Raw genomic sequence first — 115,343 nt, 5'->3', positions numbered from 1 at the left:
TGTTCACAAGGGGGGTGGATGCGCCTGCAGCAGGAGACCGGCGTCGACGGTCCCGCGCACCGCCCGGAACAGCCGCGCTCGGAGCAGCCCCGCCCGGACGAGCAGTACCCGGACCGGCCCGACAAGCAGCAGGACGCCGCACCGCCCGCCCTGGCCGAGGTCTCGGACGCGTGGCTGGTCGGCCGCGCCCGCGAGCTGACCGCCGTCGCGCAGTCCAGCGACCTGGAGGCCCAGCTCGCCATCGCCCGTGAGGCCGACGACCTGCTCGTGGAGGCCCAGCGCCGCGGCGAGCCGAGGATGGTCGCGCAGATCCTGCGGTCCTCGGTGATCGTCCGGCTGGTCACCCCCGGCCTGTGCGAGCTGGCCGACCCGCTGCTGGAGGAGCTGCTCAGCCACACCGGCAGGCACGGGCTGCTGGTGCTGCAGGCCGACGCGCACGCGCTGGCCGGCCGCCGCGCGCTGATGTCCGGCTACGAGGACACCGCGCTGTCGGAGGCCGCGACCGCGCTGGCGATGCTGGAGGACGAGCCGGTCCCGGACATCCTGCTCGGGCCGCGCCAGTGGGAGCGGCTGCTGTCGGCGACGCTGGTCGACATCGGCCTCGTGCTCACCCAGCTCGGCGTCTACGAGCTGGCCGACGACGTGCTGGCGCGGGCGCACCGCTGCGTCCGGGAGAACGGCGGGCCGCACGAGATCGCCGTGCACATGATCAACCGGGTCCGGCTGCAGCTGGGCTGGGGCCTGCGGCTGGAACGGGTCGGCAAGGGCGAGGACGCGCTCGACCGGTTCGCGACGGCCTCCGCGCTCGCGGTGTCGGTGGAGGGGCCGTGGCGGGAGTCGCTGTTCCCCCGCCGCAGCGACCGGCCCGCCGCCGTGCAGGTGCCGATGCTCGGCGCGGCGCACGCGCTGGCCCGGCCGGGACCCGAGCACATCGGACCGCTGGAAGAGCTGCTCACGGTGTCGATGTACCCCAGGGAGCTGATCGTCACCGCGATAGCGCTGTCGCGCTGCCTGGAGATCGCCGGGCGGGACGAGGAGGCGCAGCGGGTCCTCGGCACCACGCGCAAGCAGCTCGAACACGACACCAGCGAACCCACGCTGGGGCTGTGCCTGGTCCGCGAGTACGCGCGGCTGTGCGGCCCGGACGGCGGGCGTGAGACGAGCACGGCGCTGGAGGCCTACGCGACCGCGCTGGAGCACGAGCTGTGGACGCTGCGCGAGGCGCGGGTCGCCACACTGCTGACGCGGCTGGAGCACGAGCGCCTGAGCCGCGAGCACGGCGCGATAGCGCAACAGGCGCTGCAGGACCCGCTGACCGGGCTGCCGAACCGCCGCGCGCTGGACGAGCGGATGGACGCGCTCGTCGCGACCCCGTCTGCCTACCCGCTGTCGGTGGCGCTGGTGGACCTCGACGGCTTCAAGATCGTCAACGACCGCTGCTCGCACGCCGAGGGCGACGACGTGCTGCGGGTGATCGCCAGCACGCTGCGCGACGCGTTGCGCGGCGACGACCTGGTCGGCCGGTACGGCGGCGACGAGTTCGTGGTGCTGCTGCCCGGCGCTCCGCTCGGTGCGGCCGAGGCGGCGCTGTCCAGGGCGGTCGATGCGGTCTCCCGGCTGCCGCTGGACTTCTCCCGCGGGGTCACGCTGTCCATCGGCGTGGTCTCCGTCCGGCCCGCCGAGACACCGGGCCAGGCGCTTGCCCGAGCGGACGCCGCGATGTACCAGGCCAAGCGCCAGGGCGGCTGCCGCGTCGCGGTGAGCGGGGCCGACATCGCCGACGACCTGCCGCATTCGCCCAGCTGGGTGCCACCGCCCTGCCCCTGAGCGGCCACAGCGGTGAAATGGACCCGGCAGGTTTTCACTTTCCTGATCCAGTTGTGGTGCTTGCCACAGCGCGCACCCTAGAGTGCGGTGGTCCGATCGGAGCAGGAGATCTTCGCAAGGGGGTGCCGCCTGTGCCCCGCAACCGGAGCGGCACCCACGTCACCCAGACAGCCCAATGGACCGACGCGCGCCTGAACGAGCGCGGAAACGTGTTGCTCGCTCGCGCCCAGAGCGCCCCGATGACCGAACGGTGGGCCATCCTCACCGAGGTCGACGAGCTGCTCGCGGAAGCGAGGAGGATCGCCTCCGGCGAGGTCCTCGCGGCGACCCTGCGCCGCGCGCTGCTGCTGCGGCTGCTCACCGATCCGCGTGACGACCTGATCGACCCGCTGCTCGACGAGCTCGACGCCACCGCGCGCGCCCACGACCTGCTGCTGTACGAGATCCACCACTACGCGCTGCGCGGGCGGTTCGCGGTCCGCAAGGCGTTGCAGAGCGACGCCCTGGTCGCCGTGGCCCGCGGGCTGGCGATCCTGGCCGACCCGCTCGACCCGCCGGAGGGCACCCCCGGCGCCGCGTGGGGCAAGAAGGTCGCCTGCGCGCTGCTGACGCTCAGCGGGGCCCTGTCCTGCCTCGGCACGTACGAGCTTGCCGAGGAGACCCTGGAGCACGCCGGGCACCACGTCCCCGACGAGGACGCCCACCAGCGCACCGTGCTCACGGTCAACCGGCTCTGCCTGATGGTGGACTGGGGCCTGCGGCTGGAGCGCGCCGGCTTCGCCGAGCAGGCCGCCGAGCGCTTCGCCGCGGCCGAGCGGCTGGCGCACGAGGCGGAAGCGCTGTGGAGCCGGTCGCTGTTCGCGGAGCGCTCCTCCGGCAAGGCCGCCGACGAGGTCGGTGCGATCGCGGTCGGGCTCGCACTGGCCGCCCCTGGAGCCTCCCACGTCGACCGGCTGCTGCGGCTGCGCGAGTCGATGCACGACACGAGCGATCTGATCCACGTGACCATCGCGCTTGCCAGGTGCCTGGACGACCCGAGTACGGGGATCGCGTTGATCAGCGACCTCCAGCGCGAGCTCAAGGACGGCACCGAGGCGCGGCTGCTGCGGCTCACGCTGAGCTGGGAGCACGCGCGGCTGTTCGCCGTCCGCGAGGGCGTCGACCCCTCGGACAGCCCTGCCTACCAGCACGTGGCCGCGATGGAGGAGTACCTGTGGGGGGCCCGGCTGGCGCTGATCGGCACCATCCGGGCCCGCGTCGAGCACGAACGGCTGGCGAGGGTGCACGGCGCGGTGACGAGGCAGGCGCTGCAGGACCCGCTCACCGGGCTGGCCAACCGCAGGGGTCTCGCCGAGTGGATGCGCGCGGCGGCGGGCGCCCCCGGCAGACCGCAGACGATGGTCGCGGTGCTCGACCTCGACGGGTTCAAGCCGGTCAACGACCGGTACAGCCACCTGGTCGGCGACCAGGTGCTGCGCGCGGTCGCCGAGACGGTGCGCGGCGCGGTCCGGGCGGACGACCTGGTGGCCCGCTACGGCGGCGACGAGTTCGTGGTGGTGCTGCCGGGCGCGAACACCGAGCAGGCGCGCGTGGCGCTGGAGCGGGCGGTGCACGCGGTCGCGGCGCTGCCCAGGCAGGTCGGCCACGGTGTGACGTTGTCCGCCGGGCTGACCGACCTCCGGGGCGAGGAGACGGCCGAGGAGACCCTCCGCCGGGCCGACGCCACGATGTACGTGGCCAAACACCGAGGTGGCAACCGGGTGGCCGTCACCTGACGACGCCGGGTCACGCCGGCGGCGGGTCCCCGTAGGATCGCCCCCGCCGGGGTCACCGGTTGGGCCCCGGGTGCGAAGTTGCGAACGACCCAAGGAGAGCTCTGATGCCCCAGGGCGCACCCGCCCCAGGCTCCTCCAGTGAGGCCACCACCCCCGGACCGGTCAACGCGATCGTGCTCGCCGCAGGCGAAGGCACCCGAATGCGCTCGGCCACCCCGAAGGTGCTGCACCCGCTGGCCGGACGGCCGCTGATCGAACACGCAGTCCGGGCCGCTGCCGGCCTGGACCCCGCGCACCTCGTCGTGGTCGTCGGCCACGGCAGGCAGGCGGTCGGCGAACGGCTGGAGAGCATCGGCCAGCAGCTCGACCGCAAGATCGTCGCTGCCGTGCAGGACAAGCAGAACGGAACCGGGCACGCGGTCGGCTGCGCGCTCGCCGCGCTGCCCGCCGGCGCCGACGGCACCGTCCTGGTGACCTACGGCGACGTCCCGCTGCTGGACACCGCGACCCTGCGACGGCTGCTGACCGAGCACAGTGAGCAGGGCAACGCCGTGACGGTTCTCACCGCCGTGGTGCCCGATCCGTCCGGTTACGGCCGGGTGCTGCGGGCCGAGGACGGCAGCGTGCTCGGCATCGTCGAGCAGAAGGACGCCACCGAGCAGCAGCGCGCGGTCCGCGAGATCAACTCCGGTGTGTACGCCTTCGACGCGGCGGTGCTGCGCGACGGGCTCGGCCGGATCTCCACCGCCAACGCGCAGGGCGAGCTCTACCTCACCGACGTGCTCGGCATCGCCCGCGGCGACGGCCGCCGGGTCGGCGCACTGGTGTGCGACGACGTCTGGCTGGTGGAGGGCGTCAACGACCGCGTCCAGCTCGCCACGCTCGGCGCGGAGCTCAACCGGCGGCTGGTCCAGCGCTGGATGCGCGAGGGCGTCACGGTCACCGACCCGGCCACGGTCTGGCTGGACGCCGACGTCGAGCTCGGCCGCGATGTCGTGCTCGAACCGAACGTGCAGCTGAAGGCGGGAACGCAGGTCAACGAGGGTGCGCTGGTCGGTCCGGACACCACCCTGAGCAACTGCGTGATCGGCGCAGGCGCCTCCGTCGTGCGCACCCACGGCACCGACGCGGAGATCGGCGAGCGGGCCACCGTCGGCCCCTTCGCCTACCTGCGCCCCGGCACGAGGCTCGGCGTCAAGGGCAAGATCGGCACCTTCGTGGAGACCAAGAACGCCACGATCGGCGAGGGCTCCAAGGTGCCCCACCTGACCTACGTCGGCGACGCCACCATCGGCGAGCACAGCAACATCGGCGCGGCCACCGTCTTCGTCAACTACGACGGCGTCTCCAAGAGCCACACCACCATCGGCTCGCACGCCCGCACCGGCGCGGACAACATGTTCGTCGCCCCGGTGACCGTCGGCGACGGCGCCTACACCGCGGCCGGTTCGGTGATCACCGCCGACGTCCCGCCGGGCGCGATGGGCGTCGCCAGGGCGAAGCAGCGCAACGTTGAGGGATGGGTCACACGCAGGCGTTCCGGCACGCCGGCGGCCGACGCCGCGCAGCGAGCACTGGCGGCGAACAGCGATGATGTGGCCGGCAACGACGCGGAGGACGGGAAGTGAACGACATGACCGTGAGCGTGAGCGCGATGTCGGCGACACCGAAGAAGAGCCTGATGCTCTTCGCCGGACGCAGCCATCCCGAGCTGGCCGAGGAGGTGGCCAAGCACCTGGACGTGACGATCACCCCGCAGGCCGCCTACGACTTCGCCAACGGCGAGATCTTCGTCCGGTTCGAGGAGTCGGTGCGCGGCTGCGACGCCTTCGTCATCCAGAGCCACGCCGCCCCCATCAACCAGTGGGTGATGGAGCAGCTGATCATGGTGGACGCGCTCAAGCGCGCCAGCGCCAAGCGGATCACCGTGATCATGCCCTTCTACCCCTACGCCAGACAGGACAAGAAGCACCGCGGCCGTGAGCCGATCTCGGCGCGGCTGATCGCCGACCTGTTCAAGACCGCGGGCGCCGACCGGATCATGACCGTGGACCTGCACACCGCGCAGATCTCCGGCTTCTTCGACGGCCCGGTCGACCACCTGCTGGCCATGTCGTTGCTGGCCAACCACGTCCGCGCCAAGTACACCGACGTGGACCTCACGGTGGTCTCCCCCGACTCCGGCCGCACCAAGCTGGCGGAGAAGTGGGCGGACACCCTCGGCGGCTGCCCGATCGCGTTCATCCACAAGACCCGCGACCCCCTCAAGCCCAACCAGGTGGTGGCCAACCGCGTCGTCGGCGAGGTCAAGGGCCGGACCTGCGTGGTGATCGACGACATGGTCGACACCGGCGGGACCATCGCCAAGGCGGTCGAGCAGCTGCTCGCCGAGGGAGCGGCCGACGTGATCATCGCGGCCACCCACGGCGTGCTCTCCGGCCCGGCCACCGAGCGCCTGTCCAACTGCGGCGCCAAGGAGGTCATCTTCACCAACACGCTGCCGATCCCGGACGAGCGCCGCTTCCCCGGCATGACCGTGCTGTCCATCGCGCCCCTGCTGGCCAAGGCGATCCACCAGGTCTTCGACGACGGTTCGGTGACCAGCCTGTTCGACGGTGAGGCGTAGGCCACACCCGGGGAACCGATGCGGTGCCGGGCCCGTCACCTGGCCCGGCACCGCGGCACGACCTACGGAGAAACATGATTGTCTGGACCGGCTGGGGCATCCTGGCCCTGCTCATCGCGGCACTCGGCGGAGGCGGAGGCAGCGGCATCGGCGTGGCGCTCGGCGGCCGCAGCGACGCCCCCAACCTCGGCACCGTGATCGGCCTGGCACTGGCCGCGGTGGCGATCTGGTTCGTCGGCCAGCGGCTGAACCGGCCGGTCCAGGGCTTCGACCAGAACACCGGCCAGCCCGTGCTCTACCGCAACCGGCACCGGCTGTTCTGGGTGCCGATGCAGTACTTCGGCCCGATCCTGGGTCTGGCCGCGCTCGGCGTCGGGATCAGCATGCTGTTCTGAGCCGCTCACGCGAAAGGGCCCCGTCGATCTTGGTGGGGCCCTTTTCCTTGCGGTTCCCCGGGTTGGGGGATTGCGGAAAACAGCCCCCGGTTAGGCCCTGGGAAAACCACGGCCTACACTTGCCGGGTTGTCTCGGCGAGGTCGGGTCGTCGCACCTGGCGTGATCGACGCGGCGGCTCATCGGCCGCGCGCATCCACACCACCCGCGCCGCCCGCCGCCGCAGACCGCCGACTACGAAGTTGATCACCCGACGTCGCAAGGGAGCACCACCGTGTCCGAGGTCCGTCTCGCAGCCGAGCCGCGCACCGAGTTCGGCAAGGGTGCCGCTCGCCGCACCCGTCGCGCAGGCAAGATCCCCGCGGTCCTCTACGGCCACGGTTCCGACCCCAAGCACGTGGCCCTGCCCGCGCTGGAGTTCGCCCGCGTGCTGCGCAACCACGGCACCAACACCGTGCTGTCGCTGGAGCTGGCCGAGGGCAGTGAGCTCGCGCTCACCAAGACCGTCACCACGCACCCGCTGCGCAACTACATCGAGCACGTCGACCTGCTGCTGGTCCGCCGTGGCGAGAAGGTCACCGTCGACGTCACCGTCACCGTCACCGGCACCGCCGCCGCCGGCACCCTGATCACCCAGGAGGCCACGGAGATCCAGGTCGAGGCCGACGCGCTGAACATCCCCGAGGGCTTCGAGGTCTCGGTCGAGGGCGCCGCGGTCGGCACCCAGATCCTGGCGGGCGCGGTCGAGCTGCCCGCGGGCGTCACCCTGGTGACCGACCCGGAGGCGCTGCTCGTCAACGTCGTGGCCTCGCCGAGCGCCGCGCAGATGGAGGCCGCTGTCGACGCCGAGGGCGCCGGCGTGGTCGAGGACGCTCCGGAGAGCTCCGAGAGCTGATTCCCGCCCAGACGTCGGGCACACTGCACTGCTGACGGCGCGTCGCCCGCGAGGGGCGGCGCGCCGTTTCGTTTCCCAGGGAGAGGGTCATGGTCGGCACGGACGGGCTGGCGCTGGTGGTCGGCCTCGGCAACCCGGGCCCCGGCTACGCGGGCAACCGGCACAACATCGGCTTCCTGGTGCTCGACGAGCTGGCCGGGCGGATCGGCGGGAAGTTCAAGGCGCACAAGGCGGGCGCCGAGGTGCTGGAGGGCAGGCTCGCCGGGCACCGCGCCGTGCTGGCCAAGCCCCGCTCGTACATGAACCTCTCCGGCGGCGCCACGGCGGGCGCGGCCCGGTTCTACAAGGTGGACCCGGGCGCGGTGATCGTGGTCCACGACGAGCTGGACCTGCCGTTCGGCCAGGTGCGCCTGAAGCTCGGCGGCGGCGAGAACGGCCACAACGGCCTGCGCAGCATCTCCAAGTCCCTCGGCACCAAGGACTACCTGCGCGTCCGCTTCGGCATCGGCAGGCCCCCCGGCAGGATGGACCCGGCGGACTTCGTGCTCAAGGACTTCTCCAGCACCGAGCGCAAGGAGCTGGCCTTCGCCATCGACCTGTGCGCCGACGCGGTCGAGGGTCTGGTCTCATCGGGCCTGGAGGCTGCTCAGAACCGCTTCCACCCGCTCTCCTAACGCGTCCTGGCGGCTCGCAGCAGCCCGGCGAGCAGGGCGGCGATGTTCCACGCGTCGTCCACCCCGCGGTGGTGCGTGCCCTCCAACGACAGCCCGGCCAGCTCGACCGCGCGGTCCATGCCGACCTCGGCGGTGAGGTTGTGCGCGAGCGCGAAGAGCGTCTTCACGTTGATGTGGCGCGGGCCGAACGGGTACGGGGTCCCGGTCGCGTCGCACTGCCGCTGGAACTGCTTGCGGTCGTAGTCGCCGTAGCTCGCCCACACCAGGTCCCGCGCGCCGAAGTCCTCGCGCAGCGAGGCACATGCGTCCACAAAGGACAGTCCACTCGCGACATCGGCGGCGGTGAGCGTGGTCAGCTCGGTGCAGAACGGACTGACCTCGGAACGCTCGGGCCGGACCAGGACGGCCCTGCGCTCCCCGCGTTCCAGGGTCGCGGTGTCCAGCACGCAGACCCCGATCTCGATGATCTCGCTGACCTGCCCCCGCGGCGGCGCCCCGTCCCAGCAGGTCGCCTCGACATCGACCACGAGCACCCGCGCCAGGCTCCTCTTCCCCACGACGCCGCAGAGTACGTCCCCACGCCGCCGCCGTACTCGCGTTTTGTCACCTTGATGCGCAAAAGAACGCTCCCAAATCGCATCAAGGTGACAAAACGCGAAATCCCGGCCGCGCCAGCCCGGGATGAGTGGCGCGGCCGGAGGAGTGATGGGGCTACGAGGGGATGAACTTGCGGGCCTCGGTGCGGCGGAGCTTGCCGGACGGGGTCTTCGGCAGCGTGGCGGGCGGCAGCACCACGACCGCGGCAGGACGGACGCCGACGGCGTCCATCACGCGGGCCGCGATCTCCTTGCTCATCGCGCTCTCCGCAGCCGCGTCCCCGGCGTGCTTGGACTCCACCGCGACCGCGAACCGCTCACGCCGGTCACCCGCGTCCAGCCGGACCGCGACCGCGTTGCCTGCGCGGACACCGTCCACCGAGCCCGCCGCGCGCTCCACGTCGGTCGGGTAGATGTTGCGGCCGCCCATGATGATCACGTCCTTGCGACGCCCGCACACCACCACCTGACCGTCCACCAGGTAGCCCTCGTCGCCGGTGTTGAGCCAGCCCTCACTGTCCTTCGTGGCCAGTGGACCGCCCGTGGTGAGGTAGCCGTCGGTGACCGCGTTCCCCCGGATGCGCAGCTCACCGACCTCGCGGTCGGCCAGCACCCGGCCGTCCTCGCCGACCGCCTGCACCTCAAGGCCTGGCAGCGGCGGACCGAGCAGCGGGAACTCACGGGCCTTGACCCCGCCCTCGACGGGGACGGCGATGTGCTTGTCCGCCAAGGCTTCCGCGTCGATCCTGTCCACCTTGAGCCCGGTGTCCAGCGGCGCGAAGGACACACCGAGCGTCGCCTCCGCCATGCCGTACGCGCTCACCATGCACTCCGGCCTCAGCCCGAAACGCGCACCCGCGTCGGTGAAGCCGCGCACCGAGGCGGGGTCGATCGGCTCGGCTCCGTTGAGCGCGAAGCGCAGCGTGGACAGGTCGATCGCCCCATCATCCAGTGTGGACAGACGTCGGCCCGCGACCGCGTAGCCGAAGTTCGGCGCTGCGGTCACGGTGCCGCGGTGCCTGCTGATCAGCTCTAGCCACATCAGCGGCCGTGCGACGAACTCCGCTGGCGATGCCTTGACCAGCTCCGCGCCGAGCACCATCGGCACGGTGAAGAAGCCGACCATGCCCATGTCGTGGAACAGCGGCAGCCACGAGACGAGCACGTCGGAGTCGGCGTCCAGCTTCGCCGCCGTCACCATCGCCTGGATGTTCGCCCACAGGCCGCCGTGGCTGATCCGCACGGCCTTGGGGTCCGACGTCGAACCGCTGGTGAGCTGGAGCAGCGCGACATCGTCCTCGCCGGTGGCGACGGGCGAGGCGAGCGGCTCGGGGTGCGCGCGCAGCTCCTCGATCAACAGGAACTCGATGCCGTGGTGGCGCAGTGTGTCGGCGAGGGCGTCGAAGGGCGCGCCGAGCAGCACCCGCCGCGCGCCGATCATGGCGAGCACCTTGATGGTGTCCTCGGCCCACACGGCGAGGTCGGTGCGCGGTGTGGGCTGGTGCAGCATGGTCACACTGCCCCCGGCCAGCCAGCTCGCCTGCACGGCGACGGCGATCGGCGCGGGGTCCGCCGCGAGCACGGCGAGCGAGTCGCCCTTGCGCACCCCGGCCGTGACGAGCGCGGCGGCGACCCTGGCGGACTCCTCGTGCACCTCGCCCCAGGTCCGTCGCTGCGGGGAGGCGGGAACGCCGGTGGTCAGGCCGCGGTCGGTGGCGCGCGCCCTGCTCACCAGTGCGTCGATGAACTGGCTCATGGTTTCGGAGCCTAAGCCAGTCGATCGATCAGTGGACAGCGGTTCGAATCAACCTGCTTCAACCACTTCGGCCGCGGCCATCCACTGCTCCTCGACCTCGGCCTGCTCGGCCTTGACCGCGCGCAGCTCGGCGTCGAGCTCCACCAGCTTGTCCACATCGGAACCCGCCGCGACCAGCTGCTCCTCGATCTTGGCGCTCTTGCTGTCCAGCTGCGCGAGCTTGCGCTCCAACCGGGACAGCTCCTTGCGGGCCGCGCGCTGGTCACCGGCGGAGGACTTGGGCTTCGCCTGGTCGGCGGGTGTGACGGTGCCGGAACCGACCGATGACGCAGTCCCCGCGGCACGCATGGCCGCACGCCGCTTCAAGTACTCCTCGATACCGCCGACCAGCTTGGTGATCTGCCCGTCGCCGAAGAGCGCCACCACGGTGTCGCAGACCCGTTCCACCAGGTAGCGGTCGTGCGAGACCACGATCATGGTGCCCGGCCACGAGTCGAGCAGGTCCTCCAGCTGCTGGAGGGTGTCGATGTCCAGGTCGTTGGTGGGCTCGTCGAGCAGCAGCACGTTCGGCTCGGACATCAGCAGCCGGGTCAGCTGCAGCCGCCTGCGCTCACCACCGGAGAGGTCGCCGACCGGCGTCCACTGACGGCTGGCGGGAAAGCCCATCCGCTCGGCCAGCTGCGACGCGGAGAGCTCGTACTTGCCGAGCACCACCCGGCGCGCCACCTCCTCGACCGCCTCCAGCACCCGCATGTCCATCGGCAGGTCCAGCAGCTCCTGCGTCAGGTGCGCCAGCCGCACGGTCTGGCCCTGCTTGCGCGTGCCGCCGTCGAGCTCGCGCTCCCCGGCCAGCGCCCGCAGCAGCGTGGTCTTGCCGGAGCCGTTCACCCCGACGAGGCCGATCCGGTCGCCGGGACCGACCAGCCAGGTCGTCTTCTCCAGCAGCGTGCGCCCGTCCGGGATGCGCAGCGTGGCGTCCTCGATGTCGATCACGGTCTTGCCGAGCCTGCGCTTGGCGAAGCTCATCAGCTCCACGCTGTCCCGCAGCGGCGGCACGTCGGCGATCAGCGCCTCGGCGGCCTCGATCCGGAACCGCGGCTTCGAGGTGCGCGCCGGGGCTCCCCTGCGCAGCCACGCGAGCTCCTTGCGGGCGAGGTTCTGCCGCTTCTCCTCCAGCACGGCGGCGAGCCTGGCCCGCTCCGCCCGCGCGAAGATCCAGTCGGCGTAGCCGCCCTCGTACTGCTCGATCGAGCCGTTGACGACCTCCCACGTGCGGGTGCACACGGTGTCCAGGAACCAGCGGTCGTGGGTGACGACCACCAGACCGCAGCGCCGCCCGCCGAGGTGGTCGGCCAGCCACTGCACGCCTTCGACATCGAGGTGGTTCGTGGGCTCGTCGAGGATGATCAGGTCGAGGTCGCGGACCAGCGCGGCGGCCAGCGCGACCCGGCGCCGCTCGCCGCCGGAGAGCGGGTCGATCACGGTGTCCAGGCCAAGCTCGCTGACGCCGAGCCCGTCCAGCACCGACCGCACCTTGGCGTCCGCGGCCCACTCGTGCTCGGCGTCGAAGCCGAGCGGGTCGATCACGTTCTGCCGGATCGTCGAGCCCTTGGGCAGCTCGCTGCGCTGGGTGACGACGGCGAAGTTCAGGTCGCGGTTGTGGCTGACCCGCCCGGAGTCCGGCGGCTCCAGCCCGGCGAGGATCTCCAGCAGGGTGGTCTTGCCGCCGCCGTTGAGCCCGACCACGCCGATGCGGTCACCCTCGCCGACTCCCAGCGAGACGCCGTCCAGCAGCTGGCGGACGCCGAAGCTCTTGCTGACGGACTCAAGGTTGACCAGGTTCGCCATTGATCCTCACATCGGGGAACGCACACAAGAACGCGGGGAAGGGCTACGCGTGGACCTCGGGCGGGACGGGTCGCGGCGTGTCGTCGCCGCCGATGACCCTGGCCCCGTGCACCGGTCCCTGCGCGACCCGAACGCTACGGCAGACGCCCGCGCCGGAGAGCTCCGCGGCCACCCGGACCGCCGAGTCCGCGTCGGTGCACAGGAAGGCGCAGGTCGGCCCCGAGCCGGAGACGATGCCCGCCAGCGCGCCCGCGTCCACCCCGGCGCGCAGGGTGCGGCGCAGGGTCGGCCGCAGCGACACCGCGGCGGCCTGGAGGTCGTTGCCCAGCAGCAGCGCCAGCTGGCGCGGGTCGCCGGTGGCCAGCGCTTCGAGCACCGGCTCGACCGAACCGACCCGGGGCGGGCGGCCGTCGGCGCGCAGCCGGTCGAGCTCGGCGAAGACGGTCGGGGTGGACAGGCCGCCCTTGTCCAGCGCGATCACCCAGTGGAAGGTGTGCCTGGTCAGCACGGGGACCAGCCGCTCGCCCCTGCCCGCTCCGAGCGCGGTCCCTCCCTGCAGGCAGAACGGTACGTCGCTGCCGAGCGTCGCGGCGATCTCGGAGAGCTCGTCGCGGCCGATCTCCATCCGCCACAGCGCGGCGGCGGCGACCAGCGCGGCGGCCGCGTCGGCGCTGCCGCCCGCCATGCCGCCCGCGACCGGGATGCCCTTGCGGATCACCACGCGGACCCTGGGGTCGTCCGGGTCGCGGCCCGCGCGCTCGGCGAGGGCCTCGACCGCCCGCCACGCGAGGTTGGACGCGTCGTCGGGCACCAGCTCGGCGCCGTCCCCGACGATCTCGATGCCCGGCTCGTCGGCCTGGGCGACGGTGACCTCGTCGTTGATGGACAGGGCCTGGAAGACGGTCATCAGCTCGTGATAACCGTCTTCGCGCAGGTCACCGACTGCCAGGTGGAGGTTCACCTTGGCAGGCGCACGGACGGTGACAGGGGGCGGGACCACGGCAAGCACCCTGCCAGCCTACGGCCCCTCGCCCCCTGCTCACGTCCTCGGCGGCTCAGGCGGGGATCACACCGCCGGGGAAGGTCTTGGCGATGAAGTCCCGGACCTGCTGCGAGCGGAGCAGGTCGGCGAGCACCTTGACCCGGTTGTCACCGGCCAGCTCGGGCCGGGTGACCAGGAGGTTGGCGTACGGGTTGCCCTCGGCCTTCTCCACCGCGAGCGCGGTCTTCAGGTCGAGCCGGGCCTCCAGCTGGTAGTTGCCGTTGACCACGGCGGCGTCGGCGTCGTCCAGGCTGCGCGGCAGCTGGGCGGCCTCGGTCTCCAGCAGCTCCACGCGCTTGGGGTTCTCCGCGACGTCGGACTTGGTGGCCTTCTGCTCGGTGCCCGGCTTGAGCGTGATCAGGCCGGTGGAGGCGAGCAGGTTCAGCGAGCGGGAGAGGTTGCTCGGGTCGTTGGGCAGCGCGACCTTCGCACCCGGCTGCAGCTCGTCGATCTTCTTGACCTTCTTGGAGAAGACGGCGAGCGGCTCGATGTGCACCGCGCCGACCGGCTGCAGCTTGACGTTGCGCGAGGCCTGGAACTCCTCCAGGTAGGGCTTGTGCTGGAAGTAGTTGGCCTCCAGCTGCCCCTCGGCGAGCGCGGTGTTCGGCGTGACGTAGTCGTTGATCTCGACCACGTCGACCTTGATGCCCTTGTCCTTGGCCAGGTTGTCCGCGACGTAGCGCAGGATCTCGGCGTGCGGGACCGGGCTGACGCCGACCCGGATGGCGGCGTTGGGGTCCTTGGCGGGGTCCGCCCCGCCGCAGGCGGCGAGCGCGAGGGCGCTGACGGTGACGAGTGCGGCGGCGGCGAGCGCGCGGATACGACGCATGGGAGTGGTGTTTCCTTTCAACGCGTCCCCACGGGTGGGGGACGCCTCAGACGGTGACGCGGCGGCGGCGGTCGATGCCGCGGGCGCCGAGGTCGAACAGGTACTGCACGAGGCGGGCGAACACGCCGAGGACCACGACGGTGCTGATCAGCACCCTGGTGTCGAAGCGCTGGTAGCCGTAGCGGATCGCGAGGTCGCCGAGACCACCGCCGCCGACCACGCCCGCCATGGCGGAGTAGCCGATCAGCGCGATCACGGTGACGCCGATCCCGGCGACGAGCGCGGGCGCGGCCTCGCGCAGCAGCACGCCGCGGACGATGTGCGGCTTGGTCGCGCCGGTGGTGATCGCGGCCTCCACCACGGAGGTGTCCACCTCGCGCAGCGCGCCTTCGACGAGCCGGGCGAGGAACGGGATCGCGCCGACCGTCAGCGGGACGACCGCGGCGGTGCTGCCGAGCGTCGTGCCGATGATCGAGCGCGTCACCGGGAGCAACGCGATCAGCAGGATCACGAACGGCAGCGACCTGCCGATGTCCACGACGAGGTTGAGCAGCCGGTGGGTCAGCGCCTGCGGGCGCAGTCCTCCCGGCGAGGTCACGTGCAGCAGCACGCCGAGCGGCAGGCCGCCGATCAGGGCGAACACGGCGGACAGCGCCACCATGTACAGCGTTTCCCACCCCGTCTCGGCGAGCAGCTCGAAGACCTTGGACCAGGGTGTCTCGGTTCTCACGCAGCAGTCCCCGCAACCAGGGTGGGCTTGTGGCGGACGACGGCACCGCGCTCGCCGATCCACTTGAGGGCGGCGTCGGCGCGCTCACCGTTGAGCGCGATGCGGAACCGGGCGACGGGGGTGTCGTTGAGCCGGGTCATGCCGCCGCCGAGCAGCGACAGCTCGACGTTGTGCCTGCTGGCGGCCTCGGGCAGCAGCGCGCCGATCGCGGCGAAGCCGACGAGCACGATGTCGGCGACCCGGTCGTAGTTGGCGTTGTGCGCCTGGGAGACCTGGTCGAGCTCGGGCAGCAGCGCCGAGGCGGTGAGGCTGCCGGGGGCGGCGACGAGGTCGAGGACCTTGCCGTTCTCCACCACGCGACCGTGCTCAAGCACCGCGATGTCGTCGCAGATCCGGCGGACCACGGCCATGTCATGGGTGACGATGAGGACGGTGACGCCGAGCTCGGAGCGGACGCGGTCGAGCACGGTCAGCACGGAGCCGGTGGTCTCCGGGTCCAGCGCCGAGGTCGGCTCGTCGGCGAGCAGCACCGAGGGGCTGCCCGCGAGCGCGCGGGCGATGGCGACGCGCTGGCGCTGACCGCCGGAGAGCTGGTCCGGGTAGTTGGCGGCCTTGTCGGACAGGCCGACCAGCTCCAGCAGCTCGGCGACGCGCTGCTTGCGCTGCGGACCGGGGATCTTGGCCGCCTCCAGCGGGAGCGCGATGTTGCCCGCGGCGGTGCGCTGGCGCAGCAGGGAGTCGGTCTGCGGCACGACGCCGATCTGCCTGCGGGCGGCGCGCAGCGCGGCGCCGGAGAGGCTGACCAGGTCGGTGCCGTCCACCCGGATCGAACCGGAGTCGGGCTGCTCCAGCAGCGCGATGCAGCGGGCCAGGGTCGACTTGCCAGCACCGCTGGTGCCGACGACGCCGAGGATCGTGCCGGCGGGAACCTCCAGGGAGACGCCGTCCAGCGCGCGGACCTCGCCCCCTCGGCCGGGGAAGCTCTTGGTCAGGTTCTCAACAGTGATCACGATGACTCCATGGCAGGGCCGCCGCTCGTGACGGCAGCACTCCTGACCGTCCTTTGTGGACGGGAAAGGGGTTTGCGGGGTGGGGAGTTGGGTCAGGCGTCGGTGCGGGATGCGCGACGACAGCCACTCACCGTGCGGAGGCACTGATCGACACAGCGTCGACGGACCAGGTTCGGTCGACGTGCGGACATCGGCAGGCGAAGCATGAGGACTCCATCGGTCCTGGCGTTAGCACCTGCCCGTTTCCGGGTGGTTGCTGCGGCGTCACGGAGCCAGGTCTCTCGGCCGCTCGGGATGGATTGCTTGGGACAGTAGAACCGACGAGGACGGACGAAGGCAAGTCGTTTCAGGCCCGAGGAAGCGGATCGTTCGGCACATCACACTCACGGCCGAACGCCCTGGTGAACACCGGAATGCCGGGATTTGTTCCCGAGGGGTGATACCGGTCTCAGACTCAGGTATGGGCGGCGGCCCGCGCCTCGGCGATCCGCGCGAAGTCCGCGACGTCCAGCTGCTCGCCGCGCGTGGTGGGATCGACGCCCGCCGCGACGAGGTGCTCCTCGGCGAGCGCGGCGGACCCGGCCCACCCGGCGAGAGCGGCCCGCAGGGTCTTGCGGCGCTGCGCGAAAGCGGCGTCCACCAAGGAGAAAACCGCCTTACGGTCCACAGTGGACGGAGGGTCGCGGCGGACGAAGGACACCAGCGCGGAGTCGACGTTGGGCACCGGCCAGAACACCGCGCGCGGCACGGGCCCGGCCCGGCGCACGTCGGCGTACCAGGCGGCCTTCACGCTGGGCACCCCGTAGACCTTGCTGCCGGGGCGCGCGGCCAGCCGGTCCGCGACCTCGGCCTGGACCATGACCAGCCCGTGGTTCAGCGAGGGCAGCTCGGCGAGCAGGTGCAGCACCACCGGCACGGACACGTTGTACGGCAGGTTCGCCACGAGCGCGGTCGGCGGCTGCGGGAAGTCGGCGGCCTTGACCCGCATCCCGTCGGCGGGCAGCACGGTCAACCGCGACGCGAGGTCGGGAGCGTGCTCGGCGGCGGTCCGCTCCAGCCGCGAGGCGAGCACGGGGTCGATCTCCACGGCGACAACGGAGCCGCACGCGGACAGCAGCGCGAGGGTCAGCGAGCCGAGCCCGGGACCGATCTCCAGTGCGACGTCGTCGGCGGCGAGGTTCGCCCCTGCCACGATGCGCCGAACCGTGTTGGGGTCGTGCACGAAGTTCTGCCCCAGCTTCTTGGTGGGACGGACCCCGAGCTCCTCGGCCAGCCGCCGCACATCGGCGGGCCCGAGCAGCCGCACACCCTCAACCCGCTCATCCACCCCCGAAGGATCTCATCCCGGCCATTCGCGGGCTTATGGACCTGTTCGGAACCCCGAAAGCGTCCATAAGCCCGCGAATGGCACCAGGGGGTCAGCGGAGGCCGAGCTTGGCGGAGCAGTGGGGCCAGGCGCTGTAGCCGCCTCGGCGGTCGCGGACCTTCGTGGCGATCGCGATCTGCTGCTCGCGGGAGGCCTGGCTCGCCACCGGGGCGTAGGCGCCGCCGCCGTTGGCCTGCCAGGTCTGCCGGTCGAACTGGAGCCCGCCGTGGTACTTGCCGTTGGAGCTGACCGCCGACCAGTTGCCGGTGGCCTCGCACTGCGCGAGCCGGTCCCAGACCGCCGCGTCCGCGATCGGCTTGGTGCCGACCTTGATCTTGCGCGGCTTCGGCTCCTTGACGACCTTGCTGCGGACCTCTTCCTTCTTGGTCCGCTTGCCGTTGACGGTGATCACCTTGTAGGTGACCTCCTTCTCACCCGGCTCGCCCTCCTCGAGGACCTCTTTCTCACCCTTGTTCATCGAGGAGTCCTCCTGCTTCTCCTCGGGCGGGTCGACCTTGACCTTCTCGACGAGCTCGGTGAACCGGGTGCGCGTGACCTCGATCTGCATCTTCTCGCTGGTGAGCGGGGTCTTGGGCTCCGGCTTCACCGTGTCGTCCTGTTCCAGGGCGACGTTCTGCTCCTTGAGCAGGTCCTCGACGGAGGTGGCGTTGGTGGCGACCTCGCGCGGCGGCTGCCCGCCGTCGACGAGGGTGACCAGCTTGGCGGTCTTGAGGTCCAGCGCCATGCCCTCCAGCGGGATGCGCTGGTGCCGGTCGGCGGACAGGAGCGCGCCGTCGTGGCGCATGCCCAGGTGGCGCATGGCCTCGTCGACGGTGAGCGCGGTGGTCCACACCTCGCGCCGCTTGCCGTCCACGGTGAGCATCAGCTTGCGGCCGCGCTTGAGCACGATCCGGCTGCCGTCGATGATCGCGGCGTGCCCGGCGGGGGCGAGCGCGTCACGCGTCCCCGCGTTCAGGCCCGCGCTGTCCAGCGCGCCGAGCACGGTTCCGGCGAACGTGTGCACCTGGCGCTGCTCGTCGTCGACGGTGATCGTGATGGTCTTGTCCATCGCGATGGCGGTGGCTCCACCGCCGGTGACGACCAGGAGGGTGGCGGCTGCTGCCGCCCTGACCAGCGTGCTCTTCACAGGTGGTCCAGACGTCGGGCCTCCGGGCAGGGGGAGGCGGTCCGCCGTGGCACGGCCGCCGTCGTTCCCCCGACAGGACTCCGGCGACACCTCCGGCACCGGGCCCACCCAGGTGGCGCTCGGTCGACCGCCCGGGATGTCCCCACCCCGGCTATCGGTCACGGGACCGTAACGGACGTCGGCGTCGTCGACAACAACCGGAATCTCGACTGTGTGCTCGGTCACGTCGCCGGGCTGATCATCTTGGTATCTGCCGGAGTCGCTCACGGCGCGACAACCTCCTGGAACCGGAAGACCCGTTCGGCGGTGGCGGTGGTGGCGGCGGCGAGCTCGGCGAGGTCGTCCCCGCGCAGCTCGGCGAGGTCGCGCAGGGTGTACGCGACGCAGTACGGCTCGTTCGGCCTGCCGCGGAACGGGTGGGGGGTGAGGAAGGGGGCGTCGGTCTCGACGAGCATCTGCTCGGCCGGGACCAGGAGCGCGGCCTCGCGCAGCGCCTTGGCGTTGCGGAAGGTGACCGCGCCCGCGAAGGACAGCACGTACCCGGCGTCCAGACAGCGGCGCGCGAAGTCCGCGTCGCCGGAGAAGCAGTGGAAGACGACCTGGTCCGGCGCACCTTCCTCGTCCAGCACGCGCAGGATGTCCTCGTGCGCGTCCCGGTCGTGGATCATCAGCGGCTTGCCGACCCGCTTGGCCAGGTCGATGTGCCACCGGAACGCCTCGGCCTGCGCGTCGTGCGGCGAGTAGTCCCAGTAGTAGTCCAGACCGGTCTCGCCGATCGCGACGACCTTCGGCTGCCCGGCGAGCTTCTCCAGCTCGGCGCGGTCGGCGTCGGTGAACGTCGAGGTCCGGGTCGGGTGGATGGCGACGGCGGCGAAGACCCGCTCGTCCCAGGTGGCCGCCTCGGCCGCCCACCGCGCCGCGGCGAGGTCGTCGGCGACGGTGATCGCCCGCGCGACACCGGCGGAGTTGGCGCGGTCCATGGCGGCGGCCACGTCGGCGGCGCTCACGCATCCGCACGCGTCGAGGTGGGTGTGCGAGTCGACGGCGGCGGCCGGAAGCGGCTCGGGAAGCGGGGGGCGTTCGCCCTTGCGTTCCCCGCTCACCGCGACGCCGCCGGGAGGCGCCGGGGAGTCAGCACACGGGTACACACGGCGGCCTAGCCTACGGATGGCGGAGTTGACCGCCGTACCCGGCTCCGGGAGGTGACGATGTCGGCGACGACGCGGCTGGTGGTGCTGGGTGCGGTGCGCATGTACCAGCCCGCACACGGCTACCAGGTCAGGCAGGGACTGCTGAGCTGGCGGATGGACGAGTGGGCCAACGTCGCGCCCGGATCGGTCTACCACGCGCTGAAGTCGATGGCGCGCACCGGACTGCTGCGGATCGTCGAGGACGAGCGCAGCGACGGAAACGTGGCGCGCACGGTCTACGAGATCACCGACGCCGGCGAGGCGGAGTACCGGAACCTGCTGCGCAACGCGTGGCTCGGGCGCAACCGCACCTACGACTCGCTGATGGCGGCGACGGCGTTGCTGCCGGACATGCCGCGGGACGAGCTGATCCCGTTGCTGAAGCAGCGGATCACGCAGCTGGAGGCGGACGCGGTGCTGACCACCTCTGGCAAGGAGACCCTGCGCACCATGGGAACGACGCCGTCGCACGTCGGCGAGCTCTTCGACCTCACCGGCGGGCTCGCCGCGGCCGAGCTGACCTGGGTGCGGAACCTGCTGACCAAGGTCGAGTCCGGCGCTTACCAGGCCTGGTCCACCTCCTGACGCACTTGACGAACCACCCGGCCATGCCCCACGCTCCCACTAGTCAAATTTGACTAAGTGGATTTGAGCAAGGAGAGAGATGATCAGAGTTCGCGGGCTCACCAGGTGTTTCACCGGCAGGCACGGTGCTGTCGATGCCGTGCGCGGAGTCGATCTGGACGTGGCGGCGGGCGAGCTCGTCGGCTTCCTCGGCCCGAACGGCGCGGGCAAGACCACGACGTTGCGGATGCTCACCACCCTGCTGCGGCCGACCAGCGGCGAGGCCCGGGTCGCGGGGCGGGACCTGCTCGGCGACCCGGACGGCGTGCGCGAGCGGATCGGCTACGTCGCCCAGGGCGGCACGCTGGCCTTCGACTACCCGGTGCGCGAGGAGCTGGAGATGCAGGGCCGGTTCTACGGACTGGACCGGGCACGCGCGCGGGCCAGGTGCACGGAGCTGCTGGACGAGCTGGGTCTCGACGACCTCCGGGACCGACCGGTGGCGACCCTCTCCGGCGGACAGCGGCGCAGGCTGGACATCGCGATGGGCCTGGTGCACTCCCCCGAGCTGCTGTTCCTCGACGAGCCGACCACCGGCCTCGACCCGACGAGCCGCGCCTCGCTCTGGCAGCGGATCAGGTCGCTGCGGGACGAGCGCGGCATGACCGTCTTCCTCAGCACGCACTACCTGGACGAGGCGGACACCTTGTGCGACAGGCTGTTGGTCATCGACAACGGCGTGATCGTGGCGAGCGGCAGCCCCGAGGAGCTCAAGCGCTCGGTCTCCGGCGACGCGGTCACGATGACCGTCAACGGCGATGCGGCGACGGCGGCCCGGACGGCGGAGAACCTCGGCGGCACCAGCGAGGTCGCGGTCGACGGGGACGTGGTCAGGCTCCGGGTGACCAGGGGCGACGAAGCCCTGCCGGTGCTGCTGAACGCGTTGCGGGACAAGGACATCGAGCTGGCGTCGGTGACCGTCCAGCGGCCGACGCTCGACGACGTGTTCCTCGGCGTGACCGGCCGTTCGCTGCGCGCGGAGGTGGCGGCGTGAAGCTCGTGCACGACTCCTGGTTGGTGTGCAGGCGCGCGATGAGTCCACTGTGGCGCTCGCCGATGTCGTTGGCGTTCGCGATGGTGCAGCCCGTGCTGTTCCTGGTGTTGTTCGGCCCGCTGCTGCAACCGCTCGGGGCCAGCTTCGGCGCCCCGGACGGGAACTCCTGGCAGTTCTTCGTTCCGGGTCTGCTGGTGCAGCTGGCCATCCTCAGCGCGGGCATGGCGGGCTTCGGGGTGATCTTCGAGCACCGCTCCGGCGTGGTCGAGCGGATGCGCGTGACGCCGATGAGCAGGACCGCGCTGCTGCTCGGCCGGGTCGCCAAGGACGCGGTGCAACTGCTGGCGCAGGCTGTGCTGCTGATTGCGGCGGGCACGCTGTTCGGCTTGCGCGCGTCGGTTCCAGGAGCGCTGGTGGGGCTGGCGCTGATCGGGCTCGTCGCCGTGGCGCTCGCGGCGATGTCCAACGCGGTCGCGCTGCGGATGCTGGACCGGGAGTGGATGTTCGCGCCGGTGATGAGCCAGGTCTCGGTGTTCGCGGTGCTGCTCTCCGGCCTGTTGCTGCCGATGAGCCTGGCGCCGGACTGGTTGCGATGGCTGTCCCTGGTGAACCCGCTGAGCTACGTGGTCGATGCGGAGCGTGCGCTCTTCACGGGCCGGATCGCCGACGCGACCGTGCTGACCGGAACGCTCGTCGCGGTGGCGCTGACGGTCGTGACCGTGTTGTGGGGCACCAGGACCTACCAGCGGCAGGATTCCTAGCCCATGATGTGCGATCGTGCGAGTCGTTGCCTGGCCACTGGTCTCCGACACGGCGCCGGAGCGGGTGTTCCGGCGCCTGGTCGAGCGCTCCCGGACTCGCGGCCTCGCCCCACCGGCGGCGCTGGCTGGCGACTGGTTCGGCTCCCGTGCGGTGATCGCGCCGACGCTGTCGGCCGAACCGGTCGAGGACGCCGAGGCCTTCTCCTTCCCCGCCAGGCAGCCGTCGGTCGCGGTCTCCTCTGCGCCCGCTGACGCGATCGGCGGTGGCTGGTTCGGCTACCTCGGCTACGGCCTGACCGATCCGGGCGCCTGGGACACCCCGCGCAGGCTGCCGAACGCGGTGTGGGGCTGGGCGGATCACGTGCTGCGCCAGGACCGGCGCGGGCGGTGGTGGTTCGAGGCGTTGGTGCCCGACGGCCAGCCCGCGCCGGAGCGGCTCGCCGCCGAGCTCGTCGCTCTGGTGGACCGCGGCGAGGACCCTGCGCCGCGCCCGTGGACGGCGGGACACCTCGGGCGCCCGTCGGCGGAGCGGCACATGGACGCGGTGCGCGCGTGCGTGGCGGCGATCGGCGAGGGCGAGATCTTCCAGGCCAACGTGTGCTCGGAGTTCTCGGCGGAGTTCGACGGCGACCCGGCGGAGCTGTTCGCGACCGGGCTGGCTCGGCTGCGCCCGACGCGATCCGCTTACCTGGCAGGCGGTTGGGGCGCGGTCGCGTCGTTCTCGCCGGAGTTGTTCCTCTCCCGCAGGGGAACCATCACCCGGTCGAGCCCGATCAAGGGAACGCTGCCGCGCCGCACCCCGGAGCACAACGTCAACGCCCAGCTGCTCCGCCAGTCCACAAAGGACATAGCGGAGAACGTGATGATCGTGGACCTGGTGCGCAACGACCTCGGCCGGGTGTGCGCGACGGGCAGTGTCACGGTCCCGGAGCTGCTCGCGGTCCGCCCCGCGCCGGGAGTATGGCACCTGGTGTCCACAGTGGAGGGTCACCTGCCGGTCGGCGTCGACGACGGCGAGCTGCTCGCGGCGGCCTTCCCACCGGGCTCGGTGACCGGAGCCCCCAAGCTGCGCGCCCTGGAGATCGTCGCCGAGCTGGAGGCGACCCCCCGCGAGATCTACTGCGGCGCGATCGGCCTGGCCTCCCCCGCGGCCGGGATGGAGCTCAACGTGGTGATCAGAACCCTGGAGTTCCACGACGGGGTGCTGCGCCTCGGCGTCGGCGGCGGCATCACCGCGGACTCCGATCCGGCGGCCGAGTGGCAGGAGTGCCTGACCAAGGCCGCCCCGATCGAGGCCCTCCTGTCCACCCCCCTTCCCACCACCGCGGCCAGGTAGCCGGGAGAACGGTCAGCCCGCGATGAGGGCGAGGAGCTCCTCGGCGAGGGCGGGGGTCGCCGCCGCGACGCCGGACCAGCGGCGGGAGAGATCCGGGTCCAGCACCAGCGGCCGGCCGAAGGCGTCGAGCACCACTCCGCCCGCCGCGGGCACCAGCACCATCGCCGCAGCAAGGTCCATGATGCGGTGGGTGTCCGAGCCCGGGTCGACGAACGCGTCGACGGACCCCTCGGCCACCAGGGCGCACTCCAACGCGGTCGTCCCGAGCACGCGCACGCGGTCGGCTCGCGATGCCACCCGCATCCACGCGTCCCGCGCCCCCTGCTTGGGGCGCAGCAGGCACAGCTCCGAGCCCTGCACCGAGGCCCGGTCCGTGGTCCGGTACGGCGTGGGCTCCCCCGCCTTCGCCCACCACACGCGCCCGGTGTCCAGCCAGCAGGTGACCGCTTCCGTCGCCACGCCGTCCACCGCGACCACCCCGGCGACGCAGGACAGCGGGACGCCCGACGCCGCGTTCGCCGAGCCGTCGATCGGGTCGACCACCAGCGTCACCGCGGAGCCGTTGTCCAGGAAGCCGATCTCCTCGCTGAGCAGGTTGACCCCGTGCCGGGTCGCCGCCTCCGCGATCGCGCCCTCCACGAGCTCGTCCACGCGCATCGTCGGCGTGCCGTCCGCGCCCTGGGCCACCACAACGGCAAGATCGTCCCTGCCGAACCGGTGCCTCGACGCGCGGTAGGCGGTCGCCGCCGCCCGCACCGCGTCGGCAAGCGCGGGGTGGATGTCGTCGGACAACTCGGGCTCGGGCACAGGCCAGGAGATGCGGCGTTCGATGTCCAGGTCCAGCTCGCTCACAGGGGCTCCTCATGACGACAGCAGCGATGCGTGTACCGAGTGCCCCGACGGGTACCGCTCTCAACCATCGGGTGATCCGTCCGGCTCTTGCACGGTGATCACCGCGGGCGTAGCGTCCGCAGTGAACAAGAAATCTTATCGTTCATGTGTTCAGTGCCCTCCCTGGAGACCGCATGCCCACTCCGTTCAGCGCCGACGACCGCACCAGGATCACCGAGGTGCTGCTGCGCACAGGCGAGAAGCTGTTCACCACCCAGGGCCTGCGCAAGACCTCGCTCGACGACCTGGTGAAGCCCGCGAGCATCGCCAAGAGCAGCTTCTACGCCTTCTTCGAGTCCAAGGAGGCCCTGTACCTGGAGCTGATGCTCCGGCAGGCGCCGCAGGTGCAGAGACAGCTGCTGGACGAGGTGCTGAAGAAGGCGCCCGACCTGCGGACCGCGATCAAGGACTTCCTGCGCGCGACGATCCGGGTGCTCGACGACAACCCGCTCTACCGCCGCCTGGTGACCCACCCCGAGGAGCTCCAGGCGGTGAGCAGGCGCATCGACCCCGAGCGCGCCGCCGAGATCCGCGAACAGGTCACCCTGCCGCTGGGTGAGTTCCTCCGCCGCGCCCAGCGCAGCAGCAAGCTGATCGACATCGGCCCCGAGGCGGTGATCGGCCTGATGCGGGTCGTGCTGCTGCTGCCGCTGCACCGGGACGAGTTCACCGACGACGTCTACCCCGTCGTGCTCGACCAGCTGATCGAGTTCGTCGCCAACGGGCTCACCACCGCACCGGTCCGCGCCCTGGTGACCGAGATGTCACCGATCTATGTCTGACCAGGTCAGCGAGGGCGTGCTCCGCGGAGGACTGCCCTACTTCGCCGTCGGTGACGGCACGCCGCTGGTCTACCTGCCCGGGTTCAACCCCTCGCACGCCAACCCTCCGGCCTTCGGCAGGAAGATGCTGGTGCGCACCGTGCGGCCGTTCGTCCGCGCGGGGTACCGGGTGTACTTCGTCAACCGCAAGCCCGGCATGCCCATGGGCAGCACGATGAGCGACGTCGCCGCCGACCACGCCCGTGCGCTGCACGAGCACTTCCGCGAGCCGGTCGACGTGCTCGGCCACTCCACCGGCGGGTCGATCGCGCTCCAGCTGATCGTCGACCACCCGGAGGTGGTGCGGCGCGGCGTGGTCGCCAGCACCGCATACGCGCTCGGGCCGGTCGGCAGGCCCGCGCAGATGGAGATGGCGAGGCGGCTGGCGAACGGCAGGCCCGGCTACCACCTGCTCGTCCCCGGAATGGTGCGGCACCCGGTTCCCCGGGCCCTGCTGACCGGGCTCGCCTGGGCGGTGGGCGTGGTCACGCCCAAGCCGAAGGACCCCTCCGACATGCTCGCCATGGTCACCGCGGAGGACGGGCTCGACGTCTACGACCGGCTGCCGGAGGTCACCACGCCGACGCTGGTGATCTGCGGCGCGCGGGACTACTTCTGGACGCCGGAGATGTTCGCCGAGACGGCCGCCAGGATGCCCGGCGGCACGCTCGTGATGTACCCCGAGGCCGGGCACGCGGTGAACGTCCGGGCGGAGTTCTACCGGGACGTGCTGGCCTTCCTCAGGTGATGGTCAGCGCGACGTAGGTGATCAGCAGCCCGAGCCCGCCGTAGGTCACGATGTCGGTCAGCCTGGTGCGGATGACGAGCAGGCCGCAGCGCTCCGGCGGCAGCACCGCGCGGAAGGTGGCCGCCAGCAGCAGCGCCCCGGCGATCGCTCCGGAGCCCATCCGCCAGCGGAACATCATGATCAGCACGAAGCCGACCAGCACGACGCCCATCACCACCAGGTAGGGCACGTGCACCACCGACCGCTCCGACTTGGGCGGTTCCGGTGGCAGCTCAGGCTCGTGGTCGTCAAGCAAGTGCTGCTCCGCGTTCATCGCGCCGCCCGCGAAGCCAGCGCCCGCTCGGCGGCCTCGACGACGTTGCTCACCAGGATGGCCCTGGTCATCGGCCCGACGCCACCCGGCATCGGCGCCACGTGACCGGCCACCTCGAACACACCGGGGTGGACATCGCCGACCAGGCCAGCCTCGGTGCGGGTGATGCCGACGTCGAGCACGGCCGCGCCCGGCTTGACCATCTCCGGGGTGATCAGCGCCGGGCTGCCCGCGGCGGCGACCACGATGTCGGCGCGGCGCACCTCGGCGGCCAGGTCCTTGGTGCCGGTGTGGCACAGGGTCACCGTGGCGTTCTCCGAACGCCTGGTCAGCAGCAGCCCGAGCGGCCTGCCCACGGTCACACCGCGGCCGACGACCACCACGTGCGCGCCCGCGATCGGCACGTCGTAGCGGCGCAGCAGCTCCACGATGCCGCGCGGCGTGCACGGCAGCGCGCCCTGCTCACCGAGCACGAGGCGGCCGAGGCTCACCGGGTGCAGGCCGTCGGCGTCCTTCTCCGGGTCGATGCGCTCCAGCAGGGCACCGGAGTCCAGGTGCTTAGGCACGGGCAGCTGGAGGATGTAGCCGGTGCACGCGGGGTCGGCGTTGAGCTCGTCGAGCACCGCCTCGACCTCGGCCTGGGTCGCGGTGGCAGGCAGGTCCTTGCGGATCGAGGTGACGCCGACCTTGGCGCAGTCGTTGTGCTTGCCGCGCACGTAGGCGTGCGATCCGGGGTCGTCGCCGACCAGCACGGTGCCAAGGCCCGGCGTCACACCCTGCTCGCGCAGCGCCGCGACCCGGGTCCGCAGGTCGTCGAAGATCGCGTCTCTTGTGGCCTTGCCGTCAAGGATCGTCGCACTCACGACTTCCATCGTGGCAGATCAGCGGCGCGCCCCGTGCGGCAGCGCCGCGATGCCGACGGCGAGCACGGTGAGCACGGTGCCGAGCACCGTCGAGGCGGTCAGGTGATCACCGGCGGCGGGAACCACCAGGTCGAGCAGCAGTGCGCCGACGAGCTGGCCCGCGACCTGGCCGAGGCCGAGCAGCAGCACTCCGGTGGTGCCGACCAGCGCGGCGGCCGCGCCGATCACCACGGTGCCGAGCAGCCCGCCGACGTAGAGCCACGGTTCGCCCGGAAAGGTGACCGGCGGCCCCACCACGGCCAGCCGGACGGCGAGCGCGACGGCCAGCGCGAGCGTCCCGACCAGGAAGTTGATCATCGCGGTGGGCAGCGCCGACCCCGATGCGGAGCGCACCAGGCCGTTGGCCGCCTGCTGCCACCCCATGCCCGCCCCTGCCAGCAGCGGCAGCGCGAGGAGCCACAGCGCTGAGCCGGTGCCCGGACCGTCGGCGGGCTGCCCGAAGCGGTCCGACACCGCGATCAGCACGGCGACCACGGCGAGCGCGGCTCCCGCGATCCTGACTCCGCTCAACGGCCGCGGCCCGGCGGAGCCGAAGCCGACCCGGTCGACGACGAGGCTGCTCGCCGCCTGCCCGGTCACGACGGCAACGGTGAACACGGCAACGCCGAGCGATGTGATCGTCAGGCCCTGGCTGAGCACGAACAACGCACCGCACACACCGCCGGCGCACTGCCACGGCCGCAGCGTGCCACCGCGCAACGCCGCGCGGACCCTGCGCACACCGCGCCTGCCGACGGGCAGGGCGAGCACCAGCGCCAGCAGCACCACGAGGCCGCTGCCGAACGAGATCAGCGCGGCCGTGACCCCATCGCCCAGCCGGTCGGCGAGCTCGCCGTTGATCCGGGACTGGACCGCGAGCAGCACGCCCGTGCCGAGCGCGGCGAGCACGCCGAGGCCACGGGCCAACCCGCGCGATCGCGGGGCTACAGCGGTTGCATGCACCTATGCATCGTGACTGACCGCCACTCGTGAGGTTCTCTCGGCCATGGCGAGCTTCCTGACCTGGCCGGCCCTGGCCGCGAGCAGTGCGCCGACCACGGTCAGCACCCCGCTGACCCCGACGGCGGCGGACGGGCCGAGCCGGTCGAGCATGAAGCCCGCCAGCGGCGAGGCGAGCGCCCCGGCCGCGGTGGTCGCGGTGGCCTGCCAGCCGAACGCCTCGGCCAGCCTGCCCTCCGGCACCAGGTCGCCGAGCCAGGAGTTCGCGGTGGCGATGGCCGGGGCGATGGCCAGGCCGGTGACCAGCAGCAGAGCGCCCAGCAGCCACGGCGACGGGTCCAGCAGCGGCGGCAGCACCAGCGCGATCGCGATCATGCCGACGCTGAACAGGCTGGCGCGGCGGGCCAGGCTCGGCTCGCCCTTGAACGAGCCCGCTGCCAGGCCGCCGATGAGCGAGCCGATCCCCCACACCGTGACCATCACCGCGACGAGCTGGGGAGTTCCCCGCTCGGTGGCCCAGTTGATGATCGCGATGTCGGTGATGGTGAACGCGCCGAGCATGACGGTCGCGACGGTCAGCAGGGGCACGACGCCGCGGTTGCGCAGGATCGAGGTCGTGGCGGTCTGGCTGACCTGGATGGACTCCGCCTTGGGGGTGCCGTGCCCCGACCGCCGCACGGTCAGCGCGAAGCCGAGCACGCCGATCGCCACCATCGCCGCGGCCAGCAGCAGCCCGGCCCGCCCACCCGCGAAGCCGACGGTGACCGCGATGAGCGTCGGCCCGATGAGGAACGCCAGCTCCTGGACGATGGCCTCGATGGAGAACACGGCGTTGTGCTTGGAGCGGTCGACGGCCCTGGTGCAGACCGCGCGCACGATCTGACCGACCGGCGGCATGGCCAGGCCGGTCAGCACGGCGATGAACGGGGAGACCGGCCACCAGGCCCCGGGCAACACGGCGAGCACGACCAGGCCGAGGGTGTGCAGTGTGCCGCTGACCGCCAGCAGGCGCGGGGCGGAGCCGCGGTCGGCCGCCTTGCCCCGCAGCGGGCCGGAGATGCCCTGCCCCAGCGTCACCGCGCCCACCACAACGCCCGCGACCAGGTATGAGTCCGTCCACTCGACCGCGAGGAAGGTGATGGCGATCGAGATTCCGGTCATGTGCAGCCGACCCACGATCGACCACCCCAGCAGCGCCCGGAGATGGGGTATTCCGGCGAGGTCTCTGTAGGGACTGCTCACTCGGACAGTGTCGCCGCGTGACGCGACCGTGACGACCCTCTTGGGTAGGAGCTGTACAAACGACGGCAATCTCGGGCCGGCGATTGCCTAGGTCACTCGATCACGAGACCATGCGCGGCCGCGAAGCTGATCGCGATCTCCAGGTCCACCTTGGTGCCGCGCAGGTCCGCCTGCACCAGCACGTCCGCCCCGAGCTTCGCCCCGCGAAGGTCGGCGTCGGCGAGCTTGGCGTCCAGCATCCGCGCCCCGGTGAGGTCGCACTTGGTGAGGTCGGCGCCGCGCAGGTCGGCCTCGGTCAGATTGGCCTCGCGCAGCCGCAGCCCGGACAGCGAGGAGTCCTTGAGGTCGGCACCGCTGAGCCCGACGAGGGTCAGGTCGGTGTCCTTGAGCAGCCACTGCCGCAACCGGCAGTCTCCGAACTGCGAGCCGAGCAGGGTGCACCCGCGCAGCTCGGAGTCGCTGAGGTCGGCGCGGCGGAAGGTGCACTGGCGGAACGCGGTGGTGTGGTGCCGGGACTCGGAGAGATCCGCCCCGGTGAAGTCGCACGCGACGAACGAGCAGTTCTTCGTGCTCAGCCTGCGCAGGTCGGCGTCGACGAAGGAACATCGCTCGAAAGCACAGTCCTCCCACACCTCGTCGGCGAAGACGGCGTCGGCGAAGTCCTCGCCGACAACCGGCTGTGGCCCTGGTTCCTCGATCACCTCGTCCACGCCAAGCACCCTGCCACAGGTGTTCAACCTGCGGGGATCGCCCGTTCCACGAACATCGTCACCAGCTGCTCGATGTCGAAGGAGGACAGCACCTCCGGCAGCGTCAGGTGCTCGACGACCAGCGCGGTGAGCGAGAAGTACAGCAGCACCACGGTGTCCCGGTCACCGGGCAGCCCGGAGCCGAGGTGCCGCTGGATGTTCTCCTCCAGGTTGGCCCGCACCGTCTCGGTCAGCGCCGCGCGCAGCTCGGGCCGCCGGGTCGCCTCCAGCCGCAGCTCCTGCAACGCCAGGTAGCCGGTGCGGTCCTCGATGATCCTGGCGACCATCTCGTTCATCAGCCAGGCCACCGCCTCGCGGGTGCGCGGCGCGAGCATGGAGGCCGCCAGCGCCGAGGGCTCCGGCCACAGCCGCAGGTGGATCCGGCCGCCGACCTGGTTGAACAGGTCCTCGCGGCTGGTGAAGTAGTTCGAGGCGGTGCCCTTGGGCACTCCGGCCGCCGCGTCGACCGCGCGGAAGGTCAGCCCCCGCGCGCCCTCCTCCGCCAGCACCTCGATCGCCGCGTCGACCAGCGCGGTCCGCCGCTCGGTGTTCTGCCGCATCTTGCACCCTCCCTAACCACTCTGCCTATAGTACTACAGGCAGAGTGATTTGAGTGCGACGGAGGCACCGTGCGCAAGCTGAGCTACTACATCGCGTCCACAGTGGACGGTTTCATCGCGGCGCCGGACGGCGCGGCGGACTTCTTCCCCTGGGAGGGCGACCACAACGCGGCGATGTCCGCGGAGTACCCGGAGACCATCCCGACCCACGTCCTCTCCGCGCTCGGCCTCCCGGCACAGCGGGCGCGGCACTTCGACACCGTGGTGATGGGCCGGGGCACCTACGACCAGGTGCTCAAGGAGGGCATCACCAGCCCGTACCACCACCTGCGGCAGTACGTGTTCTCCAGCAGCCTCGACCAGCGGCACCCCGACGTGGAGATCGTCTCCGGCGACCCGGCCACGAAGGTCAAGGAGCTGAAGCAGCAGGACGGGCTCGGGATCTGGCTCTGCGGCGGGGGAAACCTGGCAGGCCAGCTGCGCGACGAGATCGACGAGCTGCTGGTCAAGATCTACCCGATCGTCGCCGGTTCGGGCATCCCGTTGTTCGGCGGCGAGTTCCGGCCGACCGGCTTCCGGCTCTCCGCCAGCCGCGTCTTCGACAGCGGCATGGCCTTCATGACCTACACGAAGCCGTGATCCGGCTCAGGAACACTCACGGGCGCGCTCCAGCAACAGGTCGCGCTCGCGGGTGTTGCGGGTCAACGACGCCGCTCGTTCGAACTCCACCTTCGCCTCCGGCAACCGGCCGAGCTTGAGCAGGAAGTCCCCGCGCACGCTCGGCAGCAGGTGGTAGTTCTTCAGCGCGGGCACCTCCACCAGCTGGTCGACGACCTCAAGCCCGGCGGCGGGACCGAAGGCCATCGACAGCGCGACGGCGCGGTTGAGCTCGACGACGGGCGATGGCGAGACCTTCGCCAGCACCTCGTACAGCCCGGCGATGCGCTCCCAGTCCGTCGCGTCGGCCGTCCTGGCCCTGGCGTGGCACGCGGCCAGCGCGGCTTGGAGCGCGTAGGGGCCATGCGCCCCACCGAGCTGCTCGGCCCGGTCCAGCGCGGCCAGCCCACGGCGGATGAGGAGCTGGTCCCACCGCGAACGGTCCTGGTCCAGCAACAGGATGGGCTTGCCCTCGGCGTCGGTCCGCGCCCTGGACCGCGACGCCTGGATCTCCATCAGGGCGACCAGCCCGTGCACTTCGGGCTCGTTCGGCGTGAGCCCGGCGAGCACGCGGCCCAGGCGCAGCGCCTCCGCGCACAGCTCCGGCCGCAGCCAGTCATCGCCCGCCGTCGCCGAGTACCCCTCATTGAAGATCAGGTAGATGACCTCGAGCACCGAGGACAACCGCTGCACGCGGTCTTCCCCCTGCGGCACCTCGAAGGGGACCTTGGCCTTCTCCAGGGACTTCTTGGCGCGCACGATCCGTTGCGCCACAGTGGACTCAGCCACCAGGAAGGCCCGCGCGATCTCGTCGGTGGTCAGGCCGCCGAGCAGCCGCAGCGTGAGCGCGACCCTGGCTTCGGTGGACAGCACGGGGTGGCAGGCGGTGAACACCAGGCGCAGCAGGTCGTCGCCGATCTCGCCGTCGAGCGCGGGGTCGTACTCCGGGTCGACGCCCTCCCCCTCGACCTCCAGCCGGTGACCGATCTCCTCCAGCTTGCGGGCGAAGTTCTCCTTGCGCCGCACCAGATCGATCGCGCGCCGCTTCGCGACGGCCATGAGCCAGGCGCCCGGGTTGTTCGGGACGCCCGACTCCGGCCACTGCTCCAGCGCGGAGACCAGCGCGTCCTGCGCCAGCTCCTCGGCGAGCCCGACATCGCGGATGAAGCGGGTGAGCCCGGCGATCAGCCGCGCGGACTCGATGCGCCATACCGCCTCGATCGCGCGATGTGTCTCGGAAGCCGTCACAAGGCGCAATCAGAGCAGCTCACCGCGCGCAGCTGCAACCGGTCACCGCTGCTGGGCGGCGACCCGATCACGCAGCAGCCGTTCGGCGGCGCGCCGCTCCTCGGTCATCTCCGGCGCGAAGTCGGCGGCCTCGAACACCGGACGGATCTCCACATCGCCCTCGCCGCCCGGCTCACAGGGGACGCGCTTGATCCACGCGATGGCATCGTCCATGGACTTCACGTCGATCAACCAGAACCCGGCGAGCAGCTCCTTGGTCTCGGCGAACGGTCCGTCGACCACCGTCCGGCTCTCACCCGCGAGGCGCACCCGCACGCCCGTCGAGCTGGGCTTGAGCCCCTCAGCTGCGAGCAGGACACCCGCGTTGACCAGCTCCTCGTTGAACTTCGCCATCGCGGTGACCAGCTCGGCGCTCGGCGGCAGACCGGCCTCGGACTGGGTGTCGGCCTTCACCATGACCATGAATCGCATCGGTGTCTCCTCCGGTGGTCGTCCCCTCTCACCAGAGCGTCGATCGGCGTCCACCCGGATCGACACGGCACCGACACCTTCTCCCTCTTCTTGTTCGCACAGCCGGAGAACCCCGGTTCGCCACCGTGCCGCCGGGTCGCAGGTCAGTCGACGGCGACACGGTGGTGAACCACGTCCTCCTCGGTCGCGCTCACCCCGCGGACCACCGCCGGAAGCCGTGGCCACCCCGTTGGCCACGACCACCCCGTCCGGCACCGGTCCTACGGGGTGAGCGCCACACCGAACACCCGCTTCCCCTTCCCCGACGATGGAGCACGCGCACCCACGAACACGCACCGCCGAAAGAAGCCGGTGATCTCCACGGCTGATCCCGCACCAGCCGCTTCGTTCGAACACGTGTTCGAACGATGGGACAAGTAAACCGGGGCCGGAAGCCCCCGTCAAGTCACTCGACAGAGGGTTCCCACAACGTAGAAGAGGGGTCCGACAGTGTCGGACCCCTCTGGACAAAACCGCAGGTCAGTGCGCGAAGTGCCGGGTCCCGGTGAGGTACAGCGACACACCGGCCGCCTGGGCCGCCGCGATGACCTCCGCGTCGCGCACGGAGCCGCCCGGCTGGACCACCGCGCGGACCCCCGACTCCAGCAGGACCTCCAGGCCGTCCGGGAACGGGAAGAACGCGTCCGAGGCCGCGACCGAGCCGCGAGCGCGGTCACCGGCGCGCGAGACGGCCAGCCGCGCCGCGTCGACCCGGTTGACCTGCCCCATGCCCGCGCCGACCGTGGCGCCCCCACTGGCGAGCAGGATCGCGTTGGACTTCACCGCGCGGCAGGCGCGCCAGACGAAGACCAGGTCGGCCATGGTGGCGTCGTCGACCGGCTCACCGCAGGCCAGCGTCCACTTGGCTGCGCTGTCCCCCTCGGCGTCGATCGCGTCGACGGACTGGACCAGCAGGCCACCGGAGACCGCGCGCAGCTCCTGGCCGCCGCGCACCGGCGGCTCGGCGACGAGGATGCGGATGTTCTTCTTGCGGGTCAGCACGTCCACCGCGCCGTCCGCGTAGCTCGGCGCGACAAGGACCTCGGTGAAGATCTCCGCGACCTGCTCGGCCATCTCCACGGTGACCTCGCGGTTGGCCGCGATCACGCCGCCGAACGCGCTGACCGGGTCGCACGCGTGCGCCTTGCGGTGCGCGTCCGCGATCGCGTCACCATCCACAGTGGACACCGCGATGCCACAGGGGTTGGCGTGCTTGATGATCGCGACGCACGGGTCGTCGTGGTCGTGCGCGGAACGCCACGCGGCGTCGGCGTCGACGTAGTTGTTGTAGGACATCTCCTTGCCGTGCAGCTGCTCGGCGGTCGCCAGACCGGCCGCACCCGGGGAGACGTACAGGGCCGCGCGCTGGTGCGGGTTCTCGCCGTAGCGCAGCACCGACGAGCGCTCCCAGGTCGCCCCGGTCCAGCCGGGGAAACCCGAGCCCTCGTCGTCGGCGGCCAGCGCGCTGCCCATCCACGAGGCGACCGCGACGTCGTAGCTCGCGGTGTGCCGGAACGCGTCGACCGCGAGGCCCTTGCGGTCGGCGAGGCTGAAACCGCCGCCGCGCACGCGCTCCAGCACCCAGTCGTAGCGCGCCGGGTCGACGACGACCGCGACGTTGGCGTGGTTCTTCGCCGAGGCGCGGACCATGGCCGGGCCGCCGATGTCGATCTGCTCGACGCACTCGTCCGGCGACGCGCCGGAGGCCACGGTCTCGCGGAACGGGTAGAGGTTCACCACGAGCAGGTCGAACGCGGCGATCTCCATCCGCTCCAGCTGCTCGACGTGCTCGGGACGGCGGACGTCGGCGAGCAGGCCCGCGTGCACCCCGGGGTGCAGCGTCTTGACCCGGCCGTCCAGGCACTCGGGGAAGCCGGTGACCTGCTCGACCGGCGTGACCGGGATGCCCGCGGCGGCGATGGCCTTGGCGGTGCCACCGGTGGAGACCAGCTCGACGCCGGCCTCGTGCAGCCCGCGGGCCAGCTCGACCAGCCCGGCCTTGTCGGACACGCCCAGCAGCGCCCGGCGGACCGGCCGCTGGCCATCTGTTGCGGTCACGGAATGTTCACCTCTCGTCCGGTTAGGGTGCAGCCCTTGCTCACGAGCTCCGCGAGGACGTCGACCAGCATCCGCCGCTCGACCTCCTTGATCCGCTCGTGCAGGTCTTTCTCGGCCTCGCCGGGCAGCACGGCGACCGCCTCCTGGGCGAGGATCGGCCCGGTGTCCACGCCCGCGTCCACCAGGTGCACGGTGCAGCCGGTGACCTTGACGCCGTAGGCGATGGCGTCGGCGACGGCGTGCGCCCCGGGGAAGGCGGGCAGCAGCGCGGGATGGGTGTTGATCACCCGGCCGCCGAAGCGGTCCAGCACGGCGGGCCCGAGGATCTTCATGAACCCGGCGGAGACCACCAGGTCGGGCTCGTGCGCGGCGATCTCCTCGGCCAGCGCGCGGTCCCACGCGGCGCGGTCGGCGTGGTCGCGCAGCTTGGTGGTGAAGGTCGGCACGCCGTGCCGGCGTGCTCTGGCGAGTCCCTCGATGTCGTCCCGGTCCGCTCCGACCGCGACGACGGTGGCCGGGTAGTCCCCGGCCTCTGCCGCGTCGAGCAGCGCCTGGAGCAGGGTGCCGGAACCGGACACAAGGGCAACGATGCGGGCGGGGACCGGCACGCTCAGCCGCTGTGCGAGCGGCGTCACATCCGGGTGCGATGGGCTCAGCGTCGTCTCCTGGCAAGCCGTATCAGGGGCGTGACCAGCGTAGTTCCTGCGCTGTCGATCACTTCGGGCAGGGCGGCGAGCTCAGCGCTTCGCCGCGGGCGGTTCCGGGTCCTCGTCCTCGATCGTCAGCTCTTCGCCCAGCTCCTCGGCGAGCTCCCGCGCGAGCCGGTCGTCCTCGTCCTCGATCGGCACCGTCGTGGGCGAGGCCTCCGCCTCGAACTCCTCGGGCAGCGGCTCGAACCGGTAGACGTCTTCCTCGTCGACCTCGTCGGACACCTCGTCCTCGAAGTCGTCCTCGAAGTCGTCCTCGAAGTCGTCGACGTCCACATCGGACTCCTCGGCCACGTCCGAGGCCTCGTCGTCGATCTCGGACTCGTCGTCGGACTCCGCCTCCTGGGCCGCCTCCTGGGCCGCCTCCGGATCCGCCTCGGCGTCCTCCGGCTCGACCTCGGCTCCGCTCTCGTCCTCGGTGTCGGTGTCGGCCACCTCAGCCTCGTCGGCGTCGCCTTCGGCCTCGGTGTCGCCGCCGGTCTCGGCAGCCGCCGTGTCCTTGGGCGCGAACGCCCACGCCACAACGGCTCCCGGCACCAGAACCCACCCGGCCGCCGCGAGCACCACCTTGCCCGCCTGCACGGTCACCGGGTCGAACGGCCCACCACCGAGCCGGCCACCGGCGACGAAGGCCAGCACGAACAGCGCGAGGCCGATCACCACGGCGGCGACGGCCACGGCCTTCAGCCGCTCCATCGGGTCCGGCGACGCGGTCCGGCAGCACCAGCCGACCAGCACGCCCACCAGCAACGGCAGCACGAAGACCGCCAGCCACCAGCGACTGGACACCGGCGGCAGCGCGGCCAGCAACGGCACGGAGGGCACCGGCGCCAGCGCCATGCCGATCGGCGCGATCACCGCCTTGCCCACCGCGAAGCCCGATCCGAGCGCGAAGGAGGTACCGGCGATCACGATGTTGGGCAGGTAGGCGAGGCACAGCAACGCGACGCCGAAGAACTCGGCGACGCCCTGGCCGGTGTCCAGGAACATGGCCGCCGCCTTGGGAAAGGCCACCAGCAGGCCGACGCAGAACAGCAGCGCGCCCACCGCGAGGAAGGCCGCGACACCCAGCACGCCGACGTAGACCCCGCGCCGGATCGACGCGTCCAGCCTGCTGATCAGCTCTGCCAGCCCGCAGGTCTCGGCGAGCGCGATCGTGGCAGCGGCCCCGGAAACCAGTGCCGCACCGGCGAACGCGGTGGTCGGCGTGGCGACGGCACCGCCTTCCGGCTGCACCGCGGCGAGCACGGCGGCGAAGACCCCGTGCGAGGCGGCGATCGTGCCGATGAGCTGTTGCGTGGGACCGGGGGTGCGCAGCCGCATCCGGCGGGCTGAGGCCCTGGCCGAGCGGGTGACCAGCAGCACCGCGACCAGGGTGAGCAGCAGCGGGAGCACTCCGAGCGGAGCGCCGCGCAGGGTCACCGGCACCTGGTGGGCCGCCAGCCAGATCCAGCGGGCCGACGCGAGCACCTCGGGAACGGAGAACACCGCCAGCGGGGCGGAGCCGAGCACGACGGCGGACACGCTGGCCGCGGCGAGGAAGCCGAGCACCAACGGACCGAGTGCGGCTACTACGAGTAACCGGATCCGCAGGCCCCGAGGAGCCACCCGCGGCCGCACGACCACGTCGTCTACCCCCTGGTCAGTAGGTTGAGCCGTGGTCATACCGGCACACTCGCACCGGCAAGCCGCCGGACGGGTGAGGCACGCCGAGTCACCAGGCTCGGAAAAGCCGTCAGGGTGACACCGCGACCGCGATGTCACCCCGACGAGAGGTGCTGCTCTATTTGATCAGTTCTAGCTCTGGCCGAAGCCACCGGGCGGCGTTCCCGGCTGGCCGAACTGCTGGGTCTGCTGCGGCTGCTGGGGCTGCTGCCCGAACTGCTGCGGCTGCTGGCCGAACTGGCCGGGCTGCTGGCCGTAGGGCTGCGGGAAGCCGCCGGAGGCGGGGTTCCAGCCACCGGGCGGGCCGTAGGGCTGCGGCTTCGGCTGGATCTTGATCACGCCGATGTCCACGAGCAGCGCGACCACCGTCGCACCCGCCTGGAGCAGCGCGACGATGAAGACGACGACGAACATGCCGCTGATGCTGGACAGCGCGACCATGCCCTGGAGCAGCAGCAGCGCGGGCACGGCGGCCAGCGGCGCGGCGGCCCAGAGCAGCTTCGGCGCCTGGGGCAGCACGGAGAAGCCCGCGAGCACCGCGGCGAGGAGCAGGTAGAGCAGGTATCCACCGCCGGCGCGCACTTCGCTGGAAAAACCGCAGAGGTACGCGACGAGGCCGAGCCCCGCGGCGACGAGGGACAGGATGAAGCCGAGGTTGGGGCCGCTGCCCGGCTGCCCGGGAACCCCGGGCTGCTGGGGGTTTGGCTGGGGCGCGCCATAGGGCACGGACATGCTGAGTCTCCTCCTCGAACGAGGCGGCCACTGTGGACGCTTGAGGGTTGTGGCAGCGGAACGCTAGCCGATACCGCCGCTCGGACGATGCCCGACACTCGGTTGGTTCCCTCGTTGTGCCGAACACGTTCGAGTCAACCATCATCGCTGAGTGACGACAGAGGCCGGGCAACCCCGGTGGGTCACCCGGCCTCGTGTCCGAAGCGTCGCTGGGGATCAGGCCAGCGACTTCATGATCTCGCGCATCAGGGCGGCGGTCTCCGACGGAGTCTTGCCGACCTTCACACCAGCGGCCTCCAGGGCCTCCTTCTTCGCGGCGGCGGTGCCGGAGGAACCCGACACGATCGCGCCCGCGTGGCCCATCGTCTTGCCCTCGGGGGCGGTGAAGCCCGCGACGTAGCCGACGACCGGCTTGGTGATGTGCTCGGCGATGTAGGCGGCGGCGCGCTCCTCGGCGTCGCCACCGATCTCACCGATCATCACGATGGCGTCGGTCTCCGGGTCGTCCTGGAACGCCTGGAGGCAGTCGATGTGCGTGGTGCCGATGATCGGGTCACCACCGATGCCGACCGCGGTGGAGAAACCGAACTCCCGCAGCTCGTGCATCATCTGGTAGGTCAGCGTGCCGGACTTGGACACCAGGCCGATCCGGCCCGCGCCGGAGATGTCGGCGGGGATGATGCCCGCGTTGGCCTTGCCGGGGCTGATCACGCCGGGGCAGTTCGGCCCGATGATCCGAGTCTTGTTGCCCTTCGCGCCCGCGTGTGCCCAGAAGTAGGCGGTGTCGTGCACCGGGATGCCCTCGGTGATGACGACGGCGAGCGCGATGCCCGCGTCGATCGCCTCGACCGCGGCGTCCTTGGCGAACTTCGGCGGAACGAAGATCACGGTGACGTCGGCGCCGGTGGCCTCCATGGCCTCGGCGACCGAGCCGAACACCGGGACGACGGTGCCGTCGAAGTCGACCTTCTCGCCGGCCTTGCGCGGGTTCACGCCACCGACGATGTTCGTGCCGGAGGCCAGCATCCGCTTGGTGTGCTTGGTGCCCTCGGCACCGGTCATGCCCTGGACGATGACCTTGCTGTTCTCAGTGAGGAAGATTGCCATCTTGTTGTGTCACTTCCCCGCGGCAGCGAGTTCGGCGGCGCGGTCGGCCGCGTTGTCCATGGTGTCCACCACGGTGACGAGCGGGTGGTTCGCCTCGGCGAGGATGCGGCGACCCTCGACGACGTTGTTGCCGTCCAGGCGGACGACCAGCGGCTTGGTTGCCCCGTCACCGAGGATCTCCAGCGCCTTGACGATGCCGTTGGCGACCGCGTCGCAGGCGGTGATGCCGCCGAAGACGTTGACGAAGACGCTGCGCACGTCGGTGTCGGAGAGGATGATCTCCAGGCCGTTGGCCATCACCTCGGCGGAGGCACCGCCACCGATGTCGAGGAAGTTGGCGGGCTTGACGCCGCCGTGCTTCTCGCCCGCGTAGGCGACGACGTCCAGGGTGGACATCACCAGACCCGCGCCGTTGCCGATGATGCCGACCTCGCCGTCGAGCTTGACGTAGTTGAGGTCCTTGGCCTTGGCGGCGGCCTCGAGCGGGTTCTCCGCGGCCTTGTCGACCAGGTCGGCGTGCGCCGGGTGGCGGAAGCCCGCGTTCTCGTCGAGGGTGACCTTGCCGTCGAGCGCGACGATCTTGCCCTGCGGGTCGCGCACGAGCGGGTTGACCTCGACCAGGGTGGCGTCCTCGGAGACGAAGGTCTCCCAGAGCTTCACGATGGTGTCGGCGACCTGGTCGGCGACCTCGGCGGGGAACTTCGCGGCGGCGACGATCTCGTTGGCCTTGGCCAGGTCGACGCCCGCGATCGGGTCGATCGCGATCTTGGCGAGCGCCTCCGGCTTGGAGACGGCCACCTCCTCGATGTCCATGCCGCCCTCGACGGAGGCCATGGCGAGGAACGTCCTGTTGGAACGGTCCAGCAGGAAGGAGAAGTAGTACTCCTCCGCGATGTCGGACGCGGGGGTCACCAGCACGCGGTGCACGATGTGACCCTTGATGTCCAGTCCGAGGATGTCCTCGGCCTTGCTCTTGGTCTCGGCGGAGTCCTTCGCCAGCTTCACGCCGCCGGCCTTGCCGCGACCGCCGGTCTTCACCTGGGCCTTGACGACGACGGCAACGCCGTAGTCGGCGGCGATCGCCGCGGCCTCATCCGGGGTGGTGGCCACGGCGCCCGGCAACACCGGGACCCCGTGGGCGGCGAAGAGGTCCTTCGCCTGGTACTCGTACAGGTCCACTCAGAGTCTCCTGATCTCGCCAACGACACCGCTGTCGGACCGGGTGACCCTATCGACCTGCTACTAAGCATTCGCGCCCGCATACGGTGAAGTCGGTCACCGAGCACGCGATTTGCCAGGATTCGCGGGCCGAATGAGACGAAGGCAACGTCCGGGAATCGTTCAAGTAGTCCGTGTGGACTCACTCCGCCGGGTGTCGGTGCCCGTGAGCGATTGCACAATTTCGTCTGGCGCCGCAGTGGACGGGAAGACGACGACGTCCTCGGCGCCCCGCTCCACGAGCAGTCCGCGGAGCTCCGCGACGGCCGCTTCGTCGGTGCCTCGGAACCCGACGGCGTCTGCGTCCTCCTGCACGACGGTCGCCGCGACCTGCTCCGCCGTGCGCAACGGTCCTGTGTAGACGACCTCGATCCCCGCGTCGCGCAGCGCCATCGCCAGCTCGGCCGCGTCGCCATCGTCGTCGCCCGCGATGACCACCCGGATCATCGGGTGGCCCTTTCCTTTCTGGGCAACACAATTCCCGCCGCGACGAGCAGGACAACGAAGCCCGCCAAGGCGAACCACATTCCGGAAGCCGCGGTGGCCCCCTCGGCCCGCTCGACGGTCAACGGCAGTTCCAGCGCGCGCAACCCGACGACAAATGCGGCGCCAAGCAACAGAGCCGCCGCGCGTTGGGGGCGGCAGAACAACGACAGCACGCTCGCGGCGACAACGGTCACGACCGCCGCGAGCAGTCCCCACGAAGAAGTGCGGAACGGCGAAAGCAGTCCGGGCGCGGCGAAGCCGGGCACCGAGAGCACCGGAACGGCGAAGGCGACCACGCTCAGCACCACGGCGATCCCGACCGGGGCGAACAACACCCTGTTCTTGATCGGCTCGCTGAGGTCGACCTCGTCCCGCTCGACCCCACCCGCCAGCGCGGCGGCCGCTCCGGCGCCGAGGGCCGAGGGCACCGCGACGATCATCGCCCACGTTCCGGGGCCGACCTCGACGCCCGCGACGCCGACGGCACTGATGACGACGTCCAGCGCGGCAGCGGCGGCGAACACGACAGCGACCCAGGCGACCGCGAGCGTCGGCCGGAGAACACCGGCGATGCCGCGAACCGCCATGGCGAGACCGAGCACCAGAAGGAGAAGGCCCGCGGGCAGCAGCAGCTTCGCCGGGTGGTTCGTCAGCTGCGGCAGGTCCGGCGGCACGTCGACGGTGGCGAGCAGCGCCCCCGCCATCGCCGCGAGCCCGGAGAGCACGGCGAGCCCGCCCGCGACCGCCTGCAACCGCTCCTGACCGGGCAGCGCGACGTCGTCGGCGGAACGCGCGTCCGTCTGGTCCGGCCCCCGGCCCGCCGGAACGGCCAGCACCGCGAGCACCGCAGCGCCCGCCAACGCGACCAGCGGGCCCCAGGTCACGAACAGCTGGTCCGACGCGATCGCGGAGACGATCGGCGGCACCACCATCCCGAGCACGGCGAGCACCAGACCGATCAGCCCCCCGCGCGCGGCCTCGGGCTCGGCGGAGGCGATCGCCAGGCCACCGGCGACGGGCACCGCGACCGCGACCAGCAGCACGCCGACCAGCACCCACAACGGCGCGTCCAGGACAGCGGCGGGAGATATATAAGGATCGGCCGAACGGAACGGCGCGGCGGTGATGCCGACGGACACCAGCACACCGACGCAGAGCGTGAAGCCGAACAGCCCGTACTTCGGCTCCCCGCCGTCACCGGCCCTGGTGAGGGAACGAGCGGCGAAGACACCCGCGGCGATGGTGGCCGCGTGGCCGAGCAGCAGCGCGAAGAGCCCGGGCCCCGCGGTCAGCACCGTCAGGCTGTGTGGCAGCAGCAGCTCCGGCCGGGCGGCGAGGCTGGCCTCGTCCAGCAGCTGCAGGTCGATGGCGGCCCGCCCGGGGGCGATCAGCGCGGGCGGGACCAGGATCGCGGCGGCCAGCGCGACTCTCCCCCGCGAACGGGCGATGAGCGCGGCGACGGCGAAGGCCGCGGCGAGCAGCCCCAGCAGTGGCCAGGACAGGAAGGCGGTCGGCTCGGCGGGAGTGGTCACGCCGAGCACGGGGGCGACGGCGGCGAGCACCGCGCCGAGCGCCGACAAGGTGATCGCCGTGGTCAACGGGGGGAAGGCGGCGGCGGGACCCGGAGCCCGAGAGGGACTGCGATCCGCCGGGGAAGACGCTGGGGTGGAAGGCCGCGCGGTCACCGCGACCACGCTAGCGAAGTGCCGTCCCCAGAGCAGTACGGCGCATGGTTTTCGCGGTAATGGGGTAATCGCGAAAAAAGAAGCCGATCTGCCGACGTGAGAGTGGCACAGATCACCTACCTTCACTCTATGGGGAAGATCGCGAGGTCCGGAGTGCAGGAGCTGGGAGAACACCTCCTCGGCCAAGCGCGTCGTGCCGCCGGGTTCGTGCTCGACCCCGCGAGCGGCGTTGCGACGGCGGTCGAGACCGCGAAGGCAGTCGGTGACGGCGTCGGCGTCGTGCTGCGCGGCATCGCCAGCCTCGGTGGCCTGCGCGGCGCCGCGGTCGAGGCGACCTGGCTCGCCGCGCACGCCGTCCTCTACCCCTGGGGCGCCATCGCCGAGCAGCTGCGCCCCGGCGGCCACTACGAGCGCTACCGGACCGACGAGCTGCCGCCGACGCAACGCGGGCTCGTCGTGTCGAACCTGGAGTGCGCGGGCACCCCCGTCGTCCTGGTGCACGGCATCGGCGACAACCGCTCGATCTTCGCGGTGCTCTCCGGAGCGTTGCGCAGGCGCGGCTTCGGCGTGGTGCACGCAGTGAACTACAGCGTCCTGACCGCGGTCACCGGCGACATCAGGAGCGCGGCGGCCGAGCTCGGGGAGCACATCGAGCGGGTGTGCGAGCAGACCGGCTCCGACTCGGTGCACGTGGTCGGACACTCGCTCGGCGGGATCATCGCCAGGTACTACGTGCAGCGCCAGGGCGGCGACGAGCGGGTCCGCACGCTGATCACGCTCGGCACCCCGCACAGCGGGACCCTCTCGGCCTACCTGCTGCCGACGAAGCTGGTCCGCGAGCTACGCCCCGGTTCGGAGCTGATGAGCGAGCTGACGCAGCCGGCTCCCGGCTGCCGCACCCGGTTCGTCGTGCTGTGGAGCGAGCTGGACGAAGTGGTGATTCCGCAGGTCAACGCCCGCCTGGAGCACGAGGACCTGGACATCGAGGAACACCGACTCAGTGACGTGGGCCACCTTTCGCTGCCCATCGCGCGGCGCACGGTGCACGCGGTGCTCACCGCGCTCACGCGGTCGGACTACAGACGTCCAACCCATCCGCACGTTGCTTGTGATCTGGATCACAGGGAGGAAGATACGCTCCGTTATCGCAGCGGGTCACACTCCTCCGCCTGAAGCCCGAACGGCAGATAACCCGATCAGGGATTTGCCCGTAGGGGTACCCCTTGGCTACTGTCGCCGCCGTCCGTTGTCACGGTCCGGTCACAAACCAGGACGCTGAGTCGGTATCCCGCCGGCTCTCCGGGATCCCCCGCCCGGTAGGTCCACCCGGACTCCCCGAAGACGGAAGGGCAGGCCTTGGCGCAACACCGCACCCCGGGCGGCGGTCAATCCTCCCCGGCACTCGAAGAAGCCTTGTCGCAGACGGGCTCGCGGCCCAGAGGCGCTCACCGCCTCCCGCCGCCTCCGTCAGCACTTCGCGGCAGGGTCGTCGTAGCGGCCGTCGCGGCAGGCGCGTTCGTCGCCGCGGGCGCCGGTCAGACCCTCGCGCCGGGCGGGAACACCGCTTCCGCGTCAGACGAAGTGGCTCCGCTGGCATCCGGCAGGAGCGCCGTCGCGGCGTTCGGCATGGGCGGCGACGCCCCCTCCCCGGAGGTTCTCCCGCTCTCCACCCAGACGTCGGACCCGTCGCTAGAGGTCGAGAAGCTCACCAAGAGCCAGCAGCTCAAGGCGGAGCTGGCCAAGCGCGCCGAGCAAGAGGCCGAGCGCAACCGGGTCAAGTTCGTCAAGCCCGCCGAGGGCACCTTCACCTCGGGTTACGGCGCCCGCTGGGGCGCGACCCACTACGGCCTGGACATCGCCAACCGGATCGGCACCAAGATCGTCTCGGTCGCCGACGGCACGATCCTGGAGGCGGGCCCCGCGAGCGGCTTCGGCCTGTGGGTCCGGGTGCTGCACAAGGACGGCACGATCACCGTCTACGGCCACGTCGACCGCATCCTGGCCAAGCAGGGCCAGAAGGTGAAGGCCGGCGACCAGATCGCCACCATGGGCAACCGCGGCTTCTCCACGGGCCCGCACCTGCACTTCGAGGTGTGGAACTCGGCCGGACGCAAGATCAACCCGCTGCCCTGGCTGAACGAGCGCGGCGTTTTCGTCAAGTAACGCCCTCGTTCCCCCGACATCCGCTTTCGCCGGGTGTGCGCCCCGGCGCACACCCGGCGTTTGCGTTCCCCTTGTGAAATAGCCGCCAGGAGGCTCGCCAAACACACCGGTGGTCACATCACCCTGTTGGACCACACGGCAGGGTTCTCCGCCGCGTCAGGCCGCGCTCAGAGCTTGGTGAGGGGGACTCCGCCGATCAGCATCAGGCGGACCGTGCCGCCCGTGCCGAAGTCGATCGTGGCCGTGGCCCGGGGACCCGAGCCGTCCGTGGCGATGACCGTGCCGAGGCCGTACTTGTCGTGGGTGACCCGGTCGCCCACGTCCAGCTTCATCGCCGGGGTGTCCTGCCAGCCCTTGAACGGGGTCGAGCGCATGCCGCGGGCCCCGAGGCCCGCCTGGGCCGAGTCGCCGCCGCCGACCTGCGAGCGGTTGCTGCCCCAGCGGGTGGCCGCCGTCGGCGCGGAGCGCACCGGCTCGACCCGCTTCCACTCGACGAGGTCCGCGGGGATCTCGTCCAGGAAGCGCGACGCCGGGTTGGCCATGGGCTGTCCCCACGCCGAGCGCACGAGCGCTCTGGAGACGTAGAGCCGTTGCCGGGCCCTGGTGATGCCCACGTAGGCCAGTCGGCGCTCCTCGGCGAGCTCAGCCGGGTCTCCGAGAGCCCGCTGGTGCGGGAAGAGGCCGTCCTCCCAGCCGGTGCAGAACACCACCGGGAACTCCAGGCCCTTCGCGGTGTGCAGCGTCATCATCGTGACCACGCCGTCGCCCGCGTCCGGGGTCTGGTCGGAGTCGGCGACCAGCGAGACCCGCTCCAGGAACGCCTCGAGCGACCCCTGCACCGGTTGCCCGGCGTCGTCGATCACCGGCTCCTCCGGCTCCGGGGCGGTCGCCTCGGTCTGGACGAACTCGCGGGCCACGGTGATGAGCTCGGTCAGGTTGTCCACCCGCGAGGCGTCCTGCGGGTCGTCGCTGGCTTCGAGCTCGCCGCGGTAGCCGGTGCGCTCCAGCACGGTGTCCAGCACCTCGGCGACGTCCTTGCCGTCGGTCACCAGCGCCCGCAGCTCGTCGGTCAGCTCGACGAACCCGGCGATGGCCCGCTGCGAGCGCGGGTTGAGCAGGCTGACCTTGCCGTCGGCCGCGTCGCGCAGGGCGGCGGCGAAGGACACCCGCTCCCGCTCGGCGTGCGCGGCGACGCAGGCCTCGGCGCGGTCGCCGATGCCGCGCTTGGGCACGTTGAGGATGCGGCGCAGGCTGACGGTGTCCTCCGGGTTGGACAGCAACCGGAGGTAGGCCAGCGCGTCGCGGACCTCGCGCCGCTCGTAGAAGCGGACCCCGCCGACGACCCGGTACGGCAGGCCGAGGCGGATGAACACCTCTTCGAAGGCACGGGAGTTGTTGTTGGTGCGGTAGAACAACGCGATGTCGGAGAAGTTCGCGTCACCGGTGTCGACGAGCCGGTCGATCTCCGAGGCGACGAACGCGGCCTCGTCGTGCTCGTTGTCCCCGACGTAGCCGACGATCTTGTCGCCGTCGCCGAGGTCGGTCCACAGCCGCTTCTCCCTGCGGTTGGAGTTGCGGGAGATGACCGTGTTCGCCGCGGTGAGGATCGTCTGCGTCGAGCGGTAGTTCTGTTCCAGGGTGATCGTCCGCGCCTGCGGGTAGTCCCGCTCGAACTCCTCGATGTTGCGGATCGTGGCACCGCGGAAGGCGTAGATCGACTGGTCGGCGTCACCGACGACGCACAGCTCGCCCGGCTCGATGCCGTCCTCGTCACCCGTGCCGACCAGCGCGCGCACCAGCTCGTACTGCGCGTGGTTGGTGTCCTGGTACTCGTCGACCAGGACGTGGCGGAACCGCCTGCGGTAGTGCTCGGCGATGTCGGGCCTGGTCTGCAGCAGCCGCACGGTGCGCATGATCAGGTCGTCGAAGTCGAAGGAGTTCGACTCGGTCAGCCTGCGCTGGTAGGCGGTGTAGACCTCGGCCACGCGGCGTTCGAGGTCGTTGCCAGCGCGGTCGGCGGCCTCGACCGGGTCGATCAGCTCGTTCTTGAGGTTGGAGATGTGCACGGCGAGCGTGCGCGCCGGGTAGCGCTTCGGGTCCAGGTCGAGCTCGCGGGAGACCAGGGTGATCAACCGGCGCGAGTCGTCCGCGTCGTAGACCGAGAAGTTGGAGCTGCGCAGGTCCAGGTTCTTCGCCTCGCGGCGCAGCAACCGCACGCACATCGAGTGGAACGTGGACACCCACATCACGTTGGCGCGCGGGCCGACGAGCGCGGAGACGCGCTCCTTCATCTCCGCCGCGGCCTTGTTGGTGAAGGTGATCGCCATGATCTGGCCGGGGTGAACCCCGCGCGCGCCGAGGAGATAGGCGATGCGGCTGGTGAGCACCTTCGTCTTGCCCGACCCCGCGCCCGCGACGACGAGCAGGGGCGAGCCGCTGTGCTCGACGGCGGCGCGCTGCTGGGGGTTCAGTCCGTCCAGCAACGCTTCCGGGCCGGGGAAGCGAGCGGCGGGGGGCTGGTCGTCATCTGGCCGGGTGACCTCGAACAGGGTGTCCATGGTGGGTCCAAGGTTACTCGGCCGCACCGGCCGCTCCCGCCGCCCCGGCCCCCGGGCGGCGACCAAGATCGCCTAGCTGACGCGGACCCTCAGCGTGGCGACGTTGTTGGTGAAGACGGACTCCGAGCGGCGGAACCCGGCGACGCCGAAGTCCATGTTGAGGTCACCGCGCTCGACCGTCGGGTTCACCCACACCCGGATCGGCGGGCGGCTGGTGCCCGGGTCGTTGCCGGCTTCCGAGCGGCAGAACAGGTTCGGCCACGCGGCGTCCTTGTCGATCTTGCACGCCCAGCCGTCTCCGCTCGCCGAGGTGATGTCCAGGCCGGGCTGGATGCCGACGTCGATCCAGTCGGCACCGTTGGGGACCGTGCCCACGTTGCTCACGGTCACGTCGACGGGGAAGCTGTTGTTCCTGCTCGTCATCTTGTCGTTGGGAGCGACGGCGATCGCGATGTCCTGCTTGCGCGGGACCAGGCCGAGGTCGGCCGTCGGGCAGCCGGGAGCGCAGGAGAACGACGCGGTCTCCCACCCGTTCCAGTCGAAGTCGGAGTCCCGCGCGTCGTCGCCGACGTCGGGCCGGGTAACGGTGTTGGCGAACGGCAGCGACTTCGGCCTCAGCTTGTAAGGGCCGCCGGTGAGCGGGAGGGAGTAGCGACCGGACTTGTCGGTGACCGCGGAGCCCGCCTCGGTGTTGTCGGCCCGGTAGGCGGCGATGGTGATGTCCCCGACCCCGGCCTCCCCCTCGTCCTGGACGCCGTCGAAGTCGGTGTCGGCCCAGACGAGTCCGGTAGCCGAGGCTTCGGCCGAGGCCGAAGCGGGCAGGGTCAGCGCGATGGTCGAACAGAGCGCGAGCGCGGCGGCCGCCACGCTTCTGGTGGTGCTTCTCAAGGTGGTCCTCCAGGCTGGGAAGCATTCACGATGACGACGATCAGGACGCCGGACGAGGGATCCTGTTGCCTCCCACTCGAATGGCCCCGCTCGACGCGCGCGCCACGACGTGCGAGACTGTGTTCGTGCTTCGCTCTGGCTTCTACTTTTTTTACGGGTACCGGACTCCGGTGCCCGTGGCCGAGTGAGCGCGCTCTAGACCACGGCACACCCCGGAGTCCGGAAGGACCCGGGGCTTTCTGCTTCCGGGGCCCGAGAACTCCGAAGACCCACCAGGGAGCATGAGAGATGAACGCCACCGCGGACAGCGAACAGACCGCAGGGTCCAGCCCCGCCCAGGACATCGACGCGCTGCGGCTGGAGATCGACGAGCTGGACGCCGAGATCCTCCGGTTGATCAAGCGCCGCAGCGAGGTCTCGCAGACCATCGGCGCCGCCAGGATGGCCAGCGGCGGCCCGAAGATCGTCTACAGCCGGGAGATGGCCGTGCTCGCCCGTTTCCGCGACCTCGGTCCCGAGGGCCGCGAGCTGGGCATGCTGCTGCTGCGCCTCGGTCGTGGCCGCCTCGGCCGCTGATCCGGGTTCAGGGAGCCGGGAAGACTCCCGGCCAGTGCGGGGCGAGCGCGGCGCGGACGGCGGCCAGGTCGGCATCGGTCACCGCCGCGTTGCGCACCGCGTCGTCCGGCACGTAGGCGATCGGGTCGGGCAGCGACAGCGTGTCGACACCTGATCCCACGAGCGGCTCCTGGGCGACCCCCAGCAACCCCTCCACCAGCGCGTGCAGGCAGACCGCCGCGTACCCGCGCTGGTACCCGCCTTCCTGGGTGAGCAGCAGGCGGCCGCCGGTGAGCTCGTCGGCGAGCCCGGCGACCCTGCGGCCGACAGCGCGATACCCCTCGGCAGTGACGTTGTGCCTGCCGTTGGGGTCGAAGGCGCTCGCGTCGAAACCCGACGCGCACAACAGGACCTCGGGGCGGAAGGCTCGCAGCAACGGCGCCGCGACCTCGTCCAGGGCACGGAGGTACGCGGTGTCCCCCGCGCCGAGCGACAGCTCGATGTTGACGTTGCGGCCGCGCGCGCCGAGCTCGTCGGGCGCGCCGGTCTGCGGGTGGCTGCTCCCCCACGACCCGTGCCGCATGTGCACCGAGATCGTCAGCACGTCCGGGTCGTCCAGGAACGCCTCCTGGGTCCCGTTGCCGTGGTGGACGTCCCAGTCGAGGATCGCCACCCGCGCGGCGCCCCGTCTCCTGGCGGCGGCCGCGGCGAGCGCGATGTTGTTGACCATGCAGTAGCCGTCGGCCGCGGCGGGCTGGGCGTGGTGCCCCGGCGGCCGGACCATCGCGTAGGCCAGCGTCGTGCGACCGTCGAGCACCGCCTCCATCGCGGCGAGCGTGGTGCCCGCGGCGGCCAGGATCGCGGGCCAGGAGCCCGGCCCGACAACGGTGTTCTCCTCCAGCGCCACCCGGCCAGGACCGGCGCACGCGGCGCGCAGTGCTTCGAGGTACCCGCGCTCGTGCACGGTCGCGAGCTCGTCCTCGGTGGCCGCGCGGCCCTCGTGCCAGGTCAGCTTCGGGGCGATCGGTCCGCGCCGAAGCACTGTCAGCATGGTGCGCAGCCGGTCGGCGTTCTCCGGGTGCTGTTCGGCGACGTCGAGCCACGACCAGTCGCCGGGCAGCTCCCACAGGCCGTGTCCGGCGTCGTGTGCGAAGCAGTCCTCGTGCCAGAACACGTCCACCGGCGCAGGCTACGGGCCACCACCGCGTGGACGCAGTCGAGTATCGGATCGAATATCAGGGGCTTCTCAGGGTTGGCGCGGCGTGCACCGCTGCGATGAGGGCGCACACTGGAGCACATGGTGTTGCACCTCATCGCAGTGATCGTCGCAGTCCTCGCCGTCGTCGCCGCGGTCGTGCACGGCGGCTACCTCGCCATGCTGAGCTCCGCGGCCAAGCGCAGGGCGGGCGCCGCGCACATCTCGCAGTGGGTCAGCGGGCGCTGGGGCATCGTGGGCCTCACCGGTGGGGTGGCGCTGCTGTCGCTGTTCCTGACCGGCGGCGGCGCGTTCCTCGACGTGGTCGCGATCCTGACCGGCGCGGGCAGTGGCGTCGCCGCGACCAAGGCGCTGCAGGAGACCCAGCAGCGGTTCCGCAGCGGGAGCTGACCCTTGCCCCGGTAGCGGAAGTTGATCAACGCCGCACCACACGACCGGGTGTTACACGGGGTGACAAACCGGCCCCGTAGCGCAACCACAATCGGCCCGGATTTACTCTGTGCAAGATGACGAGCGCACAGCAGGTTCAGGGTTCCCGGATCGACCGGGCGCTCGTCATCAGCGCACACCCCGACGACGTCGACTTCGGGGCCGCGGGCACCGTGGCCACCTGGACCGCCGACGGCATCGAGGTCGCGTACTGCGTGTGCACCTCGGGCGAGGCGACCGGGGATCCCGGCACCCCGCGCGAGCAGGTCGCCAGGCTGCGCGAGAACGAGCAGCGGGCGGCGGCCGAGGTGGTCGGCGTCAGCGAGCTGCACTTCCTCGGCCACCCGGACGGCAGGCTCACTCCCTCGATGGAGTTGCGCCGAGACCTCTCCAGGGTGATCAGGACCTTCCGCCCCGACCGGGTGCTGACGTGGTCGCCGGAGTTCAACTGGGACCACGTCGTCACCTCCCACCCGGACCACCGGGCCGCGGGTGAGGCGGCCTTCGCGGCGGTGTACCCGGACGCGCGCAACCCGCACGCCCACCCCGAGCTGCTCGCCGAGGGCCTGGAGCCGTGGACCGTGCGCGAGCTCTGGCTCGCCGACGGCCCGCTGGAACGGCGCAACCACGCCGTCGACATCACCGACACCATGGCGGCGAAAATGGCCGCCCTGCGTTCCCACAAGTCCCAGACCGGCGCTGCCGATGGACTTGAGGAAGGCATGCGGACCTTCCTGGCGGACGCGGCCGCGCGGCACGGTCTGCCACCGGGCCGGCTGGCCGAGACGTTCCAGATCGTCCACACCGGCTGACCCACGGGCGCGAAAGGGGATTTCGCGATGGACAGCGGGCAGGGGCCTGCGCAGCGGCACCGACCCCAGCGGGGGCGGCACCGCCAGGCAGCCGATGCGCTGGCCTGGACACCCGACGCGACCGGGACCGGCGCGGCGGGCCTCGACGCCGCTCCCGCGGCCGACCCCCTCGACGACACCAACACCGGTGGGCTGCGCAAGCTCGACCTCGGCATGGTCCCCGCCTCGGTCACACCGCCGCCGACGTGGAAGCGGGCCGCCTGGTTCTCCGGCCTGTCCTCCGCGATCGTGCTCGTGGTGCTGGTGACCGTGGCGGTCACCCTGGTCGGACCGAAGGACGTCATCGACCGGATCAACGCGCTGCCCGCCTACCCCAGCGAGCTGATGCTGGCGACCACGACCACGACGCCCGCGCGGCAGACGGAGACCAGCGGCCGCGCCGCGGTGCGCCCGACCGGCACCCAGGACGCCACGGGCGGGGACGCCGAGGGCGTCGGCGGCTCCGGCGGACCACGCCGCACCGCCGGCAGGTCGCCGGAGAACAACACCTCCGCCAGCAGCACCCCGACCACCACGTCGAGCATGACCACCCCGCCGGTCACCACGGTGCCCTCGTTCGGCCCCGAGCTGATCCCGGTGCGACAGCTGACCGAGAGCACCGTGAAGTTCTTCTCCACCGTCTCCAGCGACGTGCAGCAGGCCTTCGAGAGCCTGACCAGCCCGGAGCTGAAGAAGGAGGGACTGCCGTCCTTCGAGAAGCGGTTCACCAAGCTGGAGGACACGGTCGAGTTCAAGGCGATGCGCGTGGACCCGGTGCGCGGGGTCACCACGTCGGTGATCGAGATCAAGGACAAGGACGGCACCGTGGTGGTCCAGGAACGCGAGCTCCGGTTCCTCCCGAACGCCGCCCCGCTGGTCGACGCCGAACGGTTGGTGTCCACGGTCCAGCGGTGAGCATCTCACCTCTAAACTGACTACCCGAAGTAACCATTGACCCGTTCGACTGGTCCAAATCGACCGTTCGGCGCTCCGAACAGGTGAACTCACATCAGAGTGTCGCGCCCGAGGCCGATGTGACGATACGAGTTCTGCCGACCACAGAACGTACGGAGGCAGCCACCGTGGAGCGCTCGACCACAGGTCGCCGGCACCAGCGCGCCGGTGCGGTCACCGTCGCGGAACTGATCAGGAAGCAGCCCGCCCCCGCACGGGGCCCTGCGCGATCGGTCACCGACAGCCAGCAGCTGGTCTCCGAGCTCTACAGCAGCACCCAGCCCACCACGCCCACCCCGGCCCCGGTCTACTTCGCCGACCCGGAGCCGGAGCCCGATCCGCGTGAGCACCCGCTGCTCAAACCGCTGCGGGTGCTCGGCATCATCGTGGGCGCGCTCCTGCTCGCAGGCTCCGTGGTCGCGGCCTCGGTGATCACCGCCGACTACGGTCCGCACGGCCCCCGCACCCAGTACCAGGCCCCACAGCTCAACGGCGCCCTCGCGCTGCGCCCCGACCTGGTGCTCGACCGCCTCGTCGGCGCGACCAAGGCCACCGCCTCGTCCGCGAACACCGACACCAAGCCCCTGAACCGGCAGCCCGCCGCGAACCGGCCCGGCACCACCACGGCCAAGCCGACCGGCACCTGGCAGCCCAACGCCGTCACGCCGACCACCGCCGTCGAGGTCGTCCAGGAGTTCTTCCAGCGGTTGCAGCACCGGCCCGAGCTCGCGGTGCAGATGCTGGACACCAAGCTGATCGGCCCGGACCGCGCGGCCTTCCTCAAGGCGTGGGAGACCGTGAAGTCCGTGCGCCTGCAGGATGTCGAGCAGGGCAAGAACGGCGTCCTGAGCACCATGACGCTGGAGCTGGCCAACGGCACGCGGCTGCGGATGGAGCAGCTGCTGACCCTCGGCGCGGCGGAGCCGCGACAGATCGTGGCGGCGGAGCTGCTGTCCGTGCAGCAGAGCTGACGCCGACCGGCATCGCTGCGACGTTGGACCAGCGACATTGCTCCGAATGGGCGTCACACGTTTTCCAGTACCTCCGAATTGGTGACATTCGCCGCCGTTTTCCGGTATCCCAGTCACGTTGAGTGTTCCGGTTGAAGGGTGAGGCGGACGTGGCTGGGAGATCCGAGGACAGCGACAAACGTCGGCAGACCGCGGAGCGCACGCAGGTGCTCGTCGCCGACCTGCTGCACCGCGAGGGCCGTGGTGACCAGCGGCCCGCGAGCCAGCGCACGGTCGTGCGGGCCCTCGGCGTCGCGGTCGGCGTCATCGGTCTCTGCGGCGCGATCGTGGCGGGCACCGTGCTCTTCACCGGTCAGGACGAGGGCCAGGCGCAGAACACCTCCCGGGCGCAGAACTACTTCACCGGCGGGCGGGCGCTGCAGCCGAACGTGATCGGCGAGGCGGCGACCGCGGCCCCGGAGGGCATCGGCGACGAGGAGGAGAGCCAGACCCCGTCTCCCGAGCCGACCAGTGGGCACCAGAGCACCCAGCCCGGCGGTGGCTCCGCGGGTGGCGGCTCCACCGGTTCGGGCGGCTCCGGCGACGCGGGCGGCGGCTCGGGCTCCCAGCCAGGCCAGCCGACGCAGCCCGCGCCGACCACGGAGAGCAAGCCGACCGGCACCCCGACGGCGAAGCCGACGACCGGTCCTGGCAGGCCGACAACGACCCAGCCGACCAGGCCCACCCAGACCGCGGGCAACGGCGGGCTGCTGGACCCGGTGCTCGACCTGCTCACCGGCTTCTTCCGCACCGCTCCCGAGGAGCCCGCGGCGGCCTACAAGATGCTCGCCCCGCAGATGCGCGGCGGCGGGGTCGAGGAGTTCCAGGAGTCGTGGAAGGGTGTGCGCTCCGCCACCGTCAGCGACGTCAAGGAGGCGGGCGCCAACACCGCGCGGGTGGTCGTCGACTACGTCTGGGCTGATGGACGCAGGGTGCGCACGGTGCAGCGGATCGCGGTCACGGAAGAGTCAGCGCCGCGTATCGCCGACGCAACAGTTCTCACAGCACGCAACCGCTGATCTGGAGAAACGTCCCCTTTTCGGACTTGGGAACACAATCGGCATCCTGGGCGAACAACCACCCGAACGGGTGAAGGCCCTAATCTGGGTGCCGTGACCGACACGGGGAGCCGCACGGTGACCGAGCAGAGCGAGGCGGCAGCGTGAGCGACGAAGGTCGCCTGGTCGCCGGGCGCTACCGGCTGGAACGACGGATCGGCGCGGGCGCCATGGGCGTCGTCTGGCAGGCCCGCGACGAACGACTGCACCGCGTTGTCGCGGTGAAACAGCTGCTGTTGCAGTCCGGCATGGAGGCAGGCGAGGCCGAGGAGGCCAAGCAGCGGGCGATGCGGGAGGGGCGGATCGCCGCCCGGCTCCAGCACCCCAACGCCATCGGCGTCTTCGACGTCGCCGAGGACAACGGCATGCCGTGCCTGGTGATGGAGTACCTGCCCTCGCGCAGCCTCGCCGCCGTCGTCTACGACGAGGGCAAGCTCCCGCCGCGCGAGGTGGCCAGGATCGGCTCGCAGGTGGCGATCGCGCTCGCCGCGGCGCACGCGGCCGGGATCGTGCACCGCGACGTCAAGCCGGGCAACATCCTGCTCGGCGACGACGGCTCGGTGAAGATCACCGACTTCGGCATCTCGCGGGCCACCGGTGACGTCACGGTCACCAAGACCGGCATGCTCGCCGGCACGCCCGCCTACCTGGCGCCCGAGGTGGCCAAGGGCTACGAGCCCGGCCCGGCCTCGGACGTGTTCTCCCTGGGTTCCACGCTCTACGCGGCCGTCGAGGGCGAGCCGCCGTTCGGGCTGAACGAGAACACCCTGGCGCTGCTGCACCTGGTCGCGGCGGGCATCGTGCGCCCGCCGCAGCACGCGGGACCGATGACCGCGGTGCTGATGCACCTGCTGCGGCCGCAGCCGACCGACCGGCCGACCATGACCCAGGCGTCGGAGTCGCTGCGCGCGATCGCCGAGGGCCGCGCCGCCCCGCTGGCGACGCCGCCGCAGGGCTGGGGCGCCGTCCCGCCGACCGCCCAGATCCCGGGTGGCCCCGCTGCGCCGACCCAGGCGATGCACCCCGGCCTGCGCAGCGGGCCGAACCTGAACCCGCGCACCCCGGTGCCGTCGAACAACCCGGCGATGACCCGGCTGGACGCCCGGCCGCTCAGCGACGCGCCGTCGACCAGGGTCGGCCCGGGCGCGACCACCACCAGCGGCATGGGCGCGATGAACGGCTCGGCCAACCGCAGTGGTGGCAGCCGCCCCGGCACCGACCGCGACCGGCGGGAGGAGCGCGAGGAGCCGAGGTCCAACACCCGGCCGATCGTGATCGCGGTCATCGCGGTGATCGTGGCCGCGCTGCTCGGCATCCTGCTGAGCAACATGATCGGTGGTGATGACGGTGGCGGTGGTGGTGGCGCGACTTCGGCGCCCCAGGTGCCGGACGCCGCGATCACGACGACCGGGAAGAAGACGACCACCCCCAAGGCCACGACGACCACGAGCGAGACGACCACGACGACTCCGCCCACCACCACGACGTCCAAGGCGACGCCGTCGGAGAAGGACTACGTCAACGCGGTCAAGAACTACTACAAGCTGCTGCCGGGCAACATCGAGGCGGCCTACTCCAAGTTCTGCAGCAGCTTCAAGCAGAAGAACCCGTACGACTCCTACAAGCCGTACTGGCAGAACGTGAAGAGCGTGAAGATCAGCGATGTAGAGATGTCGAGTGAGAAGACCGTGTCCTTCGAGATGGAGACGGTCTACAAGGGCTCGGATGAGCCCATCTCGGAGACCAAGAAGCTGCACATGTCGACCGACAACGACCAGGTCTGCATCAACAGCAAGTAGCGCGCGCCGTCATCGTGCGGCGGCCACGGCCGCCGCACGGAGCGCGCGCAGCAGGCCGAGCGTCGCCGGGTTCTCCGCGTCCGCCTCCGTCGTGGCGGCGTAGATGCGGCGCACCGGCTCGGGGTTGCGCAACCTGCGGACCAGGACGTTGGGGTTCACCGCGCCGAGGCCCATCGCCGGGATCAGCGTCACGCCCAGCCCGGCGGCGACGAAGCCCTGTGCGCTGATGTACTCCCCCGCCTGCACGGCGAAGTCCGGCTGGAACCCGGCGGAGCGGCAGGACTCCAGCACCACCTCGCGGCACTGGCCCGGCAGCGGCTCGTTGTCCACCCACGGCTGGTCGGCGAGCTGGGCGAGGTCGAGCACGCGGTGCTTGGCCAGCACGTGCCCACGCGGCAGGACCGCGCGGTAGGGGTCGTCGAGCAGGTGCTCGAACCGCAGGCCCGGCACGCTGGGATCGGTGTCGCCGAGCTGGACCGTGATCGCGAGGTCGGCGCGACCGGCCCGGACCTCCTGCATCGGGTCCTCGGGATCGGTGACGGTGAGGTCCAGCGCGGTGGCGGGGAACTCCTGGCGGAACTCGGCGACGGCGGGCGGCACCAGGACCGCGCCCGCCGTGGTGAAGTAGGTGACCCGCATCCGGCCGGTGCGCCCGGCGCGCAGGTCCGCCAGTGCGGTCTCGGCCTCGGCGAGCTTGTTGGTGATCACCGCGGCGTGCTCGGCGAGCAGGCGGCCCGCGGCGGTGGGGCGCACGCCTCGACCGGCCTTCTGCAACAGCGACAACCCGGCCTCCCGTTCCAGCGCGGTGATCTGCTGGCTGATCGCCGACGGTGTGTAGCCGAGGTTGGCCGCGGCGGAGCTGACCGAACCGGTGCTCACCACGGCGAGGAGCACGCGCAGGCGGCGGACGTCCAACATGCTGGAATCCTACAGTTCCGCTTAACAGTTGTGCAGAAGTATTCACTTGTCCTGACGCTTTCTCCGGCGCACTCTTGGTTCGGCAACTTACGAACTTGGGAGTTCGCGTGACGTCTTCGGGCAGCCTCGTCAGGATCGGCGTGCTGGGCCTGCTGTGGGGCTCCAGCTTCTTGTGGATCAAGCTCGCGCTCGGCGCGCTCTCGCCGGTGCAGATCGTCTTCGTGCGCGTCGGCCTCGGCGCGCTGGTCCTGGTCGCGATCTGCAAGGCGATGCGGCTGCGACTGCCGCGCGGCGGGCGGACCTGGCTGCACCTCGGCGTCGCGGCGCTGTTCGCCAACGTGCTGCCGTTCATCCTCTTCGGAGTCGGGCAGCAGACCGTCGACTCCAGCATGGCCGGCGTGCTCAACGCGACGACCCCGCTGTGGACGCTGCTGATCGCCGTGACGGTCGGCCAGGAGAAGTCCTTCGGGCCACTGCGAATCCTCGGCCTCATGCTCGGCTTCGCGGGCGTCATGCTGATCTTCGCGCCGTGGCGCGACGGCGCGGGCTCCGCCATCCCCGGCAGCATCGCGATCCTGGTCGCCGCGCTCAGCTACGGCATCGGCGCGGTGTACGTGGGCCGCAACCTCAGCGGCAAGGGCATGTCGCCGACCTCGACGGCGGCAGGTCAGATGATCATGGCGACCGCGCTGGTCACCCTGGCCATCCCGGTCGGCGGGATGCAGCCGGTGCACTGGGAGGTCACCGGCGGCCTGCTCGCCGCGGTCATCCTCGGGGTGTTCGGCACCGGCTTCTCGTTCATGCTCTTCGTCCGGCTGATCGCCGACGAGGGCGCGACGGCCACCTCGACGGTGACCTACCTGATGCCGGTGGTCTCGGTGGCGCTCGGCGCCGTCGTGCTCGGCGAGGAGCTGAGCCTGCGGGTCGTGCTCGGCATGCTCGTGGTGCTCGGTGGCGTGATGCTCACCCGGCCAAGGCGACCGAAGGCGCCGGTCGTCGTTCCGCCAGCCGAAACGGCGAAGGTTACCGCGGAGTAGCCGACCCCGCACAGTGGGTGATTGCTCACAGGTGGGTCGCGGATTGGGCCAACGGTTCGCTTTGGCACCCCCTAACGCTCTAGCCTGCCTGACCGTGGATGGCGCAGATCACACGCTCGCTGGTCGGTACCGCCTGGAGGACCGGATCGGCAGCGGGGCGATGGGCATCGTCTGGCGGGCCACCGACGAGCTGCTGAGCCGGACGGTCGCGGTGAAGCAGCTGCTGCTGCCGCCTGGCATGGACGCGGAGGAAGCCGAGGAGGCCACGCTCCGCGCGATGCGCGAGGGCCGGATCGCCGCCCGCCTGCACCACCCGAACGCGATCACCGTCTTCGACGTCGTGCAGTCCCAGGGCGTGCCGTGGCTGGTGATGGAGTACCTGCCGTCGCAGAGCCTGGCCGCCCTGGTGCACGAGCGCGGGCCGCTGGAGCCGCGCGAGGTCGCCAAGATCGGCTTCCAGGTGGCGACCGCGCTCGCGGCCGCGCACGAGGCCGGGATCATGCACCGCGACATCAAACCGGGCAACGTGCTCATCGGCCCCGGGGGCACCGTCAAGATCACCGACTTCGGCATCTCGCGCGCCACCGGGGACGCCACGCTGACCCAGACCGGCATGCTCTCCGGCACCCCCGCGTACCTGGCGCCCGAGGTGGCCGACGGCGAGGAGCCGGGCATGGCCTCGGACGTCTTCTCGCTCGGCTCCACCCTCTACGCGGCGGTCGAGGGCGTGCCGCCGTTCGGGCTCAACGAGAACACCTTCGCGCTGCTGCGGGCGGTCGCCGCGTGCGAGGTCCGCGAGCCGGAGCGCGCCGGGGAGCTCACCGACCTGCTCGCCTGCCTGCTCACCCGCGACCCGAAGGCCCGGCCGACTGCGGCGGAGACGTTGCCGATGCTGGAGGCCATCGCCGGCGGCTCCCGGCCCAAGATCGTGGCGGTGCCGAACTGGAGCTCGCCGCAGGCGCTGGAGGAGAAGACCCAGCGCCGCAAGCGGGCGGGCGTGATCATGGTGGCGACCGCGTTCGCCGCGGTGACCGGCGCGCTGGTGACCTCGCTGCTGGTCAACAACCAGCAGTCGGTGGCCACCGCGGGGCAGCCGGCCAATGACACCAGGACCTCGACGACGGGACCGGCCCTGCCCGGAACGAGCGTCTCACCGGGCGCGCCCGGCCCGGCGGTGCCGGGCGGTCCCACGCAGGGCCCGGGCGGCGTGCCGATCAGCGCCGGCGGCGCCGCGCCGACACAGCCGGGTGGCGCGGGCGGGGCGGTCCAGCCGAGCCAGAGCCAGCAACCAGCCGGTCCGACGACGACCCCGGAGCCACCGGAGCCGCCGAGGAACCGGCTGATCAAGGAGGCCGTGCGGCAGTTCTACGACCTGCTTCCGGGCAACACCACCGCCGCGTACCAGCGGTTCGCGCCGTCCACCCGCCCCGAGCTGGCCGCGTTCCAGGAGGAGTGGGCCGACGTCGAGACGGTGAAGATCCAGGGCAAGCAGCGGGTCACCGGCGACACCGTGCACCTCACCCTGAAGATCAAGAAGAAGGGCGAGAAGGCGACGTCGGCCGCCTACCTGGTCACCGTCGTGGTCAACGGCAACCAGGTGCAGATCGGCACCATCAAGGCAGGCGGCAGCGGCGGCTAGCTAGACCAGGCGGCGGTCCGAGGCCCAGCGGGAGAGCTCGTAGCGGTTGGACAGCTGCGTCTTGCGCAGGACGCTGGACACGTGCGTCTCGACCGTCTTGATCGAGATGAACAGCTCCGAGGCGATCTCCTTGTACGCGTAGCCCCTGGCCAGCAGCCGCAGCACGTCCCGCTCGCGCGGGGTGAGCAGGTCGAGCTCGGGGTCGCGGATGGGCGCCGCCCCCGGACGGTCGGCGAAGGCGTCCAGCACGAACCCGGCCAGTCTCGGCGAGAACACCGCGTCGCCCTCGGCCACCCGGCACACCGCGTCGGCCAGCTCGCGCCCGGAGATCGTCTTGGTGACGTAGCCGCGCGCGCCGTTGCGGATCACCGCGATGACGTCCTCGGCGGCGTCGGAGACCGACAGCGCCAGGAAGACCACCTCGGGCTGGGCGGGCCGGGCCCGGCGCAGCACCTCGGCGCCGCCGCCGTCCGGCATGTGCACGTCCAGCAGCACCACGTCCGGCTTGAAGTGCGCGATGCCCGCGACCGCCTCGTCGACCGAGCCCGCCTCGCCGACCACCTCGACCTGGTCCTTGGCCGCGTCCAGCTCGGCCTTCACCCCGGTGCGGAACAGCGCGTGGTCGTCGACGAGGAAGACCCGGACGGGGCCGGTCCGCGCCGGCGCCGCGGCGTTCTCGGCTGGCTGCTCGGCTCCGGTCTGCTCGTTCTCGCTCACGGCAACACCTCGCGGGCTCGGTGCGCCGCGAGCGGCGCTGCTGTGTTGGACAGTTCGCTCGCGAGCTGGCTCACGTGCGTGCCTCCTTGCTAGGGCTCCTCGGCATGATCAGCTGGAGTTCGGTGCCCTCCCCGAGGGCCGTCCTCAGCCGAACCGAGCCCCCGTGCCGTTCCATCCTGCCGTGGATGGAGTCCGCGAGCCCGTGCCGGTCACCGGGAACCGTAGCGGGGTCGAAGCCCTTGCCCCTGTCGCGCACGAACACGTGCACCCGGTCCTCCTCGACCTCGGCGTAGACGCTGACCTCGCCGACCCCGGCGTGCTTGGCCGCGTTGACCATCGCCTCGCGGGCGGCCTGCACCAGCGCGCCGATCTTCTCGTCCACCGGGCAGTCGCCGACGACGACCTGCTGGACAGTGATCGCGAAGGTGTCCTCGACCTCGCCGCACGCCGCGGGCACGGCCTCGGTCAGGGTGCTGCCGGGAACCGTGGAGAACCCGGGTCCCGTGGTCCCGTCCTCGTCGTCGGCGTCGTTCCTGGTCCGCGCGCCGTAGCCGGAGGGGCCGTACAACCAGCTGCGCAGCTGGCGTTCCTGGCCGCGGGCGAGCCTGCGCACCTCGCGGGCGGTGTCGGCCTGCTTCTGGATCAGCGCGAGGGTCTGGAGCACCGAGTCGTGCAGGTGGGCGGCGATCTCCGCGCGCTCCTCGGTCCGGATGCGGACCCGGCGCTCCTCGTTGAGGTCCCGGACCAGCCGCACCCACCACGGCACGGTCAGCACCGCGACCCCGATCAGCGTGGTGATCACCGCGAGCAGGACGAACTGCACCTGGCCGATGCCCGCGCTGTTGCTCAGGAAGACCGCGAGACCCGCGACCACCAGCGCGACCCCGGCCAGCACGCGGGTCGTGCCGGACCAGCCACCCGTGCCGAGCACCACCCCGGTGATGCCGGAGCGGGCGCCGTCCCGCCAGCGCCTGCGCTGGGCGTCGTCGGCCTCCCGCCAGACCAGCCCGGCTCCGACGAGTGACACGGCGACGGCCCCCGCCAGCAGGGGGTTGATGCTGTTGTTGATCGAGAGCACCGCGATGGAGAGGCCGACGCCGACGGTGATGACGCCGATCGCCTGCTGCCGCTGCTTGGGCGAGTCCTCGACGCCGCCCCACCGCTTCTGCTGCGGCACGAAGATCCACAGCAGCGCGTAGGCGAGCGCACCGGCGCCGAGCATCCCGGAGAGCACCGTGAACCCGATGCGCACCCACAGCACGTCGATGCCGATGTGGTCGGCGACCCCGCCCGCGACGCCCGCGACGATCTTGCCTCGACGTCGGCGGAACAGCTTGGGCGCCTCACCGTGCTGCGCCGCCGTCAGCGCCGACAACCCGGGGACCTTGCCGGTCTCGCCGTTATGGACCTGCGCATTCACACTGGAATGGTCACACGTGCGCGAGCGCGCGGTCATCAGGGAACAACCCCGAAGCACCCGAGCGGAACCCCGAGAGGTGATTTCAGGGGTGCTCCCCGATGTGACCGTGGTGGCGCGGCGGCACTCTTGACCACGTGAACGGGACAGGCGGGAACATGAGCGTCGAGGAGACGCTGCGGGACTTCTGGAAGACGCGGCCACGCCGCCCCAGAACGGGCCGCAAGGTCGCGGGCGTCGCGGCGGCCCTTGGCAACAGGTACGGCATCGACCCGGTTCTGGTGCGGGTCGCCTTCGTCGTGTTCGCCATCTACGGCGGCCTCGGCATCCTGCTGTACCTGCTCGCCGTCCTGCTCTTCCCCCAGGACGGGGACACCGGTTCCCCGGCGGGGGCGCTGCTCGGCAGGGGCACGAGCTCCACGTCGGCGCTGGCTACCATCCTGGTCGCGCTGTCGCTGCTGCCGCTGAGCGGCCTGCTGGCCGCCCTGCACGTCTGGTCGGCTCTGATGATCGCCGCGCTCGGTGCCGGGCTCTACGTGCTGCACAAGAACCGCGGCACGCACCGGCAACCACAAGCTCCGCTCCACCCGACCGGTCCCGTCGTGGTGAGCACCCCGATGACCACCGACAACGGCTACCAGGGCTCCGAGCAGCGCACCGAGGCCTTCCGGACGCCCGGTCACCAGGAGACCGAGACGATGAAGACCGACCAGGTCGGCCACGCCGACGCCGGCGCAGCCCCGGCGAGGCCTGTGAGCAGCGAGAACGCGCAGGAGAACCCGCCGGCGTGGGACCCGCTGGGCGCCGCGCCGTTCGCGTGGGACCTCCCAGAGCCGAGCCGGCAGGTGGAGGACGAGATCGAGCCGCAGCCGCAGCCGCGTTCCAAGGTCACCGGGGTCACCGTCGCGGTGAGCATCATCGTCGCGGGCGTGATGGGCCTCGGCGTGGTCAACGGCTGGGTGGCCGACTACGTCGCGGCGGGCGCCGTGACCGCCGTGCTGGCGGCCGGTCTGATCTTCGGGGCCTTCAACAGGGGTGGCAAGGGCCTGGTGCTGCTGGCCGTCCCGGCCATCGCGGCCACGGTCACCCTGGCCAACGACGCCAACTGGCGGGACTACATGTCCACCTACACCTCGTCGCAGGACTACTACGACAACTACTACGGCAGCCAGACCTGGACGCCGACCACCTGGGAGGAACTGGAGCGGGGCAGCACGGTCGGCGGGTCGTCGTCGGGCTCCTTCACCCTCACCAAGGGCACCGCCCGTCTCGACCTCAGCCAGCTGCCCCCGGCACCGTCCGACCAGCCGGTGCGGATCAACGCCCGGGTCGAGCAGGGCAACCTGCACGTGACGCTGCCGAAGAACAACACCGACGTCGAGGTGAGCTGCACCGCCAGCAGCGGCACGGTGGACTGCCTCGGCCAGGTGGGGCGCGGCAGCGACATCCGGCGCACCGCGCGCAGCCTCGGCGCCGACGACAGCACGGGCGGCGGCATGATCACGCTGTTCGCCTCGATCAACAGCGGAAAGTTGGAGGTCGTCAATGGCTGACGAGCAGCAGCCGCAGGGCGGCGAGCCGAACTCGCGCAGGGGCTTCAGCGTGGTGGTGTTCCTGGTCGGCCTGGTGGCCGCGTGGGCCGCGCTCTACGGCTTCACCAAGGGCGACATTTCCGACATCATCGAGCCGAACTGGCTGCTCGCGGGCGCCGCGGTGCTCGTGGGGTCGCTTATGCTGATCAACACACTCAGGCCACAGCGGAAGCGCTGAAAGCTCAAGACCTGGTCACAGGGAGTGCGCGGTGCCGTTGGTTGGGTGTACAACCCACGACGGCACCTTCGCATAGGTTGCCCGAGATCGAGCAGGCGATAGGGGTGACGGAGCTGTCCAGCACATCGCGAGGGATCAGCCGACCGACGCTGGAGGATGTCGCCAACGCGGCGGGCGTCTCCAGAGCAACGGTCTCCCGAGTAATCAACTCCTCCCCCAAGGTGAGCCCGGGGGTGCGCGAGACAGTGCACGCTGCAGTGCGCAAGCTCGGCTACATCCCCAACCGGGCGGCGAGAACCTTGGTCACCAGGCGCACCGACGCGATCGCGCTGGTGCTGTCGGAGCCGGACAACAAGTTCTTCGCCGACCCGTACTTCGCCACCGTCGTCCGCGGTGCGGCCACCGAGCTGTCCACGCTGGACGTCCAGATGGTGCTGATGCTGGCCGACCAGGGCGACGACCACGGCCGCATCCTGCGCTTCCTCTCCGGTGGACACGTCGACGGGGCGCTGGTGCTCGCACCGCACCGCGACGACCCGCTCCCCGCGCAGATCAGCGAGCTGCCGCTGCCGTCGGTCTACGGCGGCAAGCCGTGGCTGCCGGAGTCCGAGGTGCACTCGGTGGACAACGACAACGTCGCGGGCGGCCGCGTCGCGACGGAGCACCTGCTCGGCCTCGGCCGCCGCACGGTGGTCAGCGTGCTCGGCCCCGCCGACGAGCAGTCCGCCCGGGACCGGTTGCGGGGCTGGCAGGAGGCGACCGGGGCGGACGCCGCGCGCACCGAGGCGTGGACGGCCCAGGGCGACTTCACCCAGGACGGTGGTGAACGCGCCATGGCCGAGCTGCTGGCTCGGGTGCCCGAGCTGGACGCGGTGTTCGTCGCCAGCGACCTGATGGCGGTCGGCGCGCTGCGGGCGCTGCGCGCCGCGGGCAAGCGGGTGCCGGAGGACGTGGCCGTGGTCGGCTTCGACGACCAGCCGACCATCGCTCCCTACACCGACCCGCCGCTGACCTCGATCAAGCAGGACTCGGCGGAGCAGATGCGCGCGATGGTCCAGCGGCTGTTCCAGCTGCTCGCCGGCGAGGACATCGCACCGGGACGCGAGGTGCTGCCGGTCGAGCTCGTCCGCCGCCAGTCGGCCTAGCGCCTGTCCCGCAGGTCGGCCCGATGCTCCGTCCGAGGCAGCGCGCCGACCCATGCCGCCGTGTGTGCGTGGACTGGCTGGCGTGGTCGGGGTTTTCGCGTTTTGTCACCTTGACGTGCGAAAGAGCGCTCTCATTTCGCGTTAAGGCTCCATAACGCGAAATGGGAGGCAGGCGGGTGAGGGCGTCAGGGCGGTGAGGTGGTGTCACCGCTTGCAGGACTCGGCCTCGACCGTTTCAGAAACGACAGCGGGCGGGCCTGGTGGCCCGCCCGCTGCTCGCGTTCACTCCCACTCGATGGTGCCCGGCGGCTTGCTGGTCACGTCGAGCACTACGCGGTTGACCTCGGAGACCTCGTTGGTGATGCGGGTGGAGATCCGCTCAAGCACGTCGTAGGGCAGCCGGGTCCAGTCCGCGGTCATCGCGTCCTCGCTGGAGACCGGGCGCAGCACCACGGGGTGGCCGTAGGTGCGGCCGTCGCCCTGGACGCCCACGGAGCGCACGTCGGCGAGCAGCACCACCGGGCACTGCCAGATGTCGCGGTCCAGTCCGGCCGCGGTCAGCTCCTCGCGGGCGATCGAGTCCGCCGCGCGCAGGATCTCCAGGTTGTGCGCGGTGACCTCGCCGATGATCCGGATGCCGAGGCCGGGGCCCGGGAAGGGCTGGCGGTGCACGATGGTCTCGGGCAGGCCGAGTTCGAGGCCGACCCGCCGCACCTCGTCCTTGAACAGCGCGCGCAGCGGCTCGACCAGGTCGAACTTGAGGTCGTCCGGCAGGCCGCCGACGTTGTGGTGGCTCTTGATGTTCGCGGCGCCGGTGCCTCCGCCGGACTCCACCACGTCCGGGTAGAGCGTGCCCTGCACCAGGTAGTCGAAGTGCTCGCCGGACTCCCCCGCCTCGGCCTGCAGGTCGCGGGCGGCCTGCTCGAAGACGCGGATGAACTCGCGGCCGATGATCTTGCGCTTCTCCTCGGGGTCGGTCACCCCGGCCAGCGCGCTGAGGAAGCGGTCGGCGGCGTCCACGGTCACCAGGCGCACGCCGGTGGCGGCGACGAAGTCCCGCTCGACCTGGGTGCGCTCACCGGCGCGCAGCAGCCCGTGGTCAACGAAGACGCAGGTCAACCGGTCACCGATGGCGCGGTGCACCAGCGCGCCTGCCACGGCGGAGTCCACGCCGCCGGAGAGCGCGCAGATCGCCCGCCCCTCGCCGACCTGGGCGCGCACCGCCTCGACCGAGTCGTCCACGATCGACGAGGTGGTCCACTGTGGACGGAGTCCGGCGACCTCGTGCAGGAAGCGCCGCAGCACCTCCTGGCCGTGCGGGGAGTGCAGCACCTCCGGGTGGTACTGGACACCGGCGAAGCGGCGCGCGGTGTCCTCGAAGGCGGCGACCGGTGCGCCCGCGCTGGTCGCGGTGACCGTGAAGCCCTCGGGCGCCTTGGTCACGCAGTCGCCGTGGCTCATCCACACGGGGTGCCCGGCGGGCAGGTCCTGGTGCAGCGTGCCACCGTCGCCGACGACGCTGAGATCGGTGCGGCCGTACTCGCGGGTGCCGGTGTGCTCGACACCGCCGTCCAGCGCGCGGGCCATGGCCTGGAAGCCGTAGCAGATGCCGAAGACCGGGATGCCCTGGTCGAACAGCGCCGGGTCGATCTGGGGGGCGCCGTCGGCGTAGACGCTGGAGGGGCCACCGGAGAGCACGATCGCGGCGGGGTCGCGGGCGACCATCTCGCTGACCGGCATCGTGTGCGGCACGACCTCGGAGTACACCTGTGCCTCGCGCACCCGGCGCGCGATCAACTGGGCGTACTGCGCCCCGAAGTCGACGACGAGCACTGGACGCTGGTTGCTGCTGGGCACGTCGGGGATACCTCCTGGTCAGAGCCGCACGAGTGGCTCCATCGTCTCAGCACGCCCTTCGCCAGGCCTAATCGGGCCGGTGTCGAAGACGACCGAAGATCACCTGTTGGGGGCGGCGAGCGCGGCATAACGTGGTGCGCATGACAGCCGACGACCCGATGACCGCCGTGACCCCCGCTCCGCGACCGTGCTGGATCGCGGGCCGTTCCGAGCAGGGAACGGGCGTGACGGTGATCAGGCACCCCTACGACGACTCCGAGGTCGCGTCGGTGTCAGTCCCCGGCCCGGAGCAGGTCGAGCGGGCCGTCGCGGCCGCGGCCGCGGCCACCGTCGCCTTCAGGAGCACCCCGGCGCACGTCCGCGCGGGCGCGCTGGAGCACGTGTCGAAGCGCCTGCTCGAACGCACCGAGGAGATCGCCGAGGTGATCACCGCGGAGAACGGCAAGCCGTTGCGGTGGGCGCGGCTGGAGGTGGCGCGCGCGGCGAACACCTTCCGCTTCGCCGCCGAGGAGGCCAAGCGCTTCGCGGGTGAGCTGATGCGGCTGGACACCGACCCCGCCGCCGATGGCCGGATGGCGATGGTCCGACGGGTGCCGCGCGGGCCGGTGCTGGGCATCGCGCCGTTCAACTTCCCGCTGAACCTGGTGGCGCACAAGGTCGCCCCCGCACTCGCCGTCGGCGCCCCGGTGATCATCAAGCCCGCGCCGCGCACGCCGTTGTCCGCGCTGCTGCTCGGCGAGCTGCTGGCGGAGACCAAGCTGCCGGAGGGCGCGTTCTCGGTGCTGCCGGTGGGCAACGAGACCACCATGGAACTGGTCGAGGACGAGCGGCTGCCGGTGGTGTCCTTCACCGGCTCCGGTCCGGTCGGCTGGTCGATCATGGACGCCGCCCCGCGCAAGCACGTGGTGCTGGAGCTCGGCGGCAACGGCGCGGCCGTGGTGTGCGCGGACTGGACGGACCTGGACTTCGCGGCGAAGCGGATCGCGATGTTCTCCAACTACCAGGCGGGCCAGTCCTGCATCGCGGTGCAGCGGGTGATCGTGGACCGGGCGGTCGCCGACGACTTCCTCGGCAGACTCGTCGAGGCGGTGCGCGAGCTCAAGACCGGCAACCCGCACGACCCGGAGGTGGAGGTCGGCCCGCTGGTGGACGAGGCGGCCGCGAAGCGGGTCGAGGAGTGGATCACCGAGGCCGCCTCGGCGGGCGCCAAGGTGCTCGTCGGCGGGGAGCGCGAGGGCTCGACGGTGGCGCCCACGGTGCTCACCGATGTGCCCGCCGACGCGAAGGTGTGGGCGGAGGAGGTCTTCGGCCCGGTGCTCGCGGTCTCCGTGGTCGATGGCGTGGACGAGGCGTTCGCGCAGGTCAACGCCTCGGCATACGGCCTGCAGGCTGGCGTGTTCACCCGTGACGTCCAGGTGGCCTTCCGCGCGTCGTCGGAGCTGGAGGTCGGCGGCGTCGTCATCGGCGACGTGCCGTCCTACCGCGCGGACCAGATGCCCTACGGCGGCGTGAAGTCCTCCGGCTTCGGTCGCGAGGGCGTCTCCTCCACGATGAACGACTTCACCGAGGAGAAGGTCCTGGTCCTCACCGGCATCCAGCTCTGACGGTCTCCGCCGGGGTCAGCGGGTGCGCAGGCCCTGGGCGAAGGCGAAGACCCCGTCGGGGTCGTAGAGGTTGGCGACCTGGCGCAGGCGGTTGAGGTTGTTGCCGTAGTACGCCTGCGGCCAGTCGCGCTGCGCCGGGTCGATGTAGTTCACGTAGGCGCCGCGCCCCGCCTGGTCGGCGATCTCGCGCTGCACGGTGTCCACCTCCGAGGCCGCCGCGCGCTGGTTGGCCGCTTCGGTGTCCACGTAGACCTGGACCGTCGCCAGGGCGGAGCGGTGCGGGAACGCCGTCGCCGATCCGTCCACTGTGGACACCGCACCGCCGAGCGGGTCGAACAGCAGGTCCATCTCCGGGCGGTCGTTCACCAGCGTGGCAAGGGTTCCCGGCTCGTCCATCCGCTTCTCCAGCACGCGGGAGGAGGCCACGAACCCGGTCTTGCCCGAGGTGTTGGCGAAGTGCCGCATGGCGGCGAGGTAGCTCAGCGTCTGCACAGTGCGGCTGGTCGTGCGCGAGCCCGTCCGCCGCACCAGCTGCGTCAGCATTGTGTTCACCCGCGCGGAAGTTCCCACGTAGCAACCACTCACGCGGCACTTCGGCGGGCTTCCGCCCTCCACGACGCAGTTCGCCCACAGCTCGGCGGGCGCCTCGGCGATCCAGTCCTGCCAGGCGCCGAGCACCTCCGCCGACGCCCCCGCCGGGAAGGCGAGGTGGAACACGGTGAGCTGGGACGGGGCCTTCTCGGTGCTGAACTCGAAGGAGGTCACCACGCCGAAGTTGCCGCCGCCGCTGCCGCGCAACGCCCAGTGCAGGTCCGCGTCACCGTCGGCGGACGCCGTGCGCGCGACCCCGTCCGCGGTGACGATCCTCGCCGAGAGCATGTGGTCGGAGGTGAGCCCGAACTTGCGGGTCAGCACGCCGAGCCCACCGCCGAGCGCGAGGCCCGCAATGCCGACGCTCGGACACGTTCCCGCGGGCAGGCAACGCCCCTCGGCGGCGAGCGCGGCGTAGACGTCGGCGAGCTTCGCACCCGCGCCGATCTCCACCACTCCGTCGTCGCGGACCTCCACAGACGCGAGCTGCCGAAGATCGACCACCAGGCCGTTGTCGGGGAAGCTGTAACCCGCGTAGCTGTGGCCACCGCTGCGCGCGGCGATCGGGATGTGCGACCGGCGAGCCAGTTCGATGCACGCCTGCACGTCGTCGACCCCGCGCACCTGGGCCACCGCCGCCGGGGCCGTCTTCGGCAGCGCGGTGTTGAACGGGCGCGCGGCGTTGTAGCCGGACTCGCCGGGCCGCGCGACCCGGCCGTTGAGCCGGGCCTTCAGGTTGTCCCAGTCCGGCGGCACGGCCGTGGTGGTGCTGGGTGGCGCCGTCGTCGTCGGCACCAGCGAGGGTGTCGGTGTCGTGGCCGGGCCACCGTCACCGCAGGCGGTCAGCAGCGCGAACGCGCCGAACCCCCCGGCTGCGCGCAGGAAGTTCCGGCGATCGACCGAGCTCACCCGAATCACCCCCGAGAAGGCGGCACACCGACCGCGAGAGGATAAGCGCCCACCAGAAGCGCAACATCAGGGGGAACTATTCACCATCCCGATGCCCTGCGCAGCGCACTGACCAACGCCGCGCCGAGGTAGCCGTCCCGGAACAGCGCGGCGAGATGCCCGTCGGGGCGCACCAGCGCGGCGGACCCCGGCGAGATGCGCAGCGCGTCCGCGAGCGCGCCGTCGTCATCGGCTTCCTCCAGCGACTGCACCTGCACCGGCGGGCCGTCCACCGGCAACCGGACCGGGGTGTTCAGGGTGAGCAGTGTGAAGACCGGCCCGAACGTCGGCCGCAACCGCCCACCGCCGACCAGCGGCGCGTCCGGGCACAGCACGCCGGGCAACGGCGGCCGCGGGACTCCGGGCTCGCGCGGGAACGCGGCGACCTCGGTCGGTTGCGCGGGTGTGGTCAGCGGGGAGTCGAGGTAGTAGTACGGCTCGGCGAGCTTGCCCGAGTCGATCCAGCTCCGCGCGCCGGGGTCGTCGACGCTGCGTTGCAGCACCTCGTTGCGGTAGGCGCGGTCGGCGGCGGTGCGCGGGACCAGGAACCGCATCGTGTCGCCGGTGACGCGCAGGTTCTCCTGGGCCGCCGCTCGACGCTCGACGTTGTAGGAGTGCAGCAACGCGGGCCCGGCCCAGCCCTGCCGGTCGAAGGCGATCTTCCAGGCGGCGTTCTCCGCGTCCTGTGCCCCGGAGTTCAGCCCGCGCGCCCCGAACGGGCTCATCACGTGCGCGGCGTCGCCCGCCAGCAGCACCCTGCCGACCCGCATCGTCGGGACGCAGCGCTGGTGGAAGCGGTACGCCGAGGCCCACACGACCTCGAAGTCCTTGTCCCCCACCACCTTGCGGATGCGTTCGGTCAGGCCGCCGTTGGCGTCCTCCGCCGCGAGGTCGAACTCCTCGGGCACCTGCCAGTCGATCCGCCACACCCGGCCGGGCTGCGGATGCATCAGCACCTGACGGCCGGGGTTCCACTCCGGGTCGAAGAAGAAGCGGCGCTCCGGCGGCAGGTCGAGGTCGGCCTTGATGTCGGCGATCAGGAACTTGTCCGGGAAGGAGTGGCCGCGGAAGGGCAGCCGCAGCAGCCTGCGGACGGTCGAGTGCGGCCCGTCGGCGGCGATGCAGTGCGTGCCGCGCACCGAGACCAGACCGTCCGAAGTGGACGAAGGGTGCACAGTGGCCGCGCGGACGGTCACCCCTTCCTCGTCCTGGTCGAGCTCGACCACCTGGTGGCCGAACCGCAGGTCGACGAGGGGCTCCTCGGCCACCCGCTCCAGCAGCAGCCGTTCGAGATCGGGCTGCGGCAGGTTCACGAACGGCGGGAACGCGCTGCCCTCAGGATGCGGCAGCGTCAGCGTGAGCAGCTCGTGCTCGCGGTAGTACGTGCGCCCGAGGTACCAGGTCACGCCCTCCCGCGCGGCGCGCGCGCCGACGCCGATCCGCTCCAGCACGTCCAGCACGTCGCGCTGGATGCAGATGGACCGGCTCCCGACCGGGGTGTGCTCCGGCAACGCCTCCAGCACCACGGACGGGATGCCCGCTCTCGCGAGCAGCAGCGCGCCGATCAGGCCGACGGGGCCTCCCCCGACGACGAGTACTGCCTCGTCCTCGCTCATCCCCGGTCCTGCAGCAGCGCCCAGACCTCGCGGTCGCGTTCGGGGGTCCAGATCCGGGGCTTCTCGATGCCCTCCAGCTCGTCCCAGTACCGCTGCACGTTGAAGGGCAGGCAGTGCTCGAAGATCGGCCACTTCCCGTATGCGGGTTCCAGCGCCCGGTGCGCCGCGTCGAACGCCTCGCGCAGGTCACCGCGCCGGTCGTGCACGGCGGCGACCTCGCCGCACATCACGGCGAGGAAGTTCTTGGTCTGCGCGATCGCCGCGGTGACCGCCTCCCGGCCGTGCACCACCGGTCCGCGACCACCGACGAGCACCTCAGCGCGCAGCGAGGCGAGCTTCTCCAACGTCGACATCGCCCACTCGCCGTGGTAGGCGTCGCCGGTGTAGAGCGCGGCCTGCGACTCCACCAGGTCACCGGCGAAGAGGATCTTGTGCTCCGGCAGCCAGGCCACGATGTCGCCGCTGGTGTGCCCACGCCCGCAGTACGCCAGGATCAGGTCGTCCCGGTCCTCGCCGAGCGAGATCGTCATCTTGTCGGTGAAGGTCATGGTCGGCCAGGTCAGGCCGGGGATGGACGCGGGCTCCTTGAACAGCCGCGGCATCCGGTCGCGCTCGCTGGCCCAGTCCGCCCCGCCGCGCTCGGCGATCAGCCTGCGGGTCTCGGAGTGCATGACGACCTCGCGGGCGTCGAACGCGCTCGCGCCGAGCGTCCGCACCGCGTGGTAGTGGCTGAGCACCAGGTACCGCACGGGCTTGTCGGTGTGTTTGCGCAGCTCTGTCAGCCAGTCCCTGGCGGCGACCGGTGTGGCCCTGGCGTCGAAGCAGACGACGAAGTCGTCCCCCTCGACCGCCGCCACGTTGGGATCGCCCTCCGAGGTGAAGGCGTAGACACCGTCGGCGAGCACCTCCAGCGTCTCGGCTTTGGGCGAGTTGTCGGCGCTGGACGCGAACGGCTTAGCCACCCCACTACTGTGCCAGCGATCACGGCGCGTGGGAACTCCGCTACCCGGAGGAAGTGCGAGCGAAGCGCTCCCAGCCCGCTGCCGGGCCCGGCGCCGCCCCCGTGCCCCCGTGCCCGCGTGGGCCAGCTGGCGTGGTCGGAGGTTTTCGCGTTTTGTCACCTTAATGCGCGAAAGAGCGCTCCCATTTCGCATCAAGGTGACAAAACGCGAAAAGAGGGGCACGTGGGTGAGGGCGCCAGGGGTGGTGAGGTGGTGTCACCCCTTGCCGGACACGATCTAGCCCGCTGCCGGGTCCCGACGGTGCCGCACCTCGACGACGGGCAACCGCAGCGCGGCCGGCGCCGACTCCGGCACGACGGGCCTCCCGGGAGCCACCGGCGCGACCCTGCGGTACTCGGCCCCCTGCTCCGGCCGGGGGTCGGCCTCGCCCTTGTTCGGCCACATCGAGAACGCCCGCTCGGCCTGCGCGGTGATCGTCAACGACGGGTTCACCCCCAGGTTGGCGGTGATCGCCGAGCCGTCCACCACGGACAGCGTCGGATAGTTGTGCACCCGGTGGTAGGGGTCGATCACCCCGTGCCCGGCGTCGGTGGAGATCACGCAGCCCCCGATGAAGTGCGCGGTCAGCGGGATGTCGAAGATCTCCGTCCAGGCCCCGCCCGCGATCCCGTCGATGTGCCCGGCCACCCGGTCGGCGGCCTCGGCCCCCTTGGGGATCCAGGTCGGGTTCGGCGCGCCCTCGTTCTGCACCGAGGTCAGCCTGCGCCTGCCGAACAGCCCGCGCCGGGTCTTCGTGGTGATCGAGTTGTCGAGGGCCTGCATGACCAGCAGGATCACCGTCCGCTCGCTCCACCTGCGCACGGAGAGGTTGCGCAGCGCCCGGACCGGGTGCCTGCCCATCTCGCCGAGCAGCTGCTTCCAGCGCGGCGTGGGCTTGTCCCCGTCGGTGGCCAGGGTCTGCAGCAGCCCCATCGCGTTGCTGCCCTTGCCGTAGCGCACCGGCTCGATGTGCGTGCGGTCGTCGGGGTGGAACGACGAGGTGATCGCGACCCCCTCGCTGAAGTCGCGCTCCGGATCGACCCGATCGGCCCGCGCGCCCAGGATCGCCTCGGAGTTCGTCCTGGTCAGCTCGCCGAGCCTCGGCGAGAGCCCGGGCAGCGCCCCGGAGTCCCGCATGCCGTGCAGCAGCTTCTGCGTGCCCCAGGCCCCGGCCGCGAGCACGACCTGACCGGCCCTGAGCACCCGGCGGCGCTTGTCCAGCCACGCGCCGGTCCGTTCGGTGCGGATCGTCCAGCTGCCGTCGGAGCGCTGGCTCAGCCCGGTCACCGTGGTCAGCGGCAGCACCTTCGCCCCGGCCCGCTCCGCGAGGTAGAGGTAGTTCTTGACCAGCGTGTTCTTCGCGCCGACCCGGCACCCGGTCATGCACGAACCGCACTCGGTGCACCCCGTGCGCTCCGGTCCGGCACCGCCGAAGTACGGGTCCTGCGCCGGCCGCCCCGGCTCGTCGAAGAACACCCCGACCGGCGTCGCGTGGTAGGTCCCGCCGACGCCCATCTCCTCGGCGACCTTCCTGATCACCTTGTCGGCGGGGGTGTCGGTGGGGTTGGTGACCACTCCGAGCATCCGGCTGGCCTGGTCGTAGAACGGCGAGAGCTCCGACTCCCAGTCGGTGATGTGCGCCCACTGCCGATCGGTGAAGAACGGTTTGAGGGGGCGGTACAGCGTGTTGGCGTAGACCAACGACCCACCGCCGACCCCGGCACCGGCGAGCACGAGCACGTTGCGGAGCAGGTGGATCCGCTGGATCCCGAAGCAGCCGAGCTTCGGCGCCCAGAGGAACCGCCGCAGGTCCCAGGAGCTCTTGGCGAACTCCGAGTCGGCGAAGCGGCGCCCGGCCTCCAGCACCGCGACCCGGTAGCCCTTCTCGACCAGCCGCAGGGCGGCCACGCTGCCACCGAACCCCGAGCCCACCACGACCACGTCGAAGTCCAGGTCAGCACCCTTGTTACTCGCCAGTCGGGTCATGCAAGGAGGTTAGGCCGAACCCGGCGGCCGCGCCTAGAGGGTGTTACCGCCGGTAACGATTAAGACCCTGATGGCTCAGAGAAGCCGGGACGGGAGGACCACCCGGCAGACCTCCGAGGAGAACGACTCGTCCGGGGCCTGCTCCGCTGCCTGCCACAGCCGCAGGACCGGCTCGAACAAGGCACCGAGACGCGGTCCGACCCGCGCTCCGGCGGACCGGCTCCTCGCCCAGTCGACCGGTCGCCAACCGCCCTTCGGTGTCCTGCGTGCGGAGTTCGCGAGTGGCTTCAGGTGCGACTGAAGGCGATGTTCGAGCCCGAGCCCGATCAGGTCCGGCGCGACGCCAAGATCCCGCGCCTCCGGCAGCAACGGCCAGGACACCACGACGACGCGGTGCCAGATCTCCGGCGGGAACGTGTTGGCGAGGTGGTGGCTCTCCCCCACGGGCAGGTCGCGGAGCCGGCGGGACGCATCGGCTGTCTGCCCGACGTAGAGCAGGCCCCACTCCAGCCACACCCCGTAGATCACGTTCCCCGTGATCGGAGGCAGTCCACTCGTCGTCGCCGAGGCAAGCGCCCGCCCCAGGCGGTGTGCGAACTCGTAGCGACCCGACCGCCAGGCGTCCGCAGCTGCCTCGGTGCCGGTGAGTCGTCGCAGCGCCTCCCGCCAGTCGGGAAAGGCCCCCTCGGCGGACTCGTCGGTCATGGCTCAGCTCAGCGCGGCGAGCAGGGCGATGGCCAGGAAGGCCAGCGGCGCGGTGGCGACACCCCAGCCGGCCAGGTGCTCCTGCTCCTTCTGGTCCCTGTTCGCCCACGCGGTCTTGGCCTTCGTGCTGACCAGACCGGCGAGCCCGACCAGCACGATGCCGACCACGATCAACAACGGGCCGAGCACGACCAGCCCTGGCACCGTGGCCAGGCCGGCGCTCACGCCGTAGTCGAAGGCGGGATGCACACCGCCCTGCGCGCCGATACCCATCATCATCAGGCCGAACGCCGCCCACACGGTGTTGACGACGGTCCACACCGCGCGGCCCCGGTAGCCGAGGAACGGCGCGTAGAGCACGTAGATGCCGATCAGCACGCCCGCTCCGCCGCCGGGCAGCCAGCCCAGCACGACGGCCATCGGGGTGTTGTTGCCGACGATCTTGTCGGCGACCACGAAGTAGGCGGGGACCACCCAGTAGCGGGCGACGGCGAGCACCACCAGCAGCAGGACCAGACCGGTGACCTTGGGCCACTGGGGCTTGCGGCCCATCCACTTGGCGAAGTCGCCGAACGGTGTCGGCGGCTGCGGCTTGCTCTGGGCGCCGACCTGCTGACGCGCGGCAGCCGCGCGCTGCTTGCGCTGCGCGCGGCTGCGACGCTTCTTGTTCGCCATGCCTAGCGGCGGACTGTGAGACCGACCTTCTGGAACTCCTTCAGGTCCGAGTACCCCGTCTTGGCCATGGCTCTGCGCAGCGCGCCGAACAGGTTGACCGTGCCGAACGGGTTGGAGGACGGCCCGAACAGCAGGGTCTCCAGGTCGTAGCTGGAGCCGGAGAAGCCGAAGACGTCGCTGCGCGGCAGCGACGGGTGCGCTGCGGCCGCGGTCCAGTAGAAGCCCTGGCCGGGAGCCTCGTCGGCGTTGGTCAGCGACTCGCCGAGCATCACCGCGTCCGCGCCGCAGGCGATGGCCTTGGCGATGTCACCGGAGTGCTTCATCGACCCGTCGGCGATGATGTGCACGTAGCGGCCACCGGTCTCGTCGAGGTAGTCGCGGCGGGCCGCGGCCGCGTCGGCGATCGCGCTCGCCATCGGCACGCCGATGCCCAGGACCTGGTTGGTGGTGGTCGCGTGCGACTCGCCGAAGCCGACGATCACACCCGCCGCGCCGGTGCGCATCAGGTGCATGGCCGTGCGGTAGTCACCCGCGCCGCCCGCGATCACCGGGACGTCGAGGTCGGCGATGAAGCGCTTGAGGTTCAGCGGCTCGCCGTCGCGCTCCACGTGCTCGGCGGAGATGATCGTGCCCTGCAGGATCAGGATCTCCACGCCCGCGGCGAGCAGGTCCGGGGTCAGCTCCTGGGCGTGCTGCGGACTGACGCGGGCCGCGACGGTGACGCCGGACTCGCGGACCGTGCGGATCGCCTCGGTGAGCAGGTCCACCCGCACCGGCGCGGCGTGCAGCTCCTGGAGCAGCTTGACCGCGGCGTCGCCGTCCTCCTCCTCGGCCGCCTGGACGACCCGGAGCAGCGCCTCCTCGGGATCGGAGTGCCGGGCCCACAGCCCTTCGGCGTTGAGCACGCCGAGCCCACCGAGCTCGCCGACCCGCACCGCGGTGCCCGGGGAGACGATGGCGTCCGTGGGGTGGGTGATCAGCGGGATCTCGAAGCGGTATGCGTCGATCTGCCACGCGAGCGACACGTCCTTAGAGGACCGGGTGCGCCGCGAAGGAACGATCTCCACGTCGTCCAGACCGTAGGCCCGCATGGCCGTACGGTTCATCCCGATCTCGACAAGATCCCGCACGTCAGTCCTTTCTCAGTGTCCACAGTGGACGAATCAACCGCGGACTCGGCAGGGTGGGGTCACCGGGTGGTGTAGTTGGGCGCTTCCACCGTCATGGTGATGTCGTGCGGGTGGCTCTCCTTCAGCCCGGCCGCGGTGATCCGCACCAGCTGGGCCTGCTGGAGCGCGGCGATGCTCGCCGAGCCGGTGTAGCCCATGGCCGAGCGCAGGCCGCCGACCAGCTGGTGCACCACCTGGGACAGCGGGCCACGGAACGGGATGCGGCCCTCGATGCCCTCGGGGACCAGCTTGTCCTCGGAGAGCACGTCGTCCTGGAAGTAGCGGTCCTTGGAGTAGGACTTGGCCTGGCCACGGGACTGCATGGCACCGAGGGAGCCCATCCCGCGATAGGTCTTGAACTGCTTGCCGTTGACCAGGATCAGGTCGCCGGGCGACTCGGCCGTGCCCGCGAGCAGGCTGCCGAGCATGACCGTGCTCGCCCCGGCCGCGATGGCCTTGGCGATGTCACCGGAGTACTGGATGCCGCCGTCGCCCACCAGCGGGACGCCCGCGGCCGCGCACGCCTGGGACGCCTCGTAGATCGCGGTGATCTGCGGGGCGCCGACCCCGGCGACGACGCGGGTGGTGCAGATGGAGCCGGGCCCGACGCCGACCTTGATGGCATCGGCTCCGGCGTCGATCAGGGCCTGGGCGCCCGCGCGGGTCGCCACGTTGCCGCCCATGATGTCGACGCTGTCGCCGAGCTCTCCCTTGAGCTTGGCGACCATCTCCAGCACGTTGCGCTGGTGGCCGTGGGCGCTGTCCACCACGATCACGTCGACGCCCGCCTCGTTGAGCAGCATCGCGCGCTGGTAGGACTCCTCGCCGGTGCCGACCGCGGCGCCGACGACGAGGCGGCCGTCCGGGTCCTTGGTGGCAAGCGGGTACTTCTCGGTCTTGACGAAGTCCTTGACGGTGATCAGCCCGCGCAGCCGGTTGTCGCCGTCCACGATCGGCAGCTTCTCGATCTTGTGGCGGCGCAGCAGGCCGAGCGCGGCCTCGGCTGAGACGCCGATCTGGGCGGTGACCAGCGGCCCCTTGGTCATGACCTCGTGCACCGGCTTGCTGTGGTCCATCTCGAACCGCATGTCGCGGTTGGTGATGATGCCGACCAGGATGCCGTCGTCGTCGGTCACCGGAACGCCGGAGATGCGGAAGCGGGCGCACAGCGCGTCCACCTCGGCGAGCGTGTCGGTCGCGGAGCAGGTCACCGGGTCGGTCACCATGCCCGCCTCGGAGCGCTTGACCACCTCGACCTGGGCGGCCTGGTTCTCGGCGGCGATGTTGCGGTGCAGCACGCCCATGCCACCGGCGCGGGCCATGGCGATCGCCATCCGCGACTCGGTGACGGTGTCCATGGCCGAGGAGACCAGTGGGACTCTCAGGGTGATGTTGCGGGAGATGCGGGTACTGGTGTCGACCTCGTTCGGCACCACGTCCGACGCGGCTGGCAGGAGCAGCACATCGTCGAAGGTCAACCCGAGCATTGCGAACTTGGACGGAACGCCGTGAGCGGTGAGCTCGCTGGTCATGGCGGGTATTAGACCTTCCTGCGGTACCGGTTGGCGCCGGGCGTCGCCTGTCGGTCACGTCACCGGCCTGCTGGTGGAACCAGGTGCCACCATGCTAACCGCACACCCGCGAGGGGAATCGCACCGCCGCTGGTCATACCCGTCACTGTCGGCAGCCCTTCCCTGAGCCCGTGCGAAGGGTCACCGGAGACGGTGTCAAGGGTCCGGCAACCGCTCCCAGCGCGGCATCGCCCTATAGCAGATTCCATCGGACCACCGAGGGACGCCGACCACCCGGGGCGGGTACGGTGCCAGACGTGCCGCACGACGCCTTGCCCCCTGACCCGTTCGCGGGCGACCCGAACGATCCCGCTCGGGCGCTGGACGCGGTCCAGGAGGACCCGGCCGAGCCGCTGACCGAGCACGAGCGCGCGGAGTTGCTCTCCGACCTCACTGACCTCGCCGTCTACCAGGCACTCCTGGAGCCGCGCGAGATCAGGGGCATCGTGGTCGACTGCGGGGACTGCAGCGAGCCGCACTACCACGACTGGGAGCTGCTGCGGGCGAGCCTGCACCAGCTGCTCAAGGACGGCAGGATGCGGCCGCACGAGCCCGCCTTCGACCCCGACCCGTCGGCCTACGTGACCTGGGAGTACTGCCGGGGTTTCGCCGACGGTGTGACCACCATCGAGAGCAGACGCTAGAACCGGGTCAGAAAAAATCCCCGCAGCACGCCAGGCGCTGCGGGGTTGCTTGCTGTCCTCGTTCTGCGAGCCCCTCGGCTCAGCCGCCGACGGACGGGGCGGCCGGCGGCGAGGGCGACTGCGGCAACGAGCCACCGCCGCTGCGCGCGCTGCCCTCCGTGGTGCCGCCGTTGGTCCCCGTCCCGGTCCCGGTGCCCGCCCCGTTGCTCCCGGTGGTCGAGTCGGTGGTGGACGGGGTGGTCGTGGTCGGCACCGTCGTGGTGGTCGGCGGCGTCGTGGTCGTCGTCGCGGGCGGCTGGGTCGTGGTCGTCGGCGACGTGTTGGAGTTGCTCTGCTGCGTCGTGCTCGGCGACGACGGGTTCTGCGTCGGCGGCGGCGGGGACACCGAGGTGTTGTTCACCGGCGGCGGCGGGGGCGTGCCCGGCGAGGAGGTGACCAGCTGCTTGACCAGGCTCTGGTGCTGGTCGATCAGCGCGGCGGCCCCGTCCTCGACCGCCACGGCCTCAAGCTTGCTCACCGCGCGGGTCAGCGCGGCGGCGGCGTCGTTGTAGTTGCCGTGCCGGAGCGCGAGCGCCGCCGTGGTGAGGTCCTCTCTTGCGGAGGCCGCGGCCTCGACCGACCGGGTGTGGTCGGAGTAGAGCACCTTGGCCAGGCCCCAGAGCGCGTCACCGGGCTGGGCGTCGCGGGCGGCGAGGCCGACGCCGGTGAAGGCGATGGCCAGCACGGCGGCCGCGGAGGCCAGCGGAATGAGCAGGCGGTTCCTCGGCCTGCGGCGGGCCTTGGCCGCGTTGATCGTCGCCACGGCGGTGTCCAGGTCCACCAGCTCGCCGATGGACTCGGAGTCGACCTCCCTGCGCCAGGACAGCAACAGCGCGGAGAGCTCCGGGTCGGCGATCCCGCCGTCGACGGAGTCCGACGACCGGAGCGTGTCCAGCAGGGCGTCGTCCGCCTGAACGGCGACGAAGTCGATGGGGTCGTTCTCGCCCGGGGTCCTGTCACCGTCGTCGGCGGACCACGCGGCGTCCGAGGGGAGCAGTGCCGAAGTCCGTCGCTCCCGACCGATCCGGCGCACGGTCGGACCGTCGAGGTCGTTTTCCCGCTCAACCATTCAGTACACCTCCTCCGCCGCTAACGTCTTGCGCAACCTGGCGAGCGCGCGGTGCTGTGCCACCCGCACCGCGCCCGGCGTGGACCCGACGGCGTCCGCGGTCTCCTCCGCGGACAGGCCGACCACCACGCGCAGCATGAGGATCTCGCGCTGCTTGGCCGGGAGGACGCGCATGATCTGCGCCATGCGCTCCGAGAGCTCGCCCTGCATGGCCCGCTGTTCCGGACCGGCGCCGGTCTCCGGGGAGTCCGGCACCTCCGAAACGGGTTCGGACCGGTTGCGTGCGGCCGAGCGGTGCGCGTCCGCCACCTTGTGAGCGGCAATGCCGTACACGAAGGCCAGGAAGGGCCTTCCCTGGTCCCGGTAGTTCGGCAACGCCGTCAACACGGCGAGACACACCTCCTGGGCGACGTCGTCCGCGGAAGCGTACGACCGCTCTTGCCTTCCGACTCTGGCACGGCAGTACCGCACCACGAGGGGACGGATAGCTGCCAGTAGGCGCTCGATCGCCTGGCGGTCGCCATCGAGCGAAGCACCTACTAGGGCGTCCAGCCCGTCCCCCATGTTGGTCATCGTTGAGAGCAGCCCAAGTGTTACGAGTTGGCGGACCGATAGTTGTTTTTCGGTAACCGGTTCCGCCGCTCCGGTCGCTTCTCACCGTACCGGGCGCGGAGCCCGCGTCGGAGCGGCGGGGGAGAATCGGTACCGGATCACATCGGATCCGTGAGCGGAAACGGAAGAGCCCGGCGCGCTGGCCGGGCTCCCCCGTCGTTGACAGTGTCGCTTGTGCGACGCGGAGGTCAGGAGACCAGGCCGCGCCGGAAACCGTGGGCGACCGCCTGGGCACGGTCACGGACGCCGAGCTTGCGGAACAAGCGGCGCGCGTGGGTCTTCACCGTGTCCTCGGACAGGTAGAGCTCGCGCCCGATCTGACCGTTGCTCTTGCCCTGGCTCATGCCCCGCAGCACCTGCAGCTCCCGCTCGGTGAGCTGGACCCCAGGGTCGGAGGGCTGACGCGGAGCCGGCACCGAGGTGCTGGCGAGCGTGTGCGCCAGCGCCGCGACCAGCTCGGGTCGGGAGGCGTCCCACCTCAGGTAGCCACGTGCTCCACCAGCGATGGCGGCGGCGATGCTTCCGGCGTCGTCAGGTGCGCCGAAAACGATCACGTTCGCCTGCGGGTGAGCGGAGACGAGGCGGCGGGTGGCTTCGACGCCCGTTGGCACAGCGCGCTGAGTGCCCACCAGGACGACGTCGACTGCCTGCCGTGAGAAGCGCGCGAGCAGCTCATCACCGTGAGCCACACAATCGATGCGACTCACACCGGGGACAGCCGACATCACGCGGGTGAGACCCTCCCGGACGCTGCGCCGGTCATCACAGATCAGGACCGTCGTCACGGGAACCCCTTCCTACAGCCGAGTGACGTTCAACATCCCTATCGGACGCTTCGAGCCGAACCTTGACACGATCCGGTGCTTTATCCGTCAAGAAATTCGACCACTCGATCGCGGCGCTCGGGCCACCGGAACGGAGCAACCACGAGGGTAGCCACGGAGACCGGTGAATCAACCGCCAAGAGGAAGCATCCGCACGGGTGATGACGAGGGACAATGCCCGTCCGGCCAGCTCACGCCAATGATCTTGATCGACTTCCCGGGTTGACGCGAGGACGAGGGACGCTGGCCACACGAGTGGGGCAAGTCTCATCGCACACGTCCGGTCTACGACCTTTTGGAGCAGTGGGCCCGCCTCCGATGAGCCCAGAGTATTCATCGCGACCCCGAGAACGAGCTCCGACTTCAGGAAGTGCCGTAACGAATCCGAGGGCGACAAAAGATGAAACCCTTTTTGAGCCTCAGTCAGCGCGAGCTCGGGATCGGAGCCGGCGAGGGCGAGCTCGGCGGCGACCCAGCGCAGCCGGAGACGACCGCGCCAGCCGAGCGGGCGGTCCAGGAAGGCGCGCTCCGCGCGCTCGTGCAGCCGCCGCGCCAGCGCGAGCCTGCCGAGGCCGAGCTCGTCGGCCGCCAGGCCCAGCCGCGCGTCCAGCTCCGCCCCGGCGGCGTCGACGCCGTCCGGGTCGACCGTCGAGCCGGAACCGGCAGCGAGGACGAGCGCGAGCGCCCGCGCGTCGAGCTCGCGGGCCGGACCGTGGCAGCCGAGCTGCCGCTGGTGTGAGGCGAGGGTGCTCGCGGCGAGCGAGGCGAACACCGGATCCCCGCAGTGCAGCAGCGGCCGCAGCGCGGTGACGGCCGCCGCGTAGAACCCCTGACCACCCAGTGCCACCCCCGCGAGCCATCGCCGCCGGGGGTCGGCGCTGCGCGCCGCTCCGTGCACGTCCGCGTCGGGACGGGCGCCGAACGCCGCGTCGCGCAGCGTCACCCACTCCCCCACAGGTCCTCCTTGAGGGTTGTTCCGAGAGTGGGATCAGGCTCCGGGCAGGACCGCTCGCACTATGCGCCTGGTCCCGGACTCCAGGTCGTCCAGGTACTGGACGTGCTTGGGCAGGTCGACCGCTGCCCAGCCGGGGCCGCCGACGAAGAGCCTGGTGCGCTGCCGGGTCTTCGGCAGCGCGTCGAAGACCGAGGTGTCGGCGTTGCGCGGCAGGTGCGCCCACAGGACCACGGCGGCGGGCGAGAGGCGGCGGGCCGCCGCGACCAGCGCGTCGACCGGCAGGGACGCGCCGAGCCTGCGCACCGAGACGCCGTTGAGCACCAGTGAGCAGGACAGCGGGTACAGCGGCAGGCTGTGCTGCTCCTCCGGCACGCACGCGAGCAGGACCGGCCGCGGGTTGCGCGGCGGCGGCGCCAGCGCGATCACCCGGCTCAGCGCGACGATGATCTCCTCGCTGAGCAGGCGTTCGATCTCCACGCCGACACCCGCGTGCTCCCAGCGCTCAGCCAGTGCGCACAGCACGGGACGGATCACGTCGTTCCAGGTGGGCACCACGCCGTCGTCGGTGAGCGCCTTGGCCAGGACCTGCTGGATGGCGTCGGCGTCCATCGCCAGCGCCGCCCTGCTCAGCCCGCGCGCCGTCCGGCTCGCCCCCGGCAGCTTGAGCCCGCGACCGCCCTGCCTGCCGCGCGCGCTGATGCCCAGCGGGCCGCCGTCACCGCCACTGATCAGCAGCGGCGCGTCCTCGCCGTCGTCGCACTCGTAGTCCTCGGCTGCGCCTCTGCGCCCGCCGCTGACGAGCAGCTCGACACCAACCGGGAGCGACACCGGCTCGACCGGCGCGCGTTCGGCCGGCAACGGCGCGCTCAACGCGTACCGGGCGGCGTCGGCGGGTGAGGCCCCGCGCAGCAGCGCCCGCTGCATGAGCTCCAGCCGCGCGATGTCCTTGGTGCCGTATCTGCGGTGCCGTCCGCTGGTGTGACCACTCGGCCCGAGGCCGTACCGGCGGTCCCACGTCCGCAGCGTCGCGGGGGCGACGCCGAGCCTGCTGGCGACCGCCGCGACGGTCAACCGGGGCTCCTCCGGGTGAGGTCCTTCACCTTCTCCGACGAAGTCGTCAAGCCCGGCATGAAAGGCGGACCCGAGGGGTACACCGCGCCCAGGCTGAGTCGTCACGTCGCAAATGTTCCGGCTCCATCACCCGGACGGCAACCCGGATCGGGATCTCAAGGCCCTCACCAGGGCACCTTGGTCACCCGCAGTTGAACAAGATGTGACGCGAAAGGTTATTGAACAAGTTTTGACTCGGTTTTACGGTTGATCTCAGCACCGTGCGGGAAAGACCAAGGCAGCAAACCCCAGACTTTGGTGAGGAGGCGGTCGGCGATGGCGGACACTCGGCGACTTCCGGGGCCCAACGCGGACCTGTGGGACTGGCAGCTCGAAGGTTCGTGCCGCGGCATGGACAGCGCGTTCTTCTTCCACCCCGACGGTGAGCGAGGACCGGCACGAGCGCGGCGCGAGGCCAGGGCGAAGGCCGTGTGCCAGCGCTGCCCGGTGCTGGAGATGTGCCGGAAGCACGCGCTCGCGGTGCAGGAGCCCTACGGGATCTGGGGTGGCATGTCGGAGTCCGAGCGGGAGTCGATCATCAGCACCCGCCGCCGCAAGATCGCGCTGGCACCCACTGCCTGAGCGGCCCCCACAGCGCCCCTCACCAGGCCGCAGACAGACGAAAGAGGCCGGACGCACCAAGCGTCCGGCCTCTTTCGCATCCGTACCGGGGACTACCGTCAGTGACGGTGCCCGTGGCCGTGGCCGTGACCGGCGGCGGCCTCCGGGGCCTCCTCCTTCTTCTCCACGACCGCGCTCTCCGTGGTGAGCACCATCCTGGCGATGGAGGCGGCGTTGGCGACCGCGAAGCGGGTCACCTTGACCGGGTCGACGACACCGTCCTCGACGAGGTCACCGTAGGTGAGGTTGGCGGCGTTGAAGCCCTGGCCCCACTCCTGCTCGCGCACCTTGTGCACGACGACGGCACCTTCGAGGCCGGCGTTGGCGGCGATCCAGAACAGCGGCGCGGCCAGCGCCTCCCGCACGATGGCGACGCCGGTCGCGGCGTCACCCTCCAGGCCGAGGCCGTTGTCCAGCACCTTGGCGGCGTGCACCAGCGCGGAACCACCGCCGGGCACGATGCCCTCCTCGACGGCGGCCCTGGTGGCGGCGACCGCGTCCTCGATGCGGTGCTTGCGCTCCTTGGCCTCGGTCTCGGTGGCGGCACCGACCTTGATCACCGCGACGCCGCCGGACAGCTTGGCCAGCCGCTCCTGCAGCTTCTCGCGGTCCCAGTCGGAGTCGGTCGCGGCGATCTCGCGGCGGATCTGCTCGATCCTGCCGTCCACCTCGGCCTTGTCCCCGGCACCGTCCACGAAGGTGGTCGAGTCCTTGGTGACCACGACGCGGCGGACCTTGCCCAGCACGTCGAGGTTGGCCTCGGAGAGCTTGAGCCCGACCTCGGGCGCGATGACCTTGCCGCCGGTGACGATGGCCAGGTCGTCCAGGAATGCCTTGCGGCGGTCACCGAAGAACGGTGCCTTGACCGCGACCACGCGCAGCGTCTTGCGGACGGAGTTGACCACCAGGGTGGACAGCGCCTCGCCCTCGACGTCCTCGGCGACGATCAGCAGCGGCTTGCCCGCCTCGACGACCTTCTCCAGCACCGGGAGCAGGTCGGCGATCGCGCTGATCTTCTCGCGGTGCAGCAGGACGAAGGCGTCCTCCAGCACGGCCTCCTGCGACTCGGCGTCGGTGACGAAGTGCGCCGAGATGAAGCCCTTGTCGAAGTCGAGGCCCTCGGTGATGTCCAGCTCGGTGGTCAGCGTCGAGGACTCCTCGATGGTGATGACACCGTTCTCGCCGACCTTCTCCATGGCCTCGCCGAGCAGCGCGCCGATGGTCTCGTCCCGCGAGGAGACGGTGCCGACCTGCGCGATGTTGTCGCGGCCCTTCACCGGGGTGGCCTTGGCCTTGAGCGCCTCGACCACGGCGTCGGCCGCGGCCTCGATGCCCTTGCCGAGCGCGGTCGGGTTGGCGCCCGCCGCGACGTTGCGCAGACCCACGCGCACCATGGCCTGGGCGAGCACGGTCGCGGTGGTGGTGCCGTCGCCGGCGACGTCGTTGGTCTTGGTGGCGACGGTCTTGGCCAGCTGCGCGCCGAGGTTCTCGTACGCGTCGTCCAGCTCGACCTCACGGGCGATGGTCACACCGTCGTTGGTGACGGTCGGGCCACCGAACTTCTTGTCCAGCACGACGTGCCGACCACGCGGGCCCAGCGTCACCTTGACGACGTCGGCCAGCTGGTTGACACCCCGCTCGAGGGCGCGGCGGGCGTCCTCGTCGAAGCTGATCTGCTTGGGCATGTACCCGTCTCTCTCTCACGCTTAGAACTGTGGCACTGGGTGTCGGACACAGGCTGTGACACGACAACGCCCCGACAACCCCGGATGCGGGGCCGCCGGGGCGGTTGTGCTCTCAGCGGTGCATCACTTCTCGATGACAGCCAGCACGTCGCGAGCCGAGAGGATCAGGTACTCCTCGCCGTTGTACTTGACCTCGGTGCCGCCGTACTTGGAGTAGATGACGGTGTCGCCGACCTGGACGTCCAGCGGGACGCGGTTGCCCTTGTCGTCGATGCGGCCGGGGCCCACGGCGAGGACGGCGCCCTCCTGGGGCTTCTCCTTGGCCGTGTCCGGGATGACGATGCCCGACGCGGTCGTCGTCTCGGCCTCGCTCGCCTGGACGACGATCTTGTCCTCGAGCGGCTTGATGTTCACCTTGACGTTCACGCTCGTCACGGTGTGACCTCCACGGGTCTTGAAAGCGTTGGCAGGTACCGACGGCACCTGCCACCCCGCCGTCGCGGGTGCCGGGGCAGGTCGGCGCCGTGCGACTAGCACTCTACCCATGAGAGTGCCAGCGCTCAACGCAGGGCCGGGAATCTCTGGCGTCCGCCGGGATAACACCGGTTCCCGAGAGGGGTCAACACCCCAAAACAGCGGCGTGTTCCCCGGCGTCCTCGCTGGTCACGATAGCTGGGACAGGTCCTTCTCACAGGAGGTTGACGACATGTCCAAGCTGCGCAGCATCGCCACTGTCGCCGCCGTGACGGGCGCGCTCGCGCTCACCGGTGGCGCCACGGCCTCCGCCGCACCGGCCACCAACTGGTACGACGGCCAGGGCTTCAGCAGCATCAGCTCGCTGGCCGTGATGCAGGCCGAGAACGACGCGTACTGGCGGGCCAGCATCGGTGGCTACAGCCGCTTCCAGTGCTACCGCGTCGGCATCCCGCACATCACCCAGACCGGCACCAGCTACTGGGCCAGGGTGACCATCCTCTGCAACCGTCCCTGAGCACTTCCCGCCCTCCCTGACAAGGGCGAAGACCTGAACCACCGGATGGTTCCGTGTTCACGGAACCATCCGGATGTCGTTCTGGCCCCGGCACCGCGCACGGGTTGAGATCGGCTCATGCGTGAGATCTCCAGGCGCTCCGCCCTGATCGGCGGGGTCGGTGCCCTCGGCGCGGCCACCCTCGGCGGGGTCGCTTCCGCCGCTGCTGGGCGCACCGCCACCCCGTTCACCCTCGGTGTCGCCTCCGGCGACCCGTCCCCCGCCGGCGTGGTCCTGTGGACCCGGTTGGCCACCGACCCCCTCGCCGACGACGGCCTCGGCGGCATGGCCGCCAGGACGGTCCAGGTGGAGTGGGAGCTGGCCACCGACGAGAGGTTCACCAGGATCGAGCGGCGGGGCGTCGAGACGGCCGTCCCCGAGCTCGGGCACAGCGTGCACGTGGAGCTCATCGGGCTCCGGCCGGGCCACTGCTACTACTACCGCTTCCGCGCCGACGGTCACCTCTCACCGGCGGGCCGGACCAGGACCGCACCGGCCGCGCGGTCGATCACCTCGCCGCTGACCATGTGCTTCGCCTCCTGCGCCCAGTACGAGCACGGCTACTTCACCGCCTACCGGCGGCTGGCCGAGGAGTGCCCGGACCTGGTGCTGCACCTCGGCGACTACCAGTACGAGTACGCCCCCAACGTGTACGTGGCGCCCGGGGGCAACGTGCGGGACCACGTCGGGCCGAAGACGACGACGCTGGCCAACTACCGGCAGCGCTACGCGCAGTACAAGACCGACCCTGACCTCCAGGCCGCGCACGCGGTGGCCCCGTGGGTGGTCGTGCTGGACGACCACGAGGTCGAGAACAACTGGGCGGGCATGGTCCCGGAGAAGCCGGACCCCCGGTTCGCCGAGAAGCGGCGCGCGGCGTTCCAGGCGTACTACGAGAACATGCCGCTCCGGCGCTCCGCGCTGCCGACCGGCTCGGAGATGCGGCTCTACCGGCGGATCGGCTGGGGCGGGCTGGCCACCTTCCACATGCTCGACACCAGGCAGTACCGCGACGACCAGGCGTGCGGCGACGGCACGAAGAGCTGCCCCGAGCGGTTCAACCCGAAGCGCACGATCACCGGGGCGGCGCAGGAGGCGTGGCTGCTGGACGGCTTCCGCCGGTCGAGAGCGCGGTGGGACGTGCTCGGGCAGCAGGTGTTCTTCTCGCAGAAGGACGTGCAGGTCGGGCCGGGCGAGCGCAACGACATGGACGCCTGGGACGGCTACGCAGCCAGCCGGGACCGGATCGTGGAGGGCTGGACCTCGGCGGGGGTGCGCAACGCGGTCGTGCTGACCGGGGACGTGCACGCGGCGTGGGCGTCGAACGTGCACAAGCGGTGGAGCGACCCGGACTCGCCGTCCGTCGGCACCGAGCTGGTGACGAGCTCGATCACCAGCGGCGGTGACGGCTCGGAGACCCGCCCGGACACGGAGGGCGTGTTCAAGGAGAACACGCACCTGAAGTTCTTCAACAACCGGCGCGGTTATGTGCGGACCAGGTTCACTCCGCACGAGGTCCTGGTGGACTACCGCGCGGTGCAGAAGGTCTCAACACCGGGGAAACCCGTTCAGACCAAAGCCTCGTTCCGCATCGTCGACCGAATTCCGAAACTGTTCAGGCGCGTTTAGTCGCCGTTCAGGGAACACGCACTCCAGACGGCTAACTTCCGCACAGAGAAATCACGCCGACTGGAGAGTCCGTGAGATTCAGAAAGAAGCGCGGAGCGGTCGCGCTCGCGCTGGGCACGGCGCGGTGCCGACCGCGGGCGCGGCGACCAATCCCGCGAAGTCCTGCTACCGGGCAGTTTTCTGCCAGCTCACGGCGGTGCGTCACCGAATTCGAGGCGAGCGACCCGGCGTGCTCCCGGGGTACCACGACGTACCACCCGGCCGAATCTGGGCCAACACGTCCGAGGCTTATGTGAACACGTACGACTACCGAGCGGGTGCCCGATGGTGAAAACAGGAAAATCCTTCGCAGCCGCCGCGATCGCAATCGGAATCGCATTCGTGACGACACCGGGCGCGAGCGCGGGCGGCTACTCCAAGCGCTGTCCGTCCGAGAACGTCTGCCGGGTCGAGGGGAGCGACTTCCCCGGCGGCACGCTGAGCATCGACGCCGACGTCATCGGCGGCCCCAACACGCTCGTGCGGATGCGGTACAAGGGCGACCACGGCGAGCGCTGCGTCACCGAGTTCTGGGTGAACGACCCGCCCCGCTCCTGGGTGTGCCACAACGTGCCCCCCGGGCACTACCGCGTGATCGTCGACGCGCCCGAGCGGCACGACGCGATGGTGGTCGGTGTCCGCTGGTGAACGGCTCCACGAAGGAGAAGCGATGAGGTTCCGGAAAACGCTGGCCACCGCACTCGCGATCGGCGTCGCGCTCGTGGCCGTGCCCAGCGCGAGCGCGGGGGGCCACTCCAAGCGCTGCGAGTCGGACAGGGCCTGCCTGATCGAGGGGAACGACTTCCCCGGCGGCACACTGAGCATCGACGCCGACGTCATCGGCGGCCCCAACACGCTCGTGCGGATCCGGTACAAGGGCGACCACGGCGAGCGCTGCGTCACCGAGTTCTGGGTGAACGACCCGCCCCGCTCCTGGGTGTGCCACAACGTGCCCCCCGGGCACTACCGCGTGGTCATCGACACGTCCGAGCGGCACGACGTGTTCGTGGTCGGCGTTCGGTGGTGAGCGGCGTGGGGAAGAAGCTCGGGAAGTCCGTCGTGACGGCGGCCTCACCACGGGCATGGCCTTGGTGACCGATCTCCGGCGCTGCGAGGGCAACGTCCGGACCGGCGATCCCGCGACCTCGTGGACCTGCCGCACCATGTCGGCGCCGCACCCCGGCAACTACACCGTCACCGTGACGAGCGCCTACCGCTACGACCGCGTCAAGGTCGGCCTGCGCTGGTGAGCGCTCAGCTCCCGTAGACCAGCGGCAGCGAGGTGTCCGCGGCGAGGGTGGCGGGTGAGGGCTTGGCCCCGCTCGCCACCACGTGCGCGCCGAGCGCCGCGATCATCGCGCCGTTGTCGGTGCACAGCCTGGGCCGTGGGATCCGCAGCGTGATGCCTGCCGCCGCGCAGCGCTCCCGCGCCAGCTCGCCGAGCCGCGAGTTGGCCGCGACACCGCCGGAGATGACCAGCGTGTCCACGTTGTGCTCGCGTGCGGCGCGGATCGCCTTGGCGGTGAGCACGTCGGCGACCGCCTCCTGGAAGCTCGCCGCGACGTCGGCCAGCGGGATCTCCGCTCCGGTCGCCTCGTGCTTCTCCACCCAGCGGGCGACGGCGGTCTTCAGCCCGGAGAAGGAGAAGTCGAACGGCGCGTCCCGCTGCCCGGTCAGACCGCGCGGGAAGGCGATGGCGCGCGGGTCGCCCTGCTTGGCCAGCTTGTCGATGGGCGGCCCGCCCGGGTACGGCAGGCCGAGGATCCTGGCGACCTTGTCGTAGGCCTCCCCCGCCGCGTCGTCGATGGTCGCGCCGATCTCGGTGATCTTCTCGGTCAGCCCCTCGACCAGCAGCAGCTGGCTGTGGCCGCCGGAGACCAGCAGCGCCAGGCAGCGCGACGGCAGCGGACCGTGCTCGATGGTGTCGGCGGCGACGTGACCTGCGAGGTGGTTGACGCCGTAGAGCGGCTTGCCCGACGCGGCCGCGTACGCCTTGGCCGCGGCGACGCCGACCATCAGCGCCCCGGCGAGGCCGGGTCCAGCGGTGACCGCGATGGCGTCCACAGTGGACAGTTCCATCCCTGCGGCGTCCAGTGCCCTGCGCATGGTCGGTGCCATCGCCTGGAGGTGCGCGCGGCTGGCGATCTCGGGCACCACACCGCCGAAGCGGGCGTGCTCCTCGACGCTGGAGGCCACCTCGTCGGCGAGCAGCTCCAGCGTGCCGTCGGCGTTCCTGCGCACGATGCCGACACCGGTCTCGTCGCAGGAGGTCTCGATACCGAGCACGATCATGACGTCCTCCCCTCGCGCTCGGTCAGCGACGGACGGCGCATCGTGTGCGCGTCCGCGCCCGAGGGCTGGTAGTAGCGCTTGCGCAGTCCGACGACCTCGAAGTCGTGCGCGGTGTAGAGCCCCTTCGCGGACTCGTTGTCGGTGCGGACCTCCAGGAAGGTCACGGCGTTCACCGCGTCGGCCTTGGCGAGCAGCTCCCGCAGCAGCGCCTTGCCGATGCCCTCGCCCTGGCGCCTGGGGTCCACGGCGATCGTGTGCACCTCGGCCTCGGCGTTGGGCGGCGCCCCGACCACCGCGAGCCCGGCGTAGCCGACCAGCTCGTCACCGGACTCGAACGCGCCGATGTAGTAGTTGCCCGCCTCGATCTCGCTGACGAACATCGGCACCGTCCACGGGTCCTCCCCGGCGAACAGCTCCTGCTCCAGCTCGGCGCAGCGCGGCACGTCCTTGCGCAGCAGGGTGCCCAGCCGCACGGTCATGCCTGGCTCACCCGCTTCCGCGCACCGGGCTCGACGGCGTCGGGCTGCCGGAGGTAGAGCGGCGTCAACGGTTCGGGCTCGCCGCCCTCGCGCAGCGCCCTCGCGGCGACACCGACGAGGCCGGTCGGTGTGGGGTGGGTGGTGGGCAGCGCGGTCAGCCCGAACAGCTCGGCGTGCTGCTCGGCGACGGGGCCCGACACCTCGGTCACCCCGATGTCCTCCAGCTCGTCGGCCAGCTTCGCGGCCACCTCGTCCGGGCGGTCGACGTGCGGTCCGGCGACGCGCCACCCCTGGTCGCAGTAGACCGACCAGTAGACCTCGCGGCGGCGCGCGTCGGTGACCACGAGCAGCGAGGTGGCGAACGGCGTCGCGTGCGCGATCGCGTCCAATGTGGACACCGGGTGGACCGGGATGCCCAGGGCCTGCCCCAACGCGGCGGCGGTGACCATGCCGACCCGCAGGCCGGTGAAGGGGCCGGGGCCGACGCCGCAGACGATCGCGTCGAGCTGGTCGAGCCGGACGCCCGCCTCGTCGAGCGCGGCCGTCAGGTGCGGGGTGAGCAGCTCGGTGTGCGCCCGCGGGTCGACGGTCACCCGCTCGGCGAGCAACCGTGGCGGGCCGTCGCCGTCCAGGGCGACCACGCCGGCCATGACGGCGGGAGTTGCGGTGTCCAACGCGAGCACGAGCACGACGAACGAGTCTACGACCGCCCTGGTCGCGACCGTTGAGCACCCTGAAGGAGTCCTTCAGCTCATGACTGGAGGGCCTTCAGGACGCGGGGGAGGCCGGTGAGGGTGACCTCGCGGACGTCGTCCGGGCGGCGGTCCAGGCGGACCAGGAGGTGGTCGTCGGCCAGGCGCTCCGCGAAGCCTTCGCCCCACTCGATCACCACGACCGCGTCCTCAAGGTCCGTGTCCAGGTCGAGGTCGTCCAGCTCCAGGGCATCGCCGCCGAGGCGGTAGGCGTCCACGTGCACCAGCGGGGCCCTGCCTCCCGGGGCGGGCTGGTGCACTCGGGAGATCACGAACGTCGGCGAGCTGACCCGGCCCTGGACGCCGAGGCCCTCCGCGATGCCCTTGACCAGGACCGTCTTCCCCGCGCCGAGCGGCCCCGCCAGCAGGACCAGGTCCCCCGCGCCGAGCAGGGCGCCGAGGCGGCGGCCCAGGGCCATTGTGTCCTCGGGCTCCTGCAGCCGCGCCGTCCACTCCGACACCGTGTTCACGCCCGCTTCCACCAGCGCTTCCTCTTCCCAGTCCGGCCAACGCACCTGCCGAGCAGCTCCGCGAGCCGCTCGTTGACCAGTGCGGGCTGCTCCAGCATCATCACGTGTCCCGCGCCCTCGGCCAGCACCAGCTCGGCGTCGGGCAGCTCGGCCGCGATCACCTCGGAGTGCGAGTACGGGGTCAGCCGGTCCGCGTCCGCGCCGATCACCAGAACGTGGGTGTGCCGGAGCCCGGCGAGCGCGGAGACCCGGTTGTGCGTGCCGAGGGTCTCCAGGAACTCGGTCAGCACCTGCACCGAGGTTCCCGAGATCATGTCGTCGACCAGGTCGACCAGGGCGGGGCTGACCTTGCGGTCGCCGAAGGCCAGCGTGCGGATCAGGCTCCACACGATCTGCCCGCTGACGCCGCGCACCCGCTCCACCAGCCCCGGCTGCCAGCTCGCCAGCCTGCCGAGGCCGAGGGTGACCGGGTTGTGCCTGGACAGCACGGGCCGGGGCAGGCCGGAGCGACCGATCTCGCCCGCCGAGGTGCCGATGAAGGCGACTCCCGCCACCCGGTCGCGGAACAGCTCCGGGCGCTGCTCGGCCAGCGCCATGATCGTCATGCCGCCCATCGAGTGGCCGACCAGCACCATCTGCCCCTGCGGCACCATCGCGCGCAGCACCGCGTCGAGGTCGTGGCCGAGCTGGTCGATCGTGGCGGTCCCGGTCGGGCCGCGACCGGACCGGCCGTGGCTGCGCTGGTCGTAGATGACCAGCCGCACCCTGGGGTCGGCCAGCTGGGGAAAGTCCCGCCGCTGGAAGTGCCAGGTCCTGCGGTCCAGCGCGAAGCCGTGCACCAGCACCACGGTCAGCTCCGGCTTGCCGCCGTCGGTCGGCGCGACCTCCTCCACGTAGATCGGCACGCCGTCGTCGGCGGCGACCGTGGAGGTGCGGTCGGGTTTCAGCTCGCCGAGCGGCTCGTCGGCGTAGCGGTCCAGGATCGCCGCGCCCTCGCGGCGCTGCTTGATCTGGGAGCTCTTCGCCGCCGCGCCCACGGCGGTGCCCGCGACGGCAGCGCCGAGGACGCCACCGGCGACCCCGACGGCTCTCCAGATGCGGTTCATGCTCCTCCGACCGGGACGGCGGTCCTGGTGACGCGGGGGCGGGACATGCCGGTGACGATCTCGTAGTGGATCGTGCCGAGCGTGTCGGCCCACTCCCGCGCGGTCGGTTCTCCCCTGGTCCCCGGGCCGAACAGCACGACCTCGTCGCCCTCGTGGACCTCGTCGTCGCCGCAGTCGACCATGACCTGGTCCATGCAGATCCTGCCGACGACGGGGCGCCGCTTCCCGCCGAGCAGGACCTCCATCCGCCCGGACAGCGCGCGCGGGACCCCGTCGGCGTAGCCGGTCGGCACCAGGGCGACCGTGGTCTCCCTGGGCGCCGTCCAGGTCAGCCCGTACGAGACGCCCTCACCCGCGGCGATGCGCTTGGTCAGCGCGACGCGGGCGCGGAAGGTCATGGCCGGGCGCAGGTCCTCGCCGCCGTGGCCGGGCGGCATCGGGTTGAGGCCGTACATCGCGATGCCCGTGCGGACCAGCTCGAAGTGCAGGTCAGGGCGGCTGAGCACGGCCGCGGAGTTGGCGATGTGCCGGATCGGCCGCAGGCCCGCGTCCACGGCGATGGCGTGCGCCTCGGTCAGCCGCTTCGCCTGGGCGTCGATCGACGGGTGGCCGGGCTCGTCCGCGCAGGCCAGGTGCGACCAGACGCCGACGACCTGGACCGAGCCCGTGCACTGCGCACCGGCGGCGGCCCGGACCAGCTCGGGCCAGTCCTGCGGCGCGCAGCCGTTGCGGGAGAGCCCGGTGTCGATCTTGAGATGGATCCGCGCGGTGGTTCCGGTCCTGCGCACCGCGTCGAGCACGCCGTCGAGCGCGGCGAGCGAGGAGACCGACAGGTCGATCCCGGCGGTGAGGGCGGGCGCGAAGTCCTCGTCCGGCACGTGCAGCCAGGAGAAGACCGGCGCGGTGATCCCGCCAGCGCGCAGCGCTAGGGCCTCGTCGATGTGGCAGACGCCCACCCAGGTGGCTCCGGCCTCCAGCGCGGTTCTGGCCACGTGCAGTGCCCCGTGCCCGTAACCGTCGGCTTTGACGATCGCCATCGTTTGTGCGCCCGAGGCGGCAGCGAGGCCGCTGAGCAGGGCGATGTTGTGCCGGAGTGCGTCGGTGTCGACAAGCACTTCGGCACGCGGCAGGTGCGGGTTCTGAGCAGCCATAACGCCGTTCATGGTGTCACAGGCTCCGCGGCGGCCCGTAGGACGCGGATCGCGTCGGGCACTTGCCGCAACAACGCGCCCGCCGGGATCGGAGCACCCTCGGCGGCCAGTTCCCCTGCCAGCTCGTGCGCCATCGCCGCGCATCCGGCGGCCAGCCACGGGTCCATGCCGCTGGCCAGCAACGATCCGATCAGCCCGGACAGCACGTCGCCGGAGCCCGCGGTCGCCGCCCACGAGGAGCGCGCCGGGTTGACCAGCGCACGGCCGTCGGGCGCGGCCACCACCGTGCTGTGCCCCTTGAGCAGCACGACGACGCCGAAGCGCTTCGCCGCTCGCAGCGCCGCCGCCACCCGGTCGTCGCCGACTTCGCCCGCCAGCCTGGCGAACTCGCGGTCGTGCGGCGTCAGCACCATCGGAGTCGCGGGGTCGCGCGCGTCCCACAGGTCCTCGTGCTTGGCCAGCAAAGTGATCGCGTCCGCGTCCGCGCACACCGGGACCTCGGCTTCGAGCACCTGGGCCAGCACCTCCTTCGCGCTGGCGCCGGTGCCCATGCCCGGCCCGACGACCCACGCCTGCACCCGCCCGGCGTCGGCGACCGAGCCGGTGGTGATCACTTCCGGCCAGCTGGCGCGGATCGCCTCGGCGGCGGGACCGGCGTAGCGGACCATGCCCGAGGTGGCCAGCGTCGCGGCCCCGGTGGACAGCCAGGCGGCTCCCGGATATGCGGAGGAACCGGCGGAGATCCCCGTGACGCCCTGCGTGTACTTGTCGTCGGTCGGCCCTGGCACCGGCCACAGCCGCCCCACGTCCGCGTGTTCGAGCACCGTGATGTCGGGTTCGCCGAGCTCGGGGCGGAGGCCGATGTCCACCAGGTGAACCTCGCCGCAGCGCTTCGCGCCCTCGCCGAGCACGTGCACCGGCTTGTGGCAGCCGAAGGTCACGGTGGCCGTCGCGGTGACCGCCGGGCCGTTCACCGCGCCGGTGTCCGGCTCGACCCCGCTGGGCAGGTCCACGGCCAGCACGGGTGCGCTGACCTGCTCGACCAGCTCGGCGGCGGCCGGGCGCAGCGGTCCACGGGCCGAAAGGCCGACGATGCCGTCGATCACCAGGTCGGCGGCGCGCACGGCCTCGCGAGCGTCCTCGGTGATCACACGACCGCCGGTTTTCCTCAGCGCCGCAAGGCCTTCCGGATGTGCGCGGTCTGGGGCGAGCAGCACGGCGGTGACCGCGACACCACGCCTGCGCAGGAAGGCACCAGCCCACAACGCGTCGCCGCCGTTGTTGCCCGCACCGACGAGAAGCGTGACGCGGCGGCCCGTGACGCGCGGGGCGAGCATGCGCAGCGCGACCGTGGCGAGCCCGAACGCGGCCTTGCGCATCAGTGAGCCGTCCGGGACCCGCGCCAGCAGGCGGTTCTCCGCTTCGCGCACGTGGTCGGTTGTCCACACGCCCTTCACGCTCAGCTCCTCCCGGAGTGCTCGGCGACCACGAAGGCGGCCGCGATGTCGGCGTCGTGGGTGAGTGAGAGGTGCCAAGAGCCAACACCGGCGGCCTCGGCGGCGGCGGCGAGCACACCGGTGAGCCGCACCGAGGGCCGATTGTCCGCTGCCGCAACGACTTCGCAGTCCAGCAGCCGGTAGCCGTGCGGCGCGCCGAGCGCCTTCACCACGGCCTCCTTCGCCGCGAACCGCGCCGCCAGCGACGACGGCCGCCTCAGTTCTCCTTTGCCTGTGCGGCGTTCCGCCTCGGTGAACAGCCGGTCGAGCATGCGCGGGGTCCGCGCGAGCAACCGCTCGAACCGCTGCACGCCGACGATGTCGGTGCCTATGCCCACGATCACGATGCACAGGCTCCCACGCTCAGCCCGTCTCGACAGCCAGGAAGTTGTTCAGTTCAGCCGCGAAGGCGTCCTTCGCGGCCCCGGCCTCGATGTCGGTGACCACGGACGCCGACCACTCCCCCGTGACCGACCGCCGCCACGGCCGCAGCGTCCACTCCAGCTCGATGTGGCCGCGCGAGCCCCACCGCGCCGCCACGGCGATGTCGCGATCGGCGCTGCGCCACCGCTTCTCGCCCTCCCAGCCGCGGAAGTCCAGCCCGTCCAGGAACCGGGGCAGCGCCGTGCCGTCGACCAGGTTCGTCACGCCTTCCAACCGCACGTGCAACCCCGGTGCGACGATCTCCGCGAGGAAGAACAAGCGCTCGTCACGCCGGTCCGCGGCCAGGTGCCGCTCCGCGAAGCGCAGCCGCCCCAGCCGGACCTCGGTGTCGTCCAGGCAGGTCGTCTCCACCTCGGGGAACGCCCACCCGTGTTCGCAGCTCATTCGACGGTGACCGACTTCGCCAGGTTGCGGGGCTTGTCGACGTCGTAGCCGCGGGCCTTGGCCACCTCGGCGGCGAAGACCTGCAACGGGATCGTGGACACCAGCGGCTGGAGCAGCGTGGGCACGGCGGGCACCTCGACGAGGTGGTCGGCGAACGGGCGCACGGTCTCGTCGCCCTCCTCCGCGATCACGATGGTGCGCGCGCCACGGGCCTTGATCTCCTGGATGTTGGAGACCAGCTTCGAGTGCAGCACGGCGCGCCCTCTCGGCGACGGCACGACGACCACCACGGGCAGGCCCTCCTCGATCAGCGCGATCGGGCCGTGCTTGAGCTCACCGGCGGCGAAGCCCTCGGCGTGCATGTACGCCAGCTCCTTGAGCTTGAGCGCGCCCTCCAGCGCCACCGGGTAGCCGACATGGCGGCCGAGGAACAGCACCGCCTTGGAGTCGGCCAGCTCCCTCGCCAGCTTCCGCACACTGTCCGAAGTGGACAGAACGCGGTCCACGGCCGAGGTCATGGACTCCAGCTCGTGGAACTCGCGAGCGACCTCGTCGGGGTACTTGGTGCCGCGGGCCTGCGCCAGTGCGAGGCCGACCAGGTAGTTCGCCGCGATCTGCGCCAGGAACGCCTTGGTCGAGGCGACACCGATCTCCGGGCCCGCGTGGGTGTAGAGCACCGCGTCGGACTCGCGGGGGATCTGCGCGCCGTTGGTGTTGCAGACCGCGAGCACCCTGGCCTTCTGCTCACGCGCGTGGCGGACCGCCTCCAGCGTGTCGGCGGTCTCTCCGGACTGCGACACCGCGACGACCAGGGTGTCGCGGTCCAGAACGGGGTCGCGGTAGCGGAACTCGCTGGCGAGTTCGACCTCGACGGGCAGCCGTGTCCAGTGCTCGATCGCGTACTTGGCGACGAGCCCGGAGTGGTAGGCGGAACCGCAGGCCACCACGAAGACCTTGTCCACGTCGCGGAGGTCCTGGTCGGACAGGCGCTGCTCGTCGAGCACGATCCGACCGTCCTGGAAGTGCCCGCGCAGCGTGTTGGCCAGCGCGTCGGGCTGCTCCTCGATCTCCTTGAGCATGAAGTACTCGTGGCCGCCCTTCTCGGCGGCGGCGAGGTCCCAGGTCACCCGGAACGGGGTCACGGCGACGGGCTCGCCGTGGAAGTCGGTGACGCGGTAGCCCTCGCGGTCGAGCACGACGACCTGGTCCTGGCCCAGCTCGACGGCGTCCTTGGTGTACTCGATGAACGCGGCCACGTCGGAGGCCAGGAACATCTCGCTCTCGCCGACGCCGAGCACCAGCGGTGAGGAGCGGCGGGCGGCGACGATCTGGTCCGGGTGGTCGGCGTGCGTGACCACGAGGGTGAACGCGCCTTCGAGGCGTCGGCACACCGCGCGCACGGACGCGGCGAGGTCCTTCGCGGTCTCCCCGCCGTCGTACGCGCGGGCGATGAGGTGCGCGGCGCTCTCGGAGTCGGTGTCGCTGGCCGGCTCGACGCCCTCGGCCTCCAGCTCGGCGCGCAGCTGCGCGAAGTTCTCGATGATCCCGTTGTGGACCACCGCGAGCCTTCCCGAGGCGTCGCGGTGCGGGTGGGCGTTGCGGTCGGTGGGCGGCCCGTGCGTGGCCCAGCGGGTGTGGCCCATGCCCGCGGTCCCGGTGAACCGGCCTCTGCCCGCCTCGTCGAGCCGGTTCTCCAGGTTCACCAGCGGCCCGGCCTTGCGCTCGACGGCCAGCTCACCGGCGCCGTTGAGAACCGAGACGCCCGCGGAGTCGTAGCCCCGGTACTCCAGCCTGCTCAGCCCGTTCAGCACCACGTCCAGGGCGGGGCGATGGCCCACGTATCCCACGATTCCACACACGCGGCCAGAGTATGGCGTTGGACCAATGCCTGTCGGATTGGTCTGGACACGCCTGCCATCGCAGTTCGGGGGCCGATCCACTAACGTCTGCGCTCATGGCACTCACCGCCAAGCAGGCGTTCAAGGAGCTGTCTCGCCCCGGCCCGTACCGGGTGATGCGAGGGGACTTGGCGCTGGTGGGCCTCCCCGGCGCGGTGCTCACCCCGGAGTCGGGCCAGAACCTCCCCGCGGTGGTGTTCGGCCACGGCTGGCTCCAGCCGATCAAGCGCTACCACGGGTTCATGCGGCACCTGGCCTCGTGGGGCTTCGTCGTCGCGGCGCCAGCCACGCAGAACGGTCCGCTGCCGTCGCACAGGCTGTTCACCGCCGACCTGCGCACCACGCTGGACATCTGCACCGGCGTGCGCCTGGGTGAGGGCAAGATCAGCGTCAACCCGGAGCAGCTCGGCCTCGCCGGGCACTCCCTCGGCGGCGGCTGCGCGGTGCTGGCGGCGGCCGAGGACGACCGGGTCCGAGCGGTCGGCACGATGGGGCTGTCGGAGACCAGGCCCTCCGCACTGGACGCCGCGCGCGAGTGCACGATGCCCGCGCTGCACCTCTCCGGCGACGAGGACCTGATCTCCCCGCCGATCGGGCACGCGGAGCCGGTGGCGCAGGCGTGGGCCGGTCCGGTGCAGCTGCGCGGCGTGCAGAAGGCGACGCACCTCGGCTTCACCGAGAACTGGCAGTGGACCGACCTGCTGCTGGACGGCAAGCCACAGCGGGCGACGCACAAGATCTCCCGGGTCCTGCTGACCGCGTTCTTCCTGCGCGTGCTCAGCGGCAACCGCAAGTACAGCGCGTTGCTGGAGGACGAGATCAAGGGCTGCTCGATCGACTACACCCGAGGTCCCGCCGTCCCCAGCCTCGCCTGATTCCCTTTCAGCGCAACCAGGTCTGCGTCGAGTAGTCCTCGTCGTCGTCCATCGGCTGTTGCCGCTGCTGCGGCTGCTGCGGCGGCCACCCGGTGTCACGGCGGTCCTGGAGCCGTTCCACCACCTTGGCCGCGTGCTCCGTGATCGCCTTCGCGGCGCGCTCGGACTCGGCGACGGCCTCGTCCCTGCGCCTGGTGGCCAGCTCCATCTGCTCGGCGTGCTCGCGCATCACCAGGTCCAGCCTTCGCTGCGCCGCGGCGACGTCATCGCTCACCGCTGGTCCTCCTCGTCGTCAAGGCCGCCGAGCACCCGCGCGAGCCTGCTCACCGTCTCGGCGGCACCGCCGTCGTCCACGACGGGAGCCGGGGTGCGCCAAGGGTTTCCACTGCGCTCCTGATCTCCTCCACCGCCCGCCTGCGCAGCGGGGGGCATCGCCATGCCGGAGCTCTGCGGCTGCGGAGCGTCCGGCACCCGTTGCCCGTCACCGGGCATCGAGCCGAGCGCGGCTTCGCCCGGCCGCGGCCCGGCTCCGCCCGGTCGGTACTCGGCGGGCTCTTCGAACTCACCCGAGCTCCGGTAACCGTCCACAGTGGAGCTTGCGTGTTCGACCTGCCCGTCGGTGAAGTCGAGGTCGTAGGTCGTTGGCCTGCCGTCCGCGCCCGGCACGGTCACCTTCAGATGACCGGAGTCACCAGGCACCCGCTCCGCGACGATCGAACGGTCGCCGTCCTGGATGGTCGCCTTGCCGTTCTCGTCCGCCTTGGTGACCGGAATCTCTTGCGGCGCACCGGGAGGCGCATTGATCGGCTGCACGGGGACGCCGCCGGGCTGCGGCATCGGCTTCACCTCAGGACCGGTCGGTCCGAAGTCGACCTCGTAGCTCTTCGGCTTGCCGTCCGGGCCTTCCACGGTGATCGTCACGTGGCCGTCTCGGGTCGGGCTGGTGACGGAGATCTTGCGCCCGCCGTCCTCGAAGCTCACCGACTCGCGCGGCTGGTTTCCGCCTGGCACAGGCATTCCGGGAACGGCGGAGGGCTCCGTCCCGGCAGGCGGTGTCTCGACGGGCGGCATCACCGGCGGTGTGATCGGTGGTGGCGGAGCGATCGGCGGGATTCGTCCGCCACCACCGCCACCACCGCCAGGGCCGCCACCGCCACCGATACCGCCCCCTCCACCACCGCCGCCTCCCCCGCCGCCGGAACCACCACCACCACCACCGGGCTTACCGCCACCGCCGGGCGGAGTCCCGCCGATCAGCTCCTTGAACGGGTTGTCATTGAGCTGGTTGAGGTGGTCGGTCATCACCTGCCAGATGTTGTCCACGTTGGCACGGGTCTTTTTGCACATATCAACAAACTTCGCGTGGTGCGACTCGAAGTCCCGACAGAACGACTCCGCCCACTTCAGCGCCGCGGCCTCGATGAACCGGAGGGTCTCCTCGTTCAGCTCGCAGGCGTCCTCCGCGACACGCTTCGCCACATCGGGGGGCAGCAGCCGGGCGACGTTGCGAGCATCCGCGTCGCGCCTGCCTTTGGCCATCCGCATGATGATCAAGCCTTCGGCGACCGTGCGATCCGGCATCCGCTCACGATGCGAGGTGAGCGCGAACTCCGCCTTGTCCCGGCACATCTGCGCGACCTTCGCCGACGCACTGCGGATCACCTCGGCCGCCCCTTGCAACGACTGCGTCAGGTGACCCACCTCCACCCGGAACCGGTCGGAGAAGACCCGCGAACGGTCAGCGGCCTTGCCTGTCCAGTGCCCGTAAAGCCCGGAGAGACTGCTTGAGGACTTGGCCGCAGACGCTTCGATCGCGCCCTTCGCCTCTACCAGCACCCGCGCGTGGGCCTCGAGCTGGTCGAACCGGATGTCTCGCTGCTGTTCGTAGTGCGCCTTCGCCAGCGCGTAGGGGTCACCGTCGATGGCCTTGGGATTGAAGGAGCCGCGGGGTGCTTCGGCATAGACCTGGCCGAAGCGCTTGAACACATCGAGTCCGGGCAGTCCCACGTCAAGGATCTCGTTGGAGTTGGTCGCCCCGGTGCCGCCCGTGGCACCTTTGCGCTTGAGGTCCTCCAGCTTCTCCTTGCCCGAGCGAACACCACCGTTGACCCGCTGCTCGACGGCCTCCTTGTAGCGCTTGTGGACATCCAGCAAACCCAAGTCGCGGTAGCCGAAATGACGGAGTTGGCTTGCCCGGATCTCGAAGGCGCCGAGGTTGAGCTCTCTCTCGTACCTCGCCATCACATCGTCGCTGGTGGAGTCGTACCGGCGGTAGGCGAGCAGCAGGTCTCGTTTCTCGGCCTTGGTGAGCTCCGGGCTGCCGAGCATCTCGACAACTTCGTCCCGGCTGGGCAGGTCGGCCATCACTTACCCCCGACGGTGCCGGTGTTCTTGTTCTCCACCCACTGGTAGCCGCCCTTGGTCTTCTCCAGGCGGCCAGCGAAGTCGTTGGTGGCGGCCACGAAGCTGTTCGCGGCGGTGACGAGCCTGCGCAGCCCATCGTTGTACTTCTTCGCCGCCTCAACGTGCGCCAAGCCAAGATTGCCGACCTCGTTGGCCGCCACCTCGACCGGCTTGATCTTCGGAGCGGCAGCTTCCGCCGCGGAGCGCAACGCTCCCGCGACGGTCGACATCTCGTCGGTGTTGGTGCCGAAACCCACCTGAACGTCCCCCTCGACTCTCCCCTGATCGGGCAGAGGCTATCGAGACGCCCGGATGCCGACGCCCGCCTCTTCCGCGATCCACCCCATGGTGGACCAGCGGCGAAGCGGGCGCGGGCCGAACAGGGGAACTGCTCAGCGAATGCCGGAGACGACCCCGGCGAGGCGCTTGGCGGCGGCGTCGGCGGCGTCCTGGCTCGGGGCCTCCACCATCACCCGGACCAGCTGCTCGGTGCCGGAGGGGCGCAGCAGCACCCGGCCGCTGCCCGCCAGCTCGGCCTCGACGGCGGCGACGGCCTCGGCGACCGACGGGGAGGCGGCGACCGCGGCCTTGTCACTGACCTTGACGTTGACCAGGACCTGCGGCAGGCGGCGCATCACCCCGGCCAGGTCGGCGAGGGAGCGACCGCTGGAGACCACGCGGGCCATCAGGCGCAGCGCGGTGAGCAGGCCGTCGCCGGTGGTGGCGTGGGTGGGCAGGACCACGTGGCCGGACTGCTCGCCGCCGAGGGAGAAGCCGCCGGAGCGCAGCTCCTCCAGCACGTAGCGGTCGCCGACCGAGGTGGTGCGCACGGCGACGCCGTGGTCGCGCATGGCCAGGTGCAGGCCGAGGTTGCTCATCACCGTGGCGACGAGGGTGTCGTCGGCGAGCTCGCCGCCCTCCTTCATGGCCAGGGCGAGCACCGCGAGGATCTGGTCGCCGTCGACCTCGGCGCCGGTGTTGTCCACGGCGAGGCAGCGGTCGGCATCGCCGTCGTGCGCGATGCCCATGTCCGCGCCGTGCTCACGGACCGCGTCGCGGAGCACGTCGAGGTGGGTGGAGCCACAGCCGTCGTTGATGTTGATGCCGTCCGGGGACGCGTGCACCGCGATGACCTCGGCGCCCGCTCGGCGGTAGGCCTCGGGGGCGGCGATGGAGGCCGCGCCGTTCGCGCAGTCCACGACGACGCGCAGGCCCTCAAGCGGCTGCGGGGTGGCCAGCAGCAGGTGGTCGACGTAGCGCTGGACCGCGTCATCGATGTCGCGGACGCGGCCAATGGAGCCACCGGTGGGGCGGGCGACGCCGGCACCGCCGGCCATCAGCTGCTCGATCTGGTTCTCCACGGCGTCGGGCAGCTTGTGCCCGTCGCCGGAGAACAGCTTGATGCCGTTGTCCGGCATCGGGTTGTGCGAGGCGGAGATCATCACGCCGAGCCCGGCGCCCAGGTCGCTGACCAGGTGCGCGACCGCGGGAGTGGGCAGCACACCCGCCCGGAGCACGTCCACGCCCGCCGAGGCCAGACCGGCCGCGACGGCCGCCTCCAGCATCTCGCCGCTGGCTCGCGGGTCCCGGCCGACGACCGCGACCGGGCGGTCCGGACCGTTGCGCTCACCGAGCACCCGCGCCGCCGCGACCGCGATGGACATCGCGAGCTCGGGGGTGAGGTCGGAGTTGGCGAGACCACGCACACCATCGGTGCCGAAGAGGCGAGCCATGTCGAGAAGTCCTCCGAGTGACGGGCCCGGACGAGGGCCGGACGCAACTACGGGAGCAGACATCCGTAGGACGGACATCTGCTCCCGTAGGTTGTCTTGCGACGTAAGGCCGAGGTCAGCGCTTGCTGTACTGCGGGGCCTTACGGGCCTTCTTGAGACCGTACTTCTTCCGCTCCTTGGCCCGCGGGTCACGAGTGAGGAAGCCGGCCTTCTTCAGCACGGGGCGGTCGTCGGCGTCCAGCGAGATCAGCGCACGCGCGATCGCCAGGCGCAGCGCGCCGGCCTGGCCGGAGACGCCGCCACCGGAGAGGGTGCCGAACACGTCGAACTTGTCGAGCTTGTCCGTCGTGGTGAACGGGTCCCGGATCAGCTGCTGGTGCACCTTGTTCGGGAAGTAGGCGTCGATGTCCTTGCCGTTGAGCAGGAACTTGCCGGTGCCGGGCACCAGGCGGACGCGGACGATGGCCTGCTTGCGGCGGCCCACCGTCTGGATCAGGCGGCCGGTGCCGAGCGGCGCGACGGCGACCTCGTCAGAGGTGGCCTCGGCGACGACCTCGTCAGAGGTGGCCTCGGCAACGGCCTCGTCAGAGGTGGCCTCGGCGACGACCTCGTCGGTGGCAACGGCCTCGTCGGCAACGGTCTCGTCGACGGCGGGAGTGGTCTCGTCAGCGGGAGTGGTCACGCGGTTTTCCTCTGAGTTCTGGTTGTCCGACACCGGCGAGGTCACTGGCTGACCTTGGGGAGCTCGAACGACTGCGGCTGCTGGGCCGCGTGCGGGTGGTTCGGACCGGCGTAGACCTTGAGCTTCTTGCCCATGGCGTTGCCGAGCTTGTTCTTCGGCAGCATCCCCTTGATGGCCTTCTCGACCAGCTTGGTGGGGTACTTGTCCAGCATCTCGCCGAACGAGCGCTTCTTCAGTCCGCCCGGGTGGCCACTGTGCCGGTAGACGAACTCCTGGTCGCGCTTGTTACCGGTCAGCGCGACCTTCTCGGCGTTGATGACGACGACGAAGTCACCGGTGTCGATGTGCGGCGCGTACGTCGGCTTGTGCTTTCCGCGCAGCAGGGTTGCGGCGTGGGTCGCGAGGCGGCCGAGCACCAAGTCCTGGGCGTCGATGACATGCCAGGCTCGCTTCACCTCGCTGGGCTTCGGGCTGTACGTGCGCACGGATCTACCTCGTCGTCACTCGCGTCTGGGGTGGCGTTGGGGCGGCAGAGTCCGGCACCTGCTCTTCAGGGCGCGAAAACGCGCGGCCGACTTGGCGCCGCACGATATACCGCTTCAACAGCGATCGAGGTTACCCGCCGCTGTGCGGCAGGGTCAAAACGGCCCCCGGTGACGAGCGCCATGTTCGGCATCATGCCAGGTCGGGGGCCTGCCGCCGGCTCGGACACGCAAGAAGGCCCCGGCAGGAGCCGGGGCCTTCGAGCACCTCACGCGCTGGTCACCACAGGTCGGCGGCCTTGCGCTCGCCGTCCTGGTAGTTCTCGTTGGCGTGGCCGAGCGCGGTGCCGACCTTGGCCAGGATCTCCTGGAGCGCCTTGGCCGACTCGTCCCACTCGCGCTGGGCGCGCTTGTAGTTGTCGGCTGCCGCACCGGTCCACGTCGCCGTGAGCGGAGCCAGGTCGGACTTGAGGTCCGCGAGCTGGGTCTGCAGCTTGGTGGCCGCGGAGGCGATGTTGCCCTGCGCCTCGGCGAGGGAACCGAACTGAACCTTGATGTCCATGCTGATCAGAGCCCTTCGAGGCCGGCGCGGATGGTGGACATGCCCTCGGAGGCCTGCTGCTCCCGGCGGATGTAGGACTTGCCGGACTGGCCGAGCTGGTCGGAGATCACCCCGAGCGCGTTGTTCAGCCGGACGGTCTGCTCGTTCCAGTTGCGCATCAGCGTCTGGAACGCCTTCGACGCGTCGCCCCTCCACTGCGACTGCAGCGGCTCCAGCTGCCCGCGCAGGCTGTTGAGCTGGCCGACGAGCTGGTCCCGAACTCTGGCCACGTCGCCGGAGGCCTTACCCATGGCCTCGGCATTGACCTCGTACTGAGTCATCGAACGACTCCCCCTTCGATCGGTGTCACAGCCCAAGACCCTGCCACGACCGGTTCACGCGGGGCGACTTAACGCCGCAAGTTGTTGCGGGTGTGAACGCCGTCCACCTGATTGGTGGGCCCGGCCGGATTCGGATAGGGAAAATCACTCTGGCATTTGCCGGGAATTCACTCAGCTTGTCACGGCAAGGGTGCGCACCACGTGCTCGCAGGCCCGCCCGACCTCTTCCCCGGTACTTCCAGTGCTCTGGCAGCCGACTGTGAGCTGGGTCGCCCCCTCGAAGACCACATACCACTCGACGACCGATCCTGGCAGGTCACGGCGGTAGCGGACGACGTCGCGGCCCCCGAACCGCACCGAGGGCTCAAATCCCGAGTAACCGTGCTCGCGCTCGGCGTCGAAGGCCGTCCGGAGTTCGCCGAGTGCGCGTTCGGGTTCCACCGAGGCGTTGTAGGACAACTGCCGCTGTTCGACGCCGATCACATCGCCCGCGTCCGGGGTCGCGGTTCTGCGGAGTTGGACCTTGCGTTTCGCCGGGTCGCCCCCGCTGTGTTCCCAGCCGTCCGGAACTCGGAATCGGTAGTCGTACTGAGCGAGTTCCTTACCGCCCGATCCGGTGAACACGACAAGTGCTGTGACCGCCGCCACCACCGCAAGAACCACTGCCACCAGCACGAGCGCCTTCGACCGGCGAGGCCGTGCCCTGGCCGGGACCGCGGCGGGCGGCACGGGCGTTACCGCCGGAGGTGGGACGGCGCCGGCGGTACCAAGAGCTCCGACGGCGCGAAGAGCACCGCGCGCCACCACGGTCTCCGGCTGGTCCAGCGCGGTCGGAACCACGCCGAGGCGGTCGTGGACGAGTTGACCGAGCAACGGGATGCGGCTGGACCCACCAACGAGGAACACGGCGCCCACCTGCGCCCCGGAGTCACGCACGGTCGCCGCCAGCATCTCCACGGCTCGGGCGAGCCGCCCGCGCACCAGCCGCTCCAGCTCCCCCCTGGGCACGTGCGCGTCGGAGAAGGGCGGCGGCATCGGGATGTCGGTGTACGCGTGCCGGGAAAGGGTCTCCTTGGCGCTGCGGACGTCCTCGTGCAGCACTCGGCGGCGACGGCGGTCGGGCAGGTCCCGGCCTTCGACGAGCCGCCGCCACGCCTCGGGGTCCTCACCGGAGACGAGCGTGCCGACGTGCTCCAGCAGCGCCTGGTCGATGTCAGCGCCGCCGAACCCGGGGTCACCCCGGCTGGCGAGGACCTCGAAACCGGAACCGCCGCGTCGCACCACGCTGGCGTCGACGGTGCCACCGCCGACGTCCAGCACCGCGAGCGCGCCGCCGGTGAATCCCGTGTTGGCGACGTGGAACACCGCTGCCGCAACGGGTTCGGACACCAGGACGACGCGGGCGGCGAGCCCGGAGGCCGCCTGGCGGAGCACGCTGAGGCGCACCGATCCCCAGTCGGCCGGGTGGGTCAGCACGAGCACGTCGACCGGTGCGCCGCCCGCGACCCGGCGGGCCTCGGCGACCACCATCGCGAGCACCGCGCCGACGACGCGGGCGACCGGGACGACGGCGTTGCCCAGCAGCAGCTCGCCCTCGTCCATGCGGCGCTTGGGGTGCGGCTCGTAGCGGGCCGGGTCGATCGCGGCCTGGCGCTCCGCCTCGCGGCCGACGAACACCGTGCCGTCGATGGCGACGAAGACCGCCGAGGGCACCAGCGGGCTGCCGTCGACAAGGACCACGGCCGGCTCGCCGCCGTCAACCGACAGCGCGGCACAGGTGCTGGACGTGCCGAAGTCGACGGCGAGCCGGACCCGTCCGGTCATGACCACCTCGCAGGCTCGGCCGCAACGACCGAAGCCGCTGTGCCGAACGGCTCGCTCACTCCGGGTCCAGCCAGGCCAGCTGCACGACGCGCTGGCCGGACCTGCGGTTGACCAGGGTGCCCCGGCCCGGCGGCATCGAGGACGGCTTCACCGTGCCGACGAGCGCGCCCTCGTCCCGGTTGCCGCTCATCACGATGCCGGGCGCGGACTGCTCGCGGAGCTTGCCGAGCACCGGGTCGTAGAGCGCCCTGCTGGCACCGCCCGAGGCCCGCGCGACGACCAGGTGCAGGCCGATGTCCCTTGCCTGGGCGAGGAAGTCGCCGAGCGGGGCGAGCGGGTTGTTGCCCGACGTCGCGACCAGGTCGTAGTCGTCGACGACGAGGAACAGCTCGGGGCCGGACCACCACGACCGGTCCTTGAGCTGTTCCTGGGTGACGTCGGGGCCGGGCAGCCGCTTGGTCAGCGACGCGTGGATGTCCTCGACCATGCCGGTGAACTGCTGCGACCCCGCCGCGTACGCCAGCAGGTGCTCGGAGGTGACGAAGCCGAGCATCGAGCGCCGGTAGTCGACCAGGATGATCCGCGCCTGCTTCGGCGTGAAGCGGTCGACGATGCCCTGGACGATCGTCCGCAGCAGGTTGGTCTTGCCGGACTCCTGCTCGGCGAAGGCGACGAAGTGCGGCTCGGACTCGAAGTCCAGGTACACCGGCTTGAGCTCGTCCTCGTCGATCCCGATCGGGATGGCGTGCCTCGGCAGGTCCTCGGTGTGCGCGGGCAGCCGCGAGTACGGGAAGGAGTCGGGCAGCATCCGGACCGGCGGGGCGGAACGCCCGCGCCACGCCGCCGCGATCCTGGCCACCGCGTCGGAGATGCCGGTGCCCACGTCCTCTGCGGTCATCGGCACCCCGGAGGAAGCCTTCGCCGCGCCGTCGATCCTGGGCAGCGCGGTGAGGAAGTGCAGCCGCTCCCGCGAGACGCCTCGACCGGGCCGCTCGGCGGGCACGTTGACGGCGACTCGTCTGTCCACATCGGACTCACTGGGATCGCCCAGCTTGAGCTCGAAGCGCGTGCCGAGCAGGTCCTTCAGTGACGGGCGGATCTCCGCCCACCGGGTCGCGGCGATCACCAGGTGCACGCCGTAGGACAGGCCCTGCGCGGCGATGTTCACCACGTCCGGCTCCAGCAGCTCGAACTCCTGCCGGAACGCCGCCCAGCCGTCCACCAGGAGGAAGACGTCGCCGAACGGGTCGTCCACGACCTCCTTGCGGCGCTTGCGGGCGCGGAACTCCGCCATCGACTCCACACCGAGCTCGCGGAAGCGCTGCTCCCGCTCGGCGAGCAGGGTCTTGAGCTCGGCGACCATGCGCCGCACCAGGTCCGGCGAGAACCGGCCGCCGTAGCCGCCGACGTGCGGCAGCCCCTGCAACGACGCGAGCGTGCCGCCACCGAAGTCCAGGCAGTAGAACTGCGCCTCCTCCGCGGTGTGCGTCAGCGCCATCGACATCACCAGCGACCGCATGAGCATCGACTTGCCCGCGCGTGGCGCGCCGACGACGACCGCGTGCCCGCCGCTGCCGGAGAAGTCGGCCCACAGGGTGTCCCTGCGCTGCTCGTACGGCCGGTCGACGATGCCGACCGGCGCGATCAGCTTCCCGGCGCCGAAGTAGTCCACAGGGGACAGTCCGCGCTCCTCGGTCACGGAGAGGTTGGGCAGCAACAGGTCCAGCGAGGGCGGCTCGTTCAGCGGCGGCAGCCACACCGCGTGCGCCTCCGGCCCCTTGCGCTGCACCCGGCGCACCACGATGTCCAGCTCGCTCGGCTCCGTCGGCTGCTCCGGCTTGGCGGGCTCGTTCTCCGAGACCGGGGTGTCCGGGACCACCGGGATCTCGACGAAGTCCGGGACGAACAGCTTCGGCCTGCGGTCGCCGGTGACCGGCGCGGTTGCCCGGACCGCCTGCATGCCGGGCGGCCGGTGCGGCCCCGAGACGTAGCAGGCCTTGAAGCGGACCAAGGTGTTCGTGTCGAACTTCAGGTAGCCGGAGCCAGGGACCGGCGGCAGCTCGTAGGCGTCGGGAACACCGAGCACGGACCTGGACTCCGATGCGGAGAAGGTCTTCAGGCCGATCCGGTAGGACAGGTGGCTGTCGAGGCCGCGCAGCCTCCCTTCCTCAAGCTGTTGCGAGGCGAGGAGGAGGTGGATCTGCAAGGACCGGCCGAGACGGCCGATGGCGACGAAGAGCTCGATGAAGTCCGGCTTTGCCGACAGCAGCTCGGAGAACTCGTCGACCACGATGAACAAGGCGGGCAACGGGTCCAGGTCCGCGCCGTTCTCCCGCGCCCGCTCGTACTCCCAGACGTTCTTGAAGTTCCCGCCGTCGCGCAACGCCTCCTGGCGGCGGTTCATCTCACCGGCGATCGCGTCCTGCATGCGGTCGACCAGCGTCAGGTCGTCGGCCAGGTTGGTGATCACCGCGGCCACGTGCGGGGCTCCGTCCAGGCCCGCGAAGGTCGCGCCGCCCTTGAAGTCCACCAGGATCAGGTTCAGCGTCGCCGAGGAGTGCGTGGCGATCATGCCGAGCACCAGGGTGCGCAGGAACTCCGACTTGCCGGAGCCGGTCGCGCCGATGCACAGGCCGTGCGGGCCCATGCCGCCGACCGCGGCCTCCTTGATGTCCAGCTCCACCGGCTGACCGTGCTCGCCGACGCCGAAGGCCACCTTGAAGCGGTCGCTGATCGGCTTGGGCCGCCACGCGTGGGCGATCTCGAAGCTCATCGGGTCGCCGAGCCCGAGCAGCTCGAACAGGCCGGTGTCGGAGGTCAGCAGCGGCTCGTCCACGAGCTCCGCGCCCGCGCCGGTGACGATCCGGTAGGGCGAGATCCGCCGGGCCAGCGCCTCGGCCTCCGTCACGGTCATGGCGTCCGGCCCGCCGAACCACTCCACCCCGCCGGTTCCGCTGAGCGCGCCGAGCCTGCCGTCCTGGACGGTCAGCCGGATGCCACGCCGCTTGGACAGGGTGCCGATGGAGTCCGACAGGTCGAGCAGCGTGACCCCGGACAGGCCCTCGGTGAGCAGGACGTGCTCGTCCCCCGCGACCTCACCGTCGTCGATGACGACCACGATGTGCGGCAGCTCCGGCTGCTGCTGGCCGCCCTTGGTGAAGCGCGGGCGGTCGCGCATCTCCTCGGCCAGCCAGGTCTCCACCTGCTTGAGCGAGCCGGTGATCATGCGCAGCGCGCCGATGCCGTCGGTGAGCCTGGGGTGCTGCACGTGCGGCAGCCACTTCGTCCACTCCCACTCAGCGCGGGCCCGTCCGCTGGTGACCACGGCGACCAGCACGTCGTCCGGCGCGTGGAAGGTGACCAGCTGGGCCAGCAGCGAACGCGCCAGCGCCCGGGTGACCTCGCGCTCGCCGTGCAGCGCGACCGCGGCGAAGGCGCGCAGGGTGAACACCGACGGCAGGTTCGGCACGATCGAGTGAGCGCGGATGAACCGGCGCAGCGCCAGCGTGGTGATCGGTTCGAGCTCGTCGACCGGGCCGGTCTCCGGCGGGCGCAGCCTGGTCTCCAGGCGCTGCGGTCCTCGGCCCATCCGCAGGTGGCAGAAGTCCGGGTCGCTCGCGCGGCGCTCCCACATCCTGCGGGTGGCGGCCAGCGACCACAGCGCCTGCGGGTCGGGGTGCACCCACTCGCGCGCGTCGCGCTGGTCGCGACCCGCCTGGCGTGCGCGTTCCCGCATTTGCCCGAGATACCGCAGGTAATCCTTGCGGTCCTCGTTCATCTCGGCTTTCTTCTTGCCCGTTCCGCCGAATCCGCCGCCCGCCATCATCCCGATGGTGGACAGCAGGAACATCCCGCCGAAGATCAGTGAGCTCGGATTCTGCCCCCCTGTCATGAAGACCAGGCCCATCATCAGCACGGACGCCGCGATCATCACCGCGGGCAGCATCTTCATCAGGATGTTGGCCGGAATGACGCGGGGCACCTCGGGTGGCGCTTCGAGAAGCAGCTCACCGCCTGGCATGCGGGGCGGGCTCAGTCGCGCGGTCCGCTTGAACTGAAGCGTGCTCACCGAAGCAGTACCTCTTAGCTCGTCAGGGTCGGCAATTCTCTGGCGGTCCCCCAAGACTGCCCTAGTCCTCTTGTGGCGGATTCACCGAACCCGAAGTCCCGCCGGATGAGGCCCGGCCATACTAGGGGCGCTCAGGACTTCGTTCCGGACGATTCACCGATCACGCACCGGGACGGGCTAACAAACCGCAGGGGGTGCTGGTGGCGACCGCAACGACGGTGTTCAGCAGGGTGACGGTGCTCGCGCCGCGAACGCGGATCGACGTGGCGTTGCCTTCGGACGTCGCGGTGGCCGACCTGCTGCCGATGCTGCTCAACCTCGCGGGCCAGGCGAGCCCGGACGGCGGCGCGCGGCACGGCGGCTGGTGCCTCGGCAAGCTCGGGGAGGCACCGCTCGACCCGAGCCGCACGCTCGCGTCGCTCGGCGTCGTCGACGGCGACCTGCTCCAGCTGCGCCGCCGCAGCGAGAACCCGCCGCCGCCGCTCTACGACGACGTGGTGGACGCGATCGCCGACGCCGAGCCGGGCGGGCTGCGGCCGTGGACCGGGGAGACCGCGCGCAGGCTCGGCAACATCGCGTGCGTGCTGGCCCTGGTCACCGCGGCCGCCGCGGTCCACTTGGCCGGCGGGCGCTTCCCGCTCGCGGCGGCGATCACCGCGGGCGTGGCCGCGCTGGTGGCCATCGCGGCGGGCTCGACGGTCACCCGGGTGCACCAGGCGCCCGACTCCGGGATCGCGGTCGCGGCGGCCGGTGCCCTGCCCTTCGCCTTCGTGTGCGGGCTGCACGCGGTACCCGGCCGCTTCGGACCTGCGAGCTTGATCCTGGCGTTCGCGCTGCTGGCCGTGGTCGCGGTGATCGGCCTGCTGGTGCTCGGCGGAGGCATCACGGTGTTCGTCGCAGGAGCCGGGATCGGCGCGGCGGGCGCGCTCGCCGCCCTGGTCACCGTGTTCGTGCCGCACTCCGTCGCCGGGGTCGCGGCGGGCGCGTCGGCCGTCGCACTCGCGGCGCTCTCCGGCTTGCCCAGGTTGACCATCCAGCTCGCCAAGCTGCCGCTGCCGCAGGTCCCCGGCAGTGCCGCCGAGCTCAAGGAAGACGACGAGTTCCCGGACTACGCGGTGATCGAGCGCCGCGCGGGCCTGGCCCACGAGTACATGACCGGCATGATCATCGCTTGTGGGCTCGTCGCCGCGGCGGGCGCGGTGATCGCGGCCGCGGGCGGTTCGTGGTTCGGCCCACTCTTCGGCGGTGTGGTCTCGGCGGTGCTGCTGCTGCGCGCCCGCACCTACGCCAACGGCGGTCAGGCGATCGCGCTGCTGGTGACGGGCTTGCTCTCGGCGACCGGACTGATGGTCGGCTGGCTGCTCCGCGCGAACCCGTTCCACCAGCTGCTGTGGGTGTTCGGCTCGCTCGTGGTGCTCGCGGGCGCGGCGATCACGCTCGGGGTCGTCTTCCCGAAGCAGCGCTTCTCCCCGGTTCTGCGCCGTTCCGTGGACGTGGCGGAGGCGGTGCTGATCGCGGCCGTGCTGCCGCTCGCGCTGGCCGTGATGGACCTCTACAGCGTGGTGAGGCACCTGTGAGAAGCCCAATCGCCGCTGTCGCGAGCGTGATCGCGCTCGCCCAGCCGACAGTCGAGTTCACCCCGGTTCCGAGCTATCCGACGCCGCCCCCGGTCAGCTTCGACGCGAGTTCGCTGAGTGGTCATCCCCCTGCCCCGGACCAGACCTACCAACGGGACAAGGAGTGCGTGAAGGCCGGATCGGGTGCCAGCGTCGAGGCCCGGCCGTGGGGCCAGATGGACCTCAACTTCGAGCAGGTGTGGCGTTTCGGGAGGGGTGACGGCCAGCTCGTCGCGGTGATCGACACCGGCGTCAACAAGCACCCGCGCTTCGACGGGCGGTTGCGGGCGGGCGGCGACTACGTGAGCAGCGACGGGGACGGCACCACGGACTGCGACGGCCACGGCACGCTGGTCGCGGGCATCATCGCGGCCAACGACGAGGTCGAGAAGGAAGGCTTCAAGGGTGTCGCCCCCGGTGCGCGCATCCTCGCGATCCGGCAGTCCAGCAAGGCGTACGGCGGTCAGAAGAACAACACACCGGTCCGCGCGGGCGACCACCTGTCGCTGGCCAAGGCGATCGTGCGCGCGACGGACGAGAAGGCCGGGGTCATCAACATCTCCTCGGTCATCTGCACCACTCCGAACTCGAAGGACTGGCCCGAGCTCCGGGCAGCGGTGCGCTACGCCCGCGACCACAACTCCGTGGTCGTCGCGGCGGCGGGAAACGTCAACGACAAGGAAGGCAGCAACTGCCGCAACGGAAACCGCCCGGACGCGCTGGCGACCGTGCCCAGCCCCGCCTGGTACGACGAGGACGTGCTGACCGTGGGCGCGCTCGACAAGGACGGGTCGCCCGCGAGCTTCACGCTCGGCGGACCGTGGGTGGACGTCGCGGCCCCGGGGACGCAGCACACCTCGCTCGATCCCGGTGATGGAGCGAAAGGGCTGGCCAACCGCGTTGTCGAAGCGGACGGACAGCTCTACTCGATCAACGGCACCAGCTTCGCCACGCCGTACGTCAGCGGTGTCGTCGCCCTGGTCCGCGCCAGGTACCCGCAGCTGAGCCCGGTGCAGGTGATGGAGCGGATCAAGAAGACCGCCCGGCAGCCGCAGGGCAGGTCCGGCCGGGACTTCCACGTCGGCTACGGCATGGTCGACCCGGTCGCCGCGTTGACCGCGGTGCTGCCGGAGGAGCAGGGCATCAACCCGCTCCCACCCGTTCGGTCCACTGTGGACATAGCGGCGCCCGCGCCCGCCGACACCCGGCCGCTGACGGTGGCGCTGGTCGGCTCCGGCATCGGCCTGGGCGTGCTCGCACTGACCCACCTCGCCGTCCGCGCCCTCCGCCGACGCCGCACCGCCTAGGACCCGCCCCGACGCGGCGACTCACCAGACACCACCTGGAGTCGCCGCGGCCCACGGCGCGCCCTGCAACCAGCAACACACCACCCACCCGGAGCCACCACCACACGCCGCCTCGTTTCGCGTTTTGTCACCTTGACGCGAAACGAGAGCGCTCTCTCTCGCATTAAGGGAGTGTCTTATTTGGGGAGTCTTTTGAAGCAGGTCAGGGCCGCTGCG

Annotated in this window: 108 protein-coding genes and 1 riboswitch; of the genes, 39 read left to right on the top strand and 69 right to left on the bottom strand. The window is 71.2% G+C overall.

The window, feature by feature from the left end; all coding sequences use genetic code 11:
- Positions 1-18: 18 nt before the first annotated feature.
- From ACFFQA_RS24945 to pth, 7 genes are all read left to right on the top strand, one after another.
- Complete coding sequence (locus ACFFQA_RS24945) at positions 19-1,827, top strand: sensor domain-containing diguanylate cyclase (protein WP_377856897.1); 1,809 nt, start codon at positions 19-21, stop codon at positions 1,825-1,827.
- A 239-nt stretch (positions 1,828-2,066) separates the two neighbouring features.
- Positions 2,067-3,602, top strand: coding sequence for a GGDEF domain-containing protein (locus ACFFQA_RS24940; protein ID WP_377856894.1), 1,536 nt, complete (start codon positions 2,067-2,069; stop codon positions 3,600-3,602).
- Between the two features lie 104 nt (positions 3,603-3,706).
- Positions 3,707-5,230, top strand: a complete 1,524-nt coding sequence (gene glmU / locus ACFFQA_RS24935) for a bifunctional UDP-N-acetylglucosamine diphosphorylase/glucosamine-1-phosphate N-acetyltransferase GlmU (RefSeq protein WP_377856891.1) — start codon at positions 3,707-3,709, stop codon at positions 5,228-5,230.
- A gap of 17 nt (positions 5,231-5,247) precedes the next feature.
- Positions 5,248-6,228, top strand: a complete 981-nt coding sequence (locus ACFFQA_RS24930) for a ribose-phosphate diphosphokinase (protein WP_512699667.1) — start codon at positions 5,248-5,250, stop codon at positions 6,226-6,228.
- Positions 6,229-6,302: 74 nt separating this feature from the next.
- Entirely contained in the window at positions 6,303-6,623 is a 321-nt protein-coding gene (locus ACFFQA_RS24925) for a hypothetical protein (RefSeq protein ID WP_377856889.1), read from the top strand.
- Between the two features lie 272 nt (positions 6,624-6,895).
- The gene (locus ACFFQA_RS24920; protein WP_377856887.1) at positions 6,896-7,516 is read left to right on the top strand and encodes a 50S ribosomal protein L25/general stress protein Ctc; all 621 of its coding nucleotides are present in this window, start codon (positions 6,896-6,898) and stop codon (positions 7,514-7,516) included.
- 89 nt (positions 7,517-7,605) lie between these two features.
- Positions 7,606-8,190: an aminoacyl-tRNA hydrolase gene (gene pth, locus ACFFQA_RS24915; protein ID WP_377856885.1), complete on the top strand. Its 585-nt coding sequence runs from the start codon at positions 7,606-7,608 to the stop codon at positions 8,188-8,190.
- Here pth and ACFFQA_RS24910 read toward each other — a convergent pair.
- The 10 genes from ACFFQA_RS24910 to ACFFQA_RS24865 all read right to left on the bottom strand — a co-directional run bounded on the left by ACFFQA_RS24910 (position 8,187) and on the right by ACFFQA_RS24865 (position 19,617).
- A complete protein-coding gene (locus ACFFQA_RS24910; RefSeq protein ID WP_377856882.1) occupies positions 8,187-8,747 on the bottom strand; it encodes a 3'-5' exonuclease in 561 nt (186 codons plus the stop codon). The genes pth and ACFFQA_RS24910 overlap by 4 nt on opposite strands.
- Before the next feature lie 154 nt (positions 8,748-8,901).
- On the bottom strand, positions 8,902-10,542 hold the full coding sequence (locus tag ACFFQA_RS24905; protein ID WP_377856879.1) for a fatty acyl-AMP ligase: 1,641 nt from the start codon (positions 10,540-10,542) through the stop codon (positions 8,902-8,904).
- Between the two features lie 48 nt (positions 10,543-10,590).
- Complete coding sequence (locus ACFFQA_RS24900; protein ID WP_377856876.1) at positions 10,591-12,390, bottom strand: ABC-F family ATP-binding cassette domain-containing protein; 1,800 nt, start codon at positions 12,388-12,390, stop codon at positions 10,591-10,593.
- 43 nt (positions 12,391-12,433) lie between these two features.
- Positions 12,434-13,399, bottom strand: coding sequence for a 4-(cytidine 5'-diphospho)-2-C-methyl-D-erythritol kinase (locus ACFFQA_RS24895; RefSeq protein ID WP_512699665.1), 966 nt, complete (start codon positions 13,397-13,399; stop codon positions 12,434-12,436).
- A 46-nt stretch (positions 13,400-13,445) separates the two neighbouring features.
- On the bottom strand, positions 13,446-14,261 hold the full coding sequence (locus ACFFQA_RS24890) for a MetQ/NlpA family ABC transporter substrate-binding protein (protein ID WP_377856873.1): 816 nt from the start codon (positions 14,259-14,261) through the stop codon (positions 13,446-13,448).
- A 46-nt stretch (positions 14,262-14,307) separates the two neighbouring features.
- Positions 14,308-14,991, bottom strand: coding sequence for a methionine ABC transporter permease (locus tag ACFFQA_RS24885; protein WP_377856870.1), 684 nt, complete (start codon positions 14,989-14,991; stop codon positions 14,308-14,310).
- Positions 14,988-16,001: a methionine ABC transporter ATP-binding protein gene (locus ACFFQA_RS24880; protein WP_377856867.1), complete on the bottom strand. Its 1,014-nt coding sequence runs from the start codon at positions 15,999-16,001 to the stop codon at positions 14,988-14,990. The genes ACFFQA_RS24885 and ACFFQA_RS24880 overlap by 4 nt, the downstream gene beginning before the upstream one ends.
- Positions 16,002-16,211: 210 nt before the next feature.
- A riboswitch (SAM riboswitch) is annotated at positions 16,212-16,302 on the bottom strand.
- A 153-nt stretch (positions 16,303-16,455) separates the two neighbouring features.
- On the bottom strand, positions 16,456-17,328 hold the full coding sequence (gene rsmA / locus ACFFQA_RS24875) for a 16S rRNA (adenine(1518)-N(6)/adenine(1519)-N(6))-dimethyltransferase RsmA (protein WP_377856865.1): 873 nt from the start codon (positions 17,326-17,328) through the stop codon (positions 16,456-16,458).
- 91 nt (positions 17,329-17,419) lie between these two features.
- Complete coding sequence (locus tag ACFFQA_RS24870) at positions 17,420-18,514, bottom strand: resuscitation-promoting factor (RefSeq protein WP_377856862.1); 1,095 nt, start codon at positions 18,512-18,514, stop codon at positions 17,420-17,422.
- A 263-nt stretch (positions 18,515-18,777) separates the two neighbouring features.
- Entirely contained in the window at positions 18,778-19,617 is an 840-nt protein-coding gene (locus ACFFQA_RS24865; RefSeq protein WP_377856859.1) for a TatD family hydrolase, read from the bottom strand.
- Between the two features lie 105 nt (positions 19,618-19,722).
- Here ACFFQA_RS24865 and ACFFQA_RS24860 point away from each other — a divergent pair, with 105 nt between their 5' ends.
- From ACFFQA_RS24860 to ACFFQA_RS24845, 4 genes are all read left to right on the top strand, one after another.
- A complete protein-coding gene (locus ACFFQA_RS24860) occupies positions 19,723-20,289 on the top strand; it encodes a PadR family transcriptional regulator (RefSeq protein WP_377856856.1) in 567 nt (188 codons plus the stop codon).
- Between the two features lie 79 nt (positions 20,290-20,368).
- Complete coding sequence (locus ACFFQA_RS24855; RefSeq protein ID WP_377856853.1) at positions 20,369-21,322, top strand: ATP-binding cassette domain-containing protein; 954 nt, start codon at positions 20,369-20,371, stop codon at positions 21,320-21,322.
- Complete coding sequence (locus ACFFQA_RS24850) at positions 21,319-22,083, top strand: ABC transporter permease (RefSeq protein WP_377856851.1); 765 nt, start codon at positions 21,319-21,321, stop codon at positions 22,081-22,083. The genes ACFFQA_RS24855 and ACFFQA_RS24850 overlap by 4 nt, the downstream gene beginning before the upstream one ends.
- A gap of 16 nt (positions 22,084-22,099) precedes the next feature.
- Positions 22,100-23,419, top strand: a complete 1,320-nt coding sequence (locus ACFFQA_RS24845; RefSeq protein ID WP_377856849.1) for an aminodeoxychorismate synthase component I — start codon at positions 22,100-22,102, stop codon at positions 23,417-23,419.
- 12 nt (positions 23,420-23,431) lie between these two features.
- Here ACFFQA_RS24845 and ACFFQA_RS24840 read toward each other — a convergent pair whose 3' ends face one another.
- Positions 23,432-24,271: an inositol monophosphatase family protein gene (locus ACFFQA_RS24840; RefSeq protein ID WP_377856846.1), complete on the bottom strand. Its 840-nt coding sequence runs from the start codon at positions 24,269-24,271 to the stop codon at positions 23,432-23,434.
- 173 nt (positions 24,272-24,444) lie between these two features.
- Here ACFFQA_RS24840 and ACFFQA_RS24835 point away from each other — a divergent pair, with 173 nt between their 5' ends.
- Both ACFFQA_RS24835 and ACFFQA_RS24830 read left to right on the top strand, forming a co-directional pair.
- The gene (locus tag ACFFQA_RS24835) at positions 24,445-25,092 is read left to right on the top strand and encodes a TetR/AcrR family transcriptional regulator (RefSeq protein ID WP_377856843.1); all 648 of its coding nucleotides are present in this window, start codon (positions 24,445-24,447) and stop codon (positions 25,090-25,092) included.
- Positions 25,085-25,879: an alpha/beta fold hydrolase gene (locus tag ACFFQA_RS24830; protein WP_377856840.1), complete on the top strand. Its 795-nt coding sequence runs from the start codon at positions 25,085-25,087 to the stop codon at positions 25,877-25,879. The genes ACFFQA_RS24835 and ACFFQA_RS24830 overlap by 8 nt, the downstream gene beginning before the upstream one ends.
- Here ACFFQA_RS24830 and ACFFQA_RS24825 read toward each other — a convergent pair.
- From ACFFQA_RS24825 to ACFFQA_RS24800, 6 genes are all read right to left on the bottom strand, one after another.
- A complete protein-coding gene (locus ACFFQA_RS24825) occupies positions 25,872-26,174 on the bottom strand; it encodes a DUF3017 domain-containing protein (RefSeq protein ID WP_377856837.1) in 303 nt (100 codons plus the stop codon). The two genes, ACFFQA_RS24830 and ACFFQA_RS24825, sit on opposite strands and share 8 nt — an antisense overlap.
- Positions 26,175-26,188: 14 nt before the next feature.
- On the bottom strand, positions 26,189-27,055 hold the full coding sequence (locus ACFFQA_RS24820) for a bifunctional methylenetetrahydrofolate dehydrogenase/methenyltetrahydrofolate cyclohydrolase (protein WP_377856834.1): 867 nt from the start codon (positions 27,053-27,055) through the stop codon (positions 26,189-26,191).
- A gap of 18 nt (positions 27,056-27,073) precedes the next feature.
- Positions 27,074-28,057, bottom strand: coding sequence for a DMT family transporter (locus ACFFQA_RS24815; protein ID WP_377856831.1), 984 nt, complete (start codon positions 28,055-28,057; stop codon positions 27,074-27,076).
- Entirely contained in the window at positions 28,058-29,296 is a 1,239-nt protein-coding gene (locus ACFFQA_RS24810) for an MFS transporter (RefSeq protein WP_377856828.1), read from the bottom strand. It lies immediately after the preceding gene.
- Positions 29,297-29,388: 92 nt separating this feature from the next.
- A complete protein-coding gene (locus ACFFQA_RS24805; RefSeq protein ID WP_377856825.1) occupies positions 29,389-30,006 on the bottom strand; it encodes a pentapeptide repeat-containing protein in 618 nt (205 codons plus the stop codon).
- Positions 30,007-30,029: 23 nt separating this feature from the next.
- Complete coding sequence (locus ACFFQA_RS24800; protein WP_377856822.1) at positions 30,030-30,605, bottom strand: TetR/AcrR family transcriptional regulator; 576 nt, start codon at positions 30,603-30,605, stop codon at positions 30,030-30,032.
- A gap of 69 nt (positions 30,606-30,674) precedes the next feature.
- On the opposite strand from ACFFQA_RS24800, the gene ACFFQA_RS24795 reads away from it, so the two are divergent.
- Positions 30,675-31,244, top strand: a complete 570-nt coding sequence (locus ACFFQA_RS24795) for a dihydrofolate reductase family protein (protein WP_377856819.1) — start codon at positions 30,675-30,677, stop codon at positions 31,242-31,244.
- Positions 31,245-31,250: 6 nt separating this feature from the next.
- Here the strand turns inward: ACFFQA_RS24795 and ACFFQA_RS24790 are convergent, their stop codons facing one another.
- From ACFFQA_RS24790 to ACFFQA_RS24745, 10 genes are all read right to left on the bottom strand, one after another.
- A complete protein-coding gene (locus ACFFQA_RS24790; protein WP_377856816.1) occupies positions 31,251-32,510 on the bottom strand; it encodes an RNA polymerase sigma factor in 1,260 nt (419 codons plus the stop codon).
- A gap of 42 nt (positions 32,511-32,552) precedes the next feature.
- Complete coding sequence (locus ACFFQA_RS24785) at positions 32,553-32,981, bottom strand: YciI family protein (RefSeq protein WP_377856813.1); 429 nt, start codon at positions 32,979-32,981, stop codon at positions 32,553-32,555.
- Positions 32,982-33,500: 519 nt separating this feature from the next.
- Entirely contained in the window at positions 33,501-35,078 is a 1,578-nt protein-coding gene (gene purH, locus ACFFQA_RS24780; protein ID WP_377856810.1) for a bifunctional phosphoribosylaminoimidazolecarboxamide formyltransferase/IMP cyclohydrolase, read from the bottom strand.
- Positions 35,075-35,713 carry a phosphoribosylglycinamide formyltransferase gene (purN, locus tag ACFFQA_RS24775; RefSeq protein WP_446681690.1) on the bottom strand — a complete coding sequence of 213 codons (639 nt, stop codon included), beginning with the start codon at positions 35,711-35,713 and terminating at the stop codon, positions 35,075-35,077. The genes purH and purN overlap by 4 nt, the downstream gene beginning before the upstream one ends.
- 102 nt (positions 35,714-35,815) lie before the next feature.
- On the bottom strand, positions 35,816-37,411 hold the full coding sequence (locus ACFFQA_RS24770; protein WP_377856807.1) for a cell division protein PerM: 1,596 nt from the start codon (positions 37,409-37,411) through the stop codon (positions 35,816-35,818).
- A gap of 171 nt (positions 37,412-37,582) precedes the next feature.
- Positions 37,583-38,182: a DUF5336 domain-containing protein gene (locus tag ACFFQA_RS24765; RefSeq protein WP_377856804.1), complete on the bottom strand. Its 600-nt coding sequence runs from the start codon at positions 38,180-38,182 to the stop codon at positions 37,583-37,585.
- 216 nt (positions 38,183-38,398) lie between these two features.
- On the bottom strand, positions 38,399-39,289 hold the full coding sequence (gene sucD, locus ACFFQA_RS24760) for a succinate--CoA ligase subunit alpha (RefSeq protein ID WP_377856801.1): 891 nt from the start codon (positions 39,287-39,289) through the stop codon (positions 38,399-38,401).
- 9 nt (positions 39,290-39,298) lie between these two features.
- The gene (sucC, locus tag ACFFQA_RS24755) at positions 39,299-40,468 is read right to left on the bottom strand and encodes an ADP-forming succinate--CoA ligase subunit beta (protein WP_377856799.1); all 1,170 of its coding nucleotides are present in this window, start codon (positions 40,466-40,468) and stop codon (positions 39,299-39,301) included.
- Between the two features lie 162 nt (positions 40,469-40,630).
- Positions 40,631-40,954: a cobalamin B12-binding domain-containing protein gene (locus ACFFQA_RS24750; RefSeq protein WP_377856796.1), complete on the bottom strand. Its 324-nt coding sequence runs from the start codon at positions 40,952-40,954 to the stop codon at positions 40,631-40,633.
- Positions 40,951-42,591 (bottom strand): hypothetical protein, encoded by a 1,641-nt coding sequence (locus tag ACFFQA_RS24745; protein ID WP_377856794.1) that lies wholly within the window; start codon positions 42,589-42,591, stop codon positions 40,951-40,953. The genes ACFFQA_RS24750 and ACFFQA_RS24745 overlap by 4 nt, the downstream gene beginning before the upstream one ends.
- A gap of 216 nt (positions 42,592-42,807) precedes the next feature.
- On the opposite strand from ACFFQA_RS24745, the gene ACFFQA_RS24740 reads away from it, so the two are divergent.
- Together ACFFQA_RS24740 and ACFFQA_RS24735 are read left to right on the top strand one after the other, a co-directional pair.
- Positions 42,808-43,851, top strand: coding sequence for an esterase/lipase family protein (locus ACFFQA_RS24740; RefSeq protein WP_377856791.1), 1,044 nt, complete (start codon positions 42,808-42,810; stop codon positions 43,849-43,851).
- A gap of 408 nt (positions 43,852-44,259) precedes the next feature.
- On the top strand, positions 44,260-44,841 hold the full coding sequence (locus tag ACFFQA_RS24735) for a M23 family metallopeptidase (protein ID WP_377856788.1): 582 nt from the start codon (positions 44,260-44,262) through the stop codon (positions 44,839-44,841).
- Between the two features lie 167 nt (positions 44,842-45,008).
- Here the strand turns inward: ACFFQA_RS24735 and pcrA are convergent, their stop codons facing one another.
- Together pcrA and ACFFQA_RS24725 are read right to left on the bottom strand one after the other, a co-directional pair.
- The gene (pcrA, locus tag ACFFQA_RS24730; protein WP_377856785.1) at positions 45,009-47,399 is read right to left on the bottom strand and encodes a DNA helicase PcrA; all 2,391 of its coding nucleotides are present in this window, start codon (positions 47,397-47,399) and stop codon (positions 45,009-45,011) included.
- Between the two features lie 72 nt (positions 47,400-47,471).
- Positions 47,472-48,287: an SdrD B-like domain-containing protein gene (locus ACFFQA_RS24725; protein WP_377856782.1), complete on the bottom strand. Its 816-nt coding sequence runs from the start codon at positions 48,285-48,287 to the stop codon at positions 47,472-47,474.
- Positions 48,288-48,575: 288 nt separating this feature from the next.
- Between ACFFQA_RS24725 and ACFFQA_RS24720 the strand changes: the two genes are divergently transcribed.
- Positions 48,576-48,863 carry a chorismate mutase gene (locus tag ACFFQA_RS24720; protein WP_377856780.1) on the top strand — a complete coding sequence of 96 codons (288 nt, stop codon included), beginning with the start codon at positions 48,576-48,578 and terminating at the stop codon, positions 48,861-48,863.
- A 7-nt stretch (positions 48,864-48,870) separates the two neighbouring features.
- On the opposite strand, the gene ACFFQA_RS24715 is transcribed toward ACFFQA_RS24720, so the two are convergent.
- Complete coding sequence (locus tag ACFFQA_RS24715; protein ID WP_377856777.1) at positions 48,871-50,022, bottom strand: arginase family protein; 1,152 nt, start codon at positions 50,020-50,022, stop codon at positions 48,871-48,873.
- Positions 50,023-50,139: 117 nt separating this feature from the next.
- Between ACFFQA_RS24715 and ACFFQA_RS24710 the strand changes: the two genes are divergently transcribed.
- From ACFFQA_RS24710 to ACFFQA_RS24685, 6 genes are all read left to right on the top strand, one after another.
- A complete protein-coding gene (locus ACFFQA_RS24710; RefSeq protein WP_377856774.1) occupies positions 50,140-50,448 on the top strand; it encodes a hypothetical protein in 309 nt (102 codons plus the stop codon).
- Positions 50,449-50,564: 116 nt separating this feature from the next.
- On the top strand, positions 50,565-51,299 hold the full coding sequence (locus ACFFQA_RS24705) for a PIG-L deacetylase family protein (RefSeq protein ID WP_377856771.1): 735 nt from the start codon (positions 50,565-50,567) through the stop codon (positions 51,297-51,299).
- Positions 51,300-51,326: 27 nt separating this feature from the next.
- Complete coding sequence (locus ACFFQA_RS24700; RefSeq protein ID WP_377856768.1) at positions 51,327-52,253, top strand: hypothetical protein; 927 nt, start codon at positions 51,327-51,329, stop codon at positions 52,251-52,253.
- 167 nt (positions 52,254-52,420) lie between these two features.
- Positions 52,421-53,263 carry a hypothetical protein gene (locus tag ACFFQA_RS24695; protein ID WP_377856765.1) on the top strand — a complete coding sequence of 281 codons (843 nt, stop codon included), beginning with the start codon at positions 52,421-52,423 and terminating at the stop codon, positions 53,261-53,263.
- Positions 53,264-53,412: 149 nt separating this feature from the next.
- A complete protein-coding gene (locus ACFFQA_RS24690) occupies positions 53,413-54,321 on the top strand; it encodes a hypothetical protein (RefSeq protein WP_377856762.1) in 909 nt (302 codons plus the stop codon).
- Between the two features lie 143 nt (positions 54,322-54,464).
- Positions 54,465-56,159 carry a serine/threonine-protein kinase gene (locus ACFFQA_RS24685; RefSeq protein WP_377856759.1) on the top strand — a complete coding sequence of 565 codons (1,695 nt, stop codon included), beginning with the start codon at positions 54,465-54,467 and terminating at the stop codon, positions 56,157-56,159.
- A 9-nt stretch (positions 56,160-56,168) separates the two neighbouring features.
- On the opposite strand, the gene ACFFQA_RS24680 is transcribed toward ACFFQA_RS24685, so the two are convergent.
- Positions 56,169-57,077 carry a LysR family transcriptional regulator gene (locus ACFFQA_RS24680; RefSeq protein ID WP_377856756.1) on the bottom strand — a complete coding sequence of 303 codons (909 nt, stop codon included), beginning with the start codon at positions 57,075-57,077 and terminating at the stop codon, positions 56,169-56,171.
- A gap of 107 nt (positions 57,078-57,184) precedes the next feature.
- Here ACFFQA_RS24680 and ACFFQA_RS24675 point away from each other — a divergent pair, with 107 nt between their 5' ends.
- Both ACFFQA_RS24675 and ACFFQA_RS24670 read left to right on the top strand, forming a co-directional pair.
- The gene (locus tag ACFFQA_RS24675; RefSeq protein ID WP_377856753.1) at positions 57,185-58,114 is read left to right on the top strand and encodes a DMT family transporter; all 930 of its coding nucleotides are present in this window, start codon (positions 57,185-57,187) and stop codon (positions 58,112-58,114) included.
- 88 nt (positions 58,115-58,202) lie between these two features.
- The gene (locus ACFFQA_RS24670; protein ID WP_446681692.1) at positions 58,203-59,753 is read left to right on the top strand and encodes a serine/threonine-protein kinase; all 1,551 of its coding nucleotides are present in this window, start codon (positions 58,203-58,205) and stop codon (positions 59,751-59,753) included.
- Here ACFFQA_RS24670 and ACFFQA_RS24665 read toward each other — a convergent pair whose 3' ends face one another.
- Entirely contained in the window at positions 59,754-60,470 is a 717-nt protein-coding gene (locus tag ACFFQA_RS24665; protein WP_377856747.1) for a response regulator, read from the bottom strand.
- A 70-nt stretch (positions 60,471-60,540) separates the two neighbouring features.
- On the bottom strand, positions 60,541-61,926 hold the full coding sequence (locus ACFFQA_RS24660; protein ID WP_377856744.1) for a PspC domain-containing protein: 1,386 nt from the start codon (positions 61,924-61,926) through the stop codon (positions 60,541-60,543).
- Positions 61,927-62,024: 98 nt separating this feature from the next.
- Between ACFFQA_RS24660 and ACFFQA_RS24655 the strand changes: the two genes are divergently transcribed.
- From ACFFQA_RS24655 to ACFFQA_RS24645, 3 genes are all read left to right on the top strand, one after another.
- Positions 62,025-63,440 carry a PspC domain-containing protein gene (locus ACFFQA_RS24655; protein WP_377856742.1) on the top strand — a complete coding sequence of 472 codons (1,416 nt, stop codon included), beginning with the start codon at positions 62,025-62,027 and terminating at the stop codon, positions 63,438-63,440.
- Positions 63,433-63,657 (top strand): hypothetical protein, encoded by a 225-nt coding sequence (locus ACFFQA_RS24650; protein ID WP_377856740.1) that lies wholly within the window; start codon positions 63,433-63,435, stop codon positions 63,655-63,657. Before ACFFQA_RS24655 ends, ACFFQA_RS24650 begins: the two co-directional genes overlap by 8 nt.
- A gap of 86 nt (positions 63,658-63,743) precedes the next feature.
- Entirely contained in the window at positions 63,744-64,802 is a 1,059-nt protein-coding gene (locus ACFFQA_RS24645) for a LacI family DNA-binding transcriptional regulator (protein WP_446681691.1), read from the top strand.
- A gap of 282 nt (positions 64,803-65,084) precedes the next feature.
- Here ACFFQA_RS24645 and guaA read toward each other — a convergent pair whose 3' ends face one another.
- Entirely contained in the window at positions 65,085-66,659 is a 1,575-nt protein-coding gene (gene guaA / locus ACFFQA_RS24640) for a glutamine-hydrolyzing GMP synthase (RefSeq protein WP_377856734.1), read from the bottom strand.
- 158 nt (positions 66,660-66,817) lie between these two features.
- Between guaA and ACFFQA_RS24635 the strand changes: the two genes are divergently transcribed.
- Positions 66,818-68,263, top strand: a complete 1,446-nt coding sequence (locus ACFFQA_RS24635; RefSeq protein WP_377857668.1) for an aldehyde dehydrogenase family protein — start codon at positions 66,818-66,820, stop codon at positions 68,261-68,263.
- A 15-nt stretch (positions 68,264-68,278) separates the two neighbouring features.
- Here the strand turns inward: ACFFQA_RS24635 and ACFFQA_RS24630 are convergent, their stop codons facing one another.
- The 8 genes from ACFFQA_RS24630 to guaB form a co-directional block, all read right to left on the bottom strand.
- The gene (locus ACFFQA_RS24630; RefSeq protein WP_377856731.1) at positions 68,279-69,763 is read right to left on the bottom strand and encodes an FAD-binding oxidoreductase; all 1,485 of its coding nucleotides are present in this window, start codon (positions 69,761-69,763) and stop codon (positions 68,279-68,281) included.
- A gap of 80 nt (positions 69,764-69,843) precedes the next feature.
- Positions 69,844-71,418, bottom strand: coding sequence for an FAD-dependent monooxygenase (locus ACFFQA_RS24625; RefSeq protein ID WP_377856729.1), 1,575 nt, complete (start codon positions 71,416-71,418; stop codon positions 69,844-69,846).
- The gene (locus ACFFQA_RS24620) at positions 71,415-72,380 is read right to left on the bottom strand and encodes an MBL fold metallo-hydrolase (protein WP_377856726.1); all 966 of its coding nucleotides are present in this window, start codon (positions 72,378-72,380) and stop codon (positions 71,415-71,417) included. The genes ACFFQA_RS24625 and ACFFQA_RS24620 overlap by 4 nt, the downstream gene beginning before the upstream one ends.
- Positions 72,381-72,656: 276 nt before the next feature.
- The gene (locus ACFFQA_RS24615; protein ID WP_377856723.1) at positions 72,657-74,405 is read right to left on the bottom strand and encodes an FAD-dependent oxidoreductase; all 1,749 of its coding nucleotides are present in this window, start codon (positions 74,403-74,405) and stop codon (positions 72,657-72,659) included.
- A gap of 75 nt (positions 74,406-74,480) precedes the next feature.
- A complete protein-coding gene (locus tag ACFFQA_RS24610) occupies positions 74,481-75,110 on the bottom strand; it encodes a hypothetical protein (RefSeq protein ID WP_377856720.1) in 630 nt (209 codons plus the stop codon).
- Between the two features lie 3 nt (positions 75,111-75,113).
- Positions 75,114-75,785: a hypothetical protein gene (locus ACFFQA_RS24605; protein ID WP_377856717.1), complete on the bottom strand. Its 672-nt coding sequence runs from the start codon at positions 75,783-75,785 to the stop codon at positions 75,114-75,116.
- A gap of 2 nt (positions 75,786-75,787) precedes the next feature.
- Positions 75,788-76,915 (bottom strand): GuaB3 family IMP dehydrogenase-related protein, encoded by a 1,128-nt coding sequence (locus tag ACFFQA_RS24600; protein ID WP_377856714.1) that lies wholly within the window; start codon positions 76,913-76,915, stop codon positions 75,788-75,790.
- A 59-nt stretch (positions 76,916-76,974) separates the two neighbouring features.
- Positions 76,975-78,486: an IMP dehydrogenase gene (guaB, locus tag ACFFQA_RS24595; protein ID WP_377856711.1), complete on the bottom strand. Its 1,512-nt coding sequence runs from the start codon at positions 78,484-78,486 to the stop codon at positions 76,975-76,977.
- A 296-nt stretch (positions 78,487-78,782) separates the two neighbouring features.
- Between guaB and ACFFQA_RS24590 the strand changes: the two genes are divergently transcribed.
- The gene (locus ACFFQA_RS24590; RefSeq protein WP_030427457.1) at positions 78,783-79,169 is read left to right on the top strand and encodes a DUF5319 domain-containing protein; all 387 of its coding nucleotides are present in this window, start codon (positions 78,783-78,785) and stop codon (positions 79,167-79,169) included.
- A gap of 79 nt (positions 79,170-79,248) precedes the next feature.
- Here ACFFQA_RS24590 and ACFFQA_RS24585 read toward each other — a convergent pair whose 3' ends face one another.
- From ACFFQA_RS24585 to ACFFQA_RS24565, 5 genes are all read right to left on the bottom strand, one after another.
- Positions 79,249-80,277 (bottom strand): anti-sigma-D factor RsdA, encoded by a 1,029-nt coding sequence (locus ACFFQA_RS24585; protein ID WP_377856708.1) that lies wholly within the window; start codon positions 80,275-80,277, stop codon positions 79,249-79,251.
- Entirely contained in the window at positions 80,278-80,850 is a 573-nt protein-coding gene (locus tag ACFFQA_RS24580; RefSeq protein ID WP_377856706.1) for a sigma-70 family RNA polymerase sigma factor, read from the bottom strand.
- Positions 80,851-81,077: 227 nt separating this feature from the next.
- Positions 81,078-81,674, bottom strand: coding sequence for a response regulator transcription factor (locus tag ACFFQA_RS24575; protein WP_030427454.1), 597 nt, complete (start codon positions 81,672-81,674; stop codon positions 81,078-81,080).
- Positions 81,652-82,668: a hypothetical protein gene (locus ACFFQA_RS24570; protein WP_377856704.1), complete on the bottom strand. Its 1,017-nt coding sequence runs from the start codon at positions 82,666-82,668 to the stop codon at positions 81,652-81,654. Before ACFFQA_RS24570 ends, ACFFQA_RS24575 begins: the two co-directional genes overlap by 23 nt.
- Positions 82,669-82,701: 33 nt before the next feature.
- Complete coding sequence (locus tag ACFFQA_RS24565) at positions 82,702-83,739, bottom strand: MerR family transcriptional regulator (RefSeq protein ID WP_377856701.1); 1,038 nt, start codon at positions 83,737-83,739, stop codon at positions 82,702-82,704.
- Positions 83,740-84,054: 315 nt separating this feature from the next.
- Here ACFFQA_RS24565 and ACFFQA_RS24560 point away from each other — a divergent pair, with 315 nt between their 5' ends.
- Entirely contained in the window at positions 84,055-84,360 is a 306-nt protein-coding gene (locus ACFFQA_RS24560) for a WhiB family transcriptional regulator (protein ID WP_377856698.1), read from the top strand.
- A gap of 98 nt (positions 84,361-84,458) precedes the next feature.
- Here the strand turns inward: ACFFQA_RS24560 and groL are convergent, their stop codons facing one another.
- Together groL and groES are read right to left on the bottom strand one after the other, a co-directional pair.
- Positions 84,459-86,084, bottom strand: a complete 1,626-nt coding sequence (gene groL / locus ACFFQA_RS24555; RefSeq protein ID WP_377856695.1) for a chaperonin GroEL — start codon at positions 86,082-86,084, stop codon at positions 84,459-84,461.
- A 123-nt stretch (positions 86,085-86,207) separates the two neighbouring features.
- On the bottom strand, positions 86,208-86,510 hold the full coding sequence (gene groES, locus ACFFQA_RS24550) for a co-chaperone GroES (RefSeq protein ID WP_377856692.1): 303 nt from the start codon (positions 86,508-86,510) through the stop codon (positions 86,208-86,210).
- Positions 86,511-86,790: 280 nt separating this feature from the next.
- Between groES and ACFFQA_RS24545 the strand changes: the two genes are divergently transcribed.
- The 5 genes from ACFFQA_RS24545 (at position 86,791) to ACFFQA_RS24525 (ending at position 90,032) form a co-directional block, all read left to right on the top strand.
- Positions 86,791-87,075, top strand: coding sequence for a hypothetical protein (locus tag ACFFQA_RS24545; protein WP_377856689.1), 285 nt, complete (start codon positions 86,791-86,793; stop codon positions 87,073-87,075).
- Positions 87,076-87,192: 117 nt separating this feature from the next.
- Complete coding sequence (locus ACFFQA_RS24540) at positions 87,193-88,743, top strand: alkaline phosphatase D family protein (protein WP_377856686.1); 1,551 nt, start codon at positions 87,193-87,195, stop codon at positions 88,741-88,743.
- A 381-nt stretch (positions 88,744-89,124) separates the two neighbouring features.
- Positions 89,125-89,430: a hypothetical protein gene (locus ACFFQA_RS24535; RefSeq protein ID WP_377856685.1), complete on the top strand. Its 306-nt coding sequence runs from the start codon at positions 89,125-89,127 to the stop codon at positions 89,428-89,430.
- Positions 89,431-89,452: 22 nt separating this feature from the next.
- Positions 89,453-89,809 (top strand): hypothetical protein, encoded by a 357-nt coding sequence (locus ACFFQA_RS24530; protein WP_377856682.1) that lies wholly within the window; start codon positions 89,453-89,455, stop codon positions 89,807-89,809.
- A gap of 64 nt (positions 89,810-89,873) precedes the next feature.
- Positions 89,874-90,032 carry a hypothetical protein gene (locus tag ACFFQA_RS24525; RefSeq protein ID WP_377856679.1) on the top strand — a complete coding sequence of 53 codons (159 nt, stop codon included), beginning with the start codon at positions 89,874-89,876 and terminating at the stop codon, positions 90,030-90,032.
- A gap of 4 nt (positions 90,033-90,036) precedes the next feature.
- Here the strand turns inward: ACFFQA_RS24525 and tsaD are convergent, their stop codons facing one another.
- The 10 genes from tsaD to glmS all read right to left on the bottom strand — a co-directional run bounded on the left by tsaD (position 90,037) and on the right by glmS (position 99,215).
- The gene (gene tsaD, locus ACFFQA_RS24520; protein ID WP_377856677.1) at positions 90,037-91,074 is read right to left on the bottom strand and encodes a tRNA (adenosine(37)-N6)-threonylcarbamoyltransferase complex transferase subunit TsaD; all 1,038 of its coding nucleotides are present in this window, start codon (positions 91,072-91,074) and stop codon (positions 90,037-90,039) included.
- Positions 91,071-91,547, bottom strand: coding sequence for a ribosomal protein S18-alanine N-acetyltransferase (gene rimI / locus ACFFQA_RS24515; RefSeq protein ID WP_377857665.1), 477 nt, complete (start codon positions 91,545-91,547; stop codon positions 91,071-91,073). Before rimI ends, tsaD begins: the two co-directional genes overlap by 4 nt.
- A gap of 2 nt (positions 91,548-91,549) precedes the next feature.
- The gene (gene tsaB / locus ACFFQA_RS24510) at positions 91,550-92,242 is read right to left on the bottom strand and encodes a tRNA (adenosine(37)-N6)-threonylcarbamoyltransferase complex dimerization subunit type 1 TsaB (protein WP_377856674.1); all 693 of its coding nucleotides are present in this window, start codon (positions 92,240-92,242) and stop codon (positions 91,550-91,552) included.
- Between the two features lie 62 nt (positions 92,243-92,304).
- Positions 92,305-92,766 carry a tRNA (adenosine(37)-N6)-threonylcarbamoyltransferase complex ATPase subunit type 1 TsaE gene (tsaE, locus tag ACFFQA_RS24505; RefSeq protein WP_377857662.1) on the bottom strand — a complete coding sequence of 154 codons (462 nt, stop codon included), beginning with the start codon at positions 92,764-92,766 and terminating at the stop codon, positions 92,305-92,307.
- Between the two features lie 5 nt (positions 92,767-92,771).
- On the bottom strand, positions 92,772-93,881 hold the full coding sequence (locus ACFFQA_RS24500; RefSeq protein ID WP_377856671.1) for an alpha/beta fold hydrolase: 1,110 nt from the start codon (positions 93,879-93,881) through the stop codon (positions 92,772-92,774).
- Positions 93,878-95,032 carry an alanine racemase gene (alr, locus tag ACFFQA_RS24495; protein ID WP_377856669.1) on the bottom strand — a complete coding sequence of 385 codons (1,155 nt, stop codon included), beginning with the start codon at positions 95,030-95,032 and terminating at the stop codon, positions 93,878-93,880. Before alr ends, ACFFQA_RS24500 begins: the two co-directional genes overlap by 4 nt.
- Positions 95,033-95,040: 8 nt before the next feature.
- A complete protein-coding gene (locus tag ACFFQA_RS24490; RefSeq protein WP_377856667.1) occupies positions 95,041-96,489 on the bottom strand; it encodes an NAD(P)H-hydrate dehydratase in 1,449 nt (482 codons plus the stop codon).
- Positions 96,490-96,491: 2 nt separating this feature from the next.
- A complete protein-coding gene (locus ACFFQA_RS24485) occupies positions 96,492-96,872 on the bottom strand; it encodes a holo-ACP synthase (RefSeq protein ID WP_377856664.1) in 381 nt (126 codons plus the stop codon).
- Between the two features lie 19 nt (positions 96,873-96,891).
- Positions 96,892-97,356 carry a DUF6228 family protein gene (locus ACFFQA_RS24480; protein ID WP_377856662.1) on the bottom strand — a complete coding sequence of 155 codons (465 nt, stop codon included), beginning with the start codon at positions 97,354-97,356 and terminating at the stop codon, positions 96,892-96,894.
- A complete protein-coding gene (gene glmS, locus ACFFQA_RS24475) occupies positions 97,353-99,215 on the bottom strand; it encodes a glutamine--fructose-6-phosphate transaminase (isomerizing) (RefSeq protein ID WP_377856659.1) in 1,863 nt (620 codons plus the stop codon). The genes ACFFQA_RS24480 and glmS overlap by 4 nt, the downstream gene beginning before the upstream one ends.
- Before the next feature lie 95 nt (positions 99,216-99,310).
- On the opposite strand from glmS, the gene ACFFQA_RS24470 reads away from it, so the two are divergent.
- Entirely contained in the window at positions 99,311-100,129 is an 819-nt protein-coding gene (locus tag ACFFQA_RS24470; RefSeq protein WP_377856656.1) for a dienelactone hydrolase family protein, read from the top strand.
- 7 nt (positions 100,130-100,136) lie between these two features.
- Here the strand turns inward: ACFFQA_RS24470 and ACFFQA_RS24465 are convergent, their stop codons facing one another.
- The 10 genes from ACFFQA_RS24465 to eccCa all read right to left on the bottom strand — a co-directional run bounded on the left by ACFFQA_RS24465 (position 100,137) and on the right by eccCa (position 112,204).
- Entirely contained in the window at positions 100,137-100,403 is a 267-nt protein-coding gene (locus tag ACFFQA_RS24465) for a hypothetical protein (RefSeq protein ID WP_377856653.1), read from the bottom strand.
- Positions 100,400-102,493, bottom strand: coding sequence for a hypothetical protein (locus ACFFQA_RS24460; RefSeq protein WP_377856650.1), 2,094 nt, complete (start codon positions 102,491-102,493; stop codon positions 100,400-100,402). The genes ACFFQA_RS24465 and ACFFQA_RS24460 overlap by 4 nt, the downstream gene beginning before the upstream one ends.
- The gene (locus ACFFQA_RS24455) at positions 102,493-102,789 is read right to left on the bottom strand and encodes a hypothetical protein (protein ID WP_377856647.1); all 297 of its coding nucleotides are present in this window, start codon (positions 102,787-102,789) and stop codon (positions 102,493-102,495) included. Before ACFFQA_RS24455 ends, ACFFQA_RS24460 begins: the two co-directional genes overlap by 1 nt.
- Positions 102,790-102,924: 135 nt before the next feature.
- The gene (gene glmM / locus ACFFQA_RS24450; protein WP_377856644.1) at positions 102,925-104,265 is read right to left on the bottom strand and encodes a phosphoglucosamine mutase; all 1,341 of its coding nucleotides are present in this window, start codon (positions 104,263-104,265) and stop codon (positions 102,925-102,927) included.
- A gap of 115 nt (positions 104,266-104,380) precedes the next feature.
- Positions 104,381-104,947, bottom strand: a complete 567-nt coding sequence (rpsI, locus tag ACFFQA_RS24445; RefSeq protein WP_377856641.1) for a 30S ribosomal protein S9 — start codon at positions 104,945-104,947, stop codon at positions 104,381-104,383.
- 41 nt (positions 104,948-104,988) lie between these two features.
- The gene (gene rplM, locus ACFFQA_RS24440; protein WP_377856639.1) at positions 104,989-105,432 is read right to left on the bottom strand and encodes a 50S ribosomal protein L13; all 444 of its coding nucleotides are present in this window, start codon (positions 105,430-105,432) and stop codon (positions 104,989-104,991) included.
- 277 nt (positions 105,433-105,709) lie between these two features.
- A complete protein-coding gene (locus ACFFQA_RS24435; RefSeq protein ID WP_377856636.1) occupies positions 105,710-105,991 on the bottom strand; it encodes a WXG100 family type VII secretion target in 282 nt (93 codons plus the stop codon).
- Between the two features lie 5 nt (positions 105,992-105,996).
- Entirely contained in the window at positions 105,997-106,311 is a 315-nt protein-coding gene (locus tag ACFFQA_RS24430) for a WXG100 family type VII secretion target (protein ID WP_377856633.1), read from the bottom strand.
- A 171-nt stretch (positions 106,312-106,482) separates the two neighbouring features.
- Positions 106,483-108,135, bottom strand: coding sequence for a type VII secretion-associated protein (locus tag ACFFQA_RS24425; RefSeq protein ID WP_377856630.1), 1,653 nt, complete (start codon positions 108,133-108,135; stop codon positions 106,483-106,485).
- 55 nt (positions 108,136-108,190) lie between these two features.
- On the bottom strand, positions 108,191-112,204 hold the full coding sequence (eccCa, locus tag ACFFQA_RS24420) for a type VII secretion protein EccCa (protein ID WP_377856627.1): 4,014 nt from the start codon (positions 112,202-112,204) through the stop codon (positions 108,191-108,193).
- 200 nt (positions 112,205-112,404) lie between these two features.
- On the opposite strand from eccCa, the gene eccD reads away from it, so the two are divergent.
- Positions 112,405-113,781, top strand: coding sequence for a type VII secretion integral membrane protein EccD (gene eccD / locus ACFFQA_RS24415; RefSeq protein WP_377856624.1), 1,377 nt, complete (start codon positions 112,405-112,407; stop codon positions 113,779-113,781).
- On the top strand, positions 113,778-115,127 hold the full coding sequence (gene mycP, locus ACFFQA_RS24410; protein ID WP_377856621.1) for a type VII secretion-associated serine protease mycosin: 1,350 nt from the start codon (positions 113,778-113,780) through the stop codon (positions 115,125-115,127). Before eccD ends, mycP begins: the two co-directional genes overlap by 4 nt.
- Positions 115,128-115,343: the final 216 nt, after the last annotated feature.

Source organism: Allokutzneria oryzae (assembly GCF_042429765.1).
In the GTDB taxonomy this organism is placed as follows: domain Bacteria; phylum Actinomycetota; class Actinomycetes; order Mycobacteriales; family Pseudonocardiaceae; genus Allokutzneria; species Allokutzneria oryzae.
This window is presented reverse-complemented; position numbering and strand designations above follow the sequence as displayed.

Excerpts from the sequence above, each read along its gene's own strand:
- ACFFQA_RS24945 (WP_377856897.1), top strand. The coding sequence starts at position 19 with ATGCGCCTGCAGCAGGAGACCGGCGTCGACGGTCCCGCGCACCGCCCG.
- ACFFQA_RS24940 (WP_377856894.1), top strand. The coding sequence starts at position 2,067 with ATGACCGAACGGTGGGCCATCCTCACCGAGGTCGACGAGCTGCTCGCG.
- glmU (WP_377856891.1), top strand. The coding sequence starts at position 3,707 with ATGCCCCAGGGCGCACCCGCCCCAGGCTCCTCCAGTGAGGCCACCACC.
- ACFFQA_RS24925 (WP_377856889.1), top strand. The coding sequence starts at position 6,303 with ATGATTGTCTGGACCGGCTGGGGCATCCTGGCCCTGCTCATCGCGGCA.
- pth (WP_377856885.1), top strand. The coding sequence starts at position 7,606 with ATGGTCGGCACGGACGGGCTGGCGCTGGTGGTCGGCCTCGGCAACCCG.
- ACFFQA_RS24905 (WP_377856879.1), bottom strand. The coding sequence starts at position 10,542 with ATGAGCCAGTTCATCGACGCACTGGTGAGCAGGGCGCGCGCCACCGAC.
- ACFFQA_RS24900 (WP_377856876.1), bottom strand. The coding sequence starts at position 12,390 with ATGGCGAACCTGGTCAACCTTGAGTCCGTCAGCAAGAGCTTCGGCGTC.
- ACFFQA_RS24890 (WP_377856873.1), bottom strand. The coding sequence starts at position 14,261 with ATGCGTCGTATCCGCGCGCTCGCCGCCGCCGCACTCGTCACCGTCAGC.
- ACFFQA_RS24860 (WP_377856856.1), top strand. The coding sequence starts at position 19,723 with ATGTCGGCGACGACGCGGCTGGTGGTGCTGGGTGCGGTGCGCATGTAC.
- ACFFQA_RS24855 (WP_377856853.1), top strand. The coding sequence starts at position 20,369 with ATGATCAGAGTTCGCGGGCTCACCAGGTGTTTCACCGGCAGGCACGGT.
- ACFFQA_RS24835 (WP_377856843.1), top strand. The coding sequence starts at position 24,445 with ATGCCCACTCCGTTCAGCGCCGACGACCGCACCAGGATCACCGAGGTG.
- ACFFQA_RS24830 (WP_377856840.1), top strand. The coding sequence starts at position 25,085 with ATGTCTGACCAGGTCAGCGAGGGCGTGCTCCGCGGAGGACTGCCCTAC.
- ACFFQA_RS24800 (WP_377856822.1), bottom strand. The coding sequence starts at position 30,605 with ATGCGGCAGAACACCGAGCGGCGGACCGCGCTGGTCGACGCGGCGATC.
- ACFFQA_RS24785 (WP_377856813.1), bottom strand. The coding sequence starts at position 32,981 with ATGCGATTCATGGTCATGGTGAAGGCCGACACCCAGTCCGAGGCCGGT.
- ACFFQA_RS24765 (WP_377856804.1), bottom strand. The coding sequence starts at position 38,182 with ATGTCCGTGCCCTATGGCGCGCCCCAGCCAAACCCCCAGCAGCCCGGG.
- sucD (WP_377856801.1), bottom strand. The coding sequence starts at position 39,289 with ATGGCAATCTTCCTCACTGAGAACAGCAAGGTCATCGTCCAGGGCATG.
- ACFFQA_RS24750 (WP_377856796.1), bottom strand. The coding sequence starts at position 40,954 with ATGATCCGGGTGGTCATCGCGGGCGACGACGATGGCGACGCGGCCGAG.
- ACFFQA_RS24740 (WP_377856791.1), top strand. The coding sequence starts at position 42,808 with ATGGGGAAGATCGCGAGGTCCGGAGTGCAGGAGCTGGGAGAACACCTC.
- pcrA (WP_377856785.1), bottom strand. The coding sequence starts at position 47,399 with ATGGACACCCTGTTCGAGGTCACCCGGCCAGATGACGACCAGCCCCCC.
- ACFFQA_RS24720 (WP_377856780.1), top strand. The coding sequence starts at position 48,576 with ATGAACGCCACCGCGGACAGCGAACAGACCGCAGGGTCCAGCCCCGCC.
- ACFFQA_RS24710 (WP_377856774.1), top strand. The coding sequence starts at position 50,140 with ATGGTGTTGCACCTCATCGCAGTGATCGTCGCAGTCCTCGCCGTCGTC.
- ACFFQA_RS24705 (WP_377856771.1), top strand. The coding sequence starts at position 50,565 with ATGACGAGCGCACAGCAGGTTCAGGGTTCCCGGATCGACCGGGCGCTC.
- ACFFQA_RS24700 (WP_377856768.1), top strand. The coding sequence starts at position 51,327 with ATGGACAGCGGGCAGGGGCCTGCGCAGCGGCACCGACCCCAGCGGGGG.
- ACFFQA_RS24680 (WP_377856756.1), bottom strand. The coding sequence starts at position 57,077 with ATGTTGGACGTCCGCCGCCTGCGCGTGCTCCTCGCCGTGGTGAGCACC.
- ACFFQA_RS24660 (WP_377856744.1), bottom strand. The coding sequence starts at position 61,926 with ATGACCGCGCGCTCGCGCACGTGTGACCATTCCAGTGTGAATGCGCAG.
- ACFFQA_RS24650 (WP_377856740.1), top strand. The coding sequence starts at position 63,433 with ATGGCTGACGAGCAGCAGCCGCAGGGCGGCGAGCCGAACTCGCGCAGG.
- ACFFQA_RS24635 (WP_377857668.1), top strand. The coding sequence starts at position 66,818 with ATGACCGCCGTGACCCCCGCTCCGCGACCGTGCTGGATCGCGGGCCGT.
- ACFFQA_RS24625 (WP_377856729.1), bottom strand. The coding sequence starts at position 71,418 with ATGAGCGAGGACGAGGCAGTACTCGTCGTCGGGGGAGGCCCCGTCGGC.
- ACFFQA_RS24615 (WP_377856723.1), bottom strand. The coding sequence starts at position 74,405 with ATGACCCGACTGGCGAGTAACAAGGGTGCTGACCTGGACTTCGACGTG.
- ACFFQA_RS24610 (WP_377856720.1), bottom strand. The coding sequence starts at position 75,110 with ATGACCGACGAGTCCGCCGAGGGGGCCTTTCCCGACTGGCGGGAGGCG.
- ACFFQA_RS24605 (WP_377856717.1), bottom strand. The coding sequence starts at position 75,785 with ATGGCGAACAAGAAGCGTCGCAGCCGCGCGCAGCGCAAGCAGCGCGCG.
- guaB (WP_377856711.1), bottom strand. The coding sequence starts at position 78,486 with ATGACCAGCGAGCTCACCGCTCACGGCGTTCCGTCCAAGTTCGCAATG.
- ACFFQA_RS24585 (WP_377856708.1), bottom strand. The coding sequence starts at position 80,277 with ATGGTTGAGCGGGAAAACGACCTCGACGGTCCGACCGTGCGCCGGATC.
- ACFFQA_RS24580 (WP_377856706.1), bottom strand. The coding sequence starts at position 80,850 with ATGACCAACATGGGGGACGGGCTGGACGCCCTAGTAGGTGCTTCGCTC.
- ACFFQA_RS24560 (WP_377856698.1), top strand. The coding sequence starts at position 84,055 with ATGGCGGACACTCGGCGACTTCCGGGGCCCAACGCGGACCTGTGGGAC.
- groL (WP_377856695.1), bottom strand. The coding sequence starts at position 86,084 with ATGCCCAAGCAGATCAGCTTCGACGAGGACGCCCGCCGCGCCCTCGAG.
- ACFFQA_RS24545 (WP_377856689.1), top strand. The coding sequence starts at position 86,791 with ATGTCCAAGCTGCGCAGCATCGCCACTGTCGCCGCCGTGACGGGCGCG.
- ACFFQA_RS24540 (WP_377856686.1), top strand. The coding sequence starts at position 87,193 with ATGCGTGAGATCTCCAGGCGCTCCGCCCTGATCGGCGGGGTCGGTGCC.
- ACFFQA_RS24530 (WP_377856682.1), top strand. The coding sequence starts at position 89,453 with ATGAGGTTCCGGAAAACGCTGGCCACCGCACTCGCGATCGGCGTCGCG.
- tsaD (WP_377856677.1), bottom strand. The coding sequence starts at position 91,074 with ATGATCGTGCTCGGTATCGAGACCTCCTGCGACGAGACCGGTGTCGGC.
- ACFFQA_RS24500 (WP_377856671.1), bottom strand. The coding sequence starts at position 93,881 with ATGAACCGCATCTGGAGAGCCGTCGGGGTCGCCGGTGGCGTCCTCGGC.
- alr (WP_377856669.1), bottom strand. The coding sequence starts at position 95,032 with ATGGCTGCTCAGAACCCGCACCTGCCGCGTGCCGAAGTGCTTGTCGAC.
- ACFFQA_RS24480 (WP_377856662.1), bottom strand. The coding sequence starts at position 97,356 with ATGAGCTGCGAACACGGGTGGGCGTTCCCCGAGGTGGAGACGACCTGC.
- ACFFQA_RS24470 (WP_377856656.1), top strand. The coding sequence starts at position 99,311 with ATGGCACTCACCGCCAAGCAGGCGTTCAAGGAGCTGTCTCGCCCCGGC.
- ACFFQA_RS24460 (WP_377856650.1), bottom strand. The coding sequence starts at position 102,493 with ATGGCCGACCTGCCCAGCCGGGACGAAGTTGTCGAGATGCTCGGCAGC.
- glmM (WP_377856644.1), bottom strand. The coding sequence starts at position 104,265 with ATGGCTCGCCTCTTCGGCACCGATGGTGTGCGTGGTCTCGCCAACTCC.
- ACFFQA_RS24435 (WP_377856636.1), bottom strand. The coding sequence starts at position 105,991 with ATGGACATCAAGGTTCAGTTCGGTTCCCTCGCCGAGGCGCAGGGCAAC.
- ACFFQA_RS24430 (WP_377856633.1), bottom strand. The coding sequence starts at position 106,311 with ATGACTCAGTACGAGGTCAATGCCGAGGCCATGGGTAAGGCCTCCGGC.
- ACFFQA_RS24425 (WP_377856630.1), bottom strand. The coding sequence starts at position 108,135 with ATGACCGGACGGGTCCGGCTCGCCGTCGACTTCGGCACGTCCAGCACC.